88 protein-coding genes, 2 tRNA genes and 1 riboswitch are annotated in these 100,232 nt (G+C 62.8%); of the genes, 42 read left to right on the top strand and 48 right to left on the bottom strand.

From position 1 onward, the window contains the following. Window positions 1–191 precede the first annotated feature (191 nt). Window positions 192–563, bottom strand: a complete 372-nt coding sequence (locus tag ACX80B_RS16490; protein WP_459298135.1) for a hypothetical protein — start codon at window positions 561–563, stop codon at window positions 192–194. A 344-nt stretch (window positions 564–907) separates the two neighbouring features. Between ACX80B_RS16490 and ACX80B_RS16485 the strand changes: the two genes are divergently transcribed. After that, window positions 908–1,699, top strand: coding sequence for an alpha/beta fold hydrolase (locus ACX80B_RS16485; RefSeq protein WP_459298133.1), 792 nt, complete (start codon window positions 908–910; stop codon window positions 1,697–1,699). Between the two features lie 46 nt (window positions 1,700–1,745). Here ACX80B_RS16485 and ACX80B_RS16480 read toward each other — a convergent pair whose 3' ends face one another. Next, a complete protein-coding gene (locus ACX80B_RS16480) occupies window positions 1,746–2,669 on the bottom strand; it encodes an oxygenase MpaB family protein (RefSeq protein ID WP_459298131.1) in 924 nt (307 codons plus the stop codon). Window positions 2,670–2,785: 116 nt separating this feature from the next. On the opposite strand from ACX80B_RS16480, the gene ACX80B_RS16475 reads away from it, so the two are divergent. After that, window positions 2,786–3,085, top strand: coding sequence for a type II toxin-antitoxin system VapB family antitoxin (locus ACX80B_RS16475; RefSeq protein ID WP_459298129.1), 300 nt, complete (start codon window positions 2,786–2,788; stop codon window positions 3,083–3,085). Beyond that, a complete protein-coding gene (locus ACX80B_RS16470) occupies window positions 3,078–3,827 on the top strand; it encodes a LytR C-terminal domain-containing protein (RefSeq protein WP_459298127.1) in 750 nt (249 codons plus the stop codon). Before ACX80B_RS16475 ends, ACX80B_RS16470 begins: the two co-directional genes overlap by 8 nt. Window positions 3,828–3,891: 64 nt before the next feature. Here the strand turns inward: ACX80B_RS16470 and ACX80B_RS16465 are convergent, their stop codons facing one another. The 4 genes from ACX80B_RS16465 to aceA all read right to left on the bottom strand — a co-directional run bounded on the left by ACX80B_RS16465 (window position 3,892) and on the right by aceA (window position 8,424). Then, window positions 3,892–4,539 carry a TetR/AcrR family transcriptional regulator gene (locus ACX80B_RS16465; protein ID WP_459298125.1) on the bottom strand — a complete coding sequence of 216 codons (648 nt, stop codon included), beginning with the start codon at window positions 4,537–4,539 and terminating at the stop codon, window positions 3,892–3,894. 41 nt (window positions 4,540–4,580) lie between these two features. After that, window positions 4,581–5,294: a DsbA family oxidoreductase gene (locus tag ACX80B_RS16460; RefSeq protein WP_459298123.1), complete on the bottom strand. Its 714-nt coding sequence runs from the start codon at window positions 5,292–5,294 to the stop codon at window positions 4,581–4,583. A gap of 171 nt (window positions 5,295–5,465) precedes the next feature. Beyond that, window positions 5,466–7,091: a malate synthase A gene (gene aceB, locus ACX80B_RS16455; RefSeq protein ID WP_459298121.1), complete on the bottom strand. Its 1,626-nt coding sequence runs from the start codon at window positions 7,089–7,091 to the stop codon at window positions 5,466–5,468. 19 nt (window positions 7,092–7,110) lie between these two features. Beyond that, complete coding sequence (gene aceA, locus ACX80B_RS16450; protein WP_459298119.1) at window positions 7,111–8,424, bottom strand: isocitrate lyase; 1,314 nt, start codon at window positions 8,422–8,424, stop codon at window positions 7,111–7,113. Window positions 8,425–8,571: 147 nt separating this feature from the next. Here aceA and ACX80B_RS16445 point away from each other — a divergent pair, with 147 nt between their 5' ends. The 3 genes from ACX80B_RS16445 (at window position 8,572) to ACX80B_RS16435 (ending at window position 10,986) form a co-directional block, all read left to right on the top strand. Then, entirely contained in the window at window positions 8,572–10,062 is a 1,491-nt protein-coding gene (locus tag ACX80B_RS16445; protein ID WP_459298117.1) for a helix-turn-helix domain-containing protein, read from the top strand. Between the two features lie 82 nt (window positions 10,063–10,144). Continuing rightward, a complete protein-coding gene (locus ACX80B_RS16440) occupies window positions 10,145–10,660 on the top strand; it encodes a nucleotidyltransferase family protein (RefSeq protein WP_459298116.1) in 516 nt (171 codons plus the stop codon). Beyond that, window positions 10,657–10,986 carry a HepT-like ribonuclease domain-containing protein gene (locus tag ACX80B_RS16435; protein WP_459298114.1) on the top strand — a complete coding sequence of 110 codons (330 nt, stop codon included), beginning with the start codon at window positions 10,657–10,659 and terminating at the stop codon, window positions 10,984–10,986. The genes ACX80B_RS16440 and ACX80B_RS16435 overlap by 4 nt, the downstream gene beginning before the upstream one ends. 125 nt (window positions 10,987–11,111) lie before the next feature. On the opposite strand, the gene ACX80B_RS16430 is transcribed toward ACX80B_RS16435, so the two are convergent. The 4 genes from ACX80B_RS16430 to ACX80B_RS16415 are packed head-to-tail and all read right to left on the bottom strand — an operon-like array spanning window position 11,112 to window position 18,080. Continuing rightward, window positions 11,112–12,374, bottom strand: a complete 1,263-nt coding sequence (locus ACX80B_RS16430; RefSeq protein ID WP_459298112.1) for a Wadjet anti-phage system protein JetD domain-containing protein — start codon at window positions 12,372–12,374, stop codon at window positions 11,112–11,114. Next, the gene (locus ACX80B_RS16425) at window positions 12,371–15,772 is read right to left on the bottom strand and encodes an ATP-binding protein (RefSeq protein ID WP_459298110.1); all 3,402 of its coding nucleotides are present in this window, start codon (window positions 15,770–15,772) and stop codon (window positions 12,371–12,373) included. The genes ACX80B_RS16430 and ACX80B_RS16425 overlap by 4 nt, the downstream gene beginning before the upstream one ends. After that, window positions 15,769–16,581, bottom strand: coding sequence for a DUF4194 domain-containing protein (locus ACX80B_RS16420; RefSeq protein WP_459298108.1), 813 nt, complete (start codon window positions 16,579–16,581; stop codon window positions 15,769–15,771). Before ACX80B_RS16420 ends, ACX80B_RS16425 begins: the two co-directional genes overlap by 4 nt. Next, window positions 16,578–18,080: a DUF3375 domain-containing protein gene (locus tag ACX80B_RS16415; protein ID WP_459298106.1), complete on the bottom strand. Its 1,503-nt coding sequence runs from the start codon at window positions 18,078–18,080 to the stop codon at window positions 16,578–16,580. The genes ACX80B_RS16420 and ACX80B_RS16415 overlap by 4 nt, the downstream gene beginning before the upstream one ends. Before the next feature lie 52 nt (window positions 18,081–18,132). On the opposite strand from ACX80B_RS16415, the gene ACX80B_RS16410 reads away from it, so the two are divergent. After that, on the top strand, window positions 18,133–18,546 hold the full coding sequence (locus ACX80B_RS16410) for a type I restriction-modification system subunit M N-terminal domain-containing protein (RefSeq protein ID WP_459298104.1): 414 nt from the start codon (window positions 18,133–18,135) through the stop codon (window positions 18,544–18,546). On the opposite strand, the gene ACX80B_RS16405 is transcribed toward ACX80B_RS16410, so the two are convergent. The 6 genes from ACX80B_RS16405 to thiD all read right to left on the bottom strand — a co-directional run bounded on the left by ACX80B_RS16405 (window position 18,521) and on the right by thiD (window position 28,259). Continuing rightward, entirely contained in the window at window positions 18,521–19,189 is a 669-nt protein-coding gene (locus ACX80B_RS16405) for an alpha/beta hydrolase family protein (protein ID WP_459298102.1), read from the bottom strand. The genes ACX80B_RS16410 and ACX80B_RS16405 overlap by 26 nt on opposite strands. Continuing rightward, entirely contained in the window at window positions 19,179–20,234 is a 1,056-nt protein-coding gene (locus tag ACX80B_RS16400; protein ID WP_459298100.1) for an NAD-dependent epimerase/dehydratase family protein, read from the bottom strand. Before ACX80B_RS16400 ends, ACX80B_RS16405 begins: the two co-directional genes overlap by 11 nt. A 54-nt stretch (window positions 20,235–20,288) precedes the next feature. Then, on the bottom strand, window positions 20,289–21,692 hold the full coding sequence (locus tag ACX80B_RS16395; protein WP_459298098.1) for an LLM class flavin-dependent oxidoreductase: 1,404 nt from the start codon (window positions 21,690–21,692) through the stop codon (window positions 20,289–20,291). A 93-nt stretch (window positions 21,693–21,785) separates the two neighbouring features. Next, a riboswitch (SAM riboswitch) is annotated at window positions 21,786–21,884 on the bottom strand. Between the two features lie 135 nt (window positions 21,885–22,019). Next, on the bottom strand, window positions 22,020–23,048 hold the full coding sequence (locus ACX80B_RS16390; RefSeq protein WP_459298096.1) for an isopenicillin N synthase family dioxygenase: 1,029 nt from the start codon (window positions 23,046–23,048) through the stop codon (window positions 22,020–22,022). Window positions 23,049–23,215: 167 nt separating this feature from the next. Then, on the bottom strand, window positions 23,216–27,001 hold the full coding sequence (locus tag ACX80B_RS16385) for a S8 family peptidase (protein WP_459298094.1): 3,786 nt from the start codon (window positions 26,999–27,001) through the stop codon (window positions 23,216–23,218). A gap of 409 nt (window positions 27,002–27,410) precedes the next feature. Beyond that, a complete protein-coding gene (gene thiD, locus ACX80B_RS16380) occupies window positions 27,411–28,259 on the bottom strand; it encodes a bifunctional hydroxymethylpyrimidine kinase/phosphomethylpyrimidine kinase (protein WP_459298092.1) in 849 nt (282 codons plus the stop codon). Between the two features lie 147 nt (window positions 28,260–28,406). On the opposite strand from thiD, the gene ACX80B_RS16375 reads away from it, so the two are divergent. Beyond that, window positions 28,407–29,099 carry a queuosine precursor transporter gene (locus ACX80B_RS16375; protein ID WP_459298090.1) on the top strand — a complete coding sequence of 231 codons (693 nt, stop codon included), beginning with the start codon at window positions 28,407–28,409 and terminating at the stop codon, window positions 29,097–29,099. 95 nt (window positions 29,100–29,194) lie between these two features. On the opposite strand, the gene ACX80B_RS16370 is transcribed toward ACX80B_RS16375, so the two are convergent. Both ACX80B_RS16370 and tgt read right to left on the bottom strand, forming a co-directional pair. After that, entirely contained in the window at window positions 29,195–30,097 is a 903-nt protein-coding gene (locus ACX80B_RS16370; protein ID WP_459298088.1) for a type IV toxin-antitoxin system AbiEi family antitoxin domain-containing protein, read from the bottom strand. Window positions 30,098–30,454: 357 nt separating this feature from the next. Then, window positions 30,455–31,708, bottom strand: coding sequence for a tRNA guanosine(34) transglycosylase Tgt (gene tgt / locus ACX80B_RS16365; RefSeq protein ID WP_459298086.1), 1,254 nt, complete (start codon window positions 31,706–31,708; stop codon window positions 30,455–30,457). 165 nt (window positions 31,709–31,873) lie between these two features. Between tgt and ACX80B_RS16360 the strand changes: the two genes are divergently transcribed. Continuing rightward, the gene (locus tag ACX80B_RS16360) at window positions 31,874–33,019 is read left to right on the top strand and encodes an FUSC family protein (RefSeq protein WP_459298084.1); all 1,146 of its coding nucleotides are present in this window, start codon (window positions 31,874–31,876) and stop codon (window positions 33,017–33,019) included. A 1,717-nt stretch (window positions 33,020–34,736) separates the two neighbouring features. Here ACX80B_RS16360 and ACX80B_RS16355 read toward each other — a convergent pair. The 3 genes from ACX80B_RS16355 to ACX80B_RS16345 form a co-directional block, all read right to left on the bottom strand. Continuing rightward, window positions 34,737–35,480: an SRPBCC family protein gene (locus tag ACX80B_RS16355; protein WP_459298082.1), complete on the bottom strand. Its 744-nt coding sequence runs from the start codon at window positions 35,478–35,480 to the stop codon at window positions 34,737–34,739. Window positions 35,481–35,538: 58 nt separating this feature from the next. Continuing rightward, window positions 35,539–36,264 carry a DUF6707 family protein gene (locus ACX80B_RS16350; RefSeq protein WP_459298080.1) on the bottom strand — a complete coding sequence of 242 codons (726 nt, stop codon included), beginning with the start codon at window positions 36,262–36,264 and terminating at the stop codon, window positions 35,539–35,541. Between the two features lie 95 nt (window positions 36,265–36,359). Further along, window positions 36,360–36,902: an NUDIX hydrolase family protein gene (locus ACX80B_RS16345; RefSeq protein WP_459298078.1), complete on the bottom strand. Its 543-nt coding sequence runs from the start codon at window positions 36,900–36,902 to the stop codon at window positions 36,360–36,362. A 203-nt stretch (window positions 36,903–37,105) separates the two neighbouring features. On the opposite strand from ACX80B_RS16345, the gene ACX80B_RS16340 reads away from it, so the two are divergent. From ACX80B_RS16340 to ACX80B_RS16330, 3 genes are all read left to right on the top strand, one after another. Further along, a complete protein-coding gene (locus ACX80B_RS16340) occupies window positions 37,106–37,879 on the top strand; it encodes a 3-hydroxyacyl-CoA dehydrogenase (RefSeq protein ID WP_459298076.1) in 774 nt (257 codons plus the stop codon). Beyond that, window positions 37,876–39,063, top strand: a complete 1,188-nt coding sequence (locus ACX80B_RS16335; protein WP_459298074.1) for an acyl-CoA dehydrogenase family protein — start codon at window positions 37,876–37,878, stop codon at window positions 39,061–39,063. The genes ACX80B_RS16340 and ACX80B_RS16335 overlap by 4 nt, the downstream gene beginning before the upstream one ends. 76 nt (window positions 39,064–39,139) lie before the next feature. Beyond that, window positions 39,140–39,754 carry a flavodoxin family protein gene (locus ACX80B_RS16330; protein WP_459298072.1) on the top strand — a complete coding sequence of 205 codons (615 nt, stop codon included), beginning with the start codon at window positions 39,140–39,142 and terminating at the stop codon, window positions 39,752–39,754. Between the two features lie 70 nt (window positions 39,755–39,824). On the opposite strand, the gene ACX80B_RS16325 is transcribed toward ACX80B_RS16330, so the two are convergent. Continuing rightward, window positions 39,825–40,652, bottom strand: coding sequence for a DUF1684 domain-containing protein (locus ACX80B_RS16325; protein WP_459298070.1), 828 nt, complete (start codon window positions 40,650–40,652; stop codon window positions 39,825–39,827). A 96-nt stretch (window positions 40,653–40,748) separates the two neighbouring features. Between ACX80B_RS16325 and ACX80B_RS16320 the strand changes: the two genes are divergently transcribed. From ACX80B_RS16320 to ACX80B_RS16310, 3 genes are all read left to right on the top strand, one after another. Next, window positions 40,749–41,303 carry an SRPBCC family protein gene (locus ACX80B_RS16320; RefSeq protein WP_459298068.1) on the top strand — a complete coding sequence of 185 codons (555 nt, stop codon included), beginning with the start codon at window positions 40,749–40,751 and terminating at the stop codon, window positions 41,301–41,303. 96 nt (window positions 41,304–41,399) lie between these two features. Continuing rightward, window positions 41,400–42,326, top strand: a complete 927-nt coding sequence (locus tag ACX80B_RS16315) for an NADP-dependent oxidoreductase (protein ID WP_459298147.1) — start codon at window positions 41,400–41,402, stop codon at window positions 42,324–42,326. 82 nt (window positions 42,327–42,408) lie between these two features. After that, on the top strand, window positions 42,409–42,714 hold the full coding sequence (locus ACX80B_RS16310; RefSeq protein ID WP_459298066.1) for a hypothetical protein: 306 nt from the start codon (window positions 42,409–42,411) through the stop codon (window positions 42,712–42,714). 26 nt (window positions 42,715–42,740) lie between these two features. On the opposite strand, the gene ACX80B_RS16305 is transcribed toward ACX80B_RS16310, so the two are convergent. From ACX80B_RS16305 to ACX80B_RS16295, 3 genes are read right to left on the bottom strand one after another with little or no spacing between them, the layout of a single operon-like run. Beyond that, on the bottom strand, window positions 42,741–43,400 hold the full coding sequence (locus ACX80B_RS16305; RefSeq protein ID WP_459298145.1) for a DedA family protein: 660 nt from the start codon (window positions 43,398–43,400) through the stop codon (window positions 42,741–42,743). A gap of 42 nt (window positions 43,401–43,442) precedes the next feature. After that, the gene (locus ACX80B_RS16300) at window positions 43,443–44,363 is read right to left on the bottom strand and encodes a pseudouridine synthase (RefSeq protein ID WP_459298143.1); all 921 of its coding nucleotides are present in this window, start codon (window positions 44,361–44,363) and stop codon (window positions 43,443–43,445) included. A gap of 12 nt (window positions 44,364–44,375) precedes the next feature. Then, on the bottom strand, window positions 44,376–45,245 hold the full coding sequence (locus tag ACX80B_RS16295; protein WP_459298064.1) for a LysR family transcriptional regulator: 870 nt from the start codon (window positions 45,243–45,245) through the stop codon (window positions 44,376–44,378). A gap of 69 nt (window positions 45,246–45,314) precedes the next feature. Here ACX80B_RS16295 and ACX80B_RS16290 point away from each other — a divergent pair, with 69 nt between their 5' ends. Continuing rightward, window positions 45,315–46,238, top strand: a complete 924-nt coding sequence (locus ACX80B_RS16290; protein WP_459298062.1) for an EamA family transporter — start codon at window positions 45,315–45,317, stop codon at window positions 46,236–46,238. Here the strand turns inward: ACX80B_RS16290 and ACX80B_RS16285 are convergent. The 6 genes from ACX80B_RS16285 to ACX80B_RS16260 all read right to left on the bottom strand — a co-directional run bounded on the left by ACX80B_RS16285 (window position 46,235) and on the right by ACX80B_RS16260 (window position 55,464). Next, on the bottom strand, window positions 46,235–46,903 hold the full coding sequence (locus ACX80B_RS16285; protein ID WP_459298061.1) for an FMN reductase: 669 nt from the start codon (window positions 46,901–46,903) through the stop codon (window positions 46,235–46,237). The two genes, ACX80B_RS16290 and ACX80B_RS16285, sit on opposite strands and share 4 nt — an antisense overlap. Window positions 46,904–46,946: 43 nt before the next feature. After that, entirely contained in the window at window positions 46,947–47,276 is a 330-nt protein-coding gene (locus ACX80B_RS16280) for a GNAT family N-acetyltransferase (RefSeq protein ID WP_459298059.1), read from the bottom strand. An 81-nt stretch (window positions 47,277–47,357) separates the two neighbouring features. After that, on the bottom strand, window positions 47,358–48,242 hold the full coding sequence (locus ACX80B_RS16275) for a DNA-formamidopyrimidine glycosylase family protein (protein ID WP_459298057.1): 885 nt from the start codon (window positions 48,240–48,242) through the stop codon (window positions 47,358–47,360). A 9-nt stretch (window positions 48,243–48,251) separates the two neighbouring features. Beyond that, on the bottom strand, window positions 48,252–53,336 hold the full coding sequence (locus ACX80B_RS16270) for an Lhr family ATP-dependent helicase (protein ID WP_459298141.1): 5,085 nt from the start codon (window positions 53,334–53,336) through the stop codon (window positions 48,252–48,254). Between the two features lie 52 nt (window positions 53,337–53,388). Continuing rightward, window positions 53,389–54,168: a DUF4232 domain-containing protein gene (locus ACX80B_RS16265; RefSeq protein ID WP_459298055.1), complete on the bottom strand. Its 780-nt coding sequence runs from the start codon at window positions 54,166–54,168 to the stop codon at window positions 53,389–53,391. A 123-nt stretch (window positions 54,169–54,291) separates the two neighbouring features. Further along, window positions 54,292–55,464 carry an AI-2E family transporter gene (locus ACX80B_RS16260; RefSeq protein WP_459298054.1) on the bottom strand — a complete coding sequence of 391 codons (1,173 nt, stop codon included), beginning with the start codon at window positions 55,462–55,464 and terminating at the stop codon, window positions 54,292–54,294. A gap of 105 nt (window positions 55,465–55,569) precedes the next feature. Between ACX80B_RS16260 and ACX80B_RS16255 the strand changes: the two genes are divergently transcribed. Both ACX80B_RS16255 and putP read left to right on the top strand, forming a co-directional pair. Next, complete coding sequence (locus ACX80B_RS16255; RefSeq protein ID WP_459298052.1) at window positions 55,570–56,250, top strand: haloacid dehalogenase type II; 681 nt, start codon at window positions 55,570–55,572, stop codon at window positions 56,248–56,250. 148 nt (window positions 56,251–56,398) lie between these two features. Further along, window positions 56,399–57,916, top strand: coding sequence for a sodium/proline symporter PutP (gene putP / locus ACX80B_RS16250; protein ID WP_459298050.1), 1,518 nt, complete (start codon window positions 56,399–56,401; stop codon window positions 57,914–57,916). A gap of 92 nt (window positions 57,917–58,008) precedes the next feature. Here putP and ACX80B_RS16245 read toward each other — a convergent pair whose 3' ends face one another. The 4 genes from ACX80B_RS16245 to ACX80B_RS16230 all read right to left on the bottom strand — a co-directional run bounded on the left by ACX80B_RS16245 (window position 58,009) and on the right by ACX80B_RS16230 (window position 61,105). After that, window positions 58,009–59,082, bottom strand: coding sequence for a DNA polymerase IV (locus ACX80B_RS16245; protein WP_459298048.1), 1,074 nt, complete (start codon window positions 59,080–59,082; stop codon window positions 58,009–58,011). 94 nt (window positions 59,083–59,176) lie between these two features. Beyond that, window positions 59,177–59,264 (bottom strand) — tRNA-Ser (locus ACX80B_RS16240). 96 nt (window positions 59,265–59,360) lie between these two features. Then, window positions 59,361–59,813: a tRNA adenosine(34) deaminase TadA gene (tadA, locus tag ACX80B_RS16235; protein ID WP_459298046.1), complete on the bottom strand. Its 453-nt coding sequence runs from the start codon at window positions 59,811–59,813 to the stop codon at window positions 59,361–59,363. Between the two features lie 194 nt (window positions 59,814–60,007). Next, the gene (locus tag ACX80B_RS16230; RefSeq protein ID WP_459298044.1) at window positions 60,008–61,105 is read right to left on the bottom strand and encodes a fatty acid desaturase family protein; all 1,098 of its coding nucleotides are present in this window, start codon (window positions 61,103–61,105) and stop codon (window positions 60,008–60,010) included. 334 nt (window positions 61,106–61,439) lie between these two features. On the opposite strand from ACX80B_RS16230, the gene ACX80B_RS16225 reads away from it, so the two are divergent. The 5 genes from ACX80B_RS16225 (at window position 61,440) to ACX80B_RS16205 (ending at window position 65,465) form a co-directional block, all read left to right on the top strand. Next, a complete protein-coding gene (locus tag ACX80B_RS16225; RefSeq protein WP_026534619.1) occupies window positions 61,440–61,643 on the top strand; it encodes a cold-shock protein in 204 nt (67 codons plus the stop codon). 135 nt (window positions 61,644–61,778) lie between these two features. Further along, on the top strand, window positions 61,779–62,414 hold the full coding sequence (gene upp / locus ACX80B_RS16220; RefSeq protein ID WP_459298042.1) for a uracil phosphoribosyltransferase: 636 nt from the start codon (window positions 61,779–61,781) through the stop codon (window positions 62,412–62,414). Between the two features lie 352 nt (window positions 62,415–62,766). After that, window positions 62,767–63,639 carry a winged helix-turn-helix domain-containing protein gene (locus ACX80B_RS16215; RefSeq protein ID WP_459298040.1) on the top strand — a complete coding sequence of 291 codons (873 nt, stop codon included), beginning with the start codon at window positions 62,767–62,769 and terminating at the stop codon, window positions 63,637–63,639. 83 nt (window positions 63,640–63,722) lie between these two features. After that, entirely contained in the window at window positions 63,723–64,247 is a 525-nt protein-coding gene (locus ACX80B_RS16210; RefSeq protein WP_459298038.1) for a SixA phosphatase family protein, read from the top strand. Window positions 64,248–64,367: 120 nt separating this feature from the next. Then, on the top strand, window positions 64,368–65,465 hold the full coding sequence (locus ACX80B_RS16205) for a type I restriction endonuclease (RefSeq protein WP_459298139.1): 1,098 nt from the start codon (window positions 64,368–64,370) through the stop codon (window positions 65,463–65,465). Window positions 65,466–65,501: 36 nt separating this feature from the next. Here the strand turns inward: ACX80B_RS16205 and ACX80B_RS16200 are convergent, their stop codons facing one another. After that, complete coding sequence (locus ACX80B_RS16200; protein ID WP_459298036.1) at window positions 65,502–66,932, bottom strand: dihydrolipoyl dehydrogenase family protein; 1,431 nt, start codon at window positions 66,930–66,932, stop codon at window positions 65,502–65,504. A 138-nt stretch (window positions 66,933–67,070) separates the two neighbouring features. Between ACX80B_RS16200 and ACX80B_RS16195 the strand changes: the two genes are divergently transcribed. Then, entirely contained in the window at window positions 67,071–67,805 is a 735-nt protein-coding gene (locus tag ACX80B_RS16195; RefSeq protein WP_459298034.1) for a FadR/GntR family transcriptional regulator, read from the top strand. A gap of 49 nt (window positions 67,806–67,854) precedes the next feature. Here ACX80B_RS16195 and ACX80B_RS16190 read toward each other — a convergent pair. After that, window positions 67,855–67,927: transfer RNA gene (locus tag ACX80B_RS16190), tRNA-Arg, on the bottom strand. 292 nt (window positions 67,928–68,219) lie between these two features. Between ACX80B_RS16190 and ACX80B_RS16185 the strand changes: the two genes are divergently transcribed. The 6 genes from ACX80B_RS16185 (at window position 68,220) to ACX80B_RS16160 (ending at window position 74,526) form a co-directional block, all read left to right on the top strand. Then, window positions 68,220–70,073, top strand: coding sequence for a phosphoenolpyruvate carboxykinase (GTP) (locus ACX80B_RS16185; protein ID WP_459298137.1), 1,854 nt, complete (start codon window positions 68,220–68,222; stop codon window positions 70,071–70,073). 121 nt (window positions 70,074–70,194) lie between these two features. Continuing rightward, on the top strand, window positions 70,195–71,676 hold the full coding sequence (locus ACX80B_RS16180; RefSeq protein ID WP_459298032.1) for a DUF1538 domain-containing protein: 1,482 nt from the start codon (window positions 70,195–70,197) through the stop codon (window positions 71,674–71,676). Beyond that, window positions 71,673–72,023, top strand: a complete 351-nt coding sequence (locus ACX80B_RS16175; protein WP_459298030.1) for a P-II family nitrogen regulator — start codon at window positions 71,673–71,675, stop codon at window positions 72,021–72,023. Before ACX80B_RS16180 ends, ACX80B_RS16175 begins: the two co-directional genes overlap by 4 nt. 33 nt (window positions 72,024–72,056) lie before the next feature. Then, window positions 72,057–72,446: a CBS domain-containing protein gene (locus ACX80B_RS16170; RefSeq protein WP_459298028.1), complete on the top strand. Its 390-nt coding sequence runs from the start codon at window positions 72,057–72,059 to the stop codon at window positions 72,444–72,446. 89 nt (window positions 72,447–72,535) lie between these two features. After that, a complete protein-coding gene (locus ACX80B_RS16165; protein ID WP_459298026.1) occupies window positions 72,536–73,426 on the top strand; it encodes a LysR substrate-binding domain-containing protein in 891 nt (296 codons plus the stop codon). Then, complete coding sequence (locus ACX80B_RS16160) at window positions 73,423–74,526, top strand: mandelate racemase/muconate lactonizing enzyme family protein (RefSeq protein WP_459298024.1); 1,104 nt, start codon at window positions 73,423–73,425, stop codon at window positions 74,524–74,526. Before ACX80B_RS16165 ends, ACX80B_RS16160 begins: the two co-directional genes overlap by 4 nt. 58 nt (window positions 74,527–74,584) lie before the next feature. Here ACX80B_RS16160 and ACX80B_RS16155 read toward each other — a convergent pair whose 3' ends face one another. The 5 genes from ACX80B_RS16155 to benA are packed head-to-tail and all read right to left on the bottom strand — an operon-like array spanning window position 74,585 to window position 81,167. Then, window positions 74,585–77,335, bottom strand: a complete 2,751-nt coding sequence (locus ACX80B_RS16155) for a helix-turn-helix transcriptional regulator (protein ID WP_459298022.1) — start codon at window positions 77,333–77,335, stop codon at window positions 74,585–74,587. Window positions 77,336–77,357: 22 nt separating this feature from the next. Continuing rightward, on the bottom strand, window positions 77,358–78,149 hold the full coding sequence (locus ACX80B_RS16150; protein ID WP_459298020.1) for a 1,6-dihydroxycyclohexa-2,4-diene-1-carboxylate dehydrogenase: 792 nt from the start codon (window positions 78,147–78,149) through the stop codon (window positions 77,358–77,360). Beyond that, window positions 78,146–79,174 carry a benzoate 1,2-dioxygenase electron transfer component BenC gene (benC, locus tag ACX80B_RS16145; protein ID WP_459298018.1) on the bottom strand — a complete coding sequence of 343 codons (1,029 nt, stop codon included), beginning with the start codon at window positions 79,172–79,174 and terminating at the stop codon, window positions 78,146–78,148. The genes ACX80B_RS16150 and benC overlap by 4 nt, the downstream gene beginning before the upstream one ends. Before the next feature lie 29 nt (window positions 79,175–79,203). Further along, on the bottom strand, window positions 79,204–79,722 hold the full coding sequence (gene benB, locus ACX80B_RS16140; protein WP_459298016.1) for a benzoate 1,2-dioxygenase small subunit: 519 nt from the start codon (window positions 79,720–79,722) through the stop codon (window positions 79,204–79,206). A 35-nt stretch (window positions 79,723–79,757) separates the two neighbouring features. Further along, window positions 79,758–81,167 carry a benzoate 1,2-dioxygenase large subunit gene (benA, locus tag ACX80B_RS16135; protein WP_459298014.1) on the bottom strand — a complete coding sequence of 470 codons (1,410 nt, stop codon included), beginning with the start codon at window positions 81,165–81,167 and terminating at the stop codon, window positions 79,758–79,760. A 329-nt stretch (window positions 81,168–81,496) separates the two neighbouring features. Between benA and catA the strand changes: the two genes are divergently transcribed. Continuing rightward, the gene (gene catA, locus ACX80B_RS16130; protein ID WP_459298012.1) at window positions 81,497–82,345 is read left to right on the top strand and encodes a catechol 1,2-dioxygenase; all 849 of its coding nucleotides are present in this window, start codon (window positions 81,497–81,499) and stop codon (window positions 82,343–82,345) included. 85 nt (window positions 82,346–82,430) lie between these two features. Next, window positions 82,431–82,709, top strand: coding sequence for a muconolactone Delta-isomerase family protein (locus tag ACX80B_RS16125; protein ID WP_459298011.1), 279 nt, complete (start codon window positions 82,431–82,433; stop codon window positions 82,707–82,709). 70 nt (window positions 82,710–82,779) lie between these two features. Here the strand turns inward: ACX80B_RS16125 and ACX80B_RS16120 are convergent, their stop codons facing one another. From ACX80B_RS16120 to ACX80B_RS16110, 3 genes are all read right to left on the bottom strand, one after another. Beyond that, on the bottom strand, window positions 82,780–83,244 hold the full coding sequence (locus tag ACX80B_RS16120) for a hypothetical protein (protein ID WP_459298009.1): 465 nt from the start codon (window positions 83,242–83,244) through the stop codon (window positions 82,780–82,782). Beyond that, a complete protein-coding gene (locus ACX80B_RS16115) occupies window positions 83,245–84,648 on the bottom strand; it encodes a phosphomannomutase/phosphoglucomutase (RefSeq protein WP_459298007.1) in 1,404 nt (467 codons plus the stop codon). Between the two features lie 106 nt (window positions 84,649–84,754). Beyond that, window positions 84,755–85,240 carry a MarR family winged helix-turn-helix transcriptional regulator gene (locus tag ACX80B_RS16110; protein WP_459298005.1) on the bottom strand — a complete coding sequence of 162 codons (486 nt, stop codon included), beginning with the start codon at window positions 85,238–85,240 and terminating at the stop codon, window positions 84,755–84,757. Between the two features lie 103 nt (window positions 85,241–85,343). Between ACX80B_RS16110 and ACX80B_RS16105 the strand changes: the two genes are divergently transcribed. The 4 genes from ACX80B_RS16105 (at window position 85,344) to ACX80B_RS16090 (ending at window position 89,617) form a co-directional block, all read left to right on the top strand. Next, window positions 85,344–86,285 (top strand): EamA family transporter, encoded by a 942-nt coding sequence (locus ACX80B_RS16105; protein ID WP_459298003.1) that lies wholly within the window; start codon window positions 85,344–85,346, stop codon window positions 86,283–86,285. Further along, window positions 86,282–86,407 (top strand): hypothetical protein, encoded by a 126-nt coding sequence (locus ACX80B_RS16100; RefSeq protein WP_459298001.1) that lies wholly within the window; start codon window positions 86,282–86,284, stop codon window positions 86,405–86,407. The genes ACX80B_RS16105 and ACX80B_RS16100 overlap by 4 nt, the downstream gene beginning before the upstream one ends. Before the next feature lie 95 nt (window positions 86,408–86,502). Next, window positions 86,503–87,390 (top strand): GNAT family N-acetyltransferase, encoded by an 888-nt coding sequence (locus ACX80B_RS16095; RefSeq protein WP_459297999.1) that lies wholly within the window; start codon window positions 86,503–86,505, stop codon window positions 87,388–87,390. Between the two features lie 73 nt (window positions 87,391–87,463). Next, a complete protein-coding gene (locus tag ACX80B_RS16090; RefSeq protein WP_459297997.1) occupies window positions 87,464–89,617 on the top strand; it encodes a RecQ family ATP-dependent DNA helicase in 2,154 nt (717 codons plus the stop codon). An 83-nt stretch (window positions 89,618–89,700) separates the two neighbouring features. Here the strand turns inward: ACX80B_RS16090 and ACX80B_RS16085 are convergent, their stop codons facing one another. Continuing rightward, window positions 89,701–90,732: an aldo/keto reductase gene (locus tag ACX80B_RS16085; protein WP_459297995.1), complete on the bottom strand. Its 1,032-nt coding sequence runs from the start codon at window positions 90,730–90,732 to the stop codon at window positions 89,701–89,703. 93 nt (window positions 90,733–90,825) lie between these two features. On the opposite strand from ACX80B_RS16085, the gene ACX80B_RS16080 reads away from it, so the two are divergent. After that, on the top strand, window positions 90,826–91,344 hold the full coding sequence (locus ACX80B_RS16080) for an O-acetyl-ADP-ribose deacetylase (protein WP_459297993.1): 519 nt from the start codon (window positions 90,826–90,828) through the stop codon (window positions 91,342–91,344). Window positions 91,345–91,378: 34 nt separating this feature from the next. On the opposite strand, the gene ACX80B_RS16075 is transcribed toward ACX80B_RS16080, so the two are convergent. Next, on the bottom strand, window positions 91,379–92,002 hold the full coding sequence (locus ACX80B_RS16075; protein WP_459297991.1) for a LysE/ArgO family amino acid transporter: 624 nt from the start codon (window positions 92,000–92,002) through the stop codon (window positions 91,379–91,381). A 569-nt stretch (window positions 92,003–92,571) separates the two neighbouring features. On the opposite strand from ACX80B_RS16075, the gene ACX80B_RS16070 reads away from it, so the two are divergent. Both ACX80B_RS16070 and ACX80B_RS16065 read left to right on the top strand, forming a co-directional pair. Further along, a complete protein-coding gene (locus ACX80B_RS16070; protein ID WP_459297989.1) occupies window positions 92,572–94,113 on the top strand; it encodes a C40 family peptidase in 1,542 nt (513 codons plus the stop codon). A 1-nt stretch (window position 94,114) separates the two neighbouring features. Next, entirely contained in the window at window positions 94,115–94,714 is a 600-nt protein-coding gene (locus ACX80B_RS16065; RefSeq protein ID WP_459297987.1) for a YdeI/OmpD-associated family protein, read from the top strand. A gap of 37 nt (window positions 94,715–94,751) precedes the next feature. Here ACX80B_RS16065 and ACX80B_RS16060 read toward each other — a convergent pair whose 3' ends face one another. Further along, window positions 94,752–96,068, bottom strand: a complete 1,317-nt coding sequence (locus ACX80B_RS16060) for a YjiH family protein (protein ID WP_459297985.1) — start codon at window positions 96,066–96,068, stop codon at window positions 94,752–94,754. 155 nt (window positions 96,069–96,223) lie between these two features. On the opposite strand from ACX80B_RS16060, the gene ACX80B_RS16055 reads away from it, so the two are divergent. From ACX80B_RS16055 to ACX80B_RS16045, 3 genes are all read left to right on the top strand, one after another. Further along, a complete protein-coding gene (locus ACX80B_RS16055; protein WP_459297983.1) occupies window positions 96,224–97,015 on the top strand; it encodes an IclR family transcriptional regulator in 792 nt (263 codons plus the stop codon). A 177-nt stretch (window positions 97,016–97,192) separates the two neighbouring features. After that, window positions 97,193–98,431 (top strand): P-loop NTPase family protein, encoded by a 1,239-nt coding sequence (locus ACX80B_RS16050; protein ID WP_459297981.1) that lies wholly within the window; start codon window positions 97,193–97,195, stop codon window positions 98,429–98,431. A 2-nt stretch (window positions 98,432–98,433) separates the two neighbouring features. Beyond that, window positions 98,434–100,080: an ABC transporter transmembrane domain-containing protein gene (locus ACX80B_RS16045; RefSeq protein WP_459297979.1), complete on the top strand. Its 1,647-nt coding sequence runs from the start codon at window positions 98,434–98,436 to the stop codon at window positions 100,078–100,080. Window positions 100,081–100,232: the final 152 nt, after the last annotated feature.

Genomic DNA, 100,232 nt, shown 5'->3' with positions numbered 1-100,232 from the left:
GTCTTCAGATGAAGGATCAGTCCGCCCGGTCGTGACCGGATTCTGACGTCATTTACGGTCGGAACGATGTCCCAGGACATGGGTGAACGATGTCTTGAGTCCACACACCCCATCCTCCGCTGTTGAAAAAGCGGCTCTGACCAGCGGAAACACTGGCCAGAGCCGCTTTTGTTTTGCCCTCATGCAACAGCCTAATCCGATAAGGGCGTTGACGGGGTGAAGGCATTCTTATACGTGCCGTCCGGGTTCTGCTCGTTATCGACCCTGTTTAGGCGCTCGGCTTGTTCGGCTTCGGTCGGCTGCACCGGCTTCGGGTCCGTCCGTGAGATGAATCGATGAATTCCGACAAGCATCATGATGAAGCCGATTAAGGATACGACAGCCCCGAAGAACACGCCGCCGCTCGATCCATCCCCGCCAGATGAGAACGGGCCGGCTGTCAACATGCTCATAAACCCCATATAAGCGGCAAATACAGAGATGGTGTTGCCGCCGACCATCAGGACAATGCCCCAAACCGTAATGCCTGCCGCTGGCTTGAGTTGTTTTTCTGCGGCTTCCATAATTTACCCCCTGTTATCCAGTGTGAATGATGGGACATACGATACATCAGGCAAACAGCTGCCACTATGCGTCCGTCCGCCTGCCTCACCGGCAATGAACAGGCGGCCGGTCGAATGGAAGGAGCCGGATGAGATGCCGAGACGGTTATTGAGTCTGGATTTATTCTTAGGGGCGTTGGCACAGGACGTTTAGATGCTTTTTCGGAGGGAAACCTGCCCCGTGCCGCTTTCTTTCGCGCTTGCTATGCGCTTTCACGTCACTGAAGCTATGCCTCTTAGAGCTCAATTATCCTCTCCTCCGGCTTTTCCTTCCTCTGTCAGTGCCGGGCGGTAGCGTCGGGCATATGGATACCTCCGCAATAAACACTGTTCGTCTTGGCTCCGGAAAACCGGTATTGATGGTCCACGGTCTCGGTTCGTCCTGGCGGAATTGGGACCCGGTCCTCGACCGGCTTACGGCCGAGCGGGAGGTCATCCTGATCGACCTGCCCGGATTCGGGGACAGTCCGGCGTACGAGGGCGAAGTCACCATGGCCACTCTGACCGACGCCGTCCAGGCGTATATGCGCGACAACGGTCTGGAGGACGTTGATCTTGTCGGCAGTTCCATGGGCGCGCGCATGGTTTTGGAACTGGCCCGCAGGGCTGCCGGCGGCAATGTCGTCGCATTGGATCCAGGTGGCTTCTGGAACAACCGACAACGCGTTATTTTTGGCGCTTCGGTGGGACTGTCCATCAAGCTGGTCCGGCTACTCCAGAAACCGATGCCCGCTATCGCCGGAAATCCGGTTGGCAGGACACTGCTGCTGTCCCAGTTCAGCGCCCATCCATGGAAGCTGCCGGCCGCTCTTGTCCTGCAGGAGATGCGCAGCTTTGCCGCGGCAACCCGGCTGGATGAGTCACTGGATGCCCTGGTTAAGGGACCTCCGCAGGAAGGTGCCCCGGCAGGGTCGACGCCGGGACGGATCGCCATCGGGTGGGGCCGGCGGGATCTTGTAACCGTACCGGGTGAGGCGCGCGTCGCCATGACGAAGTTTCCGGACGCAACCGTACGCTGGTTCGAGCAGTGCGGTCATTTCCCGCATTGGGACCGGCCGGACGAAACGGCGGACTTCATTCTTCAATCGCTGCGCTAAGTCCGGCCTGTAACGCGCAGATCCCGCCGATCCGCCCGCCACCTGATCACTCCTTTTCGGCGTCCAGCAGACCGAGCCGGACCAGCCGGTCCCGCGCAGCGAGTTCGCTCGGACCTGCCGGACCAAGCGCCAGGCGCATGAAGGCCAGCACCCCGCGCGTGGCCGCACCGGCGGGCAGGGGCAGCGGGCCCAGCGACGGCGGGGTCACCCCGAGGAGCCGCTGGAATTTCGGCTCGATGGTCGAGACGGCTCCGGCAAACAGGATCCGGTGCCCGGCCTTTAGCGAAGGATGAAGGGGAGGGTCGCGGATGAAGCGGACGGCTTCGGCAACTTCGGCACTGTGGGTGAGGGTTCCGGCGTCGTAATATGCGTCGAGTTGTCCGCGAAGCTCTGCTTCGGAGCGCGGCGGATCGGGTACATGCATCAGGAGCCCGGCTTCGGCCCACTCTGCGACGTACTGGTCGGCACCGCCCGGGATAGGTTTGCCCCAGGCCTGATGGCTGCGGAGGAATGAATCGGTGAAGGCAAGGTGAACCCAGCTGAGCAGTTCCGGATCGTTGGCGGAATACTGCCGACGCCGGCCGTCTGCGTCGATATAGGTACCAGCCACCTTTTCATGCAGGTGCAATACCCAATCCGAGGCTTCCTGCGCGGCCTTGGTGTCTCCGTACGTGACGGTGAAAATCCAGCGGATGGTTCCCGCCAAGCGCCCCAGCGGATCTTCCCGGAACCGCGAGAAATTATAGACACCGGCCATGGCGGCCGGGTGCAGGGTCTGCATCAGCAACGCACGGATCCCGGCCACGGTGGTCGCCATCGAACCATGCACCGCCCAAGTGGCGGAGCCTGGCTGGAAGTGACCGGCGTCGTCGCCGTCGGCAAGCCGGCGCACCCAATCCGGCCTTCCGTCCTCCCGGCCGGTGAAGGTTTTGCGCAACCGGCGCCTCTGAATATCCAGGAATCCGCTCATGAAACCAGTATGCGCGTCGTTCGTCCGGGGGCCTTCAGGTAACCATTTGGCCACGGCAACACGGGGTCCGAGAGGCGAATATTCATTTTCGCGGCCATGTTCTCTAGGCTGGACGGGTGATCTTCAAAGCTGTGGGCGAGGGACGCCCTTACCCTGACCATGGTTACCAGACCCCAAAAGACTGGGCCGCAGTGCCGCCAAGGCAGGTTCGACTGGACGAACTTGTCACCACAAAAGGCACGCTGGACCTGGAGGCGTTGCTGGCGGAAGACTCCACATTCTTCGGCGATCTGTTCCCGCATGTTGTGCAGTGGAAGGACACGCTCTACCTCGAGGACGGTCTGCACCGCGCCGTCCGTACCGCCCTGCACCAGCGTACGATCCTGCACGCCCGTGTACTGGTGATTAATGAGTGATCCGGAGCGGCCGGAGCGCAGGAAAAGACGATTTGGACGACGCCGCCCGGCAGACCCAAGCACTCTTCACGGCCAGAAAATCGTCACCAGTGATGATCTGCGTGAGGTTTTCGACGACGGCGGTGAGGTTGAGTACCTGCCCGGCTACCGGCGTCGGATCCTTCATGGGGTAGTGCTGACCATCCTCGTGGCGATGATTATTACGGCCGTGCTGCTGGCGCTGGCGATAGCCCGTGGCGATCTCACGGTGCCATTCCTGGAAACGGAGGAGGATGAGCCGTTCGCCTGCCCGACGGCGGTGGTGAACTTCCCAGCGAATGAGGACGTCACGGTCAACGTTTTCAACAGCACGGACCAGGGCGGCCTCGCTGGAAGTGTCGCCGACCAGCTGCGGGAACGTGGCTACGATGTGGGCGAGGTTAGCAACCGGACGCTCAACAATAATTCCGTCACGGCAGTGGTCGTTTCCGGTACCGATGGGCTGGCCAGCGCATTGAACCTGCAGCGGACCATTGTGGAAACCGAATATCTGCAGGATGAGCGGACCGGCGAGACGGTGGACATTGTGCTTGGACGAGGGTTCGTCGGGTTGGTTCCGGCCGGAGAAGTGGACCAGTCGTCAGGTCAGGTGAGCTGCCCCCGGTTGAATCCTGTACCCACTCCGGGCACCGGAACTGCAACACCGCCGGTTACGCCGGAAACGGAACCGGCAACCTGGCAGCCGGCCGAACAGGGCAACTGAACCGGTAATCCGGTGGGCAGCAGCCTTCTGACCCGCTAAAGTCGCGGTCTCGCTGGCAGGACCGTCAGTGGGGTTTGTAAACCTGCATGGGTGCGCCGTCGTCGTCGAACCGGGCGCCAACGCCGGCCTGGATGAAGCGGACCGTTCCGGCGGTTTTCTCCGCGCGCTGCTGGTCCGGATCTTTGGAATCCGGACCGCGGGCAGCGCTCGCGCCGAGGGAGCCATGCACCAGACGGGCGAGTTCAACGACGTCGTTCTCCGGCAGGTAGCCCTGATCCATGCCTTCACGCAGGATGTCCTGCAAGAGGGCATCGAGTTCCCCAACATGGGCCGCGAGTTTCGCGAAGGACTCCTGGGACAACACGGAACGGATGGCCGGCCCCGGCGGCAGGTGCCGTTTGGCGAGATCCTCCAGCTGCGCCCGGACGAACAGGGACAGCTTGTCGACGGGATTGCCGACGTGGCCGAGGTCTTCCTTCAGGTCGGCCAGGAAGCGTTCGGTCTCGTCGAGCGCGTACGCGACGAGCAACTCCTCAATATCCGAGAAGTAGTTGTAGACCGCGGTCCGCCCCACCCCGGCATGACGCGCGACGTCCGTCATCGTCAGCCCAGGCAGTCCGTGGCTGAACAGCAATGCACCGAAAGACGTCAGGATCCGGCGCCGGGTGTTGGCCCGTTGCTCGGTATTGGTCGGGGCGGTGATCCGTGGCATGGAGACACTTTACCGCGGACTGTCAGTAAAACCGGATGAAGCTACGTCGTGCAGCCGTCGGGTCCGCAGACACCGCCGTCGGCTCCGTTGGTCCCTTCCGCGTTGGCCATCACGAGAGGGTGCGCCTCTTTCCACGCCTCGTTCAGCGCGTTCGTGAACACCTCGACCGGCTGGGCTCCTGAGATTCCGTATTTACGGTCAAGCACAAAGAACGGGACGCCGTTGACGCCCAGGGCGCCGGCTTCGGCAATGTCGGCGCGGACGTCGTCGGCATGGCGGCCGGACTGCAGCGTCTCCCGGATCTCAGCTTCCTCGAGTCCCAGTGCCGTGCCCAGTTCCACCAGCGTGTCGACGTCGGCAATGTTCCGGCCCTGCTCAAAGTGAGCCGCCAGCAATGCCTCTTTGGCGGCGTCGGCCTTGCCCTGTGTACCGGCCAGGTGGATGAGCTGGTGGGCGGAGAAACTGTTGGCGACGACGAGACCGTCATAGCGGAACGTCAAGCCTTCGCCGGCCGCCTGCTCCGTGACGTGTTCGAGCATCTGCTGCACGCGATCGACCGGCATGCCCTTGCGCTGGCTGAGGTACTCCAGTTCGGTCCCCTCGAAGCCTTCGGGGATGTTCGGATCGAGTTGGAAACTGCGCCAGGACACCTCCACGTCCGCCCGGTGCGGGAAGTCCGCGAGGGCGGCTTCGAAACGGCGCTTTCCGATATAGCACCACGGGCAGGCAATGTCGGACCAGATTTCTATCTTCATGTCCCGCACAACCACGGCCGCCGGGAGAATGTTCCCTGCGGTGGCGCCTTGGAAACCCGAAGTAGCGCCCGAGCCGCGAAGTAGCCCGTTGCAAGGAGCTACTTCGAGGCTCAGGCGCTATGTCAACGAGTCCATGAGCCGGCGGGCAACGTGAGCACGCGGGCAACGGGCTTACGCTGCGGCCAGTTCGCGGCTTTCGCAGAGGTAGCGTGCGTACGCGGGGACGGTGAGGAAGGTGGGGAATTCGTCACCGAGGGCGACTTCCTCGAAGATTTCGAGGGCGTCATCGAAGCGGTCCCCATCGAAGCGGTGCAGTGCTTCGAATTCGTCCTCGAGCAGTTCCTGGACCCATTCGGCGGTGATGATCTCGCCGTCGTTGGTTATGGCATTGGCGCGGATCCATTGCCAGATCTGGGACCGGGAAATTTCCGCCGTGGCGGCGTCTTCCATCAGATTGTTGATCGCGGCGGCGCCGTTTCCGCGAAGCCAGGACTCGATGTAGCGGACGCCGACTTCGATGTTGCTGCGGATGCCGGTCTCGGTGATCATCCCTTCGGTGGCTGCGATGTCGAGCAGGGCCTTGTCGCAGACCGTGACGTCCTCACGGCTGCGGCCGAGCTGATTCGGGTTCGTGCCGAGGACGCCGTCGAAGACCTCCATGGCGACCGGGACCAGGTCGGGGTGGGCGACCCAGGAGCCATCGAATCCGTCGTTGGCCTCGCGGGTTTTGTCCGCCCGGACCTTCTCCAAAGCGACGGCGTTGGCTGCTTCGTCCCGGTGGTTCGGGATGAAGGCGGCCATCCCGCCGATGGCGTGGGCGCCGCGGCGGTGGCAGATCCGCACCAGCTGCTCGGTGTAGGAGCGCATAAACGGTGCGGTCATGGTGACCTGGCTCCGGTCCGGCAGGACGAAGCGCGGTCCACGGGTGCGGAAGTTCTTGATCACGGAGAAAATGTAGTCCCACCGGCCGGCGTTGAGCCCGGCGGCGTGTTCACGCAGCTCGTAGAGGATTTCCTCCATCTCGAACGCGGCGGTGATGGTCTCGATCAGAACCGTCGCGCGGATGGTGCCTTGCGGAATGCCGAGCAGGTCCTGGGCCAGGATGAAAATGTCGTTCCAGAGCCTGGCTTCGAGGTGGTTTTCGATCTTCGGCAGATAGAAGTAGGGGCCGCGGCCCTGGGCGATCAGCCGGCGGGCGTTGTGGAAGAAGTACAACCCGAAGTCGACCAGCGCGCCGGCGACCGGAGCGCCGCGGACAAGCATGTGCTTCTCCGGCAGGTGCCAGCCGCGCGGCCGGACCACGATCGTCGGCAGCGCATCGGCGGTGTTGAGACTGTATTCCTTGCCCTCGGGGGAGGTGAAGTCGATGTTCCGGTCCAGGGCATCCATCAGGTTCAGCTGCCCATTGATGACGTTCGACCAGGTCGGAGTGGAGGAGTCTTCCATGTCCGCCAGCCACACCTTCGCCCCGGAATTGAGGGCGTTGATCGTCATCTTGCGGTCGACCGGGCCGGTGATTTCGACCCGGCGGTCCTGAAGCCCCGGCGCGGGCGGTGCGACCTGCCAGCTCTCATCGTCCCGGATGGACTTGGTGGCGGGCAGGAACTTCGGATCGGAGCCGTTGGCAATACGGTTCCGGCGGGCCTGCCGGTCCTGCAGCAGCTCCTGCCGGCGGCCGGTGGTTGCCTGATGCAGCCTGGCAACAAATTCCAGCGCCTCAGGGGTGAGGATTTCGTCCTGCCGCCTGACCGGTGGAGCGGTCAGGGTAATGCCGTTCAAGGTGATGGTCTCGTTCATGGGAATTCTTCTCCTGCTTCTAGAATTGGGATTCTTCGGTGGAACCGGCCAGGGCCAAGGTGCCGGCGCCGGGATTCAGGGCGGTGGCAATCTGGTCGAAGTAGCCGGTGCCGACTTCGCGCTGGTGCTTCGTGGCGGTGTAGCCGCGGGACTCGGAGGCGAATTCGCGCTCCTGCAGGTCGACGTAGGCGCTCATGCCATCCCGGGCGTAGCCGTGGGCCAGGTCGAACATCGAGTAGTTCAGGGCGTGGAAACCGGCCAGGGTAATGAACTGGAACGTGTAGCCCATCGCGCCGAGTTCGCGCTGGAATTTCGCGATCGTTTCCGCGTCCAGGTGCTTGGACCAGTTGAACGACGGCGAGCAGTTGTAGGCCAGCATCTGGTCCGGGAATTCGGATTTCACGGCCTCGGCGAACTTCCTGGCCAGCTCCAGATCCGGCGTCCCGGTCTCCATCCAGATCAGGTCGGAGTACGGGGCGTAGGCCTTCGCCCGGGTGATGCAGGGCTCGATGCCGTTGGTCACCTTGTAGAAGCCCTCCGCGGTGCGCACTGGTTCCGATCCTTCGCGGACCAAATACTGCTGGTCCCGCTCGTCGACGTCGGAGGTCAGCAGCGTCGCGGCTTCGGCGTCCGTGCGGGCAACAATCACCGACGGAGTGCCGGCGACGTCGGCGGCCAACCGGGCGGCGTTGAGCGTCCGGACGTGCTGCGAGGTGGGAATCAACACCTTTCCGCCCAGGTGCCCGCACTTCTTCTCGGACGCGAGCTGGTCCTCCCAGTGCACGCCTGCCGCACCGGATGCGATCATCGACTTCATCAGTTCGTAGGCGTTGAGCGGTCCACCGAAACCGGCCTCGGCATCGGCGACAATCGGCACCATCCAGTCCTCGACGCTCTGGATGCCCTCGGCGAATTCAATCTGGTCCGCCCGCAGCAATGCGTTGTTGATCCGGCGCACGACCTGCGGGACCGAGTTGGCCGGGTACAGCGACTGGTCCGGATAGGTCTGCCCGGAAAGGTTCGCATCGGCGGCAACCTGCCAGCCGGAGAGGTAAATGGCCCGCAACCCAGCCTTGACCTGCTGGACCGCCTGGTTACCGGTCAGGGCCCCGAGCGCGTTTGTGTATTTACCCTCCACCGATTCTTCAGTCAGCTGCGTCCAGAGCTTTTCCGCCCCGCGGCGGGCGAGCGTATGCTCCTCCTGCACACGGCCGGCCAGCTTGACGACGTCGGCAGCGGAGTAGTCGCGGCGCGTTCCCTCCCAGCGGGGATCGGCCTGCCACTCCAGCTCGAGGGCTTCGATGCGGGCTTCGGGAGTCTGATTCTGCGTCATGGTGGCTCTCCTTCTCTGGCGCTGAACCGGCGCGGCCGGTTCGCTGTGGCGTGAACTTCTTCGTAACATCCACCTTTCTGCACTTTGCAAGCACTTACCAGAGGAAATAAATGGAAAGATTCGCGTTTCTTCTCGTATCATCAAGAAATGCAGACTCAGAGCTGGAACCGGCCCCGCAAACCTTCCACGCCGGATCACAACGGCGACGCCGGCATCGACGTCATCTCGCTGGGCCGCCGAGTGCGCCACCTGCGCAAGGCAGCCGGCATGACGCTGGACGACCTGGGCGAGGCAGTCGCCGCGGCCCCCAGCCAGCTGTCGCTGATTGAGAACGGCAAACGCGAACCCAAGCTGGGAATGATCAAGGCTCTCGCTGCTGCCTTCGGCGTGGGCATCGATGAACTCCTGGGTGCTGAGCCGCCCAGCCGCCGTGCCGCGCTGGAAATCGAGCTGGAACGGGCGCAGCGCGGCCCGCTCTACCAGGCACTCGGACTGCCGACCGTGCGGATCTCGTCCCGGCTGCCGATGGATGTGCTCGAGTCAATGGTGGGCTTGCAGAACGAGCTGGAACGCCGGCTGGATGAGCAGGCCGCGACACCGGAGGAGGCCAGGCGGGCCAATACCGAACTGCGCACCGAGATGCGTGAGCGCAACAACTACTACCCGGAGATCGAGAGGCAGGCACAGGAGCTGCTTGACGCCGTCGGGCATTCATCCGGTCCGTTGTCCCACCACGTTGCCGCCGATATTGCCGAGCATCTCGGTTTCGGGCTGCGTTTCGTGGGGGACCTGCCGCATTCGACCCGTTCGGTGACGGATTTGAAGAACCGCATAATTTTCCTGACGCAGAGTTCGCGCGCCGATCATGATCCGCGTTCCGTACTGTTGCAGGCGCTGGGACACTATGTGTTGGGGCATGAGACGCCGGTGGATTACAGCGATTTCCTGCGGCAGCGCGTGTACACCAATTACTTCGCCGCCGCGCTGCTGATGCCCGAGCGGGACACCGTCGCATTCCTGCAGCAGGCCAAGAACGCCAAGGAGCTCGCGATCGAGGACCTGCGTGATGCCTTTGCCGTCTCGTATGAATCCGCGGCGCACCGGTTCACCAATCTGGCCACCGAGCACCTCGGCATCACCTGCCATTTCCAGAAAGTGCACGAATCCGGCATCATCCACAAGGCCTATGAGAACGACGGCGTCAACTTCCCGGCCGACCACACAGGCGCCATCGAGGGCCAGCCGATTTGCCGATACTGGACCTCCCGCGAAGTGTTCGACGTGCCGGACAAGTTCCGGGCCTACAACCAGTACACCGATACGAAGGTCGGCACCTTCTGGTGCACCGCGCGGACGGAACGGCACTCATCGGGGCTGTACTCGCTGAGCATCGGCGTCCCCTACGCCCAGGTGAAGTGGTTCCGCGGCCGGGACACCACCGAACGGTCCAAGTCGAAGTGCCCGGACGAGACGTGCTGCCGCCGCCCGCCGGAGGACCTGTCTGCGGTGTGGGCCGGTCAGGCTTGGCCCGCCGCCCGCGCCAACACCCACCTGCTGGCCGCGCTGCCGCAGGGTGCGTTCCCGGGCGTGGACGAGACCGAGGTGTACCAGTTCCTGCAGGCCCACGCCGGGCGGTAGTGGGCACTGAACACGCTAACCCAACCCAAAAGATGTACATCTTTATGGTCATCTTTACCTGGGGTGTTTTATGATGGGTTCTATGCCGCGTGAACTCAAAGCTGCCGCCGGGCCCTTCGACAGTCCGGCAGTTAACGATGTCCTGCCCGTTGCAGCTGCGCGGGCCGCCCTGCCCGGGATCCTGCGGCGATTTCGAGTCGATCCGGATGCAGGCCCGGTATTCGTGGGATCCCATCGCAAGACGGACGGCGTCATTGTGCCGATGAGTCTCTATCGAAACATGCGGGCAGCGGAGAGCGGGGAGTCTGTCGCAGTCCTCGACTTCATCAGGCAGCGGCGGCGACTGATTGCGCGCTTGGCGGCACTGTCCCACCTCGAAGATGTTGCTGTGTTCGGCTCGGCGGCACGCGGCGAAGAGAACCCTGAAAGCGATGTGGATTTCCTTGTCGGCCCGGACGAGGAGGCCAGTCTCTTTGACCTGGCACAGTTCGCGGAGGACATGGAGCAACTATTGGCCCGCCCTGTGGATGTTGTCTCCCGCCGTGGGCTGGACGCTGTACGTGACCGGGAGATCCTTGCTGAAGCTGTAACTCTGTGAGTGAACCTCATGATCGGACCGAACGATGGCTGGCCGACCTGGAGGCCAATCTGGACCTGTCAGCCGAACTCGCGAGGAGGGGCCGGAAGGCTTTTGACTCCGATCCTGCGATTCGGCTTGCCTTCGAAGCGCTCTGCAATCGGATAGGAGACTTGTGCAAGGGGCTTCTTGCTGCAGATCCTGAACGTTTCTCCGAACCGATCTGGCGCCAGGCGGCGAGAAACCGCGACTTCGTGGTTCACCACTACGATCGTGTGGACGAGCGGGCACTGTGGGTAACGGTTACTGTCAGCTTTCCGGACTTGCGCAGCAGGCTCAATAATTAGCCGCTCGTGGCACATCGAGCGGGTCCTTCCTGGACTGGTCCTGCATTGTAGAGATGCTCACCTGTGGGCGCGGATGAACTCCACAACGGGTCCAGCAGCGATTCGGTGCCGATCACTCTTGTCACTTATCGCTGGTGTAGTGGGTAAGGCCGGTGACTGGAACTGGTCAGCACGTCCAAGCAATGTGGCCAGTCGAGACGCTCCTGTTCGAGTCGCAGGTGGCCATGTTTCGCCAACTCCGCAACTACATCGCGCTCCGCAGGCAGCAGGTGTTGCAAGTCACCGGTGGCTGGTCGGCTCTCGACCACACACAGGTCCCGGTACGCATAGAGGGTTTCGAGGTTCATCAAAACCGTGGTGACGTCGAGCCCGTGGGCACGCAGCCGGTTAAGGATGGCGAAGCCGTGGCTGTCCAGATCGCCCCAGTAGATAATCCGTCGATCTGCGGCCCACGGGACGCGGGCCAGCCGGTCGACGGCGTATCCGGAACCGTGGATGACGACGGCACCATCCATAGGCGGCATCGCCAGTACCGATTCGAGATTCTCAAAGACGAACACTGTTGTTGGCTCAATATTCATGGCCGCCAACTGTTCGAGTGGCACGGAGATATCAGTCAGACCGCCGGGTGCCAGATCCGGGTCGAGGAATCGGGCGCGAACCAGTTCCGGTTTGGTGGCCAAACCAAGCCCATGGTGCCCGGTAGCTGCCCGGTGCAGCCGCTCGACCAATCCGCGGTGAGCACTGACCCACTTGGAATGCACCCCCCGGATCGGCAACTGGCGGATATACAGCCCGGAGTCCGGGCGTTCAGCAAGCCATCCCAGGACACCGAGCAGGCGGTTGAAATCCGCCTCGTCCATCGCCGCAATCTCCCGGTCGTTGCGTGGCAGGGCGTCTGCAAAACCGATGACGTCTGCCGCGCATTCTGAGGCGAGGCGGGCGAACCGAGTGGCGAGTTTGGCCCAGTGCCGGCTTCGGTCCGCAAATCGGGCGACGTCGGCTGGGGCGGGAAGGATAAGCCGCTCCGGCACCTGTTGGGAGCCCAGGCTGGCCCAGCGGCGCCCGCCCCAAACAACGTACTCCTCCGGCTCGGATTCCCAGGTTTGAACCCACGCGATCGCCATCTGTTGGTCCGCGAGGACCTGTCGTTCAGTGGGTGGATGCAGCGGCAGCACAAACGTGGGGGCGCCCTCGGTCGACCGGTCCGCCTGCGGCTCGCTCCCGGGCGAAGGAGCCAATACCGGTAGGCCCATACCAAGGTGACCGGTTATCGAGGCGCGGTGCGCAGAAATTGCGGCAGCCGCGGCCCACCGGCCGGCATAGCGGTCGTACTTCTTCCGTGCCTGGGCGCGCGCGTCATAGGGTGTGACGTGGGAAGGGCTCACCAGAGCGTGCCGACCTTCTCAAGATCTGAGGGAGCCGCTTCGCCCTGAGGATCCTTAGATATCGGCGCCGTTTCGTTCGCCTCGTTGTCCCCTTCGACCACATCATCGTCGTCGGTCTCAAAGTCCACGCTGCCGATGCTGGAGGACCGGAAATCCTTGCAGGTGACCACCGCCATTCCGCCGATATAGTCCTCGAGCGTGCGCAACAGCTTAAGCGGAGTGGCCAGCACCATGTGGAAGCCGAATTCACGGAAAACGTCCATGGCCATCTTCGTGAACCTAGCGTCGGCTTTGTCGAAGGCCTCGTCCATAATGACGGTGCCGTACCGTGGAATATCCTCGTCCTCGCCGGCAAGTTGATATCTCAGCGCCGCAGCCAGGCAGAAGGTCACAAGTTTCTGCCGTTGCCCGCCGGACAGCCCTGCGGACGAATCATGGATGTTGACCACCGCACCGGCGTCATCCACTTCGGTGGCAGTGAACCGCACATGCAGGCGCGTGTCCAGGCAGTGGTTACGCCAGGACATGTCCGCGGGTTCGCTGGAGGCGAGTTTGTCCATGATCCGACGCATGATTTCGAATTTCGCTTCCGCGGCGTCGCGATCCGGGGCGGCCCAGGATCCGGCGGCGATATCTTGCAAATCGGTGAGGAACTGCCTGCCGAGTTCGCCGCGGTTCTCCCGCACCGAGATCTTCAGGTAGCGTCCGGCGTCGAATACGGAGCGGCGCAGCGAGCGGTTGACTGGGTCGATGCGTTCCCGCACCTCCGCCGGAGCCCGCCGGATCTCGGCGGCAAGCTGGGCGACATTCTGCTGCGATTGCTGCTCGAGCAGGTCGAAGAACCGGCTCTCGAACGTCGGCAGCCCGTCCGCGATAAGCCCAGAGAGAATCTCAAGGTATCCCGCACGGTCCTCGACAGCCGGTTCCAGGTCCGCCGTGACGGCCGGCCACAGCTGGCGGAATTCCTGTGCCCGGGCCGCAAAGGACCGGGCGGCAGCCTCGGCGCGGGTCCTGGCTTCCTTCTCCTGAGCGGCGAGCTGGTTCCCGACCTTGAAGGCGATGTCGTCGATCACCTCATGCGACATCTTCCGCCGGTGTCCCAGGAACAGCTCTTCCAAGCGGGTGCGGGGTGCCGCGGCGACAGGTTCGACGTCGGCCGCTTCCTGCAGCCCGGCGATAGTCTTGTCCAACGCATTCAGCGCTGCCGCAGCTTCGGCGCGCTCTTGCCGCCGTTCCTTTTCCAGCTCCTGGGCTGTCTCGAGGCGGCCAGCGGCTTCCTGCTCGGCGTCTTGGGCGCGGCGTAGGTCCGCACTTGCTGCGAGCATGGTCTCAAGTTGCCGGGTCTGCTCGGCGCTTCGGGCATGGGCGGCGTCGACGTCGATTTCCTCCCAGCCGAGATGCTCCAGCTGCTCGAGGGCGGCGGCCCTCGCCTGTGCGGCGCCACGCATGGATTCGACTTTGTCAATTCGGACCCGGGCGTCCTCAACCTCCGCGCGCACCGCCTTGAGCCGTTCGATGAGGAGCTCCAGCTTGGATTCGGTATCGAAACCGAGATACCAGTTGCCGCGGTCGTCGACCTTGTGCCGGTCATCCTTCTCGTACCGCGTGCGGGAGCGCTTCACCTGTCCGGCCCGGGTCACCGCGCGTTCATGGCGCCCAAGATCAGTCGGCGAGTCCACGCATGCATAATCAAACCGACGGGACAGTTCCGTGTGCAGCCAGGCGGCCATCGGGGAATCCGCGACCTGAACGCGATGGACCAACGACGACGGCGCATCAGTTTTCCGTGGCGCTTCGACGCGGGCAGGAATTTCTTCCAAAACCAACCGGGCGCCGAGGTGAACGGAGTCGACGGCGTCGCGCACGGCGGGCAGGTGTGTCGCCGGAACAAGCATGACTGTGGCCAGCGGACGGAGCACCCGCTCGATGGCACCGCTCCAGTCGGCGAATTCGGGCAGCACCTGCAACAACTCCCCGGCGAATGGCAGCGATGCCTCCGGCAGTCCCGCCTGGCTGGCAACGAGGTGACGGGCATCGAGCAACCGGCGGTCGAGGTTGGAACGCTTGCCGTGTAGTGCCTCCAGATCCGCCTCGAGGTTCCGCTGCCGGGCGGCCGCATCGGCGCGTTTGTCATGGACGGCGATCAGCTCCGTTTTGGCCCGTTCGCCGGCGGCCTCCAAACCTGAGCGTTCATCGCGGGATGCGGTCCGCAGTTCCTCGTAGGCGGCGACCGAGTCGGGGAAGTCGACGCCGACGTCGGTCAGCCTGCCTTCGATGTCGGCCCGTCGCCGCTGGACGTCCCGCAGCCTCTCATTGGCCAATTCTATGCGTTCGCGCTGCTGTTGCAGGGCCGATCCGCCACTTTCCTCGACCTGCCGGCGCGTGAGCGAATGCGCATCCTGACAGTCCCGGCTCTTCCCCTCGGCCCGTTTGGCGGCGTATTCCGCGGTTAGCAGCACCTCTGCTGCGGTTTCGCGGGCGTTGCGGGCCAACCGCAGTTTCCATTCGTCCTTGAAGGCGGGTATGACGTCGTTAAGAGAGGTGGCGTCCGCGGCATCCGCTGTGCCCGCTTCGAAAGTGCGAACTGGTTCCTCAAGTTCGTGGAGATGATCGCGTTGGCGTCGCGCTTCAACAACGGACCGGTGCGCTTGCGAGAGTTCGGAAAATTGCGCGACGGCATTCTCCGCCAATTTGAACGTCTTAGGGGCGTCCAGCATAAAGGAGCGGAACAGGTCATCAAGATTACCCAAAGACTTGGCGGACTGTGTCTTGTGCAACAGGAGGACCGCGTTGTCTCCCGAAATCCCCAGCAACCGGCAGAACCGGTTGGCGAATGCCGAATGCTTCGACGTCACCAATGCATCCGGCCAGGCAGACTGGATCCGCCTATGCTCAACGCCATTGCGCATGTGCTCGACAAAGTCGGTCAGCGCGGCTTCTTGCTGCAAGAGCAGACTCAGTTCCTGTACCTCTGCCGAAGTGGTGGCCCCGCGGCGGAGGTGGTAAAGCTTGACCAGGAGCACTGGCTTATTGTCGGTGCCGTCGGTGTAGCGCAAGAGTATGCCGCTGAACGTGGCGCCCGGGCGCAGATAGTCGCTGGAGATCTCGCCGGTATCTTCATCAGCGCTGCGACGCCACGCCCCGCGCATGTAACTAACGAGACTGCGGTCCTCACCCCGTGCCGCCGTATCCTGCGCGGCGGCGTTGAACCGCAGCTTGCCCCTCGGGGTCAGCACTGCGGAGACAGCATCGACCAGCGAGGACTTTCCGGAGCCGGAACTGCCGGTGACGAGGAATCCCATCCGCGCGACGTCGACGGCGTGGTGCCCCGTGAAAGTGCCCCAGTTTAGTACCTCGACTCGGTCCAGCCGCCACTGTCCGTTACGGATACCGGTCATGGTCTCTCCCCGTGCTCGTCCGTGTCGGTGGCCTCTGCGGGCCCTTCCCCTGCCATGGTGCCATCCGGCTCAGACAGTTTCTCGTCGTCGGGAGCGTCTTGCTCATCGCCGGCCCCGTTGCCCGGTTCAAGAACAACTTCGGGCTCGTCGCCCTCCGCGTTTTCCGATAAACGGCGGTATTCTGCCCGCACGGCAGCGATCTCATCGGGCCCGAATACCAGCCGCAACACCGGTGAGATTTCGAACCGTCCCTCGGTCGTGGTCGGCGCAAGCAGACCGTACTTAACCATTTTTTGCCAGGACGAATTGATTCGCTTGGCGAATCCGGCTGGGTCAGCGTTGTCTTTGCCGCGGTAGACCTGCAACTGATCGGCCACCTCGTCCGCACCGACGATGGCCTTGGCGCCGGAGGCCTCATGCAGCAGTTGCTGTCGCAGATGCAGCAGCAGTGCCGTGTCCAGAAATGTCAGCGTTGCTGTGCGTATCACTTTCGGTGCGTCGACGTCGGCACCGGCGTTGCGTACAAACGCAATTTGGGCCTCGTGGTCGGCGACCAGCTCGAGGAACATGTCGGCCAGCCGGGCACGGATCTCCGCCTCGTCGGCCAGCAACGCCGACCAGAGGTTCGGGTGCCGTGCCGCCGACAGATAGGGCCCACGCAACAGTTGTACGAGCGTTCGGCGGGAGGCTTCGCGCAGGGTGCCAGTGTCGCCATCCCAAAGTCCGGCGGCGGATCCGCCCACTGCGGCCTCCGGATCGGTGCCGGCGTTTGGAGGGGCGCCCATGGGCTCGGTATGCGGCTCAGTCATGTCTCGATCCTTTCGCTGAATAGGTAGCGGCCAACCGTCCCGCGGCGGGGGGCCGTTGCCACGGCATCGAGGGGACCGTTTGGTTTGCTGACGCCGACGTTCGCACTGCTGGATTCCCAGGTGACGTCCTCGCGCCCGTCCAGGGCAGTGGCATGCTCTTCAGCAAGCACCAGCAGGCCGACGACGCTGGCCACGCCTTGGGTGGCCGGATGCCAATCGAGCACCTCGGCAATCGTAGCGGCTCCGTGTTCGACCAACACTGCGTTGACGTTGTCCTCAAGTTCGGCCATGTCGATCTCGGAAGCCCGTGCGAGCGCGCGAAGCTCCTCGACGTCGACCGGGGCAGCAGCGTGTTCGACGACGTCCTGCGCGGCCTCGAAATCGGCCGGATTGTGCAGGTTCAAGGAGGCGACGGAATCGAGCGGAACGCTGGTCAAGTCCAGCCGCATATCTGTTTTCACATAGGGCTTGACCCGCGTCGACGTCGACATGGCCTCGCCTAGAGCCTCGCGCAACCGGCGGCTGATCAACCGCTCGTGTTGCAACTGCTGGCTCTGGACGAAGCGGCGAAGGCTCCGGCTGAAGGCGGTCATCACGGCATGGATTTCCGAGCTTCGGTCCTGCAACGTGGGCAACAGCCGCCGCAGTACGCGTAGCTGGGTTGGCGACAACTGTTCGACGAAGTCGCGGTCCATGATGCCCGCGACACTGTCCTCGAATTCGAGCCCGTGTTCAGGATCGAGCAGCAAGGCGTAGAAGCCGGAGAAACTGCGGCCGGCCTCGGACTCAGCGAGCAGGTCCACACCGCGGAAGATGTTTTCCAGCACGGATGAACGCGGCCCATCCTGTTCTATGAGACGTTCACGCAGATTCCGGTTGAGGGACTCCATTTGCGCCCGGACGCGGGCAAAATCGGCGGGCACCTCTTCGGCGAGGGAGAGGATGTCGCGGATCCGCTCGACGGCTTGCTCGGTGTGCAGGACGTCGACGTCGCCGCCTTGGACCCGGTCGATCTGCTCATCGATCCGGTCGCGTTCGGCGCGTAGCGCGGCCAGCCGGGTCTCGACGTCGGGGTCCGTGTCCCGGGCGAGGGTGCGCAACCGATCCAGGATCGTGGCCAGTCTTGACTCGGTGACGGTCGGGCGAGGTTCGGCCAATTGAATGACGAAGCGGATGGCGGTTAGGGCGCCCTCGGACAGTTCCAGTGTTTCTTCCCTGGCTCTGTCGGCAGTTCGCCGAATGAGTATGCCGTCGTTGCGCCAGTCGGCGCAGTAGGCCTGGGCTGTTTGCGGTAGGTCTAACCCGTTGCCCCGCAGCTCCTCGAGATCCTCCTCGATCCTGTCGAAGAGCACCGGTGCGGCGAGCCGACGCTGTTCGGCGCCCAGATGCCGTCCTAGTATGGCGACGGCGACGGCAGCGTTCCTGCCACGCAGCATGATCCAAGCAGGGTCGTCCTTCTGAAGCCGGGATGCGACCATGGCCGTGCGGAGAACACTCACAGGTCCAATCTATCGACTGGTACCGACAGATAAAGATTCCTGTCCCGATACCGTGATTGATCAACAAAAAGCTTGGCTGGCCGTGTCTTCGCTGTCGTTGGCAGCGGTTAAGTTGAACCATGTGATTACCGGGGAACTCAACAGCCAAGTCAATGGCGTATGGAACCCCTTCTGGTCCGGCGGCATTTCCAATCCGCTGGAGGTGATCGAGCAGATCACCTACTTGCTATTCCTACGCCGCCTCGACGACAAACACACGGCCGACGAGAACCGGGCCAACCGTTTTCATCCGTTCCCTGATCGGCCTCGATCTGGAAACAGTTCAGGAGGCGTTCGCCGGAGGGCACTTTTTCCGGAGTGGCGGGTGGGAGACATCGTCGTTCTCATCCAACGGCTCAACCTTAAGGCCAGACTGCAGGAGTCTACGGACAACGCGCAGGTCAGAGGCATATTCGGGCGCGGATGAACTCCACGACGGGTCCGGCCAGCGAGGCTCCGACTTCCTCAGCGGGGCGCTTGTTGCCTGCAACGTTGAAGGAATGGTCGCCTCCCTCGAACCAACGAAGGGTTGCGGTTGGTCCAATGCCGGCCACGACCGGCTCCAGCTTGTCCGTGCTGGCCAAGGGGTCGCGGGTTCCCTGCAGGAAGAGCATCGGCACGGTCAGGCCGTAAAGGTGTTCGTCCCGGATCTTCTCCGGCTTGCCCGGTGGGTGCAGCGGATAGCCGAGGTAGATGAGACCGGCGGCCACCATCCCTTCCGCCACCGCCATTGAGGCCATCCGTCCGCCGAAAGACTTGCCGGACGCCCACAATGGTTCGCCCTCGGAACGGGCGGCGGCTTCCTCCATGACGGACCGCCAGGTGGCGATGGCTTTCGGAGGCTTGTCGGGGAACTTCTTGCCGGCTTCCCGGTACGGGAAGTTGAAGCGCAGGGTGGCAGCACCGGCGTCGCTCATGGCACGGGTGAAGCCGGACATAAAGGGATGGTCCATGCCGGCTCCGGCCCCGTGGGCCATGACGATGGTGGCGAACGGCGACTCGGGGCGCGCGTAGACGCCTGAGACGGTGTCGTCTCCGGCGGTGATGGTTATTGGTGTTTCAGCGGTCATGGCCGGCTGCCCGCTTGGAGCGCGATCCCATGCTCGGCGAAGCATCGATCGACCGCCCGGTGCCTATCCCTTCCAGCAGCTCGCGGATCACGGAGAGCGCATCCACTTTCGGGGACCAGCCCAGTTCCGATCGTGCCCGGGTGGTATCCATCGGAGGCGCGCCGCGGGCCATATCGATCCAGCCGGGATCGAGCGCCACCAGCCGGAGCTTCCAGCCAACCTGGACCAGGGCACGCACCAGCGACGCGGGAACGGGCAGCCAACGTTTGGCGCCAACCAATGCGGCGATGGCGTGCGGGCCCAGCACCGGGTCAGCGGCGATATTGAATGCTCCGGCGGCGCGCTGATCGATGACGCGCCAGTACGCGTCAGCCAGATCGTTGGCATGTACGGCTTGGAAGATGAATTCGGCGGGAAATGGCAATACCGGGATGCGCAGCCGGTGGATGGACGGCGTAGGAAGCCATCCGATGAAGTAGCCTGCGATCTGGCTGCCGGCTTCGGCCTGGAAACTCAGTGCCTGGCGGATTCTGGAGACGGTGATGTCCGGGTGTTCCGCCTCGAAATCGTCCAATAGTGCTTCCTGTTCGGCCTTGAAACGGCTGTAGTGGGAAGACTCGATCCCATCGGTCGGCCAGCTCTCGTCCACGAGCCGGTCTTTCGGCCCGGCAGAGTAGGCACCCAGCGAGGAGGCGCAAACGATCTGTGAAACACCGGCCTCCGCGGCGGCAGCGAGCACATTGGCGGTGCCGCCCACATTGATGCGCCGCATTGCTTCTTCGTCCCGGTTCGGCTGCAGCACCCAGACAAGATGTACGACGACGTCGCACCCCTTGAGTGCGTCGACAAGCTCTGCGTGCCCGCCCGAGGCGACGTCGTGCCGAACCCAGGTGACGCCGTCGTACGGTTCTGCCTTCCCGTCCGGCAGCCGCCGGGCTATTCCGACCAGCTCCACCTCGCCGTCGTACTCTGCTGCTGCCTGCTTGAAGCGCCGCAACAGCGCCGTCCCGACGTTTCCGGTAGCCCCTACGATCGCAATACGCATGCTCTGACGGTAGCAATGCGGCGGCGTCACAACAATGCGCCGCCCGAACCGTACCTAGTGGGCCAGTGCCGCACTTCCGATCCGGAAGCTGCTGCCCTTGTGTTCGTCGGGCAGCTTGTCTCCCTTGTTGAACAGCTTGTTCCGCAGGGTGCCTTCGACGTATTCGGTGGGGTAGGCGCCGCGCTTCTGGAGTTCCGGCACCACGAATTCGATGACGTCCTCGAAAGTCCCGGGGGTGATGGCGTAGGCAAGGTTGAAGCCGTCGACGTCGGTCTCGTCCACCCAGGAAATCAACTGTTCGGCGATTTCCGCTCCGGACCCGACCATGCGCGGACCCAAGCCGCCGATGCCCGCCGACTCGGCGATGTCACGCAGGGTCCACGGCGTGCCATCGTCGTTCACCTTTTGGAAGTTCGTCACCGCGGACTGGATGGCGTTCGAATCCACATTGCCAATCGGCTCGTCCAGGTCATGGCCGGACAGGTCCACGCCCATCCAGCCGGACATCAGCGCCAGCGCCCCTTCGTTGCTGATGTACTGCTGGTAATCCTGGTGCTTCGCGTCTGCCTTCTCCGAGGTCTCGTCCGTGATGATGGTCAGCAGTGTGTAGATGCGCACCGAATGCCGGTCTCGGCCCGCGGCTTCGACGGCGTCGCGGATCTTCTTCACGGTTTCCTTCAGCCGGGTCTTGGTGGGGGAGCCGACGAAGATCGCCTCGGCGTTCCCGGCGGCGAATTCGATGCCGCGGGGGGATGCGCCGGCCTGGTAGATCACCGGAGTGCGCTGCGGTGAGGGCTCGCTGATGTGGCTCAGCGGGACGTTGAAGTATTTGCCCTCGTGGACGATGTTGTGGACTTTGTCCGGGTCGGTGAAGACGCCGGTTTCGCGGTCGCGTACGACGGCGTCGTCCTCCCAGGAGCCTTCCAGCAGTTTGTAGATGACCTCAAGGTACTCATCGGCGTGGTCGTACCGTTCGTCATGCTCCAGTTGGTCCTTCGCGCCCAGGTTCTGGGCCGCGGAGGGCAGGTAACCGGTCACCACGTTCCAGCCGACACGGCCATTGGTGATGTGGTCCAGTGTGGAGAGCCGGCGGGCAAACGGGTACGGATGTTCGTAGGCGGTGCCGGCGGTGATGCCGAAGCCAAGGTGCTCGGTGACGAGGGCCATGGCAGAGACGAGCAGTGCAGGATCGTTGACCGGTGTCTGGGCGGCGGAGCGCACCGCCGCGTCGCGGTTGCCGCCGAACGCGTCGTAGGTACCCAGCACATCGGCGATGAAAATCCCGTCAAAGAAGCCCTTCTCGAGGGTCTTGGCCAGTTCGGTCCAGTAGCGGATATCGGTGTAATTGGCGGACCGGTCATCCGGGTGGCGCCACAGTCCAGGCGACTGGTGGCCGACGCAGTTCATGTCAAAGGCGTTGAAGCGGACGTGCCGCGGGGAGTTCTCGTTCGTTGTCATCGCAGGGGCTCCTTCGAATCGGCCCATGGAATGCACATCCTGCCGCATAGCTCCGCGCCGGGTAGGGCGGGAGAGTCTGCTTCAGCTGATGCTTCTCCATCGGTCCTGGCAGTAGCACCTTTTTCGTGTCGAAACACGACTTGGTTGCTGCGGCTTCAACGATCCAGGTCTCTCGGCCGCTCGGGATGGTTACAGCCTCTATTGGACCCCAAATGGCCCGTGTAACGAAAATTCTCCCCGGTCACAATCCGTAACGCGATTCCTCAGGGGAGGGATGGGACGGTGTGGAGAATCCAATGCGGGTCGCGGCGCAATGGGGCGAGCGTCCTACCTGGGAAGCAACTGCGGGTGGAACTTTTCGGTGACGTCGGGATGGGCGCGCGCCCGGCCCTTGAGCATATTGGCGCCAAAGCTCGAGAGCATCGGGTTGGACGGATCGTCCGTTCTGCCGCGGGACGCAGCTTGTAGGCCGCGGGGGAGCGGAACCGGGTCGATGATTGCGTCCAGGCGCGGAGCCCAGAAGAAGGGCACCGAGTAGCGGTCGACGCCGGGCGGCGGAGCAGTGACGCGATGAACAGTGGCCGTGATGAAGCCGTCGGTGGCAACTTCGAGCATCTCGCCCAGATTGACCACCAGTGCGCCCTCTATCGGCTCCACGGGCAGCCATTCGTCAGATTCCGGCGGCCGCACCTCGAGCCCGCCGACCATGTCCTGCAACAGCAAGGTGACAAAACCATAGTCCGCGTGGACTCCCACACCCTGGTTGCCGGCGTCCTCAACGACGCCACCGACATAATGCACCAGCTTCCCCATCCAGTGCGGAGTGCCGGCAAACGGCTCGTCGAAGTAATCCTCCGGTAGGTCCAGACCCACTCCGATGGCGGAGAGCAGCTCCTGGCCAACGTTGGACATTAGTTCCGCCCAGGCCATGGCGTTCTCCCGCAGCCCCGGCTGAACCTCGTCCGGCCATTGGTTGGGGCCACGGAGCAGCCAATACTGCTGATCCTGCGGATACTCGGCGACGGGTTCACTCTCCGGCGAGTAGTCCAGTTGCTCGCGGGCGTCGGCCTGCCCCTGGGTCCGTTCGGTGCCCATCCGGGTGTACCCGCGGAAGTGCGGGGAGTTCCGGTTGTCCAGCTTGAGCCGCTCCTCCAGAGGCAGGTCGAAGAAGCGTTTCATCGAATCGAGGAGTGCGGACACCTGCCCGTCGGCGGCGCCGTAGCCGGTGATTTGGAAGAAGCCGACGCGATGGGCTGCATCGCGCAGCTGGTCGATGAACTCCGGATTGAAACTGCCATCGGCCAGCCGGGCGGTGCTCATATCCAGGACGGGAATCGTCGCCTGAGGTGCATTCATGTTCGCAGGCTAGCACCGGCGGCCGCAATGAGAAGCATGAACATTACGGTTTAATTCATCTTCCCGGCGTCGCTGTTGGGCGTGAAGCGGACGGCGAAGGGTCCGGGCGGATATACCGCCCGGGCCCCTCATCTATCCTGAGACTGGGTTACCCCATCCCAAGGTCTTTAGCCGTCCTGCTTCTCCATCAGCTTGTCCGGCGGAGTTCCAACAACCTTGATCTTGTCCCAACCGAGGAGCTCGCCCTCGTCGTCGAAGACCACGATCTTATTCCGGCCAGGGCGGGTGTCTTCCGGGGTCGTCACCGTAACGGTGCCGTCCGCGGAAACCTCGTGCCATCCCAGGCTGGAACTTTTGAGGTAGACGTGGACCCAGGCGCCGGCGTCGAGGTTCTCCAGGACGACGTCGGAGGATCCGCGGGGGAACTTCTCATCGTCCAGGCCGAGGTCGATCCTGCTGTCCTTCTTCAGGTCCTTCCGGTCCGCCGGCTCAGGGACGAAATCCGGCTTGCCGTTCCCGTCGTCCTCACCGCCGTCGTCGGTGGTTCCGACCTCGAGCGGCAACACCTCGGCCTTGCCGCCATCGGCACCGCCGAAGGTCTTCAGCGATTCCTCCTGGTACAAGTTCGGATCTCCCGCACCAATGGCGCCGGTGTTGTTGTGCAGGTGCAGGAACAGCGCCTGCGCATCGGTTACGTGCTTGGCCCGGTGTGCCGTGACGCCGTTGCCTTCGTGATCGTCGAACAACAGGTCTGCCGGCCCGTCGAACTCGCCTGGCTCGAACCATACAGCCGGGCGGACCGGGTTGTAGGAGATCCAATCAGTGGAGTCGACCGGAACGGCGTTGCCTTCCTCGTCAGCGCTGTAGTAACTGGTGGTCACTACCCGGTAGCTGATGTCCTTCGCCGCTTCCGGGTTGAGGCCCAGGTCGGAGAATGCAACCGGCAGCGTCATGACATTCGTGTCGAACGGGTTGGTCTTCTCCGTCTGGAAGTCCGCGTTGCCGGCCATGTTGTTCATGACCTGCAGGCCGACTTGCTCTCCGGTTTCCAGGTCGTAGAGGAAGACCAGCACCAGATCCAGTCCGGCTGCCATGCCGGTCCGGGCGAGGTAGTCCGCCCTGCCATCGGTGTTGATGTCGATCTCGACACCAACACTGGTCGAAGGCGTCATGGCCGACCAGTTCTGCCAGGTGCTGACACCGAAGTTGATCATCGCGTTGTCCAGCGGCTGCTCTGCGGCTGCCAGGGCAGGAACATTCGATCCGGCGCCAACATACTGCAGATCAACCCGGCGCGAGGACTCAACAGCGACCTCGTCGTCGGCAAGCCGCGGGCTTTCGGCCCCGAGCTCGAAGGCCCCCACCAGCGAGGAGTAGAGCGAGCCGTCGGTGAAGGTTCCCTGGTACAGGTCCCGTCCCTCGAACGGAACGTCAGTGCTCAGGTCCTTGTCGTCGTCGAACTTCAGTGCTTCACCGGCGGTCATTGCCGAAACCGGCTGTGGTGCCGAGTGGACCGGAACGCGCAGCTTCGGCGCATCCGCTGCCGTCAGCTCGAGCCAACCTGAAGCGTCGGACAGGTATGCCCTGCGCAGTCCGAGCTGGAAGGTGTCCATGGTCGGAGCCAGCGTGTGCCGCAGCGCAGCCGGATCCTCGATCGTCATGGTGACCTCGACGGTTTCCTCGCCTCCCGGCCGGACGGTGACGCTGCCCGGCGTCGAGTAGACAACACCCGGCGTCTCCACCGCAGGAACGTACGCGACGTTGTAGGACTGACCGGTGTCACCCGTGTTGCGGACGGTCACACTCTTGGTGATCGAAACCGGAGCGGTGCCCGCCTCGATGATGCCGAAGGCGAGCGAGACAAGCGATGCGTCCTCGGTAGCGTAGGCATAGACATCGGTGTTGACAGCAGCCAGCGCATCGACGCGGCCGGAGCCGACCCGGTTGGGGGCAAAGGGAACGCCATTGCCGGCCAGGATGTCGTGCACGGCGGTGTTCATCACCATGGACTTCACCTGCCGGGCGTCGGTCACGCCGGTGCTGTAGACCAGCGCGGCGATACCGGCAACCATCGGCGTGGCCATTGACGTGCCGGACTTGACCGCCACACCATCACCGGAGCCAACGGCCACAGAACCAATCAGCGTGCCAGGAGCTGCGACGTCGGGCTTGAGGACGCCGTTGCTGCCGTGTACGCCCCTGGAGGAGCTGGCGTTGAGCGTGTCCTTCGCATCCGAATCGGCTGCGATCGCGCCCAGGAATTCCGGGCTGAGCTGGACGGTCAGCGTTCCGGCCTCGGCGGCAGGACGCAACTGGTCCGAGCTTTCATTGTTCAGCTGAACGCCCGGAATGGTGGCGTTGCCGGCGATACCGGCGCTGAACACCGACCGTGGCGAATCAAGCACGACACCGTTGGCGCCTGCCGCTTCGGCGTTATTGAACCGCTGACCCGAGCCACAAGGAAATGCCCCGTTCTCTTCCCACTGGATCCAGACCCAGTGGCCTGCCAGCGCGGCTGCTTCTTCTGCCGTATAGGGATCACAGCCGAATTTGTTGGTTTCGGGAGCCAACACGACATCGCCTGTCAGTTCCTCCGTGGTGGCTGCGGCGTAGTCGTAGTTAACGCTGTACTGACCGGCCTTTTGACCTGCCAAATCCTCCGGCGCGAGTACATCGACCCGGTCCAGCGTGATCTGGGAACCAACGCTGTTGGCCACGGTCAAAGCCGAGCGTGCGTTGCCCGGGGCGCCGCCGACGTCGTACACGTCACCGGCATTGCCGGAAGCAACCACCGACAGGATTCCCACATCGGTCAGAGCGTTGACAATGTCGTTTTCCGGGTCGTCAGTCGGAGTGAAGTCGGAGCCCAGGGACATATTGACGACGTCGGCACGGTCACCGAAATCGCCGTCGCCATTGGGGTCCAGTACGTAGTCCAGGGCTTGTCCGACGACGGCGCTTGAGCCGGCGCAACCGAAGACCCGGATGCCGACAAGCTGCGCTTCGGGAGCCGAGCCCGGGCCGATACGCATGTCGTTGACTTCCCCGGTGGTCAGTTCCGAGTAGTCGCCGGTGAAGGTGCTGCCGTCTGCATTGACGCCATACCCTGCTGCGGTGCCGGCGACGTGGGATCCGTGTCCGGCGCTGGCGCAATCCAGTGGGTTGGGATCCGGATTCGGAACCGGCTGGTAGCTGGGCGAGGTTGGATTGGCGTTGTAGTCATCGCCGACCAGGTCCCAGCCACCAATGAACTTCTCCGGATCGAGCAGGCCGGAATCGTCGGCGGGCAACGTTTCGCTGGCCTGCGCCTTCTGGTACGCCTCTACGGTGCCGGGGCCGCCAAAGGATGCGTGGGTATAGTCGACGCCGGTGTCGAGTACGGCGATGGTGACGCCTTCGCCGGTCACATCCCGCTCCACCCAGGTGTTGAGGGCCTCGGTGTCGATGACGGCGCCCTTGTTGTCCCGGGTTTTGGGGACAATCGGAGTGACCTTGACGACGTCGTCGCGCTTGGCCAGTTCCTTCAGGATGTCCGCGTCCGCGCTGACGGCAACGCCGGGAAGGGTATTGGTGGTGACGTACAGCTGCCGTCCGTCGACAGAATTGACGACGCCTTTCGCCTTGGCCTTGATGTTCTTGCGGATCTGCTTGACCGCTGCGGGCTTGTCGACCGGCTTCTTGTTACCATTTTCGACGGCGGCAGGCTGGGTCTGTTCGTAGGCGCCTTCGCCTTCAAACTGGACATAAACGGCGACTTTGCCGGTCATGTTTGCCAGGTTGCCGCCGAGCTTTTCCGCGGGCAGTTGCAGGAATGGATTTGCGTGGGTGGAACGGTTCTCGTCGGTGTTCGATTGGGTTGCCATCGCAGGAGCGCAGAAGCTTGTGGCCATTGCCAATCCTGCTATGGAGGCCAGGACGCGTGTCCCGGCCTTGTGGGGGAGTTTCTTGCTCATTCTTCTCCTCATTGAGGGTGGCCATGAGCCGCGACATCGACCTTATCGGCGAGTTCGGTGGGCGGCAGTGCCATTGCAGTGCATACACAATTCAACTCAGTCACCGCCGGGAATCCTGGCAGGATGGCCCTGGCCGGATTCTCCATTGGAGAGCGGCCTGCCCCCCGATCGGCCAGACCACCATTTACCACCCTTTGGGTAACCTGAAAGGGTGTCAACCAATGGCCATGAATCGACTCAGAATTGGCTGGTACCTCTTGACATGAGCGGATCCTCCGGGACAATGGCGCACGACAAGATGGGCGAAGCCGTTTCGGCCTGCGCACTGAGGCGTGCCATCGATCCTGCCCGCACGACAAGAGGCGTGGCACCCGATCGGATGCCACGCCTCTGAAGGTCTCTGATTGTTCTAGCTCGCTGCTGCCGGCGCCTTCTGCACAGCGCTGCCCTGCCAAACGGCGTCGAAGGGGGCGTTCGAGGACACGCGGGCCCGGATCCCGGCGGTCACGAATTCCTTTGCGGTTCGGGCAGCGCCCAGGGGAGAAGCGCCCTTGGCCAGCTCAGCCGTGATGGCCGCTGCGAGTGAGCAACCTGCTCCGCTGACTGCTACCTCGCCGACCTTCGGTGCGCGAAGCACTTCGAGCGTCTCGCCGTCGTAATAAACATCGATGGCGTCAGCGCCTTCCAGCCGGACCCCACCCTTGGCCAGAACAGCCGCGCCGCTGGCCGCATGGATTGCCTTTGCGGCTTCAATCAGGTCTGCCTCTGACTCGATTCTGTCCATGCCGGACAATGACAGAGATTCGAAGTGGTTCGGGGTGATGAACGTGGCCAACGGCAGCATCTTCGCCTTCAACGCCTCATCGGTATCCAGCGCATGGCCCGGTTCCTGGCCCTTGCAGATAAGCACCGGGTCCAGCACCACATTCTTCCACTCCTGGCTCTTCAGGGCGGTGGCGACGGTGTCGATGGTGGCGGGGCTGCCGAGCATGCCGAGCTTGACAGTGTCGAGGTCATAGGCCGTCTGAATCGCTTCGAGCTGGTCGGCAATGACCTGCGGCTCCACGGGCGTGAAGCGGTGATTCCAGTTGTCCTTGGGATCAAACGCGACGATGCAGGTCAGGGCCGTAATGCCGAAGACGCCGAGCTGCTGGAAGGTTTTCAGGTCCGCCTGTGCTCCTGCGCCGCCGGTGGCTTCCGATCCGGCGATGGTCAGGGTGACGGCGGGGCGTTCAGTGGTTTCTGCGGTGATGGACATGGTCCCATTTTTCCACGTTTCCCCCGGGCGCTGGCCAGCCATTCCGCTATCGGCGTCGACCGTGACAGAATTGTATGCGGTCTCCGAGGCCGGCAAGTGCTAATACAGCGGAGGAATCCGTCAACCACTTCTATGAATGCGATAGTCATGACTCAACTCCAGGACAAGGTCCAAACCCGGTTCGCCGCCCGCGGCAGCTCCCACTTCGACATCCTGCTGGCGCTTTTTTGCGTGGTGTTGATCCTGTCCAATATCGGAGCCTCCAAGGGCGTCGCATTCGGCCCGATCATTACCGACGGCGGATTCTTCCTCTTCCCGCTGGCGTACATCCTGGGCGATGTGCTCAGCGAGGTCTACGGTTTCAAGGCCGCGCGCCGGGCAATTATCACCGGATTTGCGACGGCGGCGCTGGCCTCGTTGACGTTCTGGATCATTATTGCCCTGCCGGCTGCTGACTTCTACACCAACCAGGAGGCGCTCGCTTCCGTGCTGGGACCGGTTCCGCTGATCGTGCTGGCGAGCCTGCTCGGATTCGTCGTCGGACAAACGCTGAACTCGTGGGTCCTGGTGAGCATGAAGGCGCGGAATCAGGAACGGCATCTGTGGGCCCGGCTGATGGGCTCCACCGGTGTGGGCGAATTCGCCGACACACTGATCTTCTGCTCCATCGCCGCCTCCGTCATCGGCATCACCACCTTCGGCGACTTCGCCAACTACGTGCTGGTCGGTTTCCTCTACAAGACCGGCGTCGAATTCCTGCTCCTGCCGGTGACGACGGCCGTCATCCGCTGGATCAAGAGGCGCGAGCCGACCTACGGTCAGGTTCCCGCCGCTTCATAACCTCATCGGGGAGCTAACCGGCCACCTCCGCCAAACATGTCGGGTCAGCCCCTTGGCTGTGCGGGGTATGCCGGGGTCAGCCCCTTAGCCGAGAGTCAGGGCGCTGCAGTGGGCTGACGCACGGCCGAAGGGCTGACCGGTGTCCTCGCGGCCTTCCATAGCGCGTTGCTGATTCGGCGTTCCACCTCGTCCGGCTGGAACAGGTCTTTCCACTCAAGTCGGACGAACGTCCAGCCTTGCTCCATCAGCGCCTTTTCGCGTTTCCTCTCGGCCAGGAGGACTTCCGGAGTCGGCGCATAGTCGAAGTACTTGGTGTCGCCGTCGAACTCTAAAGCAACCTTGGCGTCTTCCCAGCCGAAGTCAAGCCGATACCCGCCTGACGGCGTCGAGACCTGCAACTGCAGTTGAGGCATTACCAATCCGGTTTCCACGATCAGGATCCGGGTGAGAGTCTCACCGGGGGATTCGGAAAGGGGATTGAGGTCAGCAAGAACCCGCCGGACACTCTTCACCCCGCAAACACCGTTCATGGCCGAAGCCATGTGACTCATTTGTTCCAAGTCGGCTCCCAAACGGACCGCATGGTCGGCGATGATGAGCGCCTGCCGGTAGCCAAGTGAGGCCGCGCAATCGATGACGGTGCGCTCCAGCGTGGTGACGGGCAAGGAACGAACCATTGTCAGCTCGTGCGCGGCCAATCCGCGGAAGTGTCTGCGGACGTCTGCGGGCCCCTTGCTGGAGGAAGACTTGAACGATTGCGTTAGGTGAATGAATGGTTCGACCTGCCAGAGGCATAAGCCGTGAAGGCGGGCTGCTGTTCCATGGCTGTACGCGCCTGCCGGTTGCCCACCATGGGCGTGTGCGTGAGCCAGAATCTGTTGAAGTTCCCTGTCCTTGGGTGCGAGGTCTTTCCATAGATCGGCCCTGGTGTAATAGCCACGTCGAAGGCGCTTCAAGCGACCGGCAATCACCGACTTCCGTACGTCTCTATCACTCATTCCTGCGTCGGCCAGCTTGCCCGTACTCCAGAATTGCAATTCGGGTGTAGCGTCATCGCACTCGAGTGCGGGTAATCCTTTTACATCCACGATTCCAGTCTCCGGCAGGAGCGGTTACCGTACTGGAATGAAATTCGTAATGTGGATAACTCCGTTCGGCTTACCAGTGCCCTCGTGTCGTTGGGGAAGCGCGGCCGTACGGCTGCCGGTGCCGGGAAGCGGTGCTTGACGGTTCAGCTTAGCCGCGGCCGTCGGATCAGTACCTTAGCCGCCAGTCAGGGCGCTGCAGTGGGCTGACGCACGGTCTAGGGGCTGACCGGGCGGTGCGGGCCGTGGCGTAGGGGCTGACCGAGCGGATCAGGTGTAGTAGCGGCCGAGGACGTCTGCTTTGAGATCGAAGAAGGTGCCGTCCTCGATGGCGAGCCTCGCGTCGTCGACAAGCTTTACGATGAAGCGCTCATTGTGGATCGAGGCAAGCGTGGCGCCCACCATTTCCTTGGCCTTGAACAAGTGATGCAGGTAGGCACGGGTGTAGTTTGCGCAGGTGTAACAGTCGCAGCCGTCCATGATCGGCGAGAAGTCGCGCTTGTACCGGGCGCCGGAGATGTTGATCCTTCCGTCCCGGGTGTAAACCGCTGAGGTGCGCGCGACCCGAGTGGGGGAGACGCAGTCGAACGTGTCGGCGCCGTTCTCGATCGAGGTGAAAATGTCGTCCGGCTCGGAGATGCCGAGCAGGTGCCGCGGTTTATCCTCGGGGAGCTCCTCGCTGCACCAGCGCACGATCGTGCCCAGGTTTTCCTTCTCGAGCGCACCGCCGATGCCGTAGCCGTCAAAGTCCATCGCACCGAGATCCGAGCTGGCCTTTCGGCGGAGGTCCTCGTACTGCGCACCTTGGATAACGCCAAAAAGCGCCTGGTAAGGCTTGTGGGTGCGCACTTCGGTCAGCCGTTCATGCTCGGCGATGCACCGCGCGGCCCACAGACGGGTCCGCTCCAGCGACATTTCCTGGTACCCGCGCGAGTTCATCAGGGTCGTCAACTCGTCGAAGGCGAACATGATGTCGGCTCCGAGCTGGTGCTGAACCTGCATGGACACTTCCGGCGTGAAGCGGTGAATGTCGCCATTGAGGTGCGACTTGAAGGTGACGCCGTCGTCGTCGACATGCGCCAGCCGCGTCCTTCCGATGGCGACGTCGTCATCCGATTTGTTAGGCGAGTGCGCGTCCATATTGATGACCTTCTTGAACCCGGCACCGAGCGACATCACCTGGAAGCCGCCGCTGTCCGTGAACGTCGGCCCGTGCCAGTTCATGAAGGCGCCGAGGCCGCCGGCTTCGTCGACCACATCCGCGCCAGGCTGAAGGTAGAGATGATAGGCGTTCGCCAGCACGGCCTGAGCACCAAGTTCCTTGACCGACTCGGGCAGCACAGCCTTGACGGTGGCTTTGGTTCCGACGGCGATGAACGCTGGCGTCTGGATCTCGCCATGCGGGGTGGCGATGGTGCCGGTCCGTCCGCGGTAGCCGCCGTCGCCGGCAGGACCCTGCTGGGTGGAGGGGGCGGTTTCGCAGAGGCGTTTGCCCACGGCAAAGGAAAAGTCGGATCGAGGCACTCCACCATTTTGTCAGGTCCGGCAACGGGTGGTGAACGGGAGGCCGGAAGGGCCGCAGACCGGGATATGCCTTGCGATAGTCTGGCACCGGACCAAACGCTCCTTAACCGCCGATGCCAGCGCCGCCGTCGTACCCCTCTTCAACAGAACGGTGCCCGCCCCGCCATGAACCATCTGCGCAACTTCTTCACGATGGCGCCATCGCAGCGGGACCACTACCCGGCCGCGAGGATCGCCCTCGGAGTCGCGCTCCCACTGCTCGTCGTGCTGGCGCTGGGGCGGATCGACCTGACGATCTACGCGGCGTTCGGCGCTTTCGCAGGAATTTACGCCCGGTCGGAGACGTACCGCAGCCGGTTTCAGCACCAAGCCATCGCGGGACTGCTGCTCCTGTTCTGCATCGGGCTGGGGACGGTCTTCGCATCCTTCGGCGCTTCACCCTGGGCGGTGGTGATGACGACGGCGGTGATCGCCGGAGGTGGGTCCGTCGCCGCAGATTACTGGGGTCTGCGTCCGGGAGGCTCGCTGTTCTTCGTATTCGCTTTTGCCGCGGTGGCGTCGCTGCCGGACGTTCCGCCTTTATGGCAAGCGCTGCTCGTTGGCGCCGGCAGCACCTTGCTCTCGCTGCTGCTTGGATTGGCGACCGCCGTTCCAGCGGAGGTCCGCGCCTTCCGGGATGGCTCGGCCAGCGCAGTCAGCAGTCGCCCGGGCGAACCACTCAGCAACCGTCCAGCCCGCAATAGCGCAGCCCGTAACCGTCCAGCCCGCAATGGTTCAGTTCCGGCGTCTCCACAGCCCACCGCAGGGCAGCGAAGCCGGGGCTGGAATGTGCTGCTGATTCATGCACTGCGCTACCTGGTGGCTGCCGGCATTGCGGGAAGTATCGCCACGATGGCGGGAATCGGGCACAGCTACTGGGCGATGGTTGCCGCCGTCGTACCTATTGCCGCTCCGACCCTGACCGGCCGGCTGACCAGGGCGGTGCACCGAATCATTGGCACGCTGGGCGGGGTTGGCGTAACGGCGGTGATCCTGTCGCTGCCCTTGGAGGCATGGCATATCGTGCTGCTGATTGTGGCCCTGCAGTTCCTCGCGGAGATGTTCGTGATGCGCCATTACACCCTCGCGCTGTTTTTCATCACACCGCTTGCGTTGCTTATGTCCTATGTGGTGACGCAGGGAGATCCGGTGCAGTTGCTGGTTGACCGGACGGTGGAGACGGTCATCGGCGCCTTGGTCGGCGTCGTCGTCGTTGCGCTGATGCGTGACCGGGCGAAGGCATTGGGCGGTCCGGGCTCGCCACGGGGATGAGGTCCGGGCGGGTTAGGTCGTGTTTGTTCATGGTGGACGCGGCGGTGAGTGACTAATACTGCGAGGATGACGCCGCCGAAGAACGTCGTTGTGTATTTGTCGTAGCGGTGGCGATGGCCCACCATTGTTTGAGCCGGTTGAACTCACGCTCGATTCGACCGAAAGCAACGCCTCCAGCTCCGGCATCCTGAGCCGGAGCGCAGCGCGCACCGTGGCGAACATCCGTGCATAAGTTCCATCAGCCGCCCACGTCGGCGGCGTTCGCAGACCAACGCCACCAGACCGACTGCCAACGCCCGAATGCGGCTGGCAAATCTCGCCAGGTCTAGCCGGTGCGGAAACGCCAGCAAATACCCTCCAGCGTCAACCGGTGATCATTCCATGGCCGCCCCCGGCCCGGCCACTGCTCGCCTGAACAGCCAGCATGTACGACACACGCTCTTCCAGCCTCCACCCGGTCACCAGTATGTCCCGCAGCTGCAACATCCGTCGCTACTTCTTGGATGTTCACTTCAACACACTGGGACCAAGCTAGACTATCGCGATCTTGGATTTGACTATGTGCGACGTTGGACTTCGTCAGGTCGGGAAGCCGCAGACTTATCCTCCGGCGTCAGCCCCGTACACATTGGAGGAAATTATCGATTTGCCTCCGTTGAAAAGATGTAAGGCCCAGAGCAATCTCGCATTCTCAGGAACCTCCTTGGAAAAATTGCAAACTACCCAGCCTGCGGCTGCGCTACGCCCTTTACAGCGTAGGCCGTCCCCTGTCATGTTCACCGCGGCGTCCGCCACAAGGCCAAGCCCGTCTGCCCGCAAATCTTTTAAGAAGAAACGATCCCCGTAAGGAACGAAACACGCCTTTCCCCCCAATTGGCGAGTGCCGGGGGCCAGTACCGAAATACAATGGGCCCCGGAACCAGGTCCGGAACTCACCTCATGTGCTTTCTTGATATGCCATTCTTGCGCAGAGCTTGGTGCTGCGGTGAATAGACTAATCATCATCACGGTGGCGATGACAGATATCAGACCTCTTATATTGGAATATCGTTTCATTAGCTCACGCCTTACCAATTACATCCAAAATCGGAAATTATCCATACATTCAAGCCCGGAAAAAAGCTTCCACACATTCAAGCATGGAAGTTATGCGACTCACAAGGAATCGTCCAATTCGGGATGAACCTGCGGGAATTGGGGTGCGGAGGAGTCCATCGCTGATGAATTGAGTTGCGGGTACAAGAGCTTCAAGGTCTACCTATTCTCTGGCCCCCGACGGAGCTGGCAGCAACTCGAAGGGCGGTTGGAGAACGACTGTGGGGAGACAAGCGACGAAGGAGCGCCGAGCGGAATTTCCAGTAGGGTCGTAGGCCAGTTGCGCTACTGGATCGGGTGCTTATCCTGATTTACCGGCCGGGTTGGCTGATTGAGCCGATTCTGAATATTGAGGGGGTTGGACCGTTGGTGAGCATGGCGCGGGTGCCGCGCTGCTCTTGTGCGCAGGTTCGGTGGAGGTGAAGTCCCGGTTGTCGTCGGAGTGGAGCATGTGGTTCTCGATGTGGGCGGTTCGGGCCTTCGGATCTTGTTCGGGTTGCTCTGTTTCCGGACTAGGGTGCGAATCGCCCGTAGCCCTTGCTCGCGCGTGAGGAAATGACCAACTCCACGTGATCATCTTTATACTTCTGCGAGTACTTCTTATGGCCGGTCATCTCACGACCTAGACGACGGGATCGGACTCCGGGTAGTTCTGCTGCCGCCACTGATCCCAGCGCTCGCGGATCGACCGCAGATCTTTCGCGCCGACGTCGTAGGTTGTGGCGATAACCATGATGCCGCCGTGGGGATGGTCTTCGTTTGCCGGCGTATCCGCCACGATCAGCAGGCCCTGCCCATGATCCGCGTAGTGACTGACGGTCAGGCCGAGCTGGTGCTCAGAGCGGAACCACACCTTGCCGCTCAGTTTTTCTCCGGTGGCGGCAGTAACGGAGTACTCTTCGCCAGGTTCGGGCAGTCCAGCGAGGCCCAGCTTTTTCGCAATGGGCTGGTCCGATTCAGAGGCGGTGCCGGAAAAGAAGGTGGTGCGCCGGCGGGTTTGCGGATGCCGCTCAAGGGCAAAACGGAGCTGCTGGAGGAAGGTTAGCCAGCCCTCGGTGATGTCGTCATAGTAGGCGGCCCATTCATTCCCGGAGTCGCGCGGGGCGCGTTCAAGACGGACTTCGGTGCCGTCGCCGACCGGTTTCAAAGTGAATTTATCCCCGCCATTGACCGTGAGGATGCAGTGATGATCATCTTCTTTGACGTCCGTGAAGAAGATCTGCTTTATTTCCTCATCGAGCTCGTCGTATTGCCACCCGTGCCACTGGGCCACTTTCGACGGCTCGCGCAGCATGATCCAGACCTGAGCCGCGTCGGCATTGATATGGACCGCTAAATCGACCTGGTTTTCAGCATCTCCGACCATGATCCGACTCTACTCCCGGCCTGCCGTCTGGTGAACAGTGGCAGCGGGTTTATTGGGTTTACCGGGATTCCGAGGCCAGAGTCCGGATGGTGACCAGTTCGTTGCTGGTCAACCGGGCAAGTTCTTCATCTGGATAGGTTTCAGAACCGCCGTGGGCCAGCAGGAACAGCAGCATCTGCACCCGCAGCTTGCGCCAGTCCAGCTCCGTTTTCTTGTCGACGGCGGCCTGAGCCTTCGAGATTTCCCGGTCATACAGGTTCGGCTCGTTCAAGGAACGCTGGCGCATCCGGGCGTTGATCTTGTTGCGGAAGTCGTCGTCGGACTCGCGGTCTGGAGCCCTGAGCTTGTGGGCGTAATCCGCCGAGAGCTTCTCCTCGCCGTTCTCCGCCGCCATGTATGACGCCAGCGCAAGACAGGCTTCGATACCGCTCCAGCGGCCGTGGTTCCCGTCGTACGGCAGCTCGGTAATCAGCTGGCAGACCGGCATCGCGGTGGACGCATCATTCAGGTCGATGAAGAGCAGCTGGGCGAGGTCCTTGACGTCGGCAAGGTTGCTGCCCGACTTGGTGTTGAGCCCTTTGCCCAGGCGTTTGGCGATCCGTTGGACTCCGGAATGCTCGGGATGGGCTGCGGCTGCCTGTGCGACGACGGACTCTGCCGTTCCGGAGGGAGCGGGCCGGCGCGTCGGGGCAGGCGGAATCACTGCGGCGCCCGCCGGAGCAGCGTCGACGAATGCGGACGTGCTGGTCCCGGCTGAGGCATCTGGATGCTCGCTCGCGGTCATGCAAAAACTCCTTGTATCCCTCTCCCAACTCCCTCAAGTATAGGAACCGGAAGCCGCGCAAAGCCGCATGTCGGGTGCCGCGTGCGTGTCAGCCCCTAACGGCCCCAGCCGGCGTGCGCGAGGGCCTGCCGGACGAGGTCCCCGCGGCCGCCGGCGAACTCCGCAAGAACGCCCGGACTAAGTACCTCTTCAGGCGTCAGCCAGCTCAGGTCCAGCGCATCCTGGCGTGGTTCGCATTCGCCCGTTACGGGGATGACGTAGGCGAGTGCGACGGCGTGCTGGCGCTCATCGGTCAGTCCGGTTTGCGACGGCGATGGGAAGTACTCGGCGACGGTGAACGGAGCCGGGCAGACCGGCAGTTGCGGCAGCGCCATCGGGCCAAGGTCCTTCTCCAGATGCCGCAGCAGGGCCGCCCGGATGGTTTCCCGGTAGAGCACCCGTCCGGACACGAGCGTGCGCACCATCGCTCCTTCATCGGATGCCTGCAGCAGCAGCCCGACCTCGGTGACGCAGCCGAGCGGGTCGACCCGCACCGGCACGGCTTCGACGTAGACCAGGGGCAAGCGTTGCCGGGCCTCGTACAGGTCCTCTTCGGAGAGCCAGCCGGGGTATGGATCGGGGGTGCGCACAGAACTCATTCTTTTGTTGTATCCGATTTCTGCCTCTGGCGGCTATTCGGCGCGCGTATAGCCGTGCAGGTCGGCATGCTTCTTCCGGGTCAATGCGGATTGCGGCACAGGCGGCTAAGCTCGATGTGACGGTTGCGCTCCCCGGTCTGAATCGCGGACTCGTTGAGACGGGAGCGCTTCTTTATGACGTGCCGCCACATCAAGGAGGATGGATGGACATCGCGAGCGGAGTCGCCCTGGTCACCGGTGGTGCATCGGGTCTGGGTGCAGCGACAGCTAAAAAGCTTTACGACGACGGCGCATCCGTGGTGATCGTCGACCTGCCACAGTCGAGGGGCACCGAATACGCCGCCGAGCTCGGTGAGCGCGCTGTGTTCATGCCGGCGGACGTGACGAACGAGGCCGAGGTCCAGGCCGCCGTTGATGCCGCCGTCGAACTCGGTCCGCTGCGGATTGTGGTCAACTGCGCCGGGGTGGCGACTCCCGGCAAGGTGCTCGGACGGGATGGGGTGCTCCCGCTGGAGAAGTTCCAGCAGGTCATCCAGGTCAACCTGATCGGAACCTTCAACGTCACGCGGCTGGCGGCGGCAGCGATGGTCAAGACGGAACCGGTCGACGGCGGACTCGGCCCGGAGCGCGGCGTCATCGTCAACACGGCATCGGTTGCTGCCTTCGACGGCCAGATCGGCCAGCCCGCGTATGCGGCGTCCAAGGGCGCGGTGGCCGCGATGACCTTGCCGCTGGCCCGCGAACTGGCGCGCTCGCAGGTTCGGGTCATGACGATTGCGCCGGGGATTTTTGAAACACCTATGATGGCGGGTCTGCCGCAGGAAGCGCAGGACTCGCTCGGTGCCCAGGTGCCGCACCCGTCCCGGCTCGGCAAGCCCACAGAGTACGCCTCCCTGGCCGCGCACATCATCGAGAATGCCATGCTGAACGGTGAGACGATCCGCCTGGATGGGGCGATCCGGATGGCACCGAAGTGACCGATTTACCCTCGGCAGACTATTTTTCCTTTGAGGAGCTGCTGAATAAGGCCGAGCGGAACAAGCTCGAGGAATTGCGCGGCTTCCTGGCGAAGGAGGTGGCGCCCAACGCAGGGCAGTGGTGGAACAGCGGCGAATTCCCACACGAACTGCTGCCCAAGCTCGGCGGCCTGGGGCTGAGCACGCCGGTCCAGCAGGGCTACAGCCACCTCTTTGCCGGCATTGTCATCGCGGAAATGACGCGCTGCGACACGTCCATCGCAACCTTCTTCATGGTCCACCACGACCTCTTCGTCGATGCCCTGCACCGGTTCGGGTCGGAAGAACAGAAGAACAGGCTGCTCGACGACGCCATGCATCTGCGCACGACCGGTGCCTTTGCGCTGACCGAGCCCGAGCATGGTTCGGACGTGGCGGGCGGAATGGCCACCACGGCCACCCGCGATGGGGACACCTGGATCCTCAATGGCGCCAAGCGCTGGATCGGCAACGGAACGTTCTGTGACTACATGCTGCTGTGGGCGAGAGACTCGGAGACCGGCCAGATCCGCGGGTTCATCCTTGATGCAACGCTGCCAGGGGTCAGCCGCACCAGGATCGACAATAAAATTGCGCTGCGCACCGTGCAGAATGCCGACATCAAGCTCGAGGATGTCCGTGTCGCCGAAGCCGACCGCTTTGCCGGTATTTCCAGTTTCGAGGACACCAAGTACCTGCTCCGTGGGTCTCGGATCCAGGTCGGCTGGCAAGCCGTCGGCCAACAGCTGGCGGCGTTCGACGTCGCGCGGCGGTACGCCGTCGAGCGGCATCAGTTTGGTAAACCCATCGCCGGCTTCCAATTGGTGCAGGAGCAGCTGGTCCAAATGCTGGGAAATACCGTCGCGAGCATGGGCATGATGACCAGGGTCGCGCAGCTGCAGGAGGACGAATACCTCAATCCAAAGCCCGGCCGCAGCAGGGTGGACATGCCGCAGGCCGCACTCGCAAAGTCCTACACCTCCGCCCGGATGCGGGAAACCGTCTCGCTCGGCCGCGGGATCCTGGGCGGCAACGGAATTGTCACCGACTACGGAATGGCGAAGGTGTTTGCCGATGCCGAGGCGATTTTCACCTATGAGGGCAGCAAGGAAATCAATACCCTGATCACCGGGCGCGACATTACCGGCGTCTCCGCCATCCTCTGATTGGGGAGATAACGTCCCGATATCGAGTTCGCGACCCCGGTAGTAAGGTTGCTTCCTTTTCGGCACAATGGCCAGTATGGATACTCAAGAACTCAACGCCATCGCACTCGTCTGCACGCTCACCCCTTCACCTGCCTCCTCCAGCAGCGACCTGCTTGCCCGGCAGATCCTCGACGGACTGGCCGAGCACAACGTTTCCGGATCCGTCGTCCGGGTCGTGGATCACGATATCCGGCCGGGTGTGAAGACGGATATGGGCGACGGCGACGAGTGGCCGGCCATCCGGGAGAAGATCCTGGCGGCAGACATCCTCGTGCTCGCGACCCCCATCTGGCTGGGCCACCCGGCCAGCATTTCCCAGCGGGTTTTGGAGCGCCTCGATGCGGAACTGGCGGAGACCGACGACGCCGGACGGCCGATTATGTTCGACAAGGTCGCCATCGTGGGCGTCGTGGGTAATGAAGACGGCGCGCACCACGTCATTGCCGAGATGTTCCAGGGCCTGAACGACGTCGGCTTCAGCATTGCGGGCCAAAGCGGAACCTACTGGGTCGGCGAGGCTATGCACGGGACCGACTTCAAGGACCTGGACAAAGTCCCGGACCCTGTGGCGAAGACGACGGCGACGGCCGCCCGCAACGCGGCGCACCTGGCCAAGATGCTCAAGCAGAACGCCTACCCGGCAGGCTAGCGCAATACAGGCCGGTCAGCGCGGGCAAACTGCCAGCGTGCCACACGCCGGCCAGCGTGTCAGACACCGGTCAGTGCGGCGCCTTTTCGCCTGCTTCAACGGCCAGCTCGAGCGAATTGACCCGCATCGGGGCCGGGCAAGCGCCGAAGTCGGTGAAGCTGAACGGATAGTTGATTGCGCGGTTGAAGTCGATCGTCACGGAGCCGTCCTCCGCCGGCGGACCGGTTTCGACGAAGCGCCATGCCGCCGTCGTCACGCCATTGGTCTGGTCGTGGAAGTTCAGCCTCAGCCCACCGTCCGCGCCCGCCGAGGCAGCCAGCCGGTGCGTTCCGCCGTCGAACTCAAAAAGCACGTCGCCGACCGCTGTAACAGGAATCGTCACGTCGTGCCGCGCGGACTTGACCGGTTCGGTGCGGGGTTCGTCGTGCGGCGTGAACCGCGCCGGCACCACCCAGCCCGGTGAGAAGTCGAACGTCGGCACGCCGTCGAACTCTCTCAGTGTTGCAGCGCGAGGGTCGCGGATCCGCACGGCGTAGCGGTTCGAACGCATTGCCAGTTCAATCATTAGTTCGCCGTTCCGCAGCCACATCAGCGATTCACCGTTGGACAACTGCGCGGTGATGGTGCCACTGACATGCTGGCCGGTGACCTGCGCGGATTCGGCGGAAGGATTGGCAATGCTGAAGTGCTCCGCGCCGTCGGTCGTCAGCGCCGCCGTCGTTCCATCGCTCCGCCACAACCCCGGCAGCCCCTCCAACTGTTCCGGAACGCTGGGCAACCACTGGAAAGACGTCAGCGTGAGCCAGCCATGCTGGGATGCCAGCGTCTCCTCCCGCTTGCGGTGCCACTCGGCCCATTCAGCTTCGGCGGTGGACAATTCCTGTTGATCAGCGGGCATGGGTCAATTCTGACCGGTCGAAAACCGTGGAACAAGTTTGGCATCGTCAGTAGAGTCAACAGGAGAAGAACGACGACGACGTCGAAAGGCACCAGTGTGGGCAACGAAAACCTGAATAGGGACATGGCGCGGCATCCGCTCGGAGGGGTCGAGCAGATCGATGACGAGCGGAGTGCGCTGACCTTTGAGCGGGTGTACGCCTACCCTGTGGAGGACGTGTGGGCGGCGTTGACCCGGCCGGAGCAAACCATCAAGTGGCTGGCGGAGTCGGACGGAGAACTGCAGGTCGGCGGCGCCTTCAACCTGCGATGGCGCAACGTTCCCGAGGAAGATCTCGAGTGGTGGGAAGGGCGGATCCTGCAGATCGAGCCACCGAACCTGTTGGTCTACAACAATCAGGCGCACGGGCTGCTGCGCTGGGAATTGGAACCCACGGACGACGACGGCGGTGCTGGCACCCGCCTGAAGTTCACGAATGTGGTCAACGCGGTGGGGGAGCAGGCACTGATGAGCGTGGCAGGATGGCATACGCATCTGGACCATCTGCAGGAGGCGCTGCAGGGCCGGTCGGTTGACTGGCCGCATTGGTGGGAGGATCTTTATCCCTCTTGGGAAGCCGTACACGCCGACTACGTCCGGGAATACGCATAGAGGTACATGTCGGGGGAGAACAGACATGCAGGGAATATGTCTGACAAATCGGCGGTTCCCGGCAGGAACGATCCGATCAATCTCGAGGAGGAAGCTGTGAAGGCTGCGTACTACGAAGCATTCGGCGGGCCGGAGGTCCTGAAGTACGGCGAACAACCGGAACCAAAGCTGGGACCGGACACTGTGCTCGTCGACATCAAGGCGAGCTCGGTCAACCCCGTCGACTGGGCCGTTATGGGCGGTTACCTGGACTCCATGAGTTACGCGCACTTCCCGGTCATTACCGGCTGGGATCTCGCCGGCGTCGTCAAAACACCGGGTCCCGCCGTCGAGGAATTCCAGCCCGGCGACGAGGTGATCGGCTATGTCCGGATGGACGTCATCGGCCACGGCACCTTTGCCGAGCAGGTGGCCGCACCGGTCCGGACCCTGGCCCGGAAGCCGGAAAACGTGAACTGGGAGCAGGCCGCGACCATCCCACTGACCGGGCTGACTGCGTACCAGTCCCTGGTCCACTTCCTGCAGGTCTCCGACGGCGACACCGTGCTCATTCATGGCGGCTCCGGTGGAGTCGGGACGTACGCAGTCCAGATCGCCCGCGCCAAGGGAGCCCGCGTCATTGCGACGGCGTCGGAGCGCAATCACGACTTCCTCAAGGATCTGGGCGCCGAACCAACCAGTTACGGCGAGGGCGCGGTTGACCGGTTCAAGGCACTGGCGCCGGACGGAATCGACGCTATTTTGGACCTTTCCGGCGGAGATGAACTTGCGCCGAGCGTGGAACTGCTCAGGACTCCCGGCCGTGTGGTCTCGGTGGTGAACCCAGGGGTGAAAGAGATGGGCGGGCACTACGTGTTTGTCCGGCCAGACCCTGAGGACCTGGCGGCGTTGACGGAACTGGTCGAGGCCGGAAAGGTCACGCCCGTGCTGACAGAGACGTTCGAGCTCAAGGACGCAGCCAAGGCGTTCGAGCTCAGTATGGGTGGACACGTCCGTGGCAAAATAGCCATCCGCGTGCAGTAGACCGGTGAAGGTTCTGCCATGAGCAAAGGTAGCGACTAAAAAGAAGGCTGTGAACATGGGAGGGCGGTGGCACACTGGTCTCATGCCGTCGTTCCGCGCCCTGCTTAGTATCCTCGAGCTCCGTCCGGGTCATCGTCCGGAGGACGTGATGGAAAGCGCCACCGCAGCGGTTGGGTCGGCGCACCTTATCGAGGCGCACCACCTCGATGTCGTCGCCGGTATCCCGCGGATTACCGTGCGCTTCATGGTGGAGACGAGCACCGATGCGGATGAGAACGACGCCGCTTGCCAGGCCGCAACCAACATGCGCCATGCTGTCCAGCAGGTGGCCGACGTCGGGAGGCTGGGAGTGCTGCGCCGGAACCGCGGCCGCTGGGAACCGGTCTAGGTGGTCCTCAGCGAATGAGGGAAAGGTCAGCGGCGGGGACCTGATGCGAGCAGGTCGCGGTCTTCCGCGTCCGGCGACTCCTGAGGCGTGACTCCACCGTTGCGGCGGTTCTCCCAGGCGGATTTGAGGCCCACACCGCTGGCGATGAGAACCCCGACGACGATCCCAACGCCGACGCCGATCACCGCGCTGGCCCACCAGGGGAGATCGGTGGTGGATCCGGTCAGGTAGCCGAGCCCCACCATCCAGCCACCCCACATCAGCGACCCCACGGCGTCGGCCAGCAGGAAGCCTTTGGTAGGCACATGCGCCATGCCGGCTGCCGCCATCGTTGCTGTTCTGCCTGCTGGTATGAAGCGGCCGGCGATGATGGCTGCGTACGTCGAGGACGATCCGCCTTTATTCGCCGCCTTCAGGATGGCCCGGTGGACGGCGCGCCCCCATTTGAAACGGTCGAGGAAACGCGACAGCTTCTTCTTGAACAGGAAATAGACGAGGGCGTCGCCAAGCCACGCTCCCAATCCGGCGAGAACGACGGCGACAATTACGTTAAGCTGGCCGGCCGCGGCGAGCGCTCCGGTGGTGACAACGAAAATCTCGGATGGCACTGCAGGAATGGCAGCGTCGATGACCACCAGCGGAACTATTAGGAAATAGAAAGCTGGATGCCAGGCGCCCAAGCTCATGAAGTCCACGTTTCAAATGTAACTGGTAGGCCGCTGGGAAAGCTATGGGCGGGAGACGGGATGGCTCCCGAATTCACGAAGCTGTAACCGGCTGTTGTACTGAACAGATGTCCCGGACAGCGGGTCGGTGAATTCGATGGACCGGGCCAGCAGCTGCAGGGGTTTGTCGAAATCGTCCGGAGCTTCTTCCAGCAGGGTGGGGTAGAAGCGGTCGTTGAGGATGCCGATTCCCCGCGAGGCCATATGCACCCGGAGCTGGTGCGTCTTGCCCGTGTGGGGTTCCAGCCGGTATCGGCCGAGCCCCTGGTGCGAGTCAAGTAATTCGATCCTGGTTTCGGCGTTCGGTTCGCCCTCGATTTCCTGGGACAGCAGATATGTCCGGGACTTGAACATCCTGCTGCGGACCGTTGCGGGCAGCTCGAGGTCCGGGTTCAGCGGAGCGACGGCCTCGTACGTCTTGCGGACCTTGCGGTGCTCGAAGAGGGTCTGGTATTTCCCCCGGGTGCGCGGGTCGACGGAGAAGAGGAGGACGCCCGCTGTCATCCTGTCCAGGCGGTGGATGGGAACCAGGTCCGGCAGATCGAGCAGCACACGCAGCCGGACCAACGCCGATTCGGCCACGAACATGCCCCCGGGCGTCGTGGGCAGGAAGTGCGGTTTGTCCACGACCAGCAGGTTCTCGTCCTGGTGCAGGATGTCGAGCTCGACCGGTATGCGGCGCTCTTCGGGGAGCTCGCGGTAATACCAGATGAAGGTGTGCTCGTTCAGCGGCGTCTGCGGTGTGACCGGAACGCCCCCGACGCCGACCACCTCGCCGCGCTCGAACCGCTCCACGATTCCGTCCGGATCAACATGGTTGAACCGCTTGAGGACGTACTCCATCGCGGTCTCCCAGTGCCCCTCGTCCGGCAGGCGCAAACGGGTCGCGTTCACGCCGTTACGGACGGGCAGAGGGGATGTCATCACCGCACAAGTCTACCGGCCGCTCAATCCGCCGGGGTTAGCCAGGTAGACCTCCTCGATCAGGGCCGCCAGTCGCTCCACGTAGGGATGAAGGTTGTCCTCCGGCCACATCACCCACACCGGAATCCCGGGTGCATCCTTCACCGGAACGTACCGGACATCGCGGCGTGGAAAGTGCGCGGCCGTGGCTTCGGAGGTCACACCGACGGCCTTGCCCATCGCGATCGTCTCCAGCCAATGGTCGGTGTCGACGGTCTCGACAATCCGCAGTGGTTCCGACGCCGGAAACAGGACCTCCGTCGTCGTTCCGGTTTTCCTGTTCAGCGCCAACGGCCGGGATGCTATTTCCATAAGGGTGACGCTGCGCCGTCGGGACCACTCATCCTGGCGGGGTACTGCGCAGACGCGCCGTTCGGAGCCGACCCGGTGCAGGCGGTAACCGGCGCGGTCCGGGTCGCCGCGGACAATGGCGGCATCGCTGATGCCTTCAGCAATACCTCCCGTGGGGCTGTTGTGATGGCTCAGGATGAGTTCGACGCCGGGAAACTTCGCCTCCCAGAGAGTGTAGAGCCGGCGGGTCCTCAGCCCCAGCCCGGACCAGGCATAACCCACCCGCAAGGTCGTCGCCTGGGCCAGGAGCGGAAGTGAGTCAATATCGCGCAGTGCACGGCGGGCACGCAGCAGCACCTCGTTGCCGGGCTCGGTGAAGTCGAGACGGCGCGAGGACCTGTTGAGCAGGCGGGCACCGAGTATGGCTTCGAATTGGGCAATGCTGCGGGAAATGGCGGCCTGCGAGACCTTCAAAGAGATGGCCGCGTCGGTGAATGTTCCTTCATCGGCGACCGCCACCAGCGCCCGCAAATGCCGCAGTTCCACATGCATAACCCAAGTGTATAGATCCAGCGCGGAATGCATTTTTACGACGGCGGCTTCCGGAGTTCAACTGTCTGCATGACCGCTTTAGTTCACCGTCGGCGTTCCGGCCTGCATGGAACCTCAGGAAAGAGCAGTACGTCCGGGATCAACGTCCTGATTGCCGGTGCTTCCTCCCAGCAGCTCGGGGCTGCCGTCGGTGCCAGCCTGTTTCCGGTGCTCGGCCCGGTGGGAGTGATCGCGTTGCGGCAACTGGTCATGGCGGCGGTCCACCTGCCGCTGGGCAGGCCACCGCTGCGGAGCCTGACCCGAAGTCAGCTGGCTCTGGGCATTGCCCTCGGTTTGGTGATGGGAATGATGAATCTGACCCTGTACTTCTCGATAGAGCGGATCGGTCTTGGACTGGCGGTCACGCTGGAGTTCCTCGGACCACTAGCACTGGCGCTGATTTCCTCCCGCCGCGCGGTCAACGCAGTTTGCGCCGTCGCCGCCGGAGCCGGGGTTTTTGTCCTTGCCGGTCCGCAGGCCAGCAACGACCTGATCGGCATCGCCCTGGGTTTGGCAGCCGCAGCATGCTGGGCCGGTTACATCCTGGTCAACCGCGCGGCCGGGGCGAGTCTGCCAGGTCTCCAGGCCCCCGCCATCGCGGCCGCGACGTCTGCGGTCATCTTCGTTCCGATCGCAGTTTTCGTCGTTGATTTCGACGCCGTGACTCCGGCGGTGCTCGGCTTCGGCGTGCTGGCCGGAATTCTTTCCTCAGCCTTGCCGTACGCCGCTGATATCTTTGTGCTCCGCCGGATGCCGCCCGGACTGTACGCACTTATGGTCAGCGTCAATCCGGTCCTCGCCGCGCTGGCCGGCTTTATCCTTCTGGCCGAGTCACTGGCGCCGCTGGAGTTGGCGGCGATCGCCATGATCACGCTGGCGAACGTCGTCGCCGTCGTCGCCATGCAACGGGACGGAAGCCGGCAGCCCGCGCTGGTGCCGGCGGAACGGACCTAGGACGTGCTTTGGCCGGCGAGCAGTTCCTCGAAGGAGCGCTCGTCATCCGCTGCCCGCCGCTGGACGGGGACCGTCTGCCCGATGAGGGCCGCGAGTTCACTGCCCGCGCGGTCGGTGCGGTCCGCCAATCCGTCGACGGTGGCGTCGCCATTTCCCCAGTCGGAGGGAGCGGCGTAGACCGACGTCGGGGCAACATTCGCCCGCAGGTACTGGAACAGCGGACGCAACGCGTACTCCAAGGCCAGTGAGTGCCTCGCAGTTCCTCCGGTTGCGCCCAGAATCATCGGTTTGCCGGTCAGGGTCTTATTGTCGATCACGTCGAAGAACGACTTGAAGAGTCCGCTGTAGGAACCGGAGAAGATCGGGCTGACGGCAATCACCCCGTCGGCAGCGAGCACGGCATCAATTGCCGCAGCCAGCCTGGGGGAGGCGAAGCCAGCCACAAAGTTGTTGGCGATGTCGACGGCGAGATCCCGCAGCTCGAAGACCTCGACATTGACCTGCCCGCCGGCGGCCTCGAGGTGCTTCCTGGTATCCGACGCCAGCTGATCTGCCAGCATCCGGCTCGACGACGGTTCGCTGAGTCCGGCCGAAACCACTGCAATCCGCTTTTCACCCATGGGAATCTTCTCTTCCTGATCTCCGATATCTTCATGCTTTTGCATCTATGTAATCGAACAGGGCAACCGGGGAAATTATTCCGTATCTTTACTTCATCCGCGGTGAATTCGGCCAGCGGACATCCGGAGCGGCCTCCGGGTTGTGCTTGATGTATTTTGCGACGAACGGGCAGTACGGGACAAGTGTCTTGCCGCGGGTGGCCGCGTCGGAAAGAGCGCCGGCGACCAGTGTGCTGCCCAGGCCCTGCCCGGCGAATTCCTCAAAGGTTTCGGTATGGGTGAAGGCGATTTCGGTTGATGATTCCCGGTACTCGGCAAAACCGGCATAACGGCCGTCGACCTTGATTTCGTACCGGCTCTCGTTCTCGTTGAGTTCGACGAAGGTGTTATCAGTCGTTGCTTCTGGCTGCTGATTCATGTCGGAGTGCATCCTTCGCTGGCCGGGAAAGCGCTTCAGGGCGGACCGAAAGTCCCACCCGGTGCCGCTGGTCCCATATTTTCACCCGGTACCGGAAGTGTCCACCTGCCCGCTGGAAGACGGCGGCTGGCAGAACGGGCAGAAGTAAATGTCCCTGGCGGTGGTGGCTGCGTCGCCCAGGCGGCCGTGTTCAACCAACGTTCCGCAACGGCGGCAGGGCTTGCCTGCCCGGCCATAGACCCACAGCCCTTCCGCCCCCCGGGCCGCCGCGAATCCCGTCGTGATACGGATGCTCCGGTTCCGGTTTACCTGCAGCAGCCGCTGGGATGTATCGACCATACGTTCAAGCCGGGGCACTTCTGCTACCGCGGCGCCGGGGTGGACGCCAGTGAGAAAACAAATTTCACTGCGGTAGACATTGCCAATGCCGGCCAGATTCCGCTGGTCGAGCAGCGCCAGTCCAATAGCCCGGGCTGGATCGGTCCGGAGCCGCCGGACCGCCTCGTCGGCTTCCCAGTCCGGCCCCAGCAGGTCCGGGCCGAGATGCCCGACCGCTTTGTCCTCGTCGCTGCGTGCCAGCACCTCGAGGGTTCCAAGTGAGAATCCGACGGCGGTGACTGTGCCGGTCGCGAGCACGGCCCGGGCGGTGAAGGCGGGCCGGCGCCACTTTCCGCCGGAGCGGTAGACATGCCAGCTGCCTTCCATTTTCAGATGCGAGTGGATGGTGACGGGCCCGGTGGCTGCCCTCATGGAGCCGCCATTGGCAGCCGCATCGCCATCGTCCGTGGCATCTCCAAGCCGGATCAGCAGATGTTTTCCCCGCGCCAGCACCTCCGTCACGGTCCGGCCGGACAGATCCACGGTGGCATAGCGCGGCACCCGGAAGTCCGTACGGGTCAGCTTCTGTCCGGCGAGGGCGGCGTTCAAGCGTTGTGCCGCAGCCCAGACGGTGTCCCCTTCAGGCATCGGTCCACCTCATTTTCGGATCCGCAGGCCACGGGGAGTGGTGTAGAAGCCGGCCGTTTCGAGTGCATCGCCAACGGCCGTGCCGAGAATGTCGGTTCCGTTCACCTTCTCTATCGCCAGTTTGTCCACCGCTCCCCGCCGGACGGTGCCCGCCAGCGCAGCGGCAGCCGGGGTGACGGATTCGACGTCGTCGGTGAATGAGAGCAGGGTTTTGCCGCCGCGTTCCACATACAGGGTCAGTGCGCCGTCAACCAGCACGACCATGGCTCCGGCCTTGCGCCCGGGCCGGTGGCCGCTGTCGGTCGGCGGCCAAGGCAGCGCCGCGCCATAGGGATTCGCCGGGTCGGTTGCCGCCAGCGCAACGGCGGAAGGTTCCTGTTTGTGCAGCTGCGCGTCTTCGTTGAAGGACCGCAGCCGGTCGACGGTGGAGGGCAGCGCGAACTGCGCGGCGCCCAGGGATTCGATGAAGTAACCGCGCCGGCAGCGGCCCATTTCCTCCAGCCCGGAAAGCACCTTGTACTGCAGCGCGAAACCGCCGGGGATTCCTTCGGCGCCGACCGCCCCACGGGTGAGAATTCCGTACCGGTCCAGCAGCAGTTCCGCCGTGGCGTGCGCGTGAACGGTGGTGTCGCCCTCTGGCTCAGGCAGCAGCGACCAGCGGCCCCCGACGATGGGCGGCGAACGGCGTGCACCGGGACCGCCGGCGGCCGGTTCGGATTGGCCGGCAAGATTGCGGTTGGTCAGCCCACGTCCGGACAGCGAGCCACGCCTGCCGTGCCGAAGGGACCTGACCCGGGGTGCCGCGGCACGCTGCTTGTGGGCGGTGCGGCCTCCCGCCAGCATGGTCCGGACCGGTGTGAAGGTGTCATTGCTGATCCGCCCGGCCCAGGCGAGATCCCATAAGGCTTCGACGACGGCGTCGTCACCTGGAACTCGTGCGCTCGAGTCTCCGGTTGTTCCTCCGCGGGCTACTCCCATGGCACCCTTTGTCGCCGTCGCATCCGTTGCCGCAGCCGCGTCCCTTGCCGCCGTCGGGTCCGCAGCGTTCATTGCCGCCGCGGCCGTGGTCGCCCCGTCTGCCAATTGCCGGAAGAAGTAGGCGCCGCCGGAGGCGAGGAAGTCCAGGATCGCGAGCTGGAGGGCGGACGGTTCGTGGCCGGCGGCGGGATTGAGCGTCAGCGGCGCGGTTTCCGCCAGGTGGAGGCTGATCCAGCCGTCGTTGCCGGGAATGGACCCGGCGCCGGACCAAAGGACTTCGCCGGTCGCCATCAGTTCGTCAAGCATGGCCGGCGAATAGTCGCTGACCCGGGAGGCGAGCACCAGCGGTTCCCATGCCGAAGCAGGAACGGGAACACCGGAGAGCTGGTCGATCACTGTTGCGACGCCGTCGAGCCCGCGCAATTGATTGGATTTTCCGGAGGCATTGACGTTTTGCCAGGCGGGCAGGAACCGGCCATAGGTGGCAGGATCAACGGGTTCGACGTCGTGGCGCAGGGCGGCCAAGGAGCGGCGCCGGAGCTTGCGCAGGACTTCGACGTCGCACCACTCGGAACTTGCCGGTGTGTGTCCGGCGGCGGGTGATTCCGACGGACGGAACTCTCCCTCCACAACCCGGCCGTCGGTGGCGAGGCGCTGCAGAGTGGTTTCGACGACGGCGATTCCCAGTCCCAGCCGGGCGGCGGCTTCGCTGCTGGTGAACGGTCCATGGGTGCGGGCATACCGTCCGATCAGGTCTCCCAGCGGATCCGCGACCGGTTCGATGAATGCGAGTGGAACGCCCATCGGCAAGGGTGTGCCCAAGGCGTCGCGCAGCCGGGCGGCGTCTTCCACCGGCGCCCACTGTTCGGCCCCTCCGATGTTGACCCGGAGCGCGCGGTTGGTTTTCACCAGTTCAGCCAGGTGCTCGTGAGCTTGCGACTCCGCGTGTGCCTGAGCCCGTGCCTCTGCGTCGGCCTGAGCCCGTGACGCTGCGTCGGGGTAGGTACTTTCCGTCGAGGTAGCGTGTTGCAACCCGCTACCTCGCAGCGAACCCGCTACGTCGGCGGAATCTGAACGGTCGGAGTCGCCTCCGGTCGTCGCTTCAGTGGTGCCGGATAGCTCGGCCGGACCAGACGCTTCCCCAGCTGACAGGCGGGCGGCGACCTCCGCCGTCGTCAATGGTCCCAATAAACGCAGCAGATCGGCGACCCCCTCAAGACCCCGCACTTTCCGGTCCTCGGCCAGGCGCTGCAGCTCCAGCTCGGTCTGTTCAATGACCTGGACGTCGAGCAGTTCGCGCAGTTCCGCCCGGCCGAGCAGTTCGGCGAGCATCGCCGGATCCAGCGAGAGCGCTGCGGCACGGCGCTCGGCCAGCGGGCTGTCGCCCTCATAGAGGAACGAAGCGACGTAACCGAAAAGCAACGACCGCGCGAACGGTGACGGCTGCTGGGTCGTGGTTTCGACAACGCGGAGCTCGCGCCGTTCGATGCCCGCGGCGAGCTCCTTCAATGCTGGTAGGTCGTAGACATCCTGCAGGCACTCGCGGACGGTTTCGAGCACGATCGGAAACGTGGGGTATTTGCGTGCGACGTCGAGCAGCTGGGCCGAACGTTGGCGTTGCTGCCAGAGCGGGGATCGCTTGCCGGGATTATGTCGTGGGAGCAGCAGGGCCCGGGCCGCGCATTCGCGGAAACGCGAGGCGAACAGCGCCGAACCGCCGACCTCCGCGGTGACGATGGCGTCCAGCTCATCGGCCTCGAAGATGAACAGCTCCGCTCCGGGTGGCTCATCGTCCATCATCGGCACCCGCAGCACGATCCCGTCGTCGGACGCCATTGCAGAGCCGTCCATCCCATAACGCTGCTGCAGCCGCGCGCCGACCGCCAACGCCCACGGCGCATGTACGGGCATCCCGAACGGCGAATGCAGCACCACCCGCCAGTCGCCCAGCTCGTCGTGGAAACGTTCGACGACGAGGGTCCGGTCATTGGGCACCTGACCGGTCGCCTGGGCTTGCTCAGTGAGGTAGGCCAGCAGGTTGTCGGCGGCCCAGTCATCCAGGCCATTGCTCCGGCAACGTTGCATCGCCGTCTCGGTGCTGGCGCTGGACAGTTCCCGGACGAACGAGCCCAGCGCCCGGCCCAGCTCTACTGGGCGGCCGAGGCTGTCGCCTTTCCAGAACGGCAGTTTCCCGGGCTGGCCATACGCCGGCGATACCAGGACCCGGTCGTGGGTGATGTCTTCGATGCGCCAGCTGGTCGCGCCAAGGGCAAAGACGTCTCCTACCCTCGACTCGTAGACCATTTCCTCATCGAGCTCGCCGACTCGCCTGCCGCCCGGCGCCTTGCCCTTCGAGCCGTCGTCGCTGCCGACCAAATACACCCCAAAGAGACCACGGTCGGGAATGGTTCCACCGGACGTAACGGCAAGCCGCTGCGCTCCCGGGCGGCCGGTGATCGTGCCGTCCACCCTGTCCCACACGATGCGCGGACGCAGTTCGGCAAACTCGTCCGACGGGTAGCGACCTGCCAGCAGGTCGAGGGTGGCGTCGAAGGCGGAGCGGGGGAGGGAGGCAAACGGCGCGGACCGGCGGACCGTGTCGAACCATTCCTCGACGTCGATACTCTCCAGTGCGGTCGCGGCCACCGTTTGTTGGGCGAGGATATCGAGCGGATTCGCCGGGATGGAAAGCGGTTCGATCTTCCCGGAAAGCATGCGTTCGACCGTGATGGCGGCATGCACCAGGTCGCCGCGGTGTTTAGGAAACAGCACGCCCTGGGAAACTTCGTCGACCTGGTGGCCAGCCCGGCCCACACGCTGCAGGCCGCTGGCCACCGATGGCGGTGATTCCACCTGGACGACCAGGTCGACGGCGCCCATATCGATGCCAAGCTCCAGGCTGCTCGTCGCCACCACGCAGCGCAGCCGCCCGGATTTCAGGTCATCCTCGATCATGGCGCGCTGGTCCTTGCTGACGGATCCGTGGTGCGCCCGCGCCAGCACCGGCTCGGCTCCTTCGGTCGATCCGGCCTGCGCCATGATCTCCGCCGGGGGACCCGAAGTCTCATCCCAAACAGAGGTGTCCGCCAGGGCAGTGCGGTCCGCATGGATCTCATTCAGCCGCGCCGTGAGGCGCTCGGCCAGGCGCCTGGAGTTTGCGAAAACGATACTGGACCGCTTGGCCGTGATCAGGTCGACAATCCGCTCCTCCACATGCGGCCAGATCGAACCCTGCGGCGGCGCGCCGATCTCCGGTTCATCGCTGGACGGCGCCACCCCGAGTTCCGTCATGTCCGGCACCGGAACGGAGACGGTGATGTCCCACCGCTTGTTCGACTCCGGCGCGACGATGGCCACCGGCGCGTTCCCACCGAGGAACCGGGCTACAGTTTCGTGCGGTTCCACAGTGGCGGAGAGGCCGATCCGCTGTGCGGGTTTAGGCAGCAGGGCGTCCAGCCGCTCCAGGCTGAGGGCCAGGTGGGCGCCGCGTTTGCTCCCGGCGACGGCGTGCACCTCATCAACAATGACGGTGTCTACGCCGGCCAAAGTGGCCCGCGCCTGCGAGGTGAGCATCAGGAACAGCGATTCCGGCGTCGTAATTAGTATGTCCGGCGGCCTCGACAGCAGCGCGCGGCGTTCCGACTGGGTTGTGTCGCCGGAACGGACACCAACACTGACATGCGGAGGATCCACGCCGAGCCGCTTGGCGGTCTGCGCAATGCCGATCAGCGGGGAACGCAGGTTGCGTTCGACGTCGACGCCGAGTGCCTTGAGCGGGGAAATGTAGAGCACTTTCGTGCTGCGTTTTTGCTGCTGTTGCTTGCCCTGGCGTTCCTTGCCGGCGGTAGGTTCCTTACCCGCAGGAGGTTCATCACCCACCTCGGTGTTCGATGCATTGCCCGCCTCGGTATTCGCGGCATCCGCGGCCACCAGCCGGTCCAGCGCCCACAGGAACGCCGCCAGCGTCTTGCCCGATCCGGTCGGGGCGACCACCAGGGCGTTGGAACCGGCCGAGATCGCATCCCACGCGCCCTCTTGGGCCGTCGTCGGCGCGGCGAAAGCACCCAGGAACCACTCCCGGGTCGCCTGCGTAAATCCGGCCAGCGGCGAGTTCATAGCCTTATCATCTCCCACGCTGCCGACATTATCGGCGGCGGGGGCGGCTCGGCTACTCCGCGGGCTGGAAGGACCCGATCGTCATGAGTTCTATCAGGGGATCCGCGCATGCCATGATGTTCTGCTGGACGATCAGGGAATCGTAGGCGCTGGGCGGGTATACGCGCAGTCCGGATGCTTCGACCTGCTCACACTGATCGCCATAATTGGCTGCTTTGGTCTGCTTCAGCGTTGCCATGGCGGATTCACCGGGCTGCAGGTCGATGGACACCGCAGGTTCCGAGGTACTGCGTGCTGCCGGAGTGCCAATCTGGTTCCCACCGGCGTCGACGTAGGACACTCCGGGGAAGCCTGCGAGCACGCAAGGGTCGGCGCTGGTGTTGGTAACTTCCAGGCCGCGATAAACACTTCCGGCCGTCGCGCCGCCCCGGATTTCCTCAATGCTGCCGGTCAGGTCGGCGGCATCGCACAGGGCCGGGTCGTTGTCATCCCTGTCAGGTTTGGACTCCGCCGGCGCCTCGGCTTGTGCATCTTCTTGATTGTCGACGGCGGCATCGTCACCTTCCGCCGGCTGCTGGCTGTGGCCCCCGCCCCCGCCGTCGTCGTTATTCTCCGAAGCGGACCCGGTGGCGGGCGCATCGGATTCTGCGGCTTCTTCCTCCGGCATCGGCTCCGCGTCCTTGGGACTGGCCTCCGCCGAGGAACTGCTGCCGGATTCGGTGGTTTCGGGCGCGGCAGGTTCAGACGTTGGTCCACAGGCAGTCAAGCCCATCACGACGGCGACCGATGCGGCCGCTGCAAGGGTGCTGCGTTCCCAGCCTCGGATAGTCATAGCAATACCTTGGAGGCAGCGCGTGCCCGAGTCAACTACTTTTGACGCTGTTCAGACAATTGGTGCAGGTTTGTAACCTGTGTGACGGAATTGACTCATGTGACTCGGTGGACTGCTTACGGGTCAGACTGCCTGTTCTTCGCTGCTGCGGTCCGGTTCGCTTGATGGCGTCTCCTCCCGGTCCGGCACATTCCAGACTTTGATAACCGTCCAGGCGACAGCCGTCATCGGAACGGCCAGGATCGCGCCAACGATGCCGCCCAGAATCGTTCCCGCGGCCAGCGCGAGCAGAATGACCAGAGCATGCAGCTTAACCGTGTGGCTCATGATGAGCGGCTGCAGCAGGTTGCCTTCGATCTGTTGGATGCCGATGATGACGATCACCACGATCAGGGCCACCAACGGGCCGTTGGTCACGAGCGCCACCAGCGCGGCCAACGCCCCGGCAATGGTGGCACCGATAATAGGAATGAACGCGCCCAGGAACACAATGACAGCCAGCGGCAGGGCCAGCGGAACTCCCAGAAACAGCAGGGCCAAGCCAATCGCGCCCGCATCCACCAGTGCAATGAGCGCGGTCCCACGAACGTAGCCGCCCATCACCACCATGGAACTGTCCCCGATCCGCTGGGCCCGGGCCAGTTGTTGACCCCGCAGCGGCCTAAGGAAGAATTCCCAGATTTCCTTCCCATCTTCCAAAAAGAAGAAGAGGACGACGACGGTCAGCAGTAGACCGGTGACCATGGACGTGAAGACACTCAGGCCCGCGATCGCACTGTTGCCGAACTGGCTGCTGGTGATGAAGTCGATGGCGGCTTCGCGCGCCTGGGTCAGTTGCTGGGCGTCAATGGGCAACGGGCCGCTGACGATGAATTGCTGTAGCTGATCGAGTCCCTGGGAGGCGTTGGAAACGAGTTCGTCCCACTGGCTCCGGACGGCAAAGATTATCGCGGTGATGATCCCGCCCAGAAAGGCCACCGAAGTCAGCAACGCAATCCAGGTCGCCAGCACTTTGGGAACATTCCTCCGCCGCATGAAATTCACCAGCGGGCTGATCGCGGCGGCCAGCAGCAGTGCTATCAGTAGCGGAATGACCACCAGCTTCAACTGGATTAGTGCGTAGACGGCAGCGATCGCCAGTGTCAGAATGAGCAGGATCTGAAGGGTGCGCATGGCCACCCTACCCAGACTGTCCGACCATACGCTGGAGACAGCCGGCCGGTGCCGGACCTTTCCCGCCAGATGCACCGTACCGGGCTCCAGGTTGTCGGTGGAACTGCTGCGTTTGCGCTTCATCGGCGTGGTCCTTTCGGCGAGCCCCCGGCTCTGCACTGGTCGCTAGGTCCACTCTATCGATCAGCGCAGATATTGTGATGTAAACCGCGGATCGAAGGAGCCACCATGAGTCAACCACCAACCGTCATTGTCTTCGACGTCAATGAAACTCTCTCCGACACCTCTCCACTCAAAACAAAGTTCGACGACGTCGGGGCGCCTGAGTACCTGGCCGACCTGTGGTTCGCCGGCGTTCTCCGCGACGGCTTTGCCCTTGCGGCTGCCGGGACCAGGGAGAAGTTCTCCGCCATCGCCGATGGTGTTCTTCGTAATGTGCTCAACACGGTGCCTCTGAACCGGAGGATGGATGACGCCGTCGAACATGTTCTGCAGGGCTTCGGCTCGCTGCCTGTGCATCCCGACGTGGTCGACGGGGTGACCGGACTGAAGGAGGCCGGCGCGCGGTTGATCACCTTGACCAACGGGGCGGTGGCAATATCGGAGCAGTTGCTCACTTCTGCCGGTGTCCGGAACCATTTTGAAACGTTGCTGTCGGTGGAGGATGCCGCTACGTGGAAACCGGCGCGGGCGTCCTACGAATATGCCGCCAATTCACTCGGCGAAAACCCCGCCAATATGCTGCTCGTCGCCGTTCATCCCTGGGATATCGACGGCGCATCACGGGCCGGATTCCAAACCGCATGGGTCAACCGGACGGGTGCGGAATACCCCGCTCATTTCAGCGCCCCCGACTTCTCCGTAACGGCGATCACGGAACTCGCGGCAGCGGTGGGATTAACCCCCTGAATCGGTTTTTTGTCAAGAGCCGCAGCTGTGAGCCAACTCACGTAATTAGCCAACCTGTGTGGATCCTTGGAATAGTAGGCGGCTGCACACAGCACTTTCCCAGAAATGCTGCCATCAAAGCACTCCCGTCAGATACGGAAGGACATTTATGACTGACCAGACGTTTAAGATTCTGGCTATGGTGATCTACATGCTCGCCATGCTGGGTATCGGCTGGTACGCATACAAGAAGACCAGTGACCTCGACGACTACATGCTTGCAGGCCGTGGACTCCGGCCAGGCACCGCCGCACTGAGCGCCGGCGCCTCGGATATGTCCGGCTGGCTGCTCATGGGTCTGCCGGGCGCCATCTACCTCTCCGGTCTGGGCAGCGCCTGGATCGCCATTGGCCTGACCATCGGCGCATGGCTGAACTGGAAGTTCGTCGCGCCGCGACTGCGCAGCTACACCGAGGTTTCAAACAACTCCATCACGGTGCCGAGCTTCCTCGAGAACAGGCTCAAAGACAAGTCGCGCCTGCTCCGGATCGTTTCCGGGGTCATCATCCTGGCGTTCTTCACCTTCTACGTCTCCTCGGGCATGGTGGCTGGCGGAACCTTCTTTGAGAGTTCCTTCAACTCCAACTACACGGTCGGCATGATCGTGGTTGCCGGTGTGACCATCGCCTACACCCTCTTCGGCGGGTTCATGGGTGCAACCTTCACCGACGTCGCGCAGGGCTGCCTGATGCTGATTGCTCTGATCGTCGTTCCGATTATTGGCCTGACCCAGGTCGGCGGCTTCACCGGCATGGTTGACTCGGTCAGCCAGGTTGACGACTCCATGATGAACCTTGTCGCCGGTACTTCGGTGCTAGCCATCATTTCCGCCGCGGCATGGGGGCTCGGTTACTTTGGCCAGCCGCACATCATCGTCCGGTTCATGGCACTTCGCAGCACCAAAGATGCCAAGGCCGGCCGCCGGATCGGTATCGGCTGGATGCTCATCACCGTCATCGGCGCCACCCTGACCGCACTGGTCGGTGTCGCGTACTACCAGCAGAACCCGCAGTTGAGCCTGGAGGATCCGGAAGCAGTGTTCCTGGCCTTGGCTCAGGTGTTCTTCCACCCGTTCGTCGCTGGTATCGTCCTGGCCGCTGTTCTGGCCGCGATCATGAGCACCATCTCTTCGCAGCTGGTCGTCAGCTCCTCCGCTCTGGTGGAGGACCTGTACAACATGATCGCCAAGAAGACGCTGACGCCGCGACAGGGTGTTGTCCTCGGGCGCTTGGGTGTGCTCACTGTGGCGATCATTGCGATCATCCTGGCCTCCGGCCGCAACGAGTCCATCCTGGCTCTCGTGGCGTTCGCCTGGGCAGGCTTCGGTGCCTCCTTCGGTCCGACAATCCTGTTGGCGCTCTACTGGAGGAAGTTCAGCACCGCGGGTGCACTGTCCGGCATGATCGCCGGTGCTGTCGTCGTCTTCACCTGGGGCAACTCCCCGCTGGCCGACGTGATGTACGAGATCGTTCCCGGCTTCCTGCTCAACGTGATCGTTGCGGTTGTCGTGAGTAAGTTCACCTTCAAGGAAAACGCAGAGATCGAAGCAGAGTTCGACGAAGCGGTCCGCCGCGTCGAGTTCCCGGATTCCGCTCCGGTCGAGAAGGAAAGCGTCACCACCCGGTAACCACTCTTTCCTGGAGTATTCTCCGCATAATTACGGCGGCCGCACCAACTGGGTGTGGCCGCCGTACTACTTTAAAGATTGCGGCGCCGTCGTCACCAGCCACTACGGGTCGGCGTGTGTCCCTTTCTGGCGTCGCCGGGCATTGCCATTTCGGCCCGCAGGCCCAGGAGCCGGATAGGACGGCCCGCTTCGATTCCGGCTGCGAGGTCCAAGGCCCGGGCCAGGATCTCTTTCCGGTCGGAGGTCTCGGGAATCCTCCGCGCGTGGGTCTTGGTGAAGAACGGTGCGTACCGAACCTTGAGGGTCAGCCCAACCACCGGCCGTCCTTCGGCCGCAACATCCTCAAGGACCCGCGCTGTCAGCTCCCTCACGGCGTCGTCCACCTGGCCCGGTTCGGTCAGATCGCGTTGGAAGGTAGTCTCCCGGCTATGACCGTGGGCAACCCACGGGGTGTCGTCCACAACACTGGTGCCGTCCCCGCGTCCAAGGTCTGCGTACCAGGGCCCCATCTTCGGTCCGAACTCCGGCACAAGGTCTTGGGGGTCGGAGGCGGCGAGCTCGGCGACTGTGTTGATCCCGAGTTTGGCCAGCCGGGCTGACACTTTGGTCCCGACGCCCCACAGGTCCTTGGTGGGCCGGCCACCCATGACGTCGAGCCAGTTCCCGGAAGTGAGACGGAAGACGCCCGCCGGTTTACCAAAACCCGTGGCGATCTTGGCTCGAACCAGGGTGTCGCCGATGCCCACGCTGCAATGAAGCTGCGTTCGCGCCAAGACGGCGGACTGCACCTGCCGGGCGTAGGCTTCCGGGTTCTCTGTCTCTGTCCCTACAAAGGCTTCATCCCAACCCAGCACCTGCACGGTGGCGCCGGACTGCGCGCGCAGGGTAGCCATCACCATGTCGGAAGCTGCAAGGTAAGCCTCGTGATCGACGGGCAGAATCACAGCATCGGGGACTTTCCGGGCTGCAATGCGTAAGGGCATTCCAGAACCCACTCCGAACACCCTGGCCTCGTAGGATGCCGTCGACACCACAGCCCGTTCGGTGGGGTCGCCTCTGCCGCCGACAATGATCGGCTTACCTCTAAGCTCCGGCCGCCGGAGCACTTCGACAGCCGCTATGAACTGGTCGAGATCGACGTGCAGCACCCATCGGATTCCGCTCACACCACCAGTTTGCCCTAAACATCCGTGGCAAGCATTTGTGGCAAAGCAAAAGGTCCCGCTTCCCTCTCTTTACAAGGGAAACGGGACCTTTTCTTGGCGGTGACGGTGGGATTTGAACCCACGTTGGCTTTCACCAAACAACATTTCGAGTGTTGCACCTTCGGCCGCTCGGACACGTCACCAACTCCGCTACTTTACCCGGTCAGGGCCCCGGAGCCCAAAATGCCGCCGCCCTTCGTGCGAGTGCATTGCGCGCCTGTGAAGAAAATGGACTACCACTACCTATGACCAGCGAAGAATTCCTTCAGCAGGGCGGCACATTCCTCCTCACGGACTCCGGCATAGACCTCAACCCAGTGGTTCAGGCGTCGTTCGCGCAGCACGTCGAAGACCGAACCGGCGGCCCCGGCCTTCTCGTCCCAGGCGCCAAAGACCACGCGCGGAATTCTGGAGAGCACGATCGCGCCTGCGCACATGGTGCAGGGCTCGAGCGTCACGACCAGGGTGCAATCCTCCAGCCGCCAGCTGGCGAGGTTCTGGGCGGCCTCACGGATTGCGAGCATCTCGGCATGCGCGGTTGGGTCTGCTTCCGCTTCCCGCTCGTTACGCCCTGTGCCCAGGATCTGGCCGTCTGGGCCGAAGACGACTGCTCCGATGGGTACATCGCCGGTCTCCAGCGCCCGGCGGGCCTCGTCCAGGGCGAGGCCCATCCAGTCGGCGTAGCGTTCCATATAGTCCAGTCTGCCGGATGTCCTGGGCCGTTCCCTATTGGTCCGCCCGTTGGACCACTGCTGGACGGGCGGGGAGCGCCTGCAGGTTTTGGGCAGTAGGGGCCGCGAAACCCAACGTTAACGACGAAAGCGGCACAAATTTGTGCCGCTTTCGTAATAAGTCTTCTGTTTGTGTGGCCCGGCCCCTGACCGGACTACTGCCGGCGGAACCGCGAGATCATCGGGCAGTCAAACGGATCACGCGCTGACAGGCCGACCTCATTCAGGTAACGGACCACAATCCCATAGGACTTGGGCAGCGAGGTCTCCGTATAGGCGATCTTGTGATCGGCGCAGTATTCACGCACAATCTCGCTGGCCTTGGCCAGGTTCGGCCGCGGCATGTTCGGGAACAGGTGATGCTCCACCTGGTAGTTCAAGCCGCCCATCAGCGAATCAATGAACTTGCCGCCGGTGATGTTCCGGCTGGTCAGCACCTGACGGCTGAGGAAGTCGGCCTTGCTGTCATGCGGCAGTACCGGCATTCCCTTATGGTTCGGGGCGAACGATGCGCCCATGTAGACACCGAAAACGGCCAGCTGGACGCCGATGAAGGCGAACGCCATACCCACGGGCAGGAAGGCGAAGATCGCGCCTACGTACAGACCCAACCGGGCGAACACCACTGATATCTCGCGCTTGCGGCCCTTGACGTTGCCCTTGGCGAACAGCGATCGGATGGACGTGACGTGCAGGTTGATGCCTTCGAGCATCAGCAGGGGGAAGAACAGGTAGCCCTGGCGGCGGGTGAACCAGCCCATGAAGCCCGACTGCTTGGCTGCATCTTCGGGCAGGAAGGAGATGGTGTCCGGTGCGATGTCCGGGTCCTTGCCGATCTGGTTCGGTTTGGAGTGGTGCCTCGTGTGCTTGTTCATCCACCACTGGTAACTGATACCGACGGCGGCATTGGCAAGAATGCGTCCGGCGCGGTCATTTGCCGGCCCGGACTCGAAAACCTGGCGGTGCGAGGCCTCGTGCGCGAGGAATGCCATCTGAGTGAAAAGGACGCCCAACGCGCCCGCGATTAGGAGCTGGAACCAGCTGTCACCAAGCAGGACGAAGCCAGTAATGGCGCCGCCAAGTGAGATGGCAAGGCCAACGAAGATCGAAATGTAAAAGGAGCGTCGACGGCGCAACAGGCCTGCGTCGCGGACGGTGCGCATTAGATTGGCGTAGCTGCTGGCAGCAGCGGAACCGGGCCTGGTGGCCGAACTGCGGCTCGTACGGAGTTTGGATTGTGCAGAAATACTCATACGGATCCTGGGGTAGTTTGACTTCCGACTTCCCAGCCGTGAAAACGGGCGAATGCCCTGTAGATACCTGCTACTCTATCTTGTTTGGCTGAACGACGGGCTGGCAGGCACTATCTACCGTTACAAAACCGTCACCCGGCGGAGGAGTGGTAAGCGCTTCCAGTTTTGGCGTGTAGGCTTGAAGGGTAGTTGTTGTGTTACGCATTTTATTTTTAGCTGCAGGCTCCTCCATCTGGAGGCTTGTGCTTCTCTGAACGGCGGATAAAGAACACCGCTGCAGTTGGTCCCGGAAAATCAGGGATCTCCAATCACCACTCTGGAGGAGTACAAAATTATGGCTACTGGCACCGTTAAATGGTTTAACAGCGAAAAAGGCTTCGGATTCATCGCCCCGGAAGACGGCAGCGCCGATGTCTTCGCCCACTACTCGGCTATCGATTCGTCGGGTTACAAGGAGCTGCGCGAGGATCAGAAGGTTGAATTCGAAACGCAGCAGGGCCCCAAGGGTCTGCAGGCAGCGAACATCCGCTTCCTCTAAAGACCCCTCTTAGCAACCAGGGCGGGCCGCCCGCATCCTGGACACTGAGTTTGCACTAGTTGCACCCGGCGGAGCCGGTCTCTTCGAGAGAAGGGCCGGCTCCGTTCGTGTTTAACGGCTGGTAGGTTTTTACCCATGCGCGTACTCGTAGTTGATCATCCCCTTGTTGCCCATAAGTTGACCGTTCTGAGGCAGAAGGAAACCTCATCGCCGGTGTTCCGGCTGCTGACTGAGGAGCTGGTGACGCTGCTGGCGTACGAGGCCACCCGCGACGTCCGTGTTGAACCGACGGAGATCGAAACCCCGGTGACCAGGACCGTCGGAACCGGGTTGACGAAACCGACGCCCCTGGTGGTGCCGATTCTGCGTGCCGGGCTCGGCATGCTTGAGGGTATGACGCGGTTGGTTCCGACCGCAGAAGTCGGTTTTCTGGGAATGGCCCGCAACGAAGAGACGCTGGAAGCGATCACTTATGCCGAGCGCCTGCCCGAGGATTTGACCGGACGCCAGATCTTTGTCCTCGATCCGATGCTGGCCACCGGCGGCACACTCCGGGAAGCAATCAAGTTCCTCTTTGCCCGCGGCGCCGCGGATGTTACGTGCATCTGCCTGCTGGCCGCGCCGGAGGGGCTTGAGGCACTGAAGGCGGAACTCGAGGGCAAGAACGTGACCATTGTGCTGGCTTCCATCGACGAGCGCCTCAACGAGAATGCCTATATCGTCCCCGGGCTTGGCGACGCCGGCGACAGGTTGTATGGTGTCGCCAACTGACGGCGAAACGGTACGACGGCGTGACCACCGTCTAGTGTGATAACGGTCACCTGGGCGCCCAATATCTCAGTATGTGGACATTTGGACCGTATGTTACTTGCGCGTTGGTTTTGTTACGGTGCAGAATCTAGGGGTGAACACCAACCCAACAGCACCTGCTGACGCAGTTATCCGGACCGGCTCATCCGCTGGCATGGACATGTGTTGTTGTCGAATGCACGCCTAACTTTCCACCCCAAAAGGTTCCAGGCAATTTCCTTTTCGCCCAATGGCGGGCTTCCACCCCGTTTTTCGTGGGCAAAAATTATGCATTCTTTGCCGCGTCGACGGCCATTCACAATGAGGTAGCACCATGTCAGTGTCATCCGGATACGTCCACATCTCCCTCCGCAATCGCAATAACACCGGGGCCAATGCAAGGCAGCAGCCAGGCAACAGCTCCGGGTATGGGGCAGGATACGGAATCCAGTCCTACTCTCAGCAACCCGGCTACCGCCCGCTCCGCGCCGTGCCGCCGCAGGCTGCGGAAGCAACGCGCAATTCCGACAGCTCACCCATGACGGCGCCGACACAGGTTGTCGCTCCGGCGGGGGAGGACCAATCCGCGCCCGTCCGCTCAGTGGCCAATGACAACGTAGCCCGTGGGTTCGTTCTCTATGTCGGCCTTGACGAAGAAGCGGCAGCGGCCAATGGCACCTCGCTGACAAAACTGGTGCAGGACATCCGGGCCTATGCCCAGTCACTCGTGCCGAATGCGCAAAGCTACGCCGCCGTCGCCCTCGCTCCGGCAGATGCCACAGGCAGCGATATCGACGTCGTCCGCAACGCTCTTGGCGATCCCACCGCGGCCAATGTCCGGGTCGAGCCGGCACGCTCTCCGCAGCTCCCGCAGGCGCCGCGCCCCACAGGTGTGCTGATCGATTTGTCCCGCCGCGAGGTTCATCTCGACGGCGACACGCTCAACCTGACGTTCAAGGAATTCGAGCTGCTGAACTACTTGGTGGAGAACGGTCAGCGCACCGTTGCCCGCGAGGAACTGCTCAGTGGCCTGTGGCGGAATGCTGACGAGATCCCGAATGAGCGGACGATCGACGTGCACATCCGCCGCCTGCGCTCCAAGCTGGGACGGCTCGCGAACACTGTCCGCACTGTCCGCGGGCAGGGATACCGTTTCTACGAGCACCCCGAGGTCGTCGTCTGGGCGGCCCCGGAGTACTCGATCTAGCAGCTTTCAGGATTTTGCGGTGCGTCGGTGCTGAACCGGCGCACCGCTCTTGCCTTTAATGCGACAGTGACAGACTGGTAGGCATGAGCCAACACCACCTGAAGAAGCTGATCCTGCTGCGCCACTCGAAGGCTTCCATGCCCGGCCATGTGACCGATCATGAGCGTCCGCTATCGGATCAGGGCCACGCCGACGCGCCGGAAGCGGGCAAGTGGCTGGTGGAACACAACGCAGTGCCGGACTTCATCCTCTGTTCGTCAGCGCTGCGGGCACGCCAAACCTGTACCTGGATCTGCCAGGAACTGAGGGAGAAGGCCCCGACGGCGAAACTTGAGGATGGTCTCTACGACGCCTCGGAAACGCGGATCCTGACCTTAATCAACCATGTGCCCGAAACGGTGCAGTCACTGCTGGTGATCACGCATCTGCCGGCCGTGCAGGCCCTGGCCCTGAGACTCGCCGCCGACGATTCGGAGGAGGAAGCCTACACCGACGTAGCGCTCAGCTACCCGACCGGAGGAATCAGCGTTCTGGAGCACGACCTGAAATGGGCGGAACTGGACGACCGGGACTGCAGGCTCACGGCCTTCGCCGCGCCAAGGGCCTGATTTGGTCAGAGACCGCTCATGGCCGGCAGGTGCCAAAGGCAGGACAATCGGCGATATGGTGATGGAACGACAAGCCGCTTGCCGATGAGCGGTCGACCGGTCTCGATGCAGGGGGAAGCAGTGGAGTTTACGGAGCGCTTGACGGCATTGGCGGCAAAAGTCCGCCAGCAGCGGGGACAGATCGAAACTGAAGAGGCGACAAAGAACGCTTTTGTCATGCCGTTCATCTCCACGATCCTAGGTTATGACGTTTTCAATCCTCTGGAAGTCGTGCCGGAGTTCACGGCCGACGTTGGCGTGAAAAAAGGCGAGAAAATCGATTACGCTGTCATCCACGATGGCGTCGTACAGATCCTCATCGAGTGCAAGAAGTCCAAAGAGCCGCTGCGCATCGAGCACGCTTCTCAGCTTTTCCGATACTTCGCCGTTACAAAGGCTCGGATAGCGGTACTCACGAATGGTGAGGTGTATGAATTCTTCACGGATTTGGACGCTCCTAATCGCATGGACGCTAAACCATTCTTAGTGCTTGACCTGAACGACATCGACGAGTCTCTCATCCCGGAGCTGATGAAGCTCTCAAGGGACGTTTTCGATCTGGATTCGATCATTAGCGCGGCGGGGGAGCTTAAATATATTGGCCAGATAAAGCGCACAATTGGAACCCAGTTCAAAGAGCCCGAGGATGACTGGATAAAATTCTTTACCACTCGGGTTTACGACGGACCCTACACCCAGAAAGTCCGTGAGCAGTTTACCGTCCTCGTGACCAAGGCGACCAAGCAGTTTCTCAGCGACCAAGTAAATGAGCGTCTAAAAACGGCGCTCGGAGCCCCCAACTCCGCGATTTCCGACAACACCGAAACGCCGACTGCTGTGACGAGTGAAGAGACTGTCGAGAAGGACTTGTTCGAAACCGGTCTAGAAACGACCCTGGAGGAACTCGAGGGCTTTCAAATTGTCCGTGCCATAGTGTGCAGCGATGTGAGTCCCACACGCGTCGTTCAGCGGGATGCGAAGACCTATTTCGCGGTGCTGCTCGATGACAATAACCGCAAGCCCATCGCACGGCTTCATTTTAACCGCGGACAAAAGTACTTAGGCGTCTTCGATGAAAGTAAGACCGAAACGCGTATTCCGGTTACGGCAGTACATGAGATCTATGATCATGCGGAAAAGCTCCGGGCCAGCGTCAGACGGTATTTAGAAGCACCTTAAAGGTTGTCCGGACAAGCACCATTCACAGTCCGTACTTTACAGCCCGTACTTCTCCAGCAGCCGCAACCAGATTTCGCTGATCGTCGGGTAGGCAGGCACGGCATGCCAGAGCCGCTTCAACGGAACCTGGCCGACGACGGCGATGGTCGCCGCGTGCAGCAGTTCAGCCACGTCCTGCCCGGCAAACGTCATGCCAGCGATCACCTTACGATCCTCATCAACGACCATTTGCGCCCAGCCCTTATAGCCATCCGCCTGCAGCGCGGAACCGGCAACAGCGATATCCATCTCAGTCGAGGAAACATTCATGCCCCTCTGTCTGGCCTGCTCGAGCGTCAGCCCCACCATGGCCACTTCGGGATCGGTAAAGACCACCTGCGGAACGGCGCAGTCGTCGGCAGTGTGGGCATAACGGCTCCACGGTTGCACGTCCTCAGTCAGCTCCAACTCCGCCCTGGCGACAATGGCGTCACCGGTGGCACGTGCCTCGTACTTCCCCTGATGCGTTAGCAGGACCTTGCCCGCCGCGTCCCCGACGGCATACAGCCAACCGGCGCCTCCTACCCGGCCGGACACGTCCACGGAGAGGTCCTGCGGCTCAATACCGACGACGTCGAGCCCGAGTTCCTGGGTCGCCGGATGGCGGCCTGTTGATACCAGCAGCTGGTCGGCGTCCAGAGTGGAACCGTCCTTCAGCGTCAGATGCACGACGCCGTCATCACCCTGGCTGACGGAAGCCGCCTCAGCGCCGGTGCGGATATCGATGCCCTCTTCGGCCAGCGCCGTCGAAACCAACTTGCCGGCCTGCTCGGGAAAGGTGTTCAGCAGGGAGCCACGGACAATCATGGTCACTTTGGAGCCCAGCCGCGAGAAGGCCTGGGCGAGTTCGGTTCCGGCCACTCCGCCGCCGATCACGGCGAGCCGCGGCGGAATTTCCTGCGCCGATGTCGCCTCGCGGGTGCCCCAGTACGTCACCGAGTCCAGCCCTTCAATCGGTGGCACGCTAGGAGCGGAGCCGGTGGCGATGACGACGGCGTGACGCGCGGTAATGCTGGTGACGTTGCCGTCGTCGTCGGTAACCTCCACCTGCCGCTCGGCGCTGAGGCGGCCCCGGCCGCGGACCAGCTCGATACCCGCTCCGGCGACCCACTCCGCCTGTCCCGAGTCGTCCCAATTCGAGGTAAAGGAGTCCCGGCGCTTCAGGACGGCCTGCGCATCAAGCCGGCCGTCCGCGGCTTCGCGTGAACCGGCCACCGCCTGTGCGCCGTGCAGCGCGATGCCCGGTCGCAGCAGCGCCTTCGAAGGCATGCAGGCCCAATAGGAACACTCACCGCCCACGAGCTCGGACTCGACCAGAACCGCTTTCAGCCCACCCTTGACCACGCGGTCGGCGGCATTTTCGCCGACTGCTCCGGCGCCCAGGATAACGACGTCGGTGGAAAGCTGCGATGAAGTCTCTGTGCCCATAGAACGAGACTGTCACCGCCACGCAGGAGTGGCAAGGGCCGATAGCGGGGGCGTTACCCATTGATGCCATTGATGAGCCCCGGGCAACCGATATATGTTTAGAGACCATGGGGGAATCAGAGTCCAGGAGAGAGGGACGTGATCTCACCGGCCACACCACCGCGCTTCAGTGCCCAGAGCCGGTTGCGCGCCCTGCAGGCGGACATCATGGAGCTGATCCTGGCCCGGGAGCTGGACGTGGGCGATTCCTTGCCCACCGAGAGCGAGCTTTGCCTGGCACTCGGCGTCGGCCGCAATACCCTCCGCGAATCGTTGAAGGTCCTGCAGGCAGTAGGCGTGATCGAAATCCGCCACGGGTTCGGCATGTTCGTGGCACCGTCGAATTTTGCGGCCCTGACTGATGGGCTGACCTTCCGCGGGCGGTTGTCGCTGCGGCATCAAGGCGCGGAAGCCCTGGAGTTGGTCAATGCCCGGCAAACTGTTGAATCCGCCCTGATCGGCGCTGCCATGGACTCAATGGATTCAGCGGATCTGGAAGCTCTTGAGGCGGCTTTGGACCAGATGGAGCATTCCGCCTCACAGGGCGAAGATACTGCGGAAGCTGAGGAGGAATTCCACCGCAGACTGTTCCGGCCGCTGGGAAATGAGCTTCTGACCCATCTGGTGAGCGTCTTTCGGGGTATTGACTTGAGAATCCAGCAGGACGACGGCGGTGCAACCGGTGATCCGGCGGCCGCGGCAGAGCTGCATCGCCAGCTTTTTCAAGCCGTGGCCGGAGGCGACAAGGCCGCCGCGGTGGACCGGCTCGGCCAGCACTTCGATGGATTCCGGGAAAGGATCAACGGGATCCTGGCTGTTGCCGGTGAAGCTTAAAACAGAACACCCCGGCGGGGCTTTCGCTTCCGGGGGTGTTCTTCAAATGTGCGCCCGACAGGATTCGAACCTACAACCTTCTGATCCGTAGTCAGATGCTCTATCCGTTGAGCTACGGGCGCATGGCCCTCGCGGGCCGTAGACCACTTTAGCGTGTTTCGATATTCGTTGCGAATCGCCCGCCCGATGTCAGTTTGAGCGACGCTATTGCTATACCGGTCTAGGTGACCTTTATCACATCCAGCGCGGCCGGCGGACAGTCAAAACCCCGGCAATCCGCGGATCAGCGGCACCCAGTATACCGCCGCTACATGAAGATCCCCATTCTGCCCGCATTACGGACCCATAGCATTTAGTCACACCACAGACCCAAGGAAGGGAAGAGTCATGGGCGATGCTGCGCGTCAACTTCTGATGGAAGATTCCGCTGAGCCAACTGCGACACCGCAGACTGTGCAAGATGCTCTCAATAATGCGCCTACGACTCATGCAGGGCTGCTTGAGTGGGTGCGTGAGACTGCGCAATTGACCAAGCCGGAGGCTATCTACTGGGTCAACGGTACTGAAGAAGAGTATGCGCGGCTCACGGGCCACCTTGTTGATGCCGGAACACTGACCCGGTTGAACCCGGAGACTTTCCCCAACTCGTTTGCGGCCTTCTCCGACCCAAAGGACGTTGCCAGGGTCGAAGAGCAGACCTTTATCTGCTCGGAAAACAAGCACGACGCCGGTTTTACCAATAACTGGATGGACCCGGCCGAGATGAAGACCAAGCTCAAGGGCTTGTTCGATGGCTCTATGCGCGGACGGACCATGTACGTGATCCCGTTTGTGATGGGCCACCTTGATGCCAAGGATCCGAAATTCGGCGTCGAAATCACCGACAGTGCCTACGTGGTCGCCTCCATGCGGATCATGGCCCGCATCGGCACCGATGTCCTGAACAAAATGACAGAGTTGGACGCCTTCTACGTTCCCGCCCTGCACTCGGTCGGAGCTCCGCTCGAACCGGGCGAGGAGGACGTCCAGTGGCCGTGCAATGAGGACAAATGGATCGTGCACTTCCCCGAGGAGCGCTCCATCTGGTCTTACGGCTCCGGCTATGGCGGCAATGCCCTGCTCGGCAAGAAATGCTATGCCCTGCGCATCGCCTCGGTGATGGCCCGCGACGAAGGTTGGCTCGCCGAGCACATGCTGATCCTCAAGCTGACAAGCCCGGAGAACAAGACGTACTACATCTCCGCGGCATTTCCCTCCGCTTGCGGCAAGACCAACCTGGCCCTGCTCGACCCGACCCTCGAGGGATGGCACGTCGAAACACTCGGCGACGACATCACCTGGATGCGGTTCGGCGATAATGGCGAAATCCGGGCCGTCAACCCGGAGGCAGGTCTCTTTGGCGTCGCCCCCGGCACCGGCTGGGGCACCAACCCCAATGCGATGCGCGCCATCGTCAAGGGCAACTCCATCTTCACCAACGTGGCATTGACCGACGACGGCGGTGTCTGGTGGGAGGGCATGTCCAAGGAAACCCCGGAACACCTGATCGACTGGCAGGGCAACGAGTGGACGCCGGAGATGGACCACCCGGCAGCACACCCGAATTCCCGGTTCTGCACACCGATCGACCAGATCGACATGCTCGCCGAGGAATATAACGAACCTGACGGTGTTCCCATCTCCGCCATCCTGTTCGGCGGCCGGCGCAAGACCACCGTCCCACTCGTGACCGAGGCGCGTGACTGGACCAACGGGATTTTCATGGGCTCAACCCTGTCATCGGAAACGACCGCCGCCGCTTCCGGCCAGGTCGGCGTCGTCCGCCGCGATCCGATGGCGATGCTGCCCTTCATCGGCTACGACGCAGGCGATTACCTCCAGCACTGGATCAAACTCAGCGGAGCCGCCAACCAGGAGCTGCTGCCGAAGATCTTCCTGGTCAACTGGTTCCGCAGGGATGCCGACGGCGGATTCCTGTGGCCGGGCTTCAGCGAGAACACCCGCGTGCTGAAGTGGGTCATCGACCGGATCGAAGGAACCGCAGAGGCAGCCGAGACGCCGATCGGCTACGTGCCGGCGCCCGGTTCGCTGGACATCGAAGGACTGGGGATCAGCCAGGAGCAGATCGACGAGGCGCTTGCGGTCAAGCCGGAGGAGTGGGAGGCCGAACTTGAGGGTATCGAGCAGTGGTACGAGCGCTTTGGCGACTCGTTGCCGGATGGTCTGCGCGACCAGCTGGAGCAGTTGAAGGAACGGTTCGCCGGCTAGGACCACCCCGGCCGGAACCGACTGAAGTGTGCAATGCCCTTCCCGTGATGGGAGGGGCATTGCCTGCTTAAGGGAAGATTGAAGACCGAGGTACCCGCAGACAGCACTGGGAGAGGACCCAATGGAGCACCTCAGCCAATTCGCTCGCGAATTCCTTAAGGCGCTCAAGAACCTCCTGCCCATCGTGGCCGTCGTCGTGATTTTCCAACTGCTGGTGTTCCGTTCCATGCCGGATAATCCGGTGAGCCTTGTGATCGGGTTGCTGATCGTCGGCCTGGGCATTGCCCTGTTCCTGCAGGGCCTGGACCTGAGCGTCTTTCCGGTTGGCAAGAACCTGGCCAACCAGTTCGTCCGGCGCGGCGCTCTCGGACTGCTGCTGCCCTTCGGGTTCGCCATCGGTTTCGCCGCCTCCATAGCGGAACCTGCGGTAATCGCCGTCGCGCAACAGGCGCAATCAGTCAGCGATGGCCGGATTAACGGGATGACCCTGCGTCTTGTCATTGCCGTCTCGGTGGGTCTTGTCCTGGTCCTGGGCATAATGCGGGTGCTGCGCGGGTGGCCGATCCACAAGCTGCTGATTGTTGGATACGGGGTGGTGCTGGCGCTCAGTTTTGCCGCCCCGGAGGAGATCATCGGCCTTGCCTACGATTCGGGCGGAGTCACGACCAACATCGTGAGTGTTCCGCTGATCGCGGCCATCGGCCTCGGACTGGCCAATTCCATCCGGGGCCGCAGCCAGTTGGCGGACGGTTTTGGTCTGGTGGCACTCTGCGTGATGGTTCCCATGATCGGCGTTCAGCTGTACGGCATCTGGGTCTACACCTTTGGTGGCGGTGGCACCGTACCGGGACTGGAAGCCGGGGAAGATCCGCCGCTCTCGGTGATCAGCGCCATTGTTGGCCTGGCCGAGACGCTCCGGGAAGTTCTGCCCATGGTGGCCGTTGTTGTCTTCTTCCAGTACGTTGCACTCCGGCGCAGACTGTCCCACCCGACGCGGGTCGTCGTCGGCTTCCTGATGGTCGTCGTCGGTCTGTATGCCTTCGTCGTCGGGCTCAAGCTCGGGCTGTTTCCGCTGGGAACAGTCATGGCGGAGCAGTTGATCGAGCAGGGTGTGCCGGCCCTTATCCTGCTCTTCGCCCTGCTCATTGGTTTTGCCACGACCATGGCCGAACCTGCTCTGCTGGCGATCGGCGAACAGGCTCAGGAGGCGTCTCCCGGGAGGATCAGCGCCTTCGGGATCCGGCTCGTTGTCGCTGTTGGAGTGGCACTCGGCATCAGCTTTGGCGTGTACCGCATTCTCGTTGGCGGCCCCTTCCAGTACTTCATCATGGCCGCCTACGTGACAGCGCTGGTGCTGATGCTCTTTACGCCCAGGTATATCGTCGCCCTGGCCTTCGACCTTGGCGGGGTCACGACGTCGGAAATCACGGTGCCGCTGGTCACCGCCCTTGGTCTTGGCCTGGCCACCACGATTGATGGACGTGATGCGTTGATCGACGGTTTCGGATTGATCGCGTTCGCCTCCATCTTTCCCGTGATCTCCGTCATGATCTATGCCATCATGATGGAGAGATTTCCTCGGCTTCGGAAGGAAGCATCGTGAAATTCACCGCCATAGTCGTCATCGCCCCCGATGATTATGAAGATAAGGCGATTGAGTACGCCCAACGGGCGGGCGCCACAGGCGTAACCATTCTGGCCGGCAAGGGCATCGGCGGCGAAGCGAAGAAGTCATTCCTCGGGCTGACCTTTGAGGGAACACAATCCGTGCTCCTGATGGTGGTCGGACGGCACCTTACCGCTCCGATCCTCAAGGCGCTGCACCCGCTTCTGGTGAAGGGGACCGAATCGCGGGGCCTTGCCTTCGCAATTCCGATTGAACATTTGACCGGAATCGACTTGCGCCAGGTAGGCAAATTCGAAGACTATCTGCGCCATGAGGACGACTGAAGCCGGCGTGGGGGATTCATCAGGAGGAAAGAGATGCTCACCGTAAAAGATGTCATGGTTCCAAAAGTCGTCACCATTTCCCCTTACAGCACCCTGCGCGAGGCGATGTCCGCGATGAAGGAGCGTCAGGTTAAGAGTCTCGTGGTGGAGGGGCAGCACGCCCATGATGCCTATGGATTGCTGACCTACAGCGAACTTTTGCACAGCGTAGTCGCGGAAGAAGGGGACATGGATCTCCTCAATGTCTACGACGCCGCCACGATCCCTGCGATCACCGTGGGCGCAGAGTTGTCCTTGCGCCAGGCCGCGACGCTGATGAGCCGATACCACCTCAACCGGCTCGTCGTCGTCGAGGGCAACCAGCTTGTCGGACTGCTGGCCATGAATGACATCCTTGCCCGGATGATGGAGGACATGGTGTGAGCCCCAGGCAAACCATTGGTAGGTGGAGAATATAAATAGGGTCGTAAATAGTATTTCCCTTTCATAATGTAACTCCCTAAGATGCTTAGATGGACATCCGGCATCTGCGCTATTTCATAGCCGTGGCTGAACACCGTCATTTCGGACGGGCAGCGGCGATGCTGAACATTGCCCAGCCGCCGTTATCGCAGCAGATCCGTCAGCTGGAACAGGAGCTGGGAACGAAGCTGTTCAACCGCACCACCCGCAAGGTTGCGTTGACCGAGGCGGGGGAGCTGCTGCTGGAACGCGGCAGACGCATTGTGGAAGAGCTGCAGACCTTGGAGAACGACGTTCGGCAGGTCGGTGGGGGTGTCCAGGGCATCCTGCGGGTCGGCTTCACCGGCTCAGCCACTTACGGGTTGATGCCCCAGGTCGTGCGCCATGCCAAAGAAGAACTGCCGGGACTCGTGCTGAAGATCCGCGGTGAGCAATTGACGCCGCAACTCGTTTCCAGCCTGCTGGAGTATCGGCTCGACGTGGCGGTCCTGCGCCCGCCGGTCCGCACGGCGGAGCTTGATGTCAGCGTGATCGGCAAGGATCCGTTGGTCGTGGTGCTGCCGGCCGATTCGCGCCTCGCCGAATACGAGGTGCTCAGCCTGGAGCAGCTGGAGGAAGAGTCCTTCGTGAGCTATCCGAGCGATTCGGCCGTGGCGGAAACGGCCATCGACGCCTGCCGGCAAGCGGGCTTCTATCCGCGGATCGTGCAGGAAGCCAGCGAGACGTCGGCGCTGCTCTCGTTCGTTGCCGCCGGCGCCGGAGTCGCGCTGGTGCCTGCGACGGCGACCACTTTTGCCATCAACAATGTTGTCATCCGGGAACTGGCAGATGCACCGGAGGTGGAATTGGCCGTGGCCTGGCGCCGCGGGTCGGACTCGGCCCTGCTGCGGAATTTCGTCTCCCTGGTCGAAAACATCAATAAGAAGGACACCGATTCGTGAAGATCGCCAAACTGGAAGCCATTCCCTACTCGATTCCGTACCGTAAGCCGCTGAAGTTCGCCAGCGGCGAGGTGGAGGCGGCAGAGCATGTGCTCATCCGGGTGACCACCGACGACGGCGTGACCGGCATTGCCGATACGCCTCCGCGTCCGTATACCTATGGCGAGACTCAGGCGTCGATTGTCGCCGTCGTCGATCAGATTTTTGCCCCGTCGCTTCTGGGCCTGGACCCGCTGGACCGGGAGAAGATCCACGCCAGGCTGAACCGCACGGTGCACAACAATACGGCCAAGGGTGGAATCGACATTGCGGTATGGGACATCATCGGCCAGCTTGCCGGTCTGCCCGTGTCCTCAATGCTGGGCGGATTCACCGACGGCATGCGGGTCTCGCACATGCTCGGTTTCGCGGAGTCGCAGATGCTGCTGGACGAGGCCCTGAAAATGCGGGACCAGTACGGTATTGACACCTTCAAGCTCAAGGTTGGACGGCGACCGATCGGGCTCGACATCGAAGCGTGCCACGTGCTGCGGGATGGGTTGGGGCAGGAGACCGACATCTACCTGGATGCGAACCGCGGCTGGACGGCCAACGAAGCGATGGAGGTTTTGCGGCGGACCGACGGGCTGGGCCTGTCATTGCTGGAGGAGCCCTGTGACGCGAAGGAGACGATGAGCCGGAAGCGGCTGGTCGACAAGTCTCCGATTCCGATCGTCGGCGACGAGAGTGTTCCGACCGCGGGCGATGTCTCGCGTGAACTTCTGGCCGGTGGCTGCAATGCCATCAGCATCAAGACGGCGCGCAGCGGCTTTACCGAAGCCCAGCGGATCCTGTCACTGTGCGAAGGGCTTGGGATCGACGTCGTTATTGGGAACCAGATCGACACGCAAATTGGTACGCTCGCGTCGGTAACCTTCGGTTCCGCCTTCGAAGCCACGACCCGCCGGGCCGGAGAGCTGTCCAACTTCCTGGATATGAGTGACGATCTGCTGGCCGATCCGCTGCTGATCCAGGACGGCCGGATCAACGCCCGCGAGGTTCCCGGCGTCGGGGCCGCCATCGATGACGAGAAGCTGGCCAGGTACCGGCAGGACCAATAGCGTAGCCCGGGGGAGAGCCGCGCATCTTGTGGAGCCGCGGGCCGGGCCGAGTGCCCGGTCAGGGCTTCCCGGCGTCGGCGTCCGCATCCGGGCGGTAGCGGGCGGCCAGTTCACCGCGTGACCTGATGCCGAACTTCCCGTAGATCCGGGTCAGGTGGTACTGAATCGTCTTGACCGTGACGTAAAGATCCCGGGCCACCTCCTTGTTGCTTTTGCCCTGTGCGACCAGATTCGCCACTGCCTGTTCCTGGGCGGTCAGTGACACCGGATCGGAATCATCCCTGCGGGCAATATCGACGCCGCTGGCTTTGAGCTCCCGGTTGCAACGGTCCACATAGGCCTGTGCGCCCAGGAAGCCGAAAGCGTCCCCCGCGGCGTGCAACAGTCCGGCTGCTTCGGCCCGTTTGCCTGCCCGACGCAAGGTCATGCCGTAGGCGAACTGCACCCGCGCCCGCAGGTAGGGCAGGGACACGGGCTCCAGTTGAGCCAAGGCATGGTCGAAACTTTCCCTGGCTTCCCCGAGAAGACCCTGTGCCCCGAGAATCCGGCCCCTGACGTAGGCCATCCGGGCGGCAGCGGAACGATGGCCGCGCTCTGCCGCATGCTGCTCATAAGGGGTGATGAAATCGCTGGCTTCAGCAACCCGGTCTGTCATCACGAGCGCATTGGCGTAGGTATCGTGCCACGGCCAGAAGCCCGATTCATCCGCTCCCGGGGACAGCTTTACCAGTGGTTCCAAAGCGCGTACGACGGCGGGATAGTCGCCTTGCGCCTCCGCGAACTGGGCCTGCGCCAGGCGGGCCGGAATCAGCATGGTGACGTAGCTCTGGTCGCTCGCGCGGGCCTTCTCCATATGCGACCGGGCCAGCTCCCAATTTCCCCGCAGAGCATGGACCTGGGTCGCGGTCCAGTGAACCAGCGGGCGGATCAGATCCATGTCGGCCGTTTCCAGCTGCCGCTCGGCCTCTTCGACAGTCCGGATGGCCGCGTCCCAGTCGCCGAGCACAAACTGCGTTCGGGCGAGCCACGCCTGTGACCAGAGCGAGATGCGCATGGAACCGGCGGCGTATTCAGTCGGAATCGCGGCCTCGAGCTCGTTGCGCGCGGCCTGTGGATCATCGAAGGCAAGGTGCGCCCAGCCGTAACCTAATTGGACGCGTTGGGTTTGCGCACCTTCGGGGACCCGGGCGGCTACCTTCGCGTAGTGCTCGAACGCCTCGGCCTTCCTGCCCATTGCCACCAGCCCCAGCCCGGCAATCGCCTCTGCCTCCACTCCGGGAGGGCTGCCGGGTTCCGCCAAAGCGACAGTGGCGTGCGACCATTCGACGAGTTCCGGTCCGTTCCATTGGGCCAGGGCGTGCAGCACGTAGCGTTGGGCGACGACGGCGGCGGTGGCTGGATCGGCCGAACGGTCGCAGCTGGCCCAGGCGTTGGATAGGAATGTTTCCGCCGCCGCCCGGCGGCCGCGCATGATTGCTGCATAGCCGAGAACCGTATCGCGGGCCGCGCTGGGGGCAAGGCTTTCGACTTCCGGCAGGAAGGTCATCGCCTCCGGCAGTTGGCCAGCGCCGATCAGGGCGTCCACCGCGTGCAGCAGCCGGTTCTGCTGGAGGGTCTTTTCGGGACTGAGCCGTGCGGAGGTAATCAGCGCGCGCGCAGTCTGGGACCATTGACCGGTGGCGGCCTTGGCGTTGGCCAGTACTTCGAACTCCGACGCCAACTGGGCGTTCTGCAAAGGCGAAGCCGCGGCACGGTGGTTGAGTCTTTGTTCGGCGGAAAGAGCCAGCTGTGCAGCGTGCCGGTGCAGGTCGGCTCTGCGGGTGTGGCTCAGCTGAGTGTAGACAGCGGCCCTGACCAGCGGCTGGTTGAAGGTCAACATTTGCCGTTCACCGCCACCAAAACTGGCCAGTATTCCTGCCTGCTGCGCCTCGTCCAAGGCCGCGAGGGAATCCTCCGTTCCGGCGAGGGCGGCCGCATCGGCGAAGGGAACGGTTTTGCCCAGCACCGAGGCAGCTTCCGCCAGCGTTCGTCCGGCGGGCCCGCATTGAGCCAGCCGCGCGCGCACATCCGCGGCAAACACCCGTGGCGCGGGCAGGTCCGGCTGCCACTGTTGCCAGATTTCCGGTGGCAGTTCGGTCAGCAGTTGCCGCGTGTACAAGGGATTTCCCAATGTATGGGCGGCCAAATGGTGTGCACCGGGAATGGTCAGCTCAATCCCGGCGGCAGCCATGGCGAGATCACGGATCTGCGCCCCGGTCAGCGGATTGACCCGGATGACCGTGTTTTGGTGTCCGGCCAGGAACCGTTGAGCAGCCGCACTGATATTGACCCGGTGTTCATCGCTCACGGTGACGACCGTCATCACCCGCTCCTGATGCAGCCGGCGGACCATGTAGGACAAGGCGCGGATGGAAGCTGGGTCTGCCCACTGCAAATCATCGACGACGACGGCGACCGGAGCGCTCTGCTGCAGTTGCTGCACCAACTCCAGCAAGCACCGGCCCACCTGCATGGCGTCGTGTGCGGAATCTGCTTCGGACAACGGCGTATCCGCCCTGCCGCGGATTAACTGTTCGACAACCGCGAATGGTTCAACGGATTCCCACTCGACCCCAAAGCCGCTCAGGATCTGCAATGATTCGTGTTGCGCGAAGAAGTTCTCGAGCAGGGCGGACTTTCCAATTCCTGATGGTCCTTCGACGATGACCATCGCCGGCTGCCCTTGAGCGGCCAGGGCCAACCGGAGGTCCAACTCCGCGAGCTCGCGCCCGCGGCCGTTGAACCCCTGGAAACTGGAATCGCCGCTCATCGCCTTACTGTAACCGCCGTCGTTATCCCAGGTCACCTCCGGCTACGGGCAGCACGGTACCGGTGATATAGGACGCCTCGTCGGAAGCGAGAAACAGGATGGCTCCGGCCTGTTCCTCAAGCGTTCCATAGCGTTTCAGCAGTGATGAATCGACTGTCTGGTCGACAACCTGCTGGTACCACTCCTTCTCCTGCGCGTCTTCCGCCGACGGGCCGCGGGCGACCTTCCGTTGCGGTGCTTCGGTTCCGCCCGGTGCCGTGGCAACCACCCGGATGCCGTGTTCGGCGTATTCCAAGGCCAACGAGGCGGTCAGGGCATTGACCCCGCCCTTCGCTGCAGAGTACGGCACACGGTTAATTCCGCGCGTCGCGACGGAGGAAACATTGACGATGACGGCGCTGTCCGCTTCCAGCAGATGCGGCAGGGCAGCACGGCAGCACCACAAGGTCGGAAAGAGCGACCGCTGGATTTCGGCCTGGATCTGCTCCGGCTCGTATTCGGCGTACGGACGGGCCCAAATGGTCCCTCCGACGTTATTGATAACGCCGTCGATCCGTCCGAACCGCTCCCGTGCAGCCGTCATCGCAGCAGCGGCACCCTCGTACTGTTCCAGGTCGGCGATGACGGAATCGGCTTCACCGCCGGCATCGCGCAGGTCCGTGGCGACCTGGTGGACCAGCTCGGACCGGTCCACCAGCATCACCGTTGCTTGCTCCGCAGCCAAACGGCGGGCAACGGTCAGCCCGATTCCCTGGACGGCTCCGGTAACGACGAATACTTTGCCAGCGAATCGTTCCGCGATGAGGACGCTCATGCGGCTGCAGGCTCTTCCGCGACGGCGAGGGCGAACTTCTCGGAGTAGAAGTTGGCCGGTTCGATGCCCTCGGACTTGAGGTAGCCCTTTACCGCCTCGACCATGGGCGGCGGGCCGCACAGGTAAACGTCGTAGTCGCCGTCGTTCACGTGTTCCGGCTTGATCAGCGAGGTGACATAGCCCTTGTTCGGGGCGCTGCTCTCCGGATCGGCCACGCAGTAATCGAAGGTGAGATTGTCGATCTCGCCGGCATAGTGCTCCAGCTTGTCCATGCCGACCAGGTCCACATCGGTGGTCACCCCGTAGATGAGGTGGATCGGGTGGGCGGGTGCCGTCGTCGTCATTTTCTCCAGCATCGACAGCAGCGGCGCCAAACCGGTGCCGCCGGCCAGCAGCAGGGCTGGACGCTTGATGTCCCGCAGGAAGAAGCTTCCCATCGGGCCGGCGAGTTCGAGCTGATCGCCCACCTGCGCGCGGTCCCGGAGGTAGCCGGACATTGCGCCGCCGTCGGTGATGCGGACCAGGAACGAGATGTGCTTTTCATCCGGTCCGGTGCTGAAGGAATAACTGCGTTCGACGTCGGCACCCGGCACGCCGATGTTGACGTACTGGCCGGAGAGGAACGACAGCGTCTCGCGGTCCTCGACCTCGAGCGTAAAGCCGATGGTGGTGTCGGAGTAATGCTGGACGTCGCTGACCGTGGCGGCGAACTTGCCGGCCGCCGTCTTGGCTGCCTCTGACGTCGTCGGGATCTGCAGGACCAGATCGCTTTCGGGCACCACCTGGCATGGCAGGCAGTAACCTTCCTCCGCTTCTTCTTCGGTCAGCGCGTCGTCGATGTACTCGCCGCCGTCGTACGTACCGGACTCGCAGAAGGCCTTGCAGGTCCCGCAGGCGCCGTCGGCGCAGTCAAAGGGAATGTTGATGCGGGCCTTGTACGCGGCCTCGACCACGCTTTGCATGGGTTCGACTTTGATGAACCTGGTGATTCCATCTTCGAAGCCCAGGGCTACGTTGTGACTCATAAGACTTCTCCTATCTCTGTCGGGGGGGATCAGATGTGGTAAATGTCCACGACGTGGTGGATGTAGTCGTTCTTGAGCACAACCTTCTTCTTGGTGATCAACGGCTGCGTGCCTGAGCAGTCGACGGTGTAGAAGGAGGTGCCGAAATAGGTGTCGACATTCTTGTAGCGGAAGTAGAGCGTGAACCAGTTGAACCGGATATCCACCACGTCGCCGCGCTGCTCGAGGATTTCGACATTGGTGATGTTGTGGCCGGTGCGCGGTTCCGGAATGCTGGTCGCGGCCGAGCGGTCGGTCTTGATCCGGAAGACGCGGTCTTCGAGCCCGCCCCGGTTGGCGTAGTAGATCAGGGAGATCTCGCGCTGCGGGTCTTCGGTCAACTCATCGTTGTCGTCCCAGGCCGGCATCCAGAATTCGGCTTCGGGATGGTAGCAGTCGACCCACTGGTCGAACTGCCGGTCATCGAGGAAGCGGGCCTCACGGTAGAGGAACTCACGGATGCACTCGAGGGTCACGGTGCGGGGCTCAGTCAGGGTTTCTGCAGTCATGGGTTTGCCTTCTTTCTGCTATTCGTACCGATCGTTCAGCTGCAGGGGGTGGCGGGAGCTTTTTCCTCGCCCGCCCCGTTCCGGACAGCTGCTTCCTCGGCTTCCTCCTGCGCAATGGCTGCCTGCATGGTCTGCTGCCAGTAGCTGTGCTGGATGGGGTACAGACCCTCGTCTTCGGTCTTGACGCCGGAGGCGATCGGGTTCATGCCCAGTTCCTCGGCCTGCTCGTCGGGCCCGGTGATCTGATGGGTGGCGCCGCGGGACATGTCGTTCCAGGAGGCGGACTCGGCCAGGAAGGTCTTCTGGCAGGAGCGGAACTCCTCGAGGTCGTCCGGGGTTGCCATGCCGGTGGCGTTGAAGAAGTCTTCGTACTGGCGGATCCGGTTGGCCCGGGATTCGTCGCTTTCACCCTTGGGCGCGATGCAGTAGATCGTGACTTCGGTCTGGTCGACGGAGATCGGATTCAGGTGGCGGATCTGCGAGCTGAACTGGTCCATCAGGTACACGTTCGGGTACAGGCAGAGGTTGCGGGACACATTAATCATGAAGTTGGCCATGACTTCGCCATACTTCCCGACCAGCTCTTCGCGGCGGTCGAACAACGGGCGGTTCGCCGGGTTGGACCATTCCTGCCAGAGCAGCAGGTGACCGTGTTCAAAGGAGTAGAACCCACCCTTTTGTTGGCCCCATTTGCCCGCGTCCATGGTCTTGGTGTCGTTGGTTGACTCACCGGAATCACGGCGGCCCTGGGTGGCGGCATAGTTCCAGTGCACGGAGGAGACGTGGTAGCCGTCGGCACCGTTTTCGGCCTGCACCTTCCAGTTGCCGTCATAGGTGTAGGTGGAGGCGCCCCGCAGCACCTCGAGTCCCTCGGGGGATTGGTTGACCATGGAGTCGATGATCTTGGTGGTATCGCCCAAGTGCTCTTCAAGTGGCTTGACGTCCGGGTTCAACGATCCAAAGAGGAAGCCGCGGTAGCTCTCGAAGCGGGCGACCTTGGTCAGGTCATGCGAGCCGTCCTTATTGAACTGCTCCGGATAGCCGCCGCCGCGCGCGTTCTTGGCCTTGAGGAGCTTTCCGCTGTTGTTGAAGGTCCAGCCATGGAAGGGGCAGGTGAAGTTGGTTCGGTTGTCCGTTTTGCGCCGGCACAGCATCGCGCCACGGTGGCTGCAGGCGTTGATGATGGCGTTGAGCTCGTTGTCCTTATTGCGGGTGATGACAATCGGCGAACGGCCAATATTGGTGGTGAAGTAATCTCCGACGTTGGGTATTTGGCTTTCATGCGCCAAGTAGATCCAGTTGCCTTCGAAGATGTGCTTCATCTCCAGCTCGAAGATTTCCTCGTCAGTGAAGATCTTGCGATTGACGCGGTAGATGCCGTTGTCGGGCTCTTCGACTACGGCCTCGTCAACAGTGCTTCGGACGTCATCCAATGTCTCAGTCATCCGTCTCTCCTTCATGTGTTTGCAGTCACAGCGTCGCTGAGGTCTGGAGGACACCTTTCCAGCAAGTGCCACGCGTCACACTAGGCATGACCCTAGGACTGTCCTAGGCATTTTTTAGAATGTTTTCCATATCAATCAGGTGTTAAAAACTATTTGTTGATACTTAATGTGCGGGGTTAGGCTGATTCCATTAGCGATGCACGTCACAAGCATCCAGCCAAGCGCGACGCCGCTAACGAACGGCCCAGTGCGCCCCGTTCGGGGAGAGGCCGCAAACAGACAACACCCCTTAGGTGAATGACCTGTGGGGAAGGAACGGAGTAAGAGTCATGACTACATCGACTGAAGAGGCCAAGGCCAGCGATTCCGGCCAGAACGCCACTGAGCGCTACTTTGAAAACCACAAAGTCAGTCTTGATACGCCGAAGGAACGGGTCAGCATGCTGGCCGGGGAAGTCCTGTCGGCCGTCTATGACACCATCCGCAAGCACGACGTGACCTATGACGAGTTCCAGGCCGTCAAGGGGTGGCTGATCCAGGTCGGTCTCGACGGCGAATGGCCGCTGTTCATGGACGTCTGGATCGAACATGTCGTCGAAGAGGTGGCCACCTCGGACCGTGAAGGTTCCAAGGGCACCATTGAGGGTCCGTACTACGTGTCTGACGCTCCGGAGCTTCCTGCCGAAACCCGCTTGCCGATGCGCGGTGACGAGCCGGGTACACCGCTCCTGTTCCAGGGCCAGGTCACCAATGTGGCAGGCGAGCCGCTATCCGGCGCGAAGGTCGAAATCTGGCACGCCGACGACGATGGCTACTATTCGCAGTTCGCACCGGGCCTGCCCGAGTGGAACCTGCGCGGCACCGTCCTTGCCGACGAGCAGGGGAACTTCAGGATCAACACCATGCAGCCGGCCCCGTACCAGATTCCCACTGATGGCTCCTGCGGCGCATTGATTGAAGCAGCCGGCTGGCACGCCTGGCGGCCGGCACATTTGCACCTTAAGATTTCCGCGCCGGAGCACCAGCTCGTCACAGCGCAGCTTTACTTCCAGGGTGATGAACACCTGGAAGACGATATTGCCACCGCGGTGAAGCCCGAGTTGATCCTGGATCCCCGGCCGAACGCCGGAAGCAAGGGCAACGAGGTCACTTACAACTTCGCACTTGACCGGGCATAACCAAACCTGAAGACAACCGCACCGGCGTGATTATTTATCAACCGCTCATCGATAACAGGAAGAGATACGAGTCTTGCTTTTTGCCGTGAACATGGACGTTAGAATCCCGCACGATCTCGATCCAGAGACCAAAGCCGACACCATTTCGCGGGAGAAGGCTTACTCCCACCAGTTGCAGCAGGCGGGGGAGTGGGTGCACATTTGGCGCAATGCCGGCCAGTACTCAAATCTGAGTATCTTCGATGTGAAGGACAATGAAAGGCTGCACGAGATCCTGTGGAACCTTCCGCTGTTTCCCTACATGGCGATCGATGTAACGCCCCTGGCCGTGCATCCTTCGGATGTTGCCCTGCTGGACAACTAAAGCCAGTTTGCAAAAGGCCCCGCCTCTGTTCACAAGATGGACAGGGGCGGGGCCTTTTCGGCTCTGCAGGTCAATCCTCCCAGACCGAGCGATCGGCGCCTTCCCAGGCAGGATCGGCGAAGTTCCATGAACCGTCGTCCTGCTGGGAGTAGGACTGCACCGCAGCGATGGCCACGCCTTCGGAGTGTTCGGAGGCAACGAAAATGGCGTCGGTATCCTCATCCGGCAGGTGCACGTCCGAGATGACGGCGACGGCACGGTGATTGGCCTTCTGCTCTGCCAGGACCGTGTAGAGGTCGGTGATCATCGCCTCGGCATCTATGTCCTCATCATCATTCGCCGGCGAGACGGCGACCATGCGGACTTCGCCGTCGTTGTTGACGATCAGGGCTGCCGGAAGGAAAGCGCCCTGGTCCTCGAGTTGCTCCTGCGCCATGCTGAGGCCGGTTCCGATCAGCTTATTCAGGTCGTCCTGCACCTGCTGGGACGGCTCCGAAGCCGCACCGTTTTTGGTCGAGGGCTGTTCTTCAGTCATTTACTGGCGCACCAATCCGAGGACGTTGTCGCGTACGTCCTCCATCGTCTTCTGGTCCACGGCCTCGACATTCAGCCGCAGATACGGTTCGGTATTGGACGCGCGGAGATTGAACCACCACTGACCGTCCTTGCGGGTGAACGTTAGCCCGTCGACCTCGTCCACCACAACATCGTCGTTCTCATACGCTTTCCGCACCCGGGCGACGGCGGCCGGAACGTCGTCGAGCCGTGAGTTGACCTCCCCGCTGGCAAAGTACGGGTCGTATTCGCGGGCCAGCTCGGACAGGGGCGTTTCGGTCTCGCCCAGCGCTGCCAGCACATGCATGGCGGCGAGCATTCCAGTGTCGGCATTGTAGAAGTCGCGGAAGTAGTAGTGCGCCGAGTGTTCTCCGCCGAAGACCGCGCCTTCTTTCGCCATAAGGGCCTTGATGAAGGAGTGCCCCACCCGCGTCCGAACTGCTCGGCCGCCGGCGGCTTCCACCATTTCCGGGACTGCACGCGAGGTGATCAGATTGTGGATAATCACGGGCGTCACTTCGCCGGCGGCTTTGGCCCGGGCGATTTCCCGCAGTGCAACGAGGGCGGTCACCGCGCTGGGCGTGACCGGATCGCCGTTTTCGTCGATCACGAAACATCTGTCGGCGTCGCCGTCGAGCGCCAGGCCAATATCAGCGCCATGCTTGACGACGGCGGCCTGCAGGTCCCGCAGGTTCTCCGGCTCCAGGGGGTTGGCGGGATGATTCGGAAAAGTGCCGTCCAGCTCAAAGTAGAGGGGCACAATGTCCAGCGGCAGCGCCGGCAGGATATCGTCACCCAGCACCGCGGGCGTGGTCAACCCTGCCATCCCGTTGCCGGCGTCGACCACGATTTTCAGCGGACGGCAGCCGCTCAAGTCCACCAGCGAGCGGAGGTAGGCGGCATAGTCGCCGAGCACATCGTGGACGCCGATACCACCCAGCTCGGGAGCGGCGGGGATGGAAGTTGCGAGGTACTTTTCGGCCTGTTCCTTGATCTCGGCAAGACCGGTTTCGGAGGAGACTGGAACGGCTCCGGACTTGGCCATTTTGATTCCGTTGTACTGGGACGGGTTGTGGCTCGCGGTGAACACCGCTCCGGCGGCCTTGAGCGAACCGCAGGCGTAGTACAGCTCGTCGGTGGAAATCTGGCCCAGCAGCTGCACTTCCGCGCCGCGGGTTGCAGCGCCATTGGCGAAGGCCTGGCTGAACTCGGGGGAAGACGGCCGCATGTCGCCACCGACCAGTACGGTTTGCCCCGCCAGGTCCAGCACATCGACAAAGGCTGCGCCAATCGCTTCCACCATTTCGGCGGTGATGGTTTCGCCCACGACGCCGCGCACATCGTAAGCCTTGAAGGATGGGGAAAGGTCAATGTTCTCGGTCACCTGACTAACCCTAACCGGCTACCATGACTGTTTTCAGCGTGCGGTGGATCCCATTCTCATCCAGCACCCGTATAACCGCCGGGGCCGAGTCTCCTCGACTGCGATGCTAACCATGGTTCTCATGGTGGTGGAGGAGGGCCCGCAGCAGTCCTTCAAGGTGTTCACGTTGATCAGGGGTCATCGTTGAGAGCAGGCGTTCTTCGTTGGCGACATGGTCTTGCAGCGCCGCGTCGACGACCTCTTGTCCGCGCTGCGTGAGAGCGATGCGAATGGTGCGGCGGCTGTGCGGGTCCGCCTCCCGGGTGATCAACGCCTTGGCGAGGAGCCGGTCAAGCCGGTTTGTAATCGCACCCGAGGTGACCATGGCGCTGTCCGCAAGTTCGCCCGCCGTCAGGCCCTGCCCGTCGGTGTCTGCGCGTCGGAGGGTCGCGAGGAGGTCGAATTCTCCCGGTTGCAGCCCGTGTTGAGAGAAAACGACCTGCAACTCGCGCTCGAACACGCGCGTAAGGCGGGAGAGCCTGCCGAGCACCGCCATCGGGCTGACATCGACGTCGGGGCGTGCCATTGCCCACTGGGCGATGATTCTGTCCACGCTGTCCTGCACAATAACCTCTCAACCTTGAACTGTTTGACACTGAGGAGTCTAACACCGTAACGTTTTCAACGTTCAATAGTTTAACACTAAGGAATCTCCGATGAACCGGTTGCAGATCACGTTGCTCACGGCGATCGCCCCAGCAGTGTGGGGAACTACCTACATTGTCACGACCGAACTACTGCCCGCCGGGCATCCGCTGTTCGCTTCACTGGTGCGGGCGTTACCGGTAGGGCTGCTCGCAATTGCGCTGACCCGCGTGTTGCCCACGGGTGCTTGGTGGTGGAAGTCCGCTGTGCTGGGAGTGCTGAACATCGGTGCGTTCTTCCCGCTGCTCTTCATTGCCGCCTACCACCTGCCCGGCGGTGTTGCCGCCACATTGGGCGCGGCGCAACCACTTGTTGTTGCCATCCTCGTCGTCGCCATCCTCCACGAAAGATTTTCCGCGTGGCGCCTGTCATGGGGCATTGCCGGGGTCATCGGTGTAGCACTGGTTGTCCTCCGTTCAACCGAACTCGATACGGTCGGCGTCATCGCCGGACTGCTGAGCGCCGTCTCCATAGGATTTGGCGTCACCCTCACCAAGAAATGGGGCAGGGCGGCAGGAGTGCCCGCGATGGGCCTGGCTGGATGGCAATTGACCGCCGGTGGGCTGTTCCTGTTGCCCATCACACTGATTTTTGAGGGTGTCCCCGCGAACATCGACACGACAGCCCTGGCCGGGTACGCGTGGCTCGGACTCATCGGCGGACTCCTCACCTACACGCTGTGGTTCAGTGGCATCGGACGTCTTCCGGCCGCCTCTGTCGCCGTCCTCGGACTGCTCTCACCACTGGTTGCCGCGACACTCGGAGCGTTCCTGCTCGGCGAAGATCTCAGCGCCGTGCAAATGGCCGGATTCGCCCTTGCATTGACAGCGATCGTCGCAAGCCAACTCAGCCCACAAACGAAACAGCCTAATACCATCGATCCCGTCAAGACCGTCGACTCTGAGGTCGATGAGCCGGCGATGGCCGCCTCACAGGCAAGGAGGACTTCATGAGAATCGCCGTTAGCGGGACAACAGTTTGGCACATCCGTGAACACGAGTCCGCCATCGGCCTGTACACCTGGCCACGAGTGGCAAAGCGCCGCCCGCTCGGTACAATCGCGGATATCCGCTAACCGATCCTCTATCGAGGCATTCTGGAGCTGAGGCCAAGCTGTCGGCTGGTGCAGCACGCACCCTGTGGATTTTCTCAATAGGAAGCGACTGCCTCATGAATATCATTGTCAGAACTCCAGATATCGAGGAGCTCGACCACGTACGACGCGTGCTTGAGCGGTGGCAGTGCGACGGCGGACCGCTGCACCTGCATCCCGGCGACTTGGGCTGGTACACGCTCCGTGGGTCTGCCGCAACGGCCGCTGCGACGCGGGTCTGGTTGCAGGGTGACAAGATTCTGGCAATCGCGCTCCGCGACGGTCCCCAGCTGCTGCGGTTCGCTCTGGACCCCGAACATTGCCAGGACGAGTCTCTGGCTCTCCGTATCGCCGCGGACGTCGATGACCCCGAAGCTGAGGTGCTTGAACCGGGAGAGGCGACGATCGAGGCGCGAGGCGCAGGTGCCCTCTCCAAACGTCTCGCGAAGAACGGGTGGCTGCCTGATGAGCCATGGACGCCGCTTCACTTTGGCCTTTCCGCGCCCGTTGACGTTCCGGGCGCCAGGATTGAGACCATCGAACCGGATCGGACCAGTGAATGGGTCTCAGTGCATTGGTCAGCCTTTCGCGGAACGCCGCTGCCAGAGGACCGGCTTCGCAACCTCGTCGACGGATGGCGCGCGGTCGCAGAGAGTTCCTTCGGCGCCTCCGCGCGCATCCTGTCCGCGCACGACGACGAAGGCCGTGCAGTCGCCGTAGCCTCTGCCTGGTCCGCCGGTGCCGGCCGTCCTGGCCTCATCGAGCCAATGGGGGTACATCAGGAGCACCGGGGACTTGGGTACGGCACGGTCATCACACGTGCCGCCGTGGCTGCACTTCGCGATATGGGCTCATCGAGCGCCATGGTCTGCGCTGAGAGCTCCAACCTCGGCGCCGTCTCCACTTATGTAGCGGCTGGGTTCCGGGCCCAAGCTGAAGTCAGCGACTGGCATCGAGCTGCGTGATTCAGACCGATGGTTATCCACAACCGCTGCTTCCGGTTCCGGTCTTGACGGTGGCGGCTGGCAAACTGGGGTCATGACTGAAACAGGAACGACGGCGGGACCGGCGACGACGGATCCAGAGGCCGATGGCAATTTGCGTGGCCGGGCCACGGAACTCCTGCGCAAACTGGTCGGCTCCGACAACGCTGACTTCCATCCTGGGCAGTATGAGGCGGTTGAAGCTCTGGTCGAGGGTGGGCGGCGCGCGTTGGTGGTTCAACGCACCGGTTGGGGAAAATCCGCCGTCTATTTCGTCTCAAGTCTATTGATGCGTGCCCGCGGCGCCGGCCCAACGCTGATCGTTTCTCCGCTGCTGGCCTTGATGCGGGACCAGGTGGCGGCCGCTGAACGGGCAGGTGTCCGCGCGGTGGCCATCAACTCGGCGAACCAGCACGAGTGGGAAGAGGCAAGACAGCAGCTGGCCGCGGATCAGGTGGACGTGTTGCTGGTGTCTCCGGAACGGCTGAACAATCCTCGTTTCCGGGAAGAACAACTGCCCGAGCTCATCTCCCGGATGGGCCTGCTGGTTATTGATGAGGCGCATTGCATTTCGGACTGGGGGCACGATTTCCGCCCGGACTACCGGCGTATACGCGACTTGATCAATCTGCTGCCTCCCTCCGTGCCGGTTCTCGCCACGACGGCGACGGCAAACTCCCGTGTCGTGCGGGATATTGAAGACCAGCTGGGAGAGGAGGCGCTAAGCATCAGAGGACAGCTGGCGCGAGCCTCACTTCGACTGGGCGTGTTACGGCTGCCGAATGCCAAGGCCCGGCTCGGCTGGCTGCTGTCCCATCTGAACGACCTGACCGGTTCCGGCATCATTTATGCCCTGACCGTTTCGGGGGCCGAGGACACCGCCCGATTGTTGAAGGAGGCCGGCCACAATGTCCTGGCCTATACCGGCAGGACCGACCCGGCCGACCGGGAAGAGGCGGAGCGGCTGCTGAAGACGAACCAGGTCAAGGCCCTGGTAGCGACCAGCGCCCTCGGTATGGGGTTCGACAAGCCAGACCTCGGCTTCGTCGTACACCTTGGTGCACCCTCTTCGCCGGTGGCCTATTACCAACAGGTAGGACGTGCGGGCCGCGCAACCGACAAGGCGGATGTGCTGTTACTGCCCGGCCCGGAGGACAAGGACATCTGGCGCTACTTCGCGACAGCCTCGATGCCCTCAGAGGAAAAAGCCCAACATGTGCTGCGGGCGCTGGAAGGTTCCGGCAAAGCTTTGTCGACTGGCGCGCTGGAGGCCCAGGTAAATCTGCGCCGTACGCCCCTGGAGTTGCTGTTGAAGGTCCTGGCCGTGGATGGCGCAGTGGAAAGAGTCGCAGGCGGCTGGCAATCCACAGGGACCGGCTGGCATTACGACCGGGTCCGGTACGAGCGGATCGCGGAGGCCAGAACCAAAGAACAACAGTCCATGCTCGACTACGAGGCAATCGACAGCTGTCGTATGCAGTTCCTGACCACGGCTCTCGATGATGAAAGCGCGAAGCCGTGCGGGCGGTGTGACAATTGCGCCGGACTCTGGTTCCCCACCGACATTGCCGACGCCGCTGCCAGCACCGCCGATGAGTCGCTGATGCGTGCCGGTGTCGCCCTGGAGCCCAGAGCCGTGTGGCCGCAAGGCATGCCCCGGTTGAGCATCGAGGTCAAGGGGAAGATTCCCGAGCAGGACCGCATCGAGCGTGGACGGGCGCTGGCCCGGCTGACGGATCTGGGCTGGGGTGGACCGCTCAGGGAGCTCTTCGCCACAGGCGCACCCGACGCTGAGCTCGATCCGGCCATGTTGAAGGCGTGCGTACGGGTGTTGGCCGAGTGGGATTGGGCCAAGCGCCCCGCAGCCATTGTCAGCATGCCTTCCCGCAGCAAACCGCAAGTGGTGGACTCGCTGGCACGCGGCCTCGCGAATGTTGGGCAACTGCCATACCTCGGCGCGCTGACCATGGAGGCTGATGGTCCACTCGGCGTACCGGGCGGAAACAGCGCCTTCCGGCTCGGATCCGTATGGGAAATGTTCACCGTCGGCCCGGAACTGGCAGAGGTCTTACGTCCGTACGAGGGACAGCCTGTTCTGCTCGTCGATGACCAGGTGGACAGCCGCTGGACCATGACTGTTGCCGGACGGGCGCTGAGACACGCCGGTGCTGGAGCAGTTCTGCCGTTCGCGCTCGCCGTAAGGGGATAACTCCGCAGCCGCGGCAGCCAGCGCTGCACTGGCGGAAGGCCCTGCAGCGCCGGCGCCGGTACTGGTGGAAGCCGCTGCAGGGACTAGCGGCCGCCGTCGAGGTTGCGGCTGCGCTGTTCCCGTCCCGGAACACCGTACGGATAGTCCCCGACCTCTGGTGCGCTGACATCTGAAAGCCGTTGAACCTCTTCCGGCGCGAGCTCCAGCTTCGCCGCTCCGAGATTATCGGTGAGCTGCTCCGTGGTGCGGGCTCCGAGGATAACGGACGTAACCGCAGGTTGCTGGGCGGTCCACGCCAGGGCCACCTGCGAGGGTGTTACCCCGCGGTCGCCGGCCACTTCCAGCACCGCGTCGACGATGCGCCAAGTGCGCTCCAGCGAATTGCGCTTCTCCCAGGCTTCCATGCCCCGCTCTGGGTCTTCGCCCAGCCGGGTGGCGCCGGTCGGTTCCGCGTCCCGCTTGTATTTTCCGGTCAGCCAGCCGCCGCCCAGCGGGGACCAAGGCAACAATCCCATGCCCGCATCGAGCGCCGCGGGTACAATTTCCGATTCAATTTCGCGCACCAGAAGACTGTATTGCGGTTGCAGAGTAACCGGCGCGGTCCAGCCGTGGGCTTTGGCCATCCATGCAGCCTTCGTGAGTTGCCAGCCGGTGTAGTTCGAGAATCCGTAGTAGCTGATCTTGCCGCTGCGGACGGCGTCGTCGAGGAAGCCGAGTGTCTCTTCGAGCGGCGTCACCGGATCCCACGAGTGGACCTGGTAGAGATCCAGGTGATCCACTCCCAGCCGCGACAGCGATGCGTCGAGTGCCTTGCGCAGATGCCGGCGTGACAGGCCCAGATCGTTGACGCCGTCGCCCATCGGGAAGCGGCCTTTCGAGGCGATGACCATCCGGTCGCGCTCCAGGGGGTTCTTCGCCAGCCAGCGTCCGACGATTTCCTCGGAGGCACCCTTGGTATACACATCGGCGGTGTCGATGAAGTTTCCACCGGCAGCGGCGTAGTCGGCCATGATGTCATGCGACGTGGATTCATTCGCCTCTGCGCCGAAGGTCATCGTTCCAAGGGCGAAGGAGGACACGGCGGTGCCACTGTTCCCCAGATTCCGGTATTCCATCTCTTGCTCCTTCGGATCGGTTGTGCCAGTTTCGACTACAACACTAGTGGCAGAAACCTTGCCAGGTTCCTGGACAGTTTGGAGAGTCACCTCATGGCCACCGACCGGTTGACCGTCGTGACGGGAGACATTACCCGTCAGGACGTGGACATTATTGTCAATGCCGCCAACACGAGCCTGCTCGGCGGCGGGGGAGTCGACGGCGCCATCCACGCCGCCGCCGGGCCGGAATTACTGGCCGAATGCAAGGCTTTGAACGGCTGCGGCTATGGAGAAGCGAAAGCCACCGGCGGTCATAACCTCAAGGCAAAACACATCATCCACACAGTCGGGCCGATCTACGGCCGGCATCATGGCCGCGAAGCCGGGCTGCTGGCCAATTGCTACCGGAACTCGCTCAGCCTGGCAGAGGAACTGCGGGCTGAACGTGTCGGCTTCCCGGGTATTTCAACAGGGGTATACGGATATCCCAAAGAGGAGGCGGCGTCGATCGCGGTGAGGACCATCCGGGAGTATTTCAGCTCGCACCCGGAGAGCCGGATCAAGGAGGTCCGGCTGGTCGCGTTCTCCAACGGAGATGCCCGTATCCTGTCCGCCGCCAGCGCGCAGTGACGAGGTCGTCGTCGTGATTTACCAGGACTGACACTCAGGCGCCGACCGCCATCCTGATGCCCAGGATCAGCATGATGGCGGCGATCAATCCGTCGAGAATCCGCCAGGAGGAAGGCTTGGAAAAGAAGGGGCGGAGCAGCCGTGCCCCGAAACCGAGCGCAGAGAACCAGGCGAAGCTGCCTAGAATGGCGCCTCCGGCAAACCACCAACGCGCATCGGGGACCTGCTGGTTCGCGACCGAACCCAGCAGTAGGACTGTATCGAGATAGACATGTGGATTGAGCCAGGTCAGCGCCAGGACCGCCCAAACGACTGAGGATGCGCTCAACTCGCGGGAGCCATCAGCGGCGGTGAGGCGGCCGGGTCGTATCGCTCGTTTGGCCGCCAAAGCGGCGTAGGCCAACAGGAACACGGCGCCGGCGATCCGGATGACGTCGACGATGACCGGGGCCGTTTGGAAAAGGATTCCGATGCCGAGCACCCCTGCGCTGATCAGCAAGGCGTCCGAGACCGCACAGATGAGAACCACGACGGTCACGTGCTCACGCCGGATGCCCTGTCGAAGTACAAACGCGTTCTGTGTGCCAATGGCAACGATCAAAGCCAGTCCGGTCCCGAAACCCAGGCCCATTGCCTGAAGTATGTCTACTGCGCTCATAACTGTTCAAGTTACATCGCAGGCATGGAAGCCGGGCGAATCGCCCATTCCGCGGAAATGTTTGAAATCTTTTTGCCTAACTGCTATGGCGCAGTCACATCAGTCACAGTACGATTAACGGGACTACGTGGAAAGGGGCCGCATAAGTGTCAGCAAGCAGGGGGCATCACTCGACGATCCGTACAGGCGGATCAGGGCATAAGGGCAGTCACCGGTCCCCCGGTCCCGCATTCTTCAGAACTTCACCCCGCACCTCCGCCGTGGCTCTCGCCTGCGGCCTGATCCTGGGCGCAGGACTCGTGGTGCAACCTGCATTTCCGCAGCAGACCGCCGCTCCGCAACCCCAGGCACGAGAGCAGGCATCTTCGGTTACGGCCGCTTCAAACGCCACCTTGTCCTTCAACCTGGCACCCGCGGTCTTTTCATATCCACAGAGCAAGATGTATCCGGCTTCTTACCCGGACAACTTCGGCCCGGGACAGCCAGGACAGCCAGGACAGCCAGGCCAAGGACAACCGGGACAACCACGACTGTCCGGCACGGCTCTCAGAGGTGACCTTGCAGGCGTCGTGGAATATGCCTATGCCGGGCTCGGACGGCCTTATGTTTGGGGAGGAACCAGCTTCATCAGCGGATGGGACTGCTCGGGATTCGTGCAGTGGGCATACCGGCATGCCGGAATTGAGCTGCCGCGGGTGAGCCAATGGGCAGTATTGGAGCCGACGACGACGCCGTCTCCCGGGGATCTTGTGGCGCAGCGTCCCGATGGGCCGAACCACTGGGCGCATGTCGGAATCTATGTTGGAAACGGCATGATGATCAGTGCACTCAATCCAGATGAGGGCACCGTGTTGCATTCCGTCGGTCCGGAAGGATCGTCATGGTTCTTTACGACGTCGGTGAGCGGAGGCGCGGATGCGCCATCCGGCCTTGTCGCTGGCGGGCCACTAACCGACTACCAGGCCCCTGCCATGGCTCCTTCGCCTGCGGAGGTTCCCTCCGGCGCGTCATCCGGTGATGCCCGGCAGGATTCGACGACGAAAGACAAGGGGAAACGCAGGATTGAAACCGCCACTCTGTCCCGGGTGAAGGTTCCGGCGACAGGGGAGGCCAAGAACACATCCAAGATGTCGAAAACACCGGAAACGAATAAGGCCGACGAGCGGGCTAAAGCCGAGCGGGATAAGGCCGACGAGCGGGATAAATCCGAGCGGCGGGCTAAAACCGAGCGGGATATTCCGGCACGGGGAGAAAAGACCCGGGAACAGGATGAGCCCGCCGAGGGGGAGGAAGAGACCCGGCCGGAGAAGCCTCGGCAGGAAACGCCTTCCGATGAAGAATCGCCGAAGGCCGACAACTCGACCGGTAAGGACACCGCAGGCAACGACGCCACAGGTAAGGACAAGACAGGTAAGGACAAGACCGGTAAGGACACCACAGGCAACAACGCCACAGGTAAGGACAAGACCGGTCCAAAAGAGATACCGGAACCCGAAACTGAAGACACTACCGGCGCAGACAAAACCGCTGAGCCGGGCGAGGCCGCAGAGTCGACCGGGACGCCAGAAAATCCTGAAGCGGAGAATTCCGCCGACCCGTCGAGTACCCAGGAAGAAGATGAGTCGCCTGAGCCGGTAAACGGAACGGGAACGTCCGAAGAAACCGGCGAAGCCTCGCCGGAGCAGTCAGTTGTGCCGGAAGAAGCGGAAGGAACGGAAGGAACGGAAGGAACGGAGGATCCAGCAGTCCCTCAAGGTCCGGCGTCCGATAGTGGCGACCTTCAGGTGGCTGTCGTCGCGCTGGCCATGGCCCAGGTCGGACAGGAACACGATGCCGTTTCATTCATCGAAACGGTGCTCACTGGCGCAGGATATGCGCCCGCTACGAGCGGACGGGACTACCTGCAGCTGGGAGAAACCGTCACTATTGAGACAGCAGCAGCCGGTGACCTCCTTTACTGCACGGACGCCAGCGGTCAGACTTTCGCCGCCATCTACCTGGGCGAAGGGCTCGCGGTGCGCGGTGGAGGCGAAGGCGGGCAGGCGGTTGAATTCTCCCTGTCTGAAATGACGACCTCTCCGGTCGTGATCCGGCTGGCAAGTCAGCTCTGATGTGGACACGCCTGAACTCGTAGTCGCCGGTGCGGAGGAGTGGCGCCACTGGCTGGAGGTAAACCACTCCACCGCTGATGCAGTATGGCTGGTGCTCCATAAGAGCGGGGGAACGGTCACTAATTTGACCTACGCTGCGGCGCTGGACGAAGCCCTGTGTTTCGGTTGGATCGATGGTCAGGCCAATAAGCGCGACGAAGGCAGCTACCGCCAGCGCTTTACGCCCCGCAGGCCGCGCAGTCCCTGGTCGGCCAGAAACGTATCCCATGTGGCAAGACTGGAAGCGGCTGGGAAGATGCACGCTGCCGGGCGTGCCGCCGTCGAAAGCGCAAAGGCGGACGGCCGTTGGGAGACGGCATATGCCGGTCAATCCGCAGCGGAAGTGCCCGCGGATCTCGCCGAGGCCGTGGCAGCCGTACCCGCCGCGCAGGCGATGTTCGATGTGCTGACTTCCACCAACCGTTATGCGCTTATCTTCCGTGTGAATGCCGCGAAAAGAGCACAAACCCGTTCCCGGCGCATTGAGGACTTTGTACAGATGCTCTCCCGCCATGAGACGCCGTACCCGCAGAAGCGGAAGCCCCCTGGCCCAACGGTGTGATGCGCGTTCGTGAGCATTTCAGACGTCCTAAGCGGCACTAGTAAAGCAGGAAGGCGATCGGCGTCACCAGGATCAGCGTGAGTACGACCCGCTGGAACCAGATGACAACCAGCTTCCAGATCGGAATCGGAATGTCCGTGGCCATGATGCAAGGGACCAACGCCGAGAAGAAGATGATGCCGGAAACGGAGACGACTCCGATTACGAACTTCACCACGGCGCCGGCCTCGGCGACGAGCAGGGCAGGCAGGAACATCTCGGCGATACCGACGGCGCTTGCCTTCGCCACCAGCATCGGCTCCGGCAGCTGCAATGCCCAGGTGAAGGGGTAGAAGACGTAACCCAGCCAATCGAAGACGGGCGTGTACGTGGCGAGAACCAACCCGAGCAACCCGATCGAGAGGATCGAGGGCAGGATCGCCATCGTCATCACCACGCCATCGCGGACATTGACCCAGATATTCACCCGCAGCGACGGCGCCTCTTGCACCGTTTCCTGGGCCGCACTCCAGGCCCTCGACAACCGGCTGCCGGTGATTTCCTCTTCCGGTTGCGGCTCCGCCTCAGGGTGGTATTCGTCCGGGATCCCCTTCAAGGGCCAGATCCTGACTGTAATGGCGGTGACCAGGAAGGTCACGAGGAAGGTGATCCAGAAGTACGTCGTCCACTGGCCCATCAGCCCCAACGTTTTGGCGACAATGACCATGAACGTGGCGGACACCGTGGAGAACCCGGTGGCGATGATAGCCGCTTCCCGGGCCGTGTATTTTCCTTCTTTGTAGACCCGGTTGGTAATCAGCAGGCCGAGCGAATAGCTGCCAACGAAGGAGGCAACCGCGTCAATGGCCGAACGCCCCGGGGTCTTCCAAATGGGGCGCATGATCCGCTGCACGAGGACGCCGATGAACTCAAGCAGACCATAGCTGACCAGCAGGGCCAGGAAGACGGCTCCGATGGGAACCAACAGCCCGACCGGGATCACCAGCTTGTCGAACAGGAACGGGCCCATGTCCGGTTCGAAGAGCCAAGCCGGTCCGATATTGAATACCAGCATGAAGCCAACGCCCATGCCCACGACCTTGAACAAGGAGAAAACGACGTCGACGGTCGTCCTCCTCCATGTTCCGGTGATGAACGGGTACAAGGCTCCTGCCACGATGACGGCCAGGGCGTAGTACGGCAACGCAGGCCCGATAGCGGCCTGGAGGAACGTGACGATATGGTCGAGCATGATGGTGTTCCGGCCGCTGATGGTCAGCGGCACGAAGAACATGAATGCTCCGATGCCGCTGTAAACAAACAACTTCCACATCTGGCGCGGTTTCGTTTCCTGGGCCCTCGAAATTGTGGCCATTTTTGTCTCCCGGATTCTGCGCCGTCGTTCGTCCTGGAACGCGGCTCGTTCAATTGCCTAGGTCTATCCGACACTTGATCCTCCGTAAAGACAATGGAAAATCGAAGTATGCGGTCTCACATATGAGATTCTTATCTCAAGGCCAGAGGAGCGCCATGGAAAATGAGTCAAACAGCTCCCTGCGCGCGCTTCGGATCCTCAGCTATTTGGCAACACAGGCCAGTCCCGTCTCTGCTCTGCGGATCTCCGCGGCGATCGGCTCTCCCAGGTCGTCTACATTCCGCCTGCTCAGCGGCATGCAGTCGCTGGGATATGTCGCGCACCTCCCGGAGCAAAGATCCTATGTACTGGGCGTCGCAGCACTGGAAATCGGCCAAGCCTTCGCCATCCAGGTCCCCCTGGCGAGATTCGGGAGACCCGTTTTGGAGCGACTGGTCCTCAAACTCGGCGAAACGGCACACCTGGCCGTAGTACAGGGCCACGAAACGCTCTACATTCATGAGGAGACGGCACCATCGCGCCCTCCGCTGGTCACCGCAAAGGACGTCCGCCTGCCGGCGCATCTGACGGCATCCGGCCGGGCCATTCTGGCGGGTTTGGGTGATCAGCAACTCAAGGCCCTTTTCCCGCCCAATTATTCGTTCATTCAACGGACCGGCAGGGGCCCCGCTACGTACGCCGAACTCCAGCAGCAATTGGATGTGGTGCGAAGACAGGGCTACGCCCGCGAATTTGGTGAAGTTGCCGAGGGTCTGACGTCCATCGCCAAATCCGTCAGGGACCGGACCGGTCGGATCGTTGCCTCCATAGCCGTGACATATTCGTACAGCACACTTGCCGCGGAGTCATGGCCCGAATCCGGAAGTTCCCCCGCTCAAGAGTCGATCCTGGCCGCTCTGGAACCCGCCGCCCGGGAATTGAGCCGCAGGCTTGGTTGGGAACCGTAACCAACAGACAACGACGTCGAGGGGCCGGCCCTTCGGCAGAAGTTCTGACTCCCGCCGAACGTCCAAGGTGAACAACAGGTAAAGGACAGATGAGGACAGACTCATCGGGGTCAAATGATCGTCTCACGTTGGCTGTGTTGAGTGGTTAGTACCAGCAACGCCAACGAAGGAGACACCATGACGACCACCGCTACGCACCCTTCCGGAACCGTCCAACCGTCCGGAGCTGCCCAGAACGCACCTCGTGCACTCGATGCAGCCCGGCTCCTCAGCGCCAAGAAGGCATACACCACGAGGTTCGTGGCTGAAGCCATTGAGCTGGATCCGTATGGATATGGAATCCTGCCGAAAGCTATGCCACAGGCCGGCGATGTGGTGCTTGCGCGGGTTACGGAAATCGGCAAGCACACGAAACTGGAGTCGCCCGCCTCCCGTCGCCAAACCATGTTCCTCGGTGATGAGATCCTCGTCGCCTACGGGAACCGGTATGCCCCGGACCAATTCCTCGCCGTCGTTCCCGAGGATCTGCAGCCTTGCCACCTGGTGGCCGGCGGAGGACTTGCGGCGACCGTCCTGGAACAGCATGCGGCAATCGACAAGCCGACCGCGATCGAGCCTATCGGTCTGCTGTCCCGTGGCGGCAGGGTCGTGAACCTGCGGGACACGGCTCCGCACCAGATTCATTCCTCCAGTCAGCTCCCGGGCCGCCCGCCGGTTATCGCCGTCCTGGGAACTTCCATGAACTCCGGAAAATCGACCACTCTCGGTTGCCTCGTCAAGGGTCTTACAACAGCGGGATTGAACGTCTCCGCCGGCAAGGCCACAGGAACCGGCGCCGGGAACGATCCACGGTTGTTTACCGACGGCGGCGCAACCAAGGTGCTCGACTTCACCGACTTCGGATACCCGACCACCTACAAACTCGACTATGAGACCGTCCGCGGCTTGCTGACGAGCATGATCGACGCGCTGACATTCTCCGCAACCGACGTGGTGGTGATTGAAATAGCGGATGGCGTGTATCAGGGCGAGACCTCGCGCCTGCTCGGCGATCCGGTATTCCACGACGCCGTCGACCACGTGATCTTTTCCGCCGCCGATGCGCTCGGAGCCGCCGGTGGACTGCAGGTCCTGCGCGAATCCGGAGTGAACGTCGCCGCAGTCTCCGGCCTGTTGACAGCCTCGCCACTGGCGGCCAAAGAGGCGGCCTCAGTCCTGGACGCTCCCGTTATCGACACCTTCGAACTCTGCAATCCGGCAACCGCTCTCGGCATGCTGCCGATCCGCGAAACCGGTATTGCCGCCCCCGGACCCGTCGAAGACATCGAAGACGGGGCTGCCGGAACCGGTGTACCCGCCATCGGGGCCACCGTTGTCAACACACCGGCTGCTCCAGCGGCCGCAGCAACGCTGTAATCATGCTGCCGAAACTCCTGACCGGCAAGCGCCGGTCGTACATGGCGCTGCTCATCGCCTGCGGGCTGGCCCTCGCCGCGGCAGCCGGCGCCAGCGCACTGCTGATGACCCGGGCATTGAGCGCGGGCGGCAGCACTACTGCCTTCGTCCTGATCCTGGCAGGGCTGCTCATCGCCGCCCTCGGCACCGGAGCACTGCGGGCGGTCGAGCGCATCCTCGCGGAAAAGCTGGGCCAGCATTACATTCACCAGATCCGCACCGGCTTGATCAGGTCCGCGCTGTCAACGGACCGAGGACCGGCGGCAGGCATCACGATCGCGAGGACAACTAATGACCTGACCAGCGTACGGAACTGGGTTGCCCAAGGCATCGCGCCTCTGGCAGTGGGCATCCCGCTGGTACTGGGAACTCTCTTCGCGCTGTGGCTCCTCGCCCCGCCGCTGGCGCTCGCCGTCGTCGTACCTCTGTGTCTGCTCGCGGGCGCCTTGGCGCTGTTGGCCATACCGGCATTCCGGCGGGCGCGGATCCTGCGGCGCAAGCGTGGCCAATTGGCAGCGCACATCGCCGACACCGTCGCGGCGGCTCCCGTGATCAGGATGGACGGTGGTCTCGTCCGCGAGGTCAAGAGAGTGGACACGCTCGGTGGAAGCGTGGCCGGCGCCGCCATCGACCGCGCCGCCGTCGCCGGTTACATCCGTGGCTCCGCTGCGGCGGTTGCGGCCTTGGCGCTTGCCGCGGTCGCAACGGTTGGCGCTTGGCAGTCCGTGCCCACCGCCACGGTCGCCGGCGCATTGACCATAGTGGGCATGATCGCCACACCGGTGGCCGATATGGGCAAGGTGGTGGAATACCGGCAGAACTTCAAGGCCGCCCGGAGGATACTCGGGCCGGCGCTGGCGGTGGCCACACCAGTGCAGGAGGCGACCAGGGCGCAGGGAGGTTCCGCAGAGGCCAACCGAGCCCGTCCCGAAGGCCTGCATGTCACCGGGATAACCGTCGACGGCGGACCGGAACTGCCGCCATTGGAAGCCCGGCAGGGGGACAGGATTGTGCTGCATGCCGCCGATCCTGCCCGGGCAACCGCTGTTCTCGAACGGATGCTGGGGGCGCGGCAGGATGCTTCGGTGCGCACACTGATTGACGGCGTCGACCTGTTGTCGGCGGATGACCGGGACCGTCGAGTCCTTGCGGGCTACGCCGCCGCAGGGTCGCTGCTGGAGCGGGGAACCATCGGCAGGTCCGTCCGGTACCGCCGGCCCGAACTGCCGGTTGATGAAGGTTCCGCCGCGCTGGACAAGGCCGGACTCGGCAACGCGCTGGCCAACCTTCCGGAGGGAGAACGTACACGTCTCAAGCGTGGAGGAGAGCCGCTGACCGTGTCCGAACGGGCCCGGCTGAAGGTGGCCCGGGCCGCCTTGGGAGTGCCGCCACTGCTGGTGCTGAACCGGGTGGACGGCGACTTGGACGACGATGGCCGGGCGATGCTCGCCCGACTGCTGCGGACATATCCCGGCATCGTGGTGCTGGCCCCGGCAACCATGGAATTGGCCGGAATCGACGGCGGTCGCCCCTGGCGGATCGACACCCCGGAGCGGAACGCAGAAACGCCACGGTCCGAAGACCGGGGCGTTCCAACCAGCCCGGCATGATCTGCATCAAGGGCGGGCCTGGCATTTCGCGGAGACGGGGGTGTGTGGACTCAAGACATCGTTCACCTATGTCCTGGGACATCGTTCCGACCGTGAACGACGTCAGAATCCGGTCCCGACCGGGCGGACTGATCCTTCATCTGAAGACTCGG

The sequence above is a fragment of the Arthrobacter monumenti genome (assembly GCF_054511255.1).
This window is presented reverse-complemented; position numbering and strand designations above follow the sequence as displayed.

Bases quoted from the DNA above. Each gene is read 5' to 3' on its own strand.
- ACX80B_RS16075 (WP_459297991.1), bottom strand. From the start codon at position 92,002: ATGAGCGCAGTAGACATACTTCAGGCAATGGGCCTGGGTTTCGGGACC.
- ACX80B_RS16360 (WP_459298084.1), top strand. From the start codon at position 31,874: ATGAACCATCTGCGCAACTTCTTCACGATGGCGCCATCGCAGCGGGAC.
- ACX80B_RS16055 (WP_459297983.1), top strand. From the start codon at position 96,224: ATGGAAAATGAGTCAAACAGCTCCCTGCGCGCGCTTCGGATCCTCAGC.
- ACX80B_RS16200 (WP_459298036.1), bottom strand. From the start codon at position 66,932: ATGGGCACAGAGACTTCATCGCAGCTTTCCACCGACGTCGTTATCCTG.
- ACX80B_RS16460 (WP_459298123.1), bottom strand. From the start codon at position 5,294: ATGAAGATAGAAATCTGGTCCGACATTGCCTGCCCGTGGTGCTATATC.
- ACX80B_RS16470 (WP_459298127.1), top strand. From the start codon at position 3,078: ATGAGTGATCCGGAGCGGCCGGAGCGCAGGAAAAGACGATTTGGACGA.
- aceA (WP_459298119.1), bottom strand. From the start codon at position 8,424: ATGACGCAGAATCAGACTCCCGAAGCCCGCATCGAAGCCCTCGAGCTG.
- ACX80B_RS16405 (WP_459298102.1), bottom strand. From the start codon at position 19,189: ATGACCGCTGAAACACCAATAACCATCACCGCCGGAGACGACACCGTC.
- ACX80B_RS16080 (WP_459297993.1), top strand. From the start codon at position 90,826: ATGGCCACCGACCGGTTGACCGTCGTGACGGGAGACATTACCCGTCAG.
- catA (WP_459298012.1), top strand. From the start codon at position 81,497: ATGACTACATCGACTGAAGAGGCCAAGGCCAGCGATTCCGGCCAGAAC.
- ACX80B_RS16290 (WP_459298062.1), top strand. From the start codon at position 45,315: ATGACCGCTTTAGTTCACCGTCGGCGTTCCGGCCTGCATGGAACCTCA.
- ACX80B_RS16060 (WP_459297985.1), bottom strand. From the start codon at position 96,068: ATGGCCACAATTTCGAGGGCCCAGGAAACGAAACCGCGCCAGATGTGG.
- ACX80B_RS16400 (WP_459298100.1), bottom strand. From the start codon at position 20,234: ATGCGTATTGCGATCGTAGGGGCTACCGGAAACGTCGGGACGGCGCTG.
- ACX80B_RS16265 (WP_459298055.1), bottom strand. From the start codon at position 54,168: ATGACTATCCGAGGCTGGGAACGCAGCACCCTTGCAGCGGCCGCATCG.
- ACX80B_RS16485 (WP_459298133.1), top strand. From the start codon at position 908: ATGGATACCTCCGCAATAAACACTGTTCGTCTTGGCTCCGGAAAACCG.
- ACX80B_RS16285 (WP_459298061.1), bottom strand. From the start codon at position 46,903: ATGCAAAAGCATGAAGATATCGGAGATCAGGAAGAGAAGATTCCCATG.
- ACX80B_RS16185 (WP_459298137.1), top strand. From the start codon at position 68,220: ATGGAAGATTCCGCTGAGCCAACTGCGACACCGCAGACTGTGCAAGAT.
- ACX80B_RS16180 (WP_459298032.1), top strand. From the start codon at position 70,195: ATGGAGCACCTCAGCCAATTCGCTCGCGAATTCCTTAAGGCGCTCAAG.
- ACX80B_RS16390 (WP_459298096.1), bottom strand. From the start codon at position 23,048: ATGAATGCACCTCAGGCGACGATTCCCGTCCTGGATATGAGCACCGCC.
- ACX80B_RS16230 (WP_459298044.1), bottom strand. From the start codon at position 61,105: ATGAGTATTTCTGCACAATCCAAACTCCGTACGAGCCGCAGTTCGGCC.
- ACX80B_RS16225 (WP_026534619.1), top strand. From the start codon at position 61,440: ATGGCTACTGGCACCGTTAAATGGTTTAACAGCGAAAAAGGCTTCGGA.
- ACX80B_RS16310 (WP_459298066.1), top strand. From the start codon at position 42,409: ATGCCGTCGTTCCGCGCCCTGCTTAGTATCCTCGAGCTCCGTCCGGGT.
- ACX80B_RS16370 (WP_459298088.1), bottom strand. From the start codon at position 30,097: ATGAGTGATAGAGACGTACGGAAGTCGGTGATTGCCGGTCGCTTGAAG.
- thiD (WP_459298092.1), bottom strand. From the start codon at position 28,259: ATGTCCATCACCGCAGAAACCACTGAACGCCCCGCCGTCACCCTGACC.
- ACX80B_RS16345 (WP_459298078.1), bottom strand. From the start codon at position 36,902: ATGAGTTCTGTGCGCACCCCCGATCCATACCCCGGCTGGCTCTCCGAA.
- tadA (WP_459298046.1), bottom strand. From the start codon at position 59,813: ATGGAACGCTACGCCGACTGGATGGGCCTCGCCCTGGACGAGGCCCGC.
- ACX80B_RS16385 (WP_459298094.1), bottom strand. From the start codon at position 27,001: ATGAGCAAGAAACTCCCCCACAAGGCCGGGACACGCGTCCTGGCCTCC.
- ACX80B_RS16355 (WP_459298082.1), bottom strand. From the start codon at position 35,480: ATGGTCGGAGATGCTGAAAACCAGGTCGATTTAGCGGTCCATATCAAT.
- ACX80B_RS16210 (WP_459298038.1), top strand. From the start codon at position 63,723: ATGAGCCAACACCACCTGAAGAAGCTGATCCTGCTGCGCCACTCGAAG.
- ACX80B_RS16300 (WP_459298143.1), bottom strand. From the start codon at position 44,363: ATGACATCCCCTCTGCCCGTCCGTAACGGCGTGAACGCGACCCGTTTG.
- ACX80B_RS16340 (WP_459298076.1), top strand. From the start codon at position 37,106: ATGGACATCGCGAGCGGAGTCGCCCTGGTCACCGGTGGTGCATCGGGT.
- putP (WP_459298050.1), top strand. From the start codon at position 56,399: ATGACTGACCAGACGTTTAAGATTCTGGCTATGGTGATCTACATGCTC.
- ACX80B_RS16275 (WP_459298057.1), bottom strand. From the start codon at position 48,242: ATGCCTGAAGGGGACACCGTCTGGGCTGCGGCACAACGCTTGAACGCC.
- ACX80B_RS16150 (WP_459298020.1), bottom strand. From the start codon at position 78,149: ATGAGCGTCCTCATCGCGGAACGATTCGCTGGCAAAGTATTCGTCGTT.
- ACX80B_RS16465 (WP_459298125.1), bottom strand. From the start codon at position 4,539: ATGCCACGGATCACCGCCCCGACCAATACCGAGCAACGGGCCAACACC.
- ACX80B_RS16350 (WP_459298080.1), bottom strand. From the start codon at position 36,264: ATGACCGCGAGCGAGCATCCAGATGCCTCAGCCGGGACCAGCACGTCC.
- ACX80B_RS16375 (WP_459298090.1), top strand. From the start codon at position 28,407: ATGACTCAACTCCAGGACAAGGTCCAAACCCGGTTCGCCGCCCGCGGC.
- ACX80B_RS16440 (WP_459298116.1), top strand. From the start codon at position 10,145: ATGCCGCGTGAACTCAAAGCTGCCGCCGGGCCCTTCGACAGTCCGGCA.
- ACX80B_RS16155 (WP_459298022.1), bottom strand. From the start codon at position 77,335: ATGAGCGGCGATTCCAGTTTCCAGGGGTTCAACGGCCGCGGGCGCGAG.
- ACX80B_RS16105 (WP_459298003.1), top strand. From the start codon at position 85,344: ATGAACCGGTTGCAGATCACGTTGCTCACGGCGATCGCCCCAGCAGTG.
- ACX80B_RS16255 (WP_459298052.1), top strand. From the start codon at position 55,570: ATGAGTCAACCACCAACCGTCATTGTCTTCGACGTCAATGAAACTCTC.
- benC (WP_459298018.1), bottom strand. From the start codon at position 79,174: ATGAGTCACAACGTAGCCCTGGGCTTCGAAGATGGAATCACCAGGTTC.
- ACX80B_RS16270 (WP_459298141.1), bottom strand. From the start codon at position 53,336: ATGAACTCGCCGCTGGCCGGATTTACGCAGGCGACCCGGGAGTGGTTC.
- ACX80B_RS16280 (WP_459298059.1), bottom strand. From the start codon at position 47,276: ATGAATCAGCAGCCAGAAGCAACGACTGATAACACCTTCGTCGAACTC.
- ACX80B_RS16215 (WP_459298040.1), top strand. From the start codon at position 62,767: ATGTCAGTGTCATCCGGATACGTCCACATCTCCCTCCGCAATCGCAAT.
- ACX80B_RS16325 (WP_459298070.1), bottom strand. From the start codon at position 40,652: ATGCCCGCTGATCAACAGGAATTGTCCACCGCCGAAGCTGAATGGGCC.
- ACX80B_RS16420 (WP_459298108.1), bottom strand. From the start codon at position 16,581: ATGACTGAGCCGCATACCGAGCCCATGGGCGCCCCTCCAAACGCCGGC.
- ACX80B_RS16100 (WP_459298001.1), top strand. From the start codon at position 86,282: ATGAGAATCGCCGTTAGCGGGACAACAGTTTGGCACATCCGTGAACAC.
- ACX80B_RS16305 (WP_459298145.1), bottom strand. From the start codon at position 43,400: ATGAGCTTGGGCGCCTGGCATCCAGCTTTCTATTTCCTAATAGTTCCG.
- benB (WP_459298016.1), bottom strand. From the start codon at position 79,722: ATGACTGCAGAAACCCTGACTGAGCCCCGCACCGTGACCCTCGAGTGC.
- upp (WP_459298042.1), top strand. From the start codon at position 61,779: ATGCGCGTACTCGTAGTTGATCATCCCCTTGTTGCCCATAAGTTGACC.
- ACX80B_RS16050 (WP_459297981.1), top strand. From the start codon at position 97,193: ATGACGACCACCGCTACGCACCCTTCCGGAACCGTCCAACCGTCCGGA.
- ACX80B_RS16170 (WP_459298028.1), top strand. From the start codon at position 72,057: ATGCTCACCGTAAAAGATGTCATGGTTCCAAAAGTCGTCACCATTTCC.
- ACX80B_RS16090 (WP_459297997.1), top strand. From the start codon at position 87,464: ATGACTGAAACAGGAACGACGGCGGGACCGGCGACGACGGATCCAGAG.
- ACX80B_RS16095 (WP_459297999.1), top strand. From the start codon at position 86,503: ATGAATATCATTGTCAGAACTCCAGATATCGAGGAGCTCGACCACGTA.
- ACX80B_RS16445 (WP_459298117.1), top strand. From the start codon at position 8,572: ATGCAGACTCAGAGCTGGAACCGGCCCCGCAAACCTTCCACGCCGGAT.
- ACX80B_RS16045 (WP_459297979.1), top strand. From the start codon at position 98,434: ATGCTGCCGAAACTCCTGACCGGCAAGCGCCGGTCGTACATGGCGCTG.
- aceB (WP_459298121.1), bottom strand. From the start codon at position 7,091: ATGAACGAGACCATCACCTTGAACGGCATTACCCTGACCGCTCCACCG.
- ACX80B_RS16395 (WP_459298098.1), bottom strand. From the start codon at position 21,692: ATGACAACGAACGAGAACTCCCCGCGGCACGTCCGCTTCAACGCCTTT.
- ACX80B_RS16480 (WP_459298131.1), bottom strand. From the start codon at position 2,669: ATGAGCGGATTCCTGGATATTCAGAGGCGCCGGTTGCGCAAAACCTTC.
- ACX80B_RS16295 (WP_459298064.1), bottom strand. From the start codon at position 45,245: ATGCATGTGGAACTGCGGCATTTGCGGGCGCTGGTGGCGGTCGCCGAT.
- ACX80B_RS16260 (WP_459298054.1), bottom strand. From the start codon at position 55,464: ATGAAGCGCAAACGCAGCAGTTCCACCGACAACCTGGAGCCCGGTACG.
- ACX80B_RS16490 (WP_459298135.1), bottom strand. From the start codon at position 563: ATGGAAGCCGCAGAAAAACAACTCAAGCCAGCGGCAGGCATTACGGTT.
- ACX80B_RS16165 (WP_459298026.1), top strand. From the start codon at position 72,536: ATGGACATCCGGCATCTGCGCTATTTCATAGCCGTGGCTGAACACCGT.
- ACX80B_RS16330 (WP_459298072.1), top strand. From the start codon at position 39,140: ATGGATACTCAAGAACTCAACGCCATCGCACTCGTCTGCACGCTCACC.
- ACX80B_RS16085 (WP_459297995.1), bottom strand. From the start codon at position 90,732: ATGGAATACCGGAATCTGGGGAACAGTGGCACCGCCGTGTCCTCCTTC.
- ACX80B_RS16425 (WP_459298110.1), bottom strand. From the start codon at position 15,772: ATGACCGGTATCCGTAACGGACAGTGGCGGCTGGACCGAGTCGAGGTA.
- benA (WP_459298014.1), bottom strand. From the start codon at position 81,167: ATGACTGAGACATTGGATGACGTCCGAAGCACTGTTGACGAGGCCGTA.
- ACX80B_RS16120 (WP_459298009.1), bottom strand. From the start codon at position 83,244: ATGACTGAAGAACAGCCCTCGACCAAAAACGGTGCGGCTTCGGAGCCG.